Raw genomic sequence first — 112,048 nt, forward strand, 5'->3', positions numbered from 1 at the left:
GCGACGCCGAGCCGCAGGTCGTCTGCGTCTGCTGGACCGGCGCGTGATCCCCTGCGACGAGCCGGAACGGGGCGGCCACGGTCAGACTCCGCTCTGCCGGCCGCCGGTCAGGCGGGACTCGGCGGCCACTTCGACGACACCGGCTCGGGGGACGCCTCGACAGGACCGCGATCGCTGGGTGCCTCGGGGGCCTCGAGTGCCTCCGGGGTATCGGCGGCCTCTGGGGAGTTTCGCTCCGAGGCGCCGTACTTGCCGCGCAAGGCTGCTGCGATGTCGTCCGGGTGCTTCTCCTCGACGACGGCAGCGAGCCGGGTGCCGGGGAGGCCTGCGCGAGGACCGTCGTCGCCGCCGTCGACGCGAACCAGGAAGGTCGGCCGCTGCATCGACCGGAAGTGGAGTCGGCCGATGTACTCCCCGAGGATGCCGATCGACAGCATCATGGCGCCGCTCAGGATGGCGAGCATGGACGCGAGCGTGGTGAACCCGGCAACCGCGATGTCCCCGGAGATGAAGCGCACGAGGACGACGAGCAGCAGCACGAACCCCAGCGCCGAGCAGGCGAACCCCAGCCACGTCACCAGCTTCAGCGGCACCGTGCCGTAGCCGGTCACCATGTTCATCGCGTGCCGCGCCAGCGAGGCGAACGTGTAGGAGGAGGAGCCGATGGTGCGCTGGTCCATGCTGATCTGCACCCTGCGGATGGAGTTGGTGGTCCAGCTGAGGAGCACGTCGACGGAGGCGAACGGGTCGGCCACGTGGGCGAAGCCGTCGCGCAGGTCAGTGCGGAACGCCCGGAAGGCGCTCACGTCCCTGGCGCTGGGAACGTCGGCGGCGGCCAGGGCCGCCTTGACCATCCGGGAGGCCAGCGAGCGGAAGAAGCCGTGCTCCTCCTCGTCGGGCACGCCGTAGACGAGGTCGACCAGCGGGTCCGACAGCGGTGCGATCAACGCGCCCAGCTCCTCGGGACGATGCTGGAGGTCGTCGTCCATCGTGACGGTGAACTCGTACTGCGCACGGGCCAGTCCCGCCAGCAACGCGTTGTGCTGGCCGTAGTTGCGGCGAAGGAGCACGGCACGCACCGTTGCCGGGAACTCGAGCTCGAGGCTGCGTGCCACCGCGTAGGTGTCGTCCGGTGACCCGTCGACCACGAGGATGATCTCGTACAGCTCCGCGACGCGCGGCAGCTCCTTCTGCAGACGTCTGACGAGCTCGGGGAGCGTCAGGCGCGACCGGTAGCACGGGATGATCACGGAGAGGTTCACGGGTGAGTCGTCCACGATGCTCACCGCCTCGGCGCCACGTCGTCGGACCGCTGGGTGCCCGACGGTTCGACGCGCGTGCGGAAGGAGAAGAAGCGGTGTCCGAGGTACGAGGCGACCGCGATCACCACGATGGCCAGCACCTGAGCCACGAGCGGCTTCATCCCGAACACCTCGACGAGGAAGGGGGTGGCGACGACGCCGGCGATCGCACCCGACGACCACACCGAGAGGAAGCGGACGAAGTCGCGCTTCACGGTGCCCTGGGACTCGAACACGAGGGTGCGGTAGGCGGGGAACGCCGCAGCAATGGTGACGACCTGGGCCGCGAGGATGGCGATCATGTAGTGCCAGCCGGCCAGCAGGCCGAGGGACACGAGAAGGAGGTAGCCGGCAGAGGTGGTTCCAGCCACGAGGAGATAACGGACCTCGTGGTGGGACCAGAGCGTGCGGGCTCGCTCCGAGATACGGGACACCCGCACAGGTTAGCCAAGCACCGTATGGGAGGCTAACCGGATGGATCGGATCATGTTCTCCGAGCCGTTTCACGCAGGAAACGAGCTCGCGTACGTCGAAGCGGCACTCAAGTCCACCGTCTGGCACGGTGACGGGCCCTTCACCGACCGAGCCACCCGCTGGCTCGTCGAGCGCACCGGGACCAAGCACGCCCTGCTCACGACCTCCTGCACACACGCTCTCGAGCTGGCCAGCCTCCTGCTCGAGCTCGAGCCCGGCGACGAGGTCATCTGCCCCTCCTTCACGTTCTCGTCCACTGCTACCGCCATCGCGGTACGCGGGGCGGTCCCCGTCTTCGTGGACGTCGACGAGCAGACCCTGAACATCGACCCCAGCTGCGTCGAGGCCGCCGTCACCGATCGCACCAAGGCCATCTACATCGTCCACTACGGCGGCATCGCCTGCGACCTGCCGGCCCTGCAGGCGATCGCCGACAGGCACGGCCTGTCGATCGTCGAGGACAACGCCCACTCGCTCGGCGCGTACTACCGCGGCCAGCACCTCGGCACGTTCGGGACCTTCGGGACGCAGAGCTGGCACGACACCAAGAACGTCACGAGCGGCGAGGGAGGCGCCCTGCTGATCAACGACGACCGCTACGCGGAGCGCGCGGAGATCATCCGCGAGAAGGGCACCAACCGCTCGCGCTTCCTGCGTGGCCAGGTGGACAAGTACACCTGGGTCGACCAGGGCTCCTCGTACCTGCCCAGCGACTTGCTGGCGGCCCTGCTGGTGGCGCAGCTCGAGCGGTTCGACGACATCCAGGAGCGGCGCCACGCGGTCTGGAGCAACTACCACGAGAACCTTCGCGGCTGGGCCTCCGACGGCGGCGTGCAGCTCATGACGATTCCCGACGGCTGCGAGCACCCCGCGCACCTGTACTTCGTGACGATGCCCTCCCACGAGCACCAGCTCGGGCTGATCGAGCACCTCAAGGAGCGCGACATCGTCGCCACGTTCCACTACCAGCCGCTCGACTCCTCCGTCGCGGGGGTGCGCCTCGGTCGCACCCCCGCACCGTGCACGGTCACGGCGGACCGTGCGCTGCGCATCGTGCGCCTCCCGCTGCACGCGGGCATGTCGGCGGCGGACACGGAGCGAGTGGTCACGGCCGTGAACGAGTACCGCACCCGATGAGCTGGGACGCACTCCAGGGTGCGACCGTCACCCGGGCGGGCAGCGCCGTCGAGAGCGACCGGTTCGGCCTCACGATCGGTCGGGTGGTGGTCGGTGACCAGTGCCCGGAGCCGCAGGCTTCGCAGGCCCTCGGCACGGTGCTGGAGCAGTCTCCTGAAGAGCTGCTCGTCGTCCGGTGGCCCACCCGGCTGGTGGCCCTCGGAGCGGTTGCGGCCGCCAGCTCACGAGCCATCATCCCTGCCGACGTGCTCATGTACTGGGAGGTGCCGGTGAGCGACCTCCAGCCCGAGCCGGCGGCGCTGGCGCGCGACGACCTCCGCGTCGACGTCCCCTCCGAGGCCGACGACGCGAGCCGTGCCGCCCTCGAGTCCGTCGTGCGCGACTCGTTCACCGGCTACGGCAACCACTACACGGCCAACCCTCGCCTCGACCGCGGCCTCGCCCTCACCGGCTACCTCGACTGGGCGCGACGCGCGCTCGACGAGAACCCGCGCGACGTCGTGCTCCTGCAGCACCGCGACGAGCCGATCGGCGTGGCCACCCTCACCACGGGCGCAGACGGGCAGGATCTCGAGATCCTGCTGGCTGGGCTGACGGGGTCCACCCAGGGGCAGGGGTGGTACCGCCACCTGCTCGCGGGAGTCGGCGACCAGGCTCGCGCTCGCGGGTGCTCACGGGTGATCATCTCGACCCAGGCCCACAACATTCGTGTGCAGCGAGCATGGGCCAGGTCCGGCTTCCGGCCCTTCGGCGCTGTCACCACCGTCCACGCGATGCGCCGGCCGGACTGAGCAGACACGGCCGGGTGCCCCGCGGTCACGGCCTTGCCCTGTCAGCGCAGGCGGAAGATCTTGACCGTGCCCGACTCGTGCACCAGGTCCGCCTGCTCGCTCAGCCGTGGTGAGACGGTGCCGGCCTTCGTGTCGGCGAAGAGCCACCGCACTCCCTTGCCCTTGAGCGCGGCCAGGGTCTCAGCGGTGGGCGCGCGGAACGCCCCCTCGTTGAGCGCGAGCAGCTTGGGGTTCTCGAACGGCTGCTGGGAGTACGGACGGCCGCCCACGCCATGACGCTCATGCGCCGATGCGGTGTAGGCCCAGCTCTCCACCAGCGACCGCCTCTGGGTGAGGGCGCTGACCCAGAAGGCCCGCGAGTCGCAGTGTGCGACCGTCTTGCCGGCCCGGCAGTGGACGTTCGTGGCGACGACGTCGTCCGGTTCGGAGTTCGCCTCCAGCCACTGGGCGGCGCTGGCCTCGGCCATCGAGACGCGCAAGACGCTCTTGATGGGCGCGGCCTCCATGGCGGTGTGGAACAGGCCGGCCACCTGCACGACGAGTGCGACGGTGGCGAGACCCAGGAGCACGTTCGCCGTCACCGTCGCGGCGCGGCGCGAGGCCTGCCCTCGCCGCGGCACCCAGAACTGCGAGCCGACGGCCGCCGCGGCCAGCACGAGCCCGGCCACCACGAAGGTCGTCTCCGTCCCGGTCGGCAGGGGGCCACCCACGCCCGGCATGGCACGCGGGACCAAAGCGGCAGTCACCGCCAGCCAACCGACTGCGAGGAACGCCAGCGACCCGCTCGACCCGCTCGACCCTTGGCCGGACCTCCGGCCCACCACGACGGCAACCAGGGGCACGCAGGCGACGACGGCGGGCACGACCAGCCCCCGCACGAGCGAGCCGTTGAGGCCCGCCGCCGTGGGGGTCGGCCCGCTCAACGTGCGCCAGACGAGGAGGAGGGCCGGTGCAGTGCCGGCACCGACCAGCGACCACCGTAACGCCGCGCTGCGTCCGGCACTGGAGGCGGCCGAGTCCCAGGCGAGGGACAGACCCCACCCGGCGAGCGGGTAGAGAGCCACCACCGCGCCGGACATGAAGTACACCTGAGACAGTCCGTCCTGGCTCAGCAGCATCATCGCCGCGAAGCCCCCGAGCCCGACTCCCAGAAGCAGCCAGCCACTGAGGTCACGCCCCTTGAGCGCCTTGAGACCGGGGACCACCCAGGCATAGCCGAGGGCCCAGGTGACCAGCACGAGGGCGAGCAGCTTCGGAGCACCTTGGGCGCCCAGCCCCGGGAGCACGGACGCCTTCGAGAAGGGTGAATTCGTGCCCGTCAGGATCACCCACGGCTGGGTGGCCCGCACGGTGGAGAAGAGCTGGACGATGACTCCGGCGCTCGAGCCGCCGGTGAGCAGCGCCGTGAGCACCACCAGCACCAGGGAAAGGCCCAGCACGGCGAGCAACCGGGGCACCAGCGCCCGGTGCGTCACCAGCGCGACGAGCAGAGCGAGCGCCACGCCGCAGACGAGCACGGGAACCACGGAGCTCTTCGCACCGGAGGCACCGGCGAGGGCCAGCACGAGCAGCACCCATCGCCCGGGAGCCACGCGGCGGTCGCGGAGCACGCGGATGAATGAGTCCAGCGCGAGCCCGATGATCGGGATCGAGAACACCTGCGACGGGCTGTGCAGGCCGAACGGGGCGAAGCCAGGCAGCGTCAGCCACGTCGGGAACAGCGCCGCCTGGGAGCCCAGCAGCAGCGCGGCCACGGCGCCGGGCCAGGTGCGGCGCGCCAGCTGCTCGGTGACGGCGAACACGACCCCGACCGCGAGCGCGATGACGGGCGCCATCCACAGGCGCAGGAAGACGACGGGGAGGTCGAGGCCGGTGGTCCACGTCATCGCGGCGATGTGGGCGTTGCTGAACCAGTGGTAGAAGAACGGGCTGCCGGCGAGCTGCGGGATGTCCGGCGGGACGCTCCGCATGAGCTCGGCGCTGAGGGCCAGGTGCCAGAGGTCGTCCGGGTACCAGATGTTCGAGGCCGGCGGCAGGTTCGTGGTGCTGAAGAGACCGACCGCGAGCGCGAACACGGGCAGCAGGTAGGCCACCAGCGTCAGCCAGGCCGCCACGGGGTTGACGGTCCGCCGGTAGGGAGCGAAGGTCCAGTGCCGGCGCAGTCTCGGGGCCACCGCGAAGGGGATCACGACGGCGAGCGGCCAGAGGACGAGCCAGCCGGCGACGTGCGCGCCGGTGAAGGCCACCCACGCGACGAGCTGCAGCACGAGTCCCGTGGCGCCTCCGAGGGCCAGGTCGGACACGGCGGATGCCGGACGGCCGCAGAGCGCCCTGTGCACGAGCACCCCGGGCACCATCACGGACCAGGCGAACGCCACGAGGTAGAGCGCCACGGAGCCCAGCGGGACACCCGCCGAGACGGTGAACCAGACGGTGGCAGCGAGGGCCACCAAGCCCGGGCCGAGCCTCGACCACCTCACGGAGGAGGGAGGCTCGATGTCGTCCCTGGCGCGCAGACGCGCGACGTGGCTGTGCGCCAACCCGACTCCTTCAGTCTCGTGCTGCCCCGGTGACAGCCCCGAACGCGCGCGCTCCCCCGGGCCGAGTCGTGCTCAGCCAGGCTGGTCTCGAGCGCAACCGCCCACCTGAGCGCTCGATGGCTCGGGCGCCTCAGACGAGCCGAACCACCCGACGAGGGCGAGAACCGCGTGGCGCCGATGCCCTGCACACCTGGTGTGGCGCCCGGCCGAGCAGCCAGAGCGCGTGCGTTCCGGGAGAACTCTATACGGTGTGGCCCGTTCCGCCCGAACGCCGAGATCGGGGCCCGCGCGTCAGGCGGATTCCTTGCGCTGACGCTTGGCACGCGGCTCGGCCTCGCGCCGCACGATCGTGGGGTTGACGTTGTCGAGGACGACCTCGCGGGTGACCACCACACGGGCGATCTCGTCGTCGCTCGGCACGTCGAACATGACCGGAAGGAGGACCTCCTCCATGATCGCCCGCAGTCCACGGGCGCCGGTGCCGCGCAGGAGGGCCTGGTCAGCCACCGCCGCGATGGCGTCGTCGGTGAACTCGAGGTCGACGCCGTCGATCTCGAACATCTTCTGGTACTGCTTCACGAGCGCGTTGCGCGGCACGGTGAGGATGTTGACGAGGGCCTGCTGGTCGAGCGGCGCGAGCGTCGTCAGGACGGGCAGGCGGCCGATGAACTCCGGGATGAGACCGAACTTCAGCAGGTCCTCGGGCATGACGTCGGAGAAGCTGTCGCCGAGGTCCTTCGGGTTGTGCAGCGGCTGGCCGAAGCCGAGGCCCTTGCGACCGGAGCGCGACTCGATGATCTTCTCGAGGCCGGCGAAGGCGCCACCGACGATGAAGAGCACGTTGGTCGTGTCGATCTGGATGAACTCCTGGTGCGGGTGCTTGCGGCCGCCCTGCGGGGGCACCGACGCGGTCGTGCCCTCGAGGATCTTGAGGAGTGCCTGCTGCACACCCTCACCCGAGACGTCTCGGGTGATCGACGGGTTCTCGCTCTTGCGGGCGATCTTGTCGACCTCGTCGATGTAGATGATGCCGGTCTCGGCCTTCTTGACGTCGTAGTCGGCGGCCTGGATGAGCTTGAGGAGGATGTTCTCGACGTCCTCGCCGACGTAGCCGGCCTCGGTCAGGGCCGTCGCGTCGGCGATGGCGAAGGGGACGTTGAGCATCTTCGCGAGGGTCTGAGCAAGGTAGGTCTTGCCGGACCCGGTGGGCCCGATGAGCAGGATGTTGGACTTCGCGATGTCGACGTGGTCATCGTCGCGCTTGACGCCCTCACCAGCCTGGATGCGCTTGTAGTGGTTGTAGACGGCGACGGCGAGCGACTTCTTGGCGACGTCCTGGCCGATGACGTAGTTCTCGAGGAAGTCGAAGATCTCGCGTGGCTTCGGCAGGTGGTCGAGGCCCAGCTCGCTGCTTTCGGCGAGCTCCTCCTCGATGATCTCGTTGCAGAGGTCGATGCACTCGTCGCAGATGTACACACCGGGCCCGGCGATGAGCTTCTTGACCTGCTTCTGGCTCTTTCCGCAGAAAGAGCACTTGAGGAGGTCTCCGCCTTCTCCGATGCGTGCCACCGATTCGCTCCTGGTTCGTCGGCGCCGAACGCTGGGGTGCACCCGGCCGACCCCAACCTAGGGGCCGACTCCTATTAGACGACGGAGGGACCCACCCCCGCTCGCGCAACGCCGTTTGTCCGCTGATGGCGGACAAACGACGCCCGTGTCACTTGAACGGGATTCCAGTCGAATCTGGCTGGGCCGCGGCCCGATCCGCATCGCGCCGCCGCCGCGGGCCACCGACCGCCAGACCGGACAGCAACGCGAGGACCAGTCCGCCGAGCGCGACGAACCGCACGGCATACGCCCTCATGTCGCGAAGCGTACGTCGCCGGCGTCAGCCTGCGGTGAGGTCGCGCACGATCGCGACGTACTGCTCCTCGGCCGCCTCGGGGGCCGTGCCCGAGAGCTTGGCCCAGGCGTCGTACTTCGCGCGCCCGACGGGGTTGGTGAACCCTGGCCGTGAACCGCTCGCGTCGCCCTCGGTCACCTGCTTGAACAGCCCGTAGAGCCTCAGCTTCACGTCATTACCGGGGTCGACAGTCAGACCCTTGACCGCCTCGACCGCCTGCTCGAACTCCGCACCGGCCATGCCTCAAACCTCCACGCTCGACGTCAGGTGCCACCCATCCAAGCAGGTATGCCGCCGGGCCCGGTCGCGTGMCCGGGCCCGACGGCATACGCGGGGTGCCTGAGGCTCAGACCTCGAGCGAGGCCTTGCGCGAGGCGAGCACCTCGTCGATGAGGCCGTACTCCATGGCGTCAGCGGCGGACAGGATCTTGTCGCGCTCGATGTCGCTGCGCACCTGCTCCGACGTGCGCCCGGTGTGGCCGGCGAGGGTGTCCTCGAGCCAGGTGCGCATGCGCAGCACCTCGTTGGCCTGGATCTCGATGTCGGAGGCCTGGCCGTAGTCGCCGCCCGAGAGCGCCGGCTGGTGGATCAGGATGCGGGAGTTCGGCAGGGCGAAACGCTTGCCCGGCGCACCGGCGCCGAGCAGGACCGCGGCGGCCGAGGCGGCCTGACCAATGACGAACGTCTGGATGTCGGGCCGGACGAACTGCATCGTGTCGTAGATCGCCGTCATGGCGGTGAACGAGCCACCCGGGCTGTTGATGTACATGAGGATGTCGCGGTCGGGGTCGAGCGACTCCAGCACGAGCAACTGGGCGATGATGTCGTCGGCCGACGCGTCGTCGACCTGCACGCCGAGGAAGATGATGCGGTCCTCGAAGAGCTTGTTGTAGGGGTCGGACCGCTTCATGCCGTAAGAGGTGCGCTCCTCGAACTGCGGCAGGATGTAGCGGCTCGACGGGGCGGCGCTCGCGAGGCGGTTGGTGGGTTCGATGTTCATGCGTGTGGTCTCCAAGTCCTGTTCAGGCCGCGGTCAGTTCTCGCCCTTGGCGTCGGCCTGGCCGACACCCTTGCCCTCGACCGCCTGGTCGGACCGGCTGAACACGTGGTCGACGAAGCCGTACTCCTTGGCCTCCTCCGCGCTGAACCAGCGGTCGCGGTCGGAGTCCTTCTCGATCTGCTCGACGCTCTGGCCGGTGTGCTCGGCGATGAGCTGGGCCATCTGCTTCTTGACGTAGAGCATCTGCTCGGCCTGGATCTTGATGTCGGTGGCGGTGCCGCCGATGCCGCCCGAGGGCTGGTGCATCATGACGCGGGCGTGGGGCGTCGCGTAGCGCTTGCCCTGCGTGCCGGCCGAGAGGAGGAACTGGCCCATCGATGCGGCCATGCCCATCGCGACGGTCGCGACGTCGTTGGGGATCCAGTTCATCGTGTCGAAGATGGCCATGCCGGCCGAGATCGAGCCACCGGGGCTGTTGATGTAGAGCCAGATGTCCTTCTCGGGGTCTTCTGCCGAGAGCAGCAGGAGCTGCGCAGCAATGGCGTTCGCGTTGTCGTCGCGCACGTCGGACCCGAGGAAGATGATGCGTTCCTTGAGCAGGCGGTTGTAGATGTGGTCGTCCAGACCACCCGGCATGCCGTTGCCGTTGGCGGAGGTCTCCGAAGTCACCCAAGTCTCCATCGTCGAAGTGGTCCAGCCTCTCGCCGCGGGATGCGGTGCCGGCTGGCTCGTCACTGACCCTAACGCCCGACCCCCGGGCCAGATTTCCCGAACCGCACCCTGTTCGCCCTGAGCGCACAACCTTGAGCCGGTCGCGCGCAACCAGACGCACGGGACCCCGCCGACGTATGCCGTCCGGCGGGGTCCCAGGGGCTCGTGGCCTACTCGCTCAGCCCGTTGTCCTGACCGGAGTCCCCGGCGTCCGTGTAGGAGGCGAGATCGCCTCCATCGGCGCTGGCGGTCGAGGGGTCGCGCACGGCGTCGGAGGCGTCGTCGAGCGCGTCCTCCCGGGTCGTCTCGCTCGGCGTGCTGCCGTCGAGGTTGCCGCGCTCCGCGTCGGAACTGTCGACGCCKGGGCCCTGGCTCGTCTCGTCGTCGGCGCCGCCGAGCGCGTCACCGAGGTCGCCGTCGCCGCCAGGGTCGCCCGTGGGGTCGACGGTCTGGTCGTCGCCACCGATCTCGCCCGGCGTCTGAGCCGCGCCGCCCGGCTGGGCGGCGAGCGACTCGGCGGGGCTGTCAGGTGGGCCCTCGGGGCTCGAGTCGGTCAGGTCGTCGTACGCGGTCATCTCGGCTCCTTCGTCCAGGTCACGAGTGGTGGTCCCCGATGACTGAGGACCAGCAGCCACGTACCCGCGTACCAGTGATCGGAACCACAGCGCCGGAGACGCCGCTGGGCCGGCTCCCGTGCGGGAACCGGCCCAGCGGCCTTGCGAGGTGGGGACGCTCAGGCGTCGGCCTTCTCGGTCTCGGCGTCGTCGATCTCCTCGATCTCGACGAGCTCGTCACCCTCGGTGCCGGGGACGGACTCGTTGAGGTCGATCGTGTTGCCGGCGGTGTCCTTGACGGAGACCTTCTCGAGGACCGTGGCGAGCGCCTTGCGGCGGGCGACCTCGGCGACCATCGCGGGGATCTGGCCGTCCTGGTCGAGCGACTGCGCGAACTGGTTCGGGTCCATGCCGTACTGCTGCGAGCTCATGACGAGGAACTCGATGAGCTCCTGCTGCTCGACCTTGACCTCTTCCTTCTCGGCGATCGCGTCGAGGACGAGCTGGGTCTTGAGGCCCTTGCGGGTGCTCTCGTCGACCTCGGCACGATGCTCGTCGTCCTCGAGACGACCCTCGCCCTCGAGGTGGCTGTGCACCTCGGACTCGACGACGCCCTCGGGGATCGGGACCTCGATCTTCTCGAGGATGGCCTCGAGGAGCTTGTCGCGGGCAGCGACGCCCTGGGCGAACTTCGCGTCGACCTCGGCCTTGGCCGTGAGGTCGGCCTTGAGCTCGTCGAGGGTGTCGAACTCGGAGGCCAGCTGGGCGAACTCGTCGTCGAGCTCGGGAAGCTCGCGCTCCTTGACCGCGGTGACGGTCACGGTGCAGTTGGCGTCCTGGCCCTCCTGGTCGCCACCGGCGAGCGGGGCGGTGAACTGCTTGGTCTCGTCTGCTGTCATGCCGATGAGCGCCTCGTCGAGGCCCTCGAGCATGTTCTTGCTGCCGACCTCGTAGGAGACCCCGGTGACGGAGTCGATCTCGTCGCCGTCGATCTCGGCGGAGAGGTCGAGGGAGACGAAGTCGCCGTCCTGGACGGCGCGGTCGACGCCCTTGAGGGTGCCGAAGCGGGCGCGGAGGTCGGTGAGGCGCTGCTCGACGGCCTCGTCCTCGACCTTGGCCTCGTCGACGGTCAGCTCGATGTCGGAGAAGTCGGGCAGGTCGATCTCGGGACGCTTGTCGACCTCGGCCGTGAACGTGAAGTCCTCGCCGTCCGTGGCGGGCACCTTGAGGTCAGTGATCTCGGGCTGGCCGAGCGGACGCACGGCGTTCTCCTCGAGGGCCTGGCCGTAGAACGTCGGGAGGGCGCTGTTGACGGCCTCCTCGAGGACGGCGGCGCGACCGACACGCTGCTCGATGATGCGGGCCGGGACCTTGCCCTTGCGGAAGCCGGGCACCTGGATGTGCTCACCGATGTGCTTGATGGCCGCGTCGAGGCTCGGCTTGAGCTCCTCGAACGGGACCTCGATGGTCATCTTGACCCGGGTCGGGCTGAGGGTCTCGAGCGCACTCTTCACTGCGGGGTACTCCTGGGGTGGTGCCGACGTGGTCGTCGACGGTGAACTGACGGGCCAGCGCACCATGCTATAGGGCACACGGCCGATGGCTAAATGCGCGGATCGTCCCCGGTCACCCGACGCCTATGCTCGGTGGCCATGAGCACACCGCCGTCCCCCTTCGCCTCCTCCGCGAACGCCGCCCTGCGGCCCATCCAGATGGTGTCGGTGGCCGTCGGCATGGGGGCGCTCATGATCAGCGCGGTGCGCATCATCGTCGACCCGTCGGCGCCCCTGCCCTCGCCGTGGGCCGTCGCCGTCACGCTCGTCGCGCTCGTGGGCTCGGCCGCGCTCATCCGCTACGCCGGGTATGCCGTCCCGGCCCTGCCCCTCGGCCTGCCGCGCGAGAACGCGGAGACGACGAGCCTGCGCTACTTCACGTCCACGACGACGCTGCGCACCGCACTCGCGGAGGCGCCGGTGCTGGTGGCGTTCGCGTGCTCGTTCGCGTTCACGCCGCACTCGTGGCTGCCGCTGCTCATCGCCCTGCCGGGCGGGCTGGCGCTCTTCTGGGTGCACGGATGGCCCTCGCCGCGCACGGCGGCAGCAGTCGAGGCGAGCCTCGAGGCCGACGGCGCCGAGAGCCACCTCAGCGAGGCGCTCGGCTTTCGCTGAGCCTCAGTCGACGGTGCCCCCGGCGCGCCAGTAGATCCCATCGGCACGGTCGAGGAAACCCTCCTCGACGAGGTAGCGCCGCAGGGCCGCGACATCGGGATGGAAGGCCCGCAGCCGGTTGTTGACCTGCGTCTCCTCGTACTTCTCCCCCGGCTCGAACTCCTGCGAGAGCAGGTCGAGCACGACGAGCCGCTTGCGAATCTTCGTCGGGATGCTCGTGAGCGTGCCGTCGGGCGCGAGGAACGACCGGAGCACCGCGTCGCGGTCGCGGAGGGCGTCCTGGAGATCGGGGCGGAACATGGACTCCACGGTAGGAAGCCGCGGCCCTGGGGCCAAGTGGGTTTCGGAGCGGGCGACGAGAATCGAACTCGCGTAATCAGTTTGGAAGACTGAGGCTCTACCATTGAGCTACGCCCGCAGGCCGCCGGACGGTGCCGACGATCCGAGGCGAAAGCCTACTGGGTCGCCTCCGGTCCACCGAATCGACCCGCCCGCGGGCTGTCCCGGCTCGGCTCGTCACCCGCACGTCGGCTACGATTCCGACGCCACGGGGTGTGGCGCAGCTTGGTAGCGCATTGCGTTTGGGACGCAAGGGCCGCAGGTTCAAATCCTGTCACCCCGACAATTCACGAGGGCCGCACTCGGAGCGACGGAGTCGCCCGAGTGCGGCCCTCGCTCATGTCGGGGCGCACAGGATGCCGGGAGGCCGAGCAGGTGCGGCGAGGAACGAGCCGCGGCAGCGAGGTCGGCGTCCTGTCACCCCGCGAGGCAGCAGACCGGACCTTGACGACAGTCGTGGAGCTCTACCGGCACCCGGTGCCGGAGAGACTCCTCGACCCTCGAACCGGTCAGTCCACGAGGTCGAGGCGCAGCTCGTTGATCGTGCGGCCGGCCGCGATCCCCTTGGCCTCGAACCCGTCGCCCGGACGCCATGCCGGCCGCTCGACCCGCCGGGCCTCGAACCGGGGGTGCGCAGCGACCTCCGCGAGGGCGTGCTCCGCGTAGAAGTCCTGGTCGGTCGCCACCAGCACGTGCCCGCCGGGCTTGAGCACCCGCGCGAGCAGGTCGAGGTTGCCTGCGCTGACGAAACGGCGCTTCGTGTGCTTCTGCTTGCGCCACGGGTCGGGGAAGAACAGGTGCACGGCATCGAAGGTCGAGTCTGCGACGCGCTCCTCGAGGAACAGCACGGCGTCGCCGATCTGGACGCGGAGGTTGGGCACGCCGGCCTCGTCGGCGTCGGCCAGCATCCGCGCGAGACCGGGAGTGTGGACGTCCATGGCGAGGAGGTCGTGCTCGGGGAACGCGGCGACATACGCGATGGCCGCGTGGCCGTGGCCGCAGCCGATCTCGAGGACGACGGGTGCGACGCGCCCGAACGCGGCCTGCGCCTCGAAGCGTCCCTCGGGCAGGGAGCGGGCCGGGCCGAGGCGCTCGACGCGGTCGCGGGTGAGGGTCGAGAGACGCCCGCGACGCACGAAGGTGCGCACGCGCGCCGGGCTCACCCCTTCGGGCAGCTCGGGCACCTGGTGGTCCTTGCGACGGCCGGGCAGGGAGGGCCCATTCGGGTCGGACACGTCGGCCGAGGGGTCGCTCGCGTTGTCGGTCACGCGGGCATCGTAGTGAGCCCGCTGCCTCTGCCCGAACCGTGCGGTTCGCACGGGTCACCGCGACAGTCTGCGGGTCTAGCGTGGAGTCTGCACGGGGGCCGGACAGCGGTCCTCGACGACCGAGAGGCAAGTCATGAGTGTCTTCGACAACATGAAGGACCAGGTCAGCAAGCAGGTCGACGAGCACGGAGAGCAGGTCGGAGACGGCGTCGACAAGGCCGGTGACTTCGTCGACGAGAAGACGGGCGGCCAGTACGCCGACAAGGTCGACCAGGGCCAGGAAGGCCTCACGAACGCTCTCGACGGCCTCGACGGCCAGGACGACGACATCAGCTGACGCCCGTCGGCAGCACGTCGGGGCCGGTCACCGCGCGGTGTCCGGCCCTCCGTGTCTCAGGTGCGCCAGATGGTGACGACGGCACGGTCGTCGCCGAGGCCGGCAGCGGCCTGGTCGCACAGTCGCTGGGCGAGCCCCTCGAAGCCGGTGCGGATGAACGACTCGGCCCGGCCCAGCATGCGGTCGATGCCGTCGTCGAGCGCCTTGTCGCGTGCCTCGATGACGCCGTCGCTGTAGAGCACGAGCGCGTCTCCCCGGCGCATGGTGCCCGTCTCGCGGGGGAACTCGGCCCGCTCGATGACCCCGAGCAGCGGGCCTCGGCCGCCCGCGAGCATGCGCCAGCGGCCAGACCCAGCGGTGAACTGGGCGGCAGCCGGGTGGCCGGCATACCCGATGGTGAAGTTGCCGGTCTCGAGGTTCACGGCGACGTGCACGGCCGTCGCGAAACCCTCGCTCCAGCGCAGCCGCAGCAGGTGGTTGTTGGCGGACTGCAGGAAGCCGCGCTCGCTCAGCTCGCCGAGGAGCCCGCCGAGCGCACCGGAGAGCAGCAGGGAGCGGGCGCCCACCTCGCGGCCCTTGCCCGAGACGTCGACGAGCGCGACCTCCAGCGTGCAGCCGTCGGTGGAGCGGCTCGCGACGACGAAGTCACCGGAGAAGCCGTCACCGAAGGCCGACTCGAGTGCGACCTCGGCACCCCACGACGGCGGCAGCGGGGGCAGCTCGCCCTGGGCGCGCAGCCGGTCGCGCATGTCGACGAGCATCGACTCGCCACTCACCCCCACGACCCCGACCTGGGCCCGTGCGTGCGAGAGCCAGAGCATCAGCATCATCGTGGCGACGGTGACGATCTGCGCGCCGGGGGTCGTCGGCTTGTCCTGTCCGAGGTAGGCGCCGAGGATCGCCATCGACAGGAAGAGGCCGATGTAGACGACGAGCAGGAAGCGTGGCTCGAGGAAGAGGCCGGCGAGCACGACGACGAAGCCGTAGACGCCCCACGGCACCGTCTTCGGCGCGAAGGCGACGGCGGCCGTGACCAGGATGCTCAGGAGCAGGAACAGGCAGACGAGCGCCCACGGCGCCCGACTGAGCCACGGCCCCAGCAGGTGAAGGCGTCTGATCGGTCCGGCACCGTAGCGCGAGCGTCGAGAGACGACGCTCTCGTTGTGGGCCACGGGCCTCCCTTGCGGCGTTGAGGGGACGACAGGGGGAAGGGGATCGCGGCAGACAGAGTCAGTGAGCGCCTGCGTCCGGCAGTGCTGGCAGATCCCCCGAGTTCTCGTACGCGGAAACCATACCCAGACGCCGGCTGTGGCGCGCCTCATCCGAGAACGCTGTCGACACGAACGTGTCGACGATCTCCTTCGCGACGGCGTCGGCGGTGAACCGTGCCCCGATGGAGACGACCTGCGCGTTGTTGTGCTCGCGGGCCAGGCTCGCGAGCTCCGCGTTGTAGGCGAGGGCGGCCCGGATGCCCGACACCTTGTTGGCGGCGATCTGCTCGCCGTTGCCCGACCCGCCGAGCACGACGCCGAGCGAGCCCTCCTCTGCGGCGACGGCCTCGGCGGCACGCAGCACGAAGACCGGGTAGTCGTCCTGGGCATCGTAGCCGAACGGGCCGTGGTCGACGACGTCGTGCCCGGCCGCGCGCAGGTGCGTGACGAGGGACTGGTGGAGCTCGTATGCCGCGTGGTCGCCGCCGATGTGGATGCGCATGTGGGTCCTTGGGTGCGTGGGGTGGTCAGTCAGTCAGTCGGTCAGTCGGTCGATCAGTCAGGGTGCCGAGCGCGGCGGGCCGGGCCGGCTCGTCGGGTCAGTCGAAGATCGGGCCGAGCGTACGGGTGCGCTTGAGCTCGAAGAAGCCGGGTGTGCTCGCGACGAGGACGCACCCGTCCCACAGCTTCGCCGCGGCCTCGCCCTTGGGGGCGGGGGTGACGACCGGGCCGAAGAAGGCGACCCCTCCGACCGAGATGATCGGGGTGCCGACCTCGGTGCCGACGAGGCTGATGCCGCGTTTGTGGCTGCGGTGCAGGGCGGCGTCGAACTTCTTGTGGTGGGCCTCCTTCGCGAGGGCGGCCGGCAGCCCGACCTCCTCGAGCGACTCGAGGATGACCTGGTCGAAGTCGTTCATCTTGCGCAGGTGGATACGCGTGCCCATCGCGTCGTAGAGCGGCTTGATGACCGAGTCGCCGTGCGCCTCGACCGCGGCGATGATGACGCGGACCGGGCCCCACGCCTCGTCCATGCGCGCCCGGTAGGCGGCGTCGAGGTCGTGCCGGTGCTCGTTGAGCACGGCCAGGCTCATGACCGACCAGGTCACGTCGATGTCGCGCAGCGTCTCGACCTCCATCAGCCAGCGCGACGTCATCCACGCCCACGGGCAAATGGGGTCGAACCACATCTCGACCGAGTCGCGGCTCGTCTTCGGGCTGTCGTTCACATCGGCCATGCGGCCCATCATGGCACTGCCCGTCGCGGCCCGATTGCGGTGGTGGACGGGTCGGGGTTCCGTGCGAGGATGGCCCGCGACGGCGCCGTCGGACCGATGCTGCGCCGCGCTCCCCACACCTGTCCCAGGAGGTCCCCACGTGCCCGGCAAGAACCTGACCCGCGACGAGGCGGCGAGCCGCGCAGGCATCCTGCGCGTCGACGCGTACGACGTCAGCCTCGACCTGACGACGGGTCCGGAGAACTTCCGCACCGTCACCACGGTCGCGTTCTCCTGCTCGGAGCCCGGCGCCGACTCGTTCATCGACCTCATCGCGGACTCGGTCGAGCGGGTCACGCTCAACGGCGTCGACCTCGACGCTGCCGAGGTCTTCGCCGACTCCCGCATCGCCCTGCCCGGCCTCGCGGCCCAGAACGAGCTGACGGTCGACGCGACGGGCCGCTACACCAACACCGGCGAGGGCCTGCACCGCTTCGTCGACCCGGTCGACAACGAGGTGTACCTCTACACGCAGTTCGAGGTGCCCGACTCCCGGCGCATGTATGCGGTGTTCGAGCAGCCCGACCTCAAGGCGTCCTTCCGCTTCACGGTGACCGCGCCCGCGCACTGGAAGGTCATCAGCAACTCGCCCACCCCCACGCCGACGGCAGCCGGCGTGGCCGACGGCATCGAGCGCGCGACGTGGTCGTTCGAGCCGACGCAGCGCATCTCCTCGTACATCACCGCCCTCGTCGCCGGGCCCTACGACGAGGTGCGCGACGAGGTGCAGACCCGGAACGGCGTGGTGCCGCTCGGGGTGTTCTGCCGCAAGTCGCTGACGCAGCACCTCGACGCCGACAACATCTTCGACTGCACGAAGAAGGGCTTCGCGTTCTTCGAGGCCGAGTTCGACCAGCCCTACCCGTTCGCGAAGTACGACCAGATCTTCACGCCCGAGTACAACATGGGCGCGATGGAGAACGCCGGCGCCGTCACCTTCACCGAGATCTACGTCTTCCGGTCGAAGGTCTCCGAGGCCAAGATCGAGCGCCGCGCGCTGACGATCCTGCACGAGCTGGCCCACATGTGGTTCGGCAACCTCGTCACGATGAAGTGGTGGGACGACCTGTGGCTCAACGAGTCGTTCGCCGAGTGGGCGTCGACGACCTGCCAGGCCGAGGCCACCGAGTGGACGAGTGCGTGGACCACCTTCGGCACGTCGGAGAAGGCCTGGGCCTACACCCAGGACCAGCTCTCCTCGACGCACCCCATCGCGGCCGACATGCGCCACCTCGAGGACGTCGAGGTCAACTTCGACGGCATCACGTACGCCAAGGGCGCGTCGGTGCTCAAGCAGCTCGTCGCGTACGTCGGCCGTGAGCCGTTCGTCGCGGCGCTGCGTGAGTACTTCCGGAAGCACGCGTGGGGCAACACCACGCTCTCCGACCTGCTCGGCGAGCTCGAGAAGGCCTCCGGGCGCGAGCTGACCGAGTGGAGCAAGCTCTGGCTCGAGACGGCCGGCGTCAACACGCTGCGACCGGTCTTCGACGTCGGCGCCGACGGCCGTTACAGCTCGTTCGCGATCACCCAGACAGCGACGGAGGAGTACCCGACCCTGCGCCCGCACCGCATCGGCATCGGCCGGTATGCCGTGCGGCGCAGCGAAGGTTCGGGCGACCTCCTCGAGCGCATCGGCTACGACGAGGTCGACGTCGCCGGCGAGCGCACCGACATCGCCGAGCTCGTCGGCCAGGAGCAGCCTGACCTGCTGCTCCTCAACGACGACGACCTCGCCTACGGCAAGATCCGCCTCGACGAGCGGTCGCTCGCAACGGCTCTCGCCCTCCCCCGCGGCTTCCAGGACTCGCTGCCCCGCTCGCTCGTGCTCGGTGCGACCTGGGACATGACCCGCGACGGTGAGATGCCGGCCCGCGACTTCGTGCGGTTCGTCCTCGAGTCGCTGCCGGGCGAGACCGACTCGACGCTGCTCCGCGTCCTGCTCGGCCAGGCCTCCACGGCGGCCCGCCTCTACACGGCCCCCGAGCACCGCGCCGAGGTCTCGGCCCTGCTGTCGTCCTCCCTCCGCTCCCTCGCCGAGTCGGCCGAGGCGGGCAGCGACGCCCAGTTCCAGCTTGTCGAGGCCTGGGCGGGCAGCACGGCCGACCCGGCCGACGAGCCCCGCCTGCGGGCCCTGCTCTCCGGAGAGGAGTCGCTGCCCGACCTCACGGTCGACACCGAGCTGCGGTGGACCTTCACCAAGGCGCTCGCGGCGCTCGGTTCCGCGGACGAGGCCGAGATCCACGGCGAGCTCGACCGTGACCCGACCGCCACGGGCAAGGAGCGAGCCGCCGAGGCACTGGCAGCCCGTCCGACGGCCGAGGCCAAGGCAGACGCCTGGGCCAAGGCCGTCGAGCGCAACGACCTGTCCAACCAGATGGTCGAGGCGATCGGCGCCGGCTTCCGCCGCAGCACCGACCTGTCCCTGCTCGAGCCGTACGTCGAGCGCTACCACGCCATGCTCGTCGACGCGTGGGCCGAGCGCAGCGTGGCCATCGGCGAGAGGGTCGTCGGCGGCTTCTACCCGTTCTCCCTCGCCAGCGAGCAGCTCAAGGCGGCATCGGACGCCTGGCTCGCGGCCAACCCCGACGCTGCTGCGGGGCTTGTGCGCACGGTCGCCGAGAACCGCGACACCGTCGCGCGCGCCCTCGTCGCCCAGGAGCGCGACCGCCGCGGCTGATGCAACCGTCGTGGGGGGGGGGGCCCCACCGCCGACGGCACACCGCCGCCCACTCCGACGCCTTCCCCGTCTCCCTCGCAGGAGCTGCCCATGGACCTCTCGATGCCCAACCTCTCCAGCGTCACCTGGTCCGGCGTCGGTGACTGGCTCCTGGGCACCCCACTGCTCATCATCACCGTGCTCGTCGTCGGCGTGCTCGCCCGGTTCCTGCTTCGAAGGCTCATCAACCGGGTCGTCGCCACGGCGACGTCCCGCCGGGCCGAGCGCCTCGCGAGCCTGCCCGGGGCCGGCCGCGCGCTGCAGGCCGTCGGCGTCGCCAACGTGCGCCACGTCCAGCGCACCCAGACGATGGGCGCGCTCCTCAAGAGCATCACGACGTTCGTCGTCGGGGGGATCACCGCGCTGACCGTGCTCTCACTCGTCGGCATCCCGCTCGGTCCGATGCTGGCGTCCGCGAGCGTCGGCGGTGTCGCCCTCGCGTTCGGCGCGCAGAGCCTCGTCAAGGACTTCCTCTCCGGCGTCTTCATGATCGTCGAGGACCAGTACGGCGTCGGCGACGTCATCGACACCGGCGAGGTGGTCGGCACCGTCGAGAACGTCTCGCTGCGCGTCACCCAGCTGCGCGACGCCGGCGGGATGACCTGGTACGTCCGCAACGGCGAGATCATCCGCATCGGCAACAAGACTCAGGGTTGGTCGACCGCGATCGTCGACATCGCCATCGCCTACGACCAGGACGTCGAGAAGGCGATCAAGGTCATCCGTGACGTCGTCGGGGTGATGGACGACGACGGGCCCTACAAGGACATCCTGCTCGAGGAGCCGGAGGTCGTCGGAGTCGAGTCGATCGCCAACGGAGCGATCACGATCCGCATCGTCGCCAAGACGGTGGCCAACGAGCAGTTCGGCGTGCAGCGCGAGATGCGTGAGCGCATCAAGGTGGCCCTCGACCGTGAGGGCGTGCGCAGCCCGCTGCCCGTGATGCCGCCCTACGGCGGCCCCCCTCACAAGTGAGCCGCCCACCGGCTCTGGGAGACTGGCCGACGTGACCTACTACGACGACTTCGGCGGGCACGAGACCTTCGCCAAGCTCGTGCGCGAGTTCTACCGGGGTGTCGCCGACGACGAGGCTCTGCGCGCCCTCTACCCGGAGGACGACCTCGGCCCGGCCGAGGAGCGCCTCCGGATGTTCTTCGAGCAGTACTGGGGTGGCCCCACCACCTACTCCGAGCAGCGCGGTCACCCACGCCTGCGGATGCGGCACATGCCCTTCCAGGTCACGCCAGACATGCGCGACCGCTGGCTGCTGCACATGATGGACGCCGTCGACACGCTCGGCCTCTCCCCCGAGAACGACGACCGCCTGCGCGACTACCTGACCCGCGCCGCGTACTCCCTCGTCAACGCCCCGGGACCTGACGGCACGTTCTGAGCGCGCCGACCTGTCGGCTGGACTCACAGCAAGTCACAGCCGGTTCACGGGTGCGAACACCAGGCGTGGGTGTTCGCTGGATCCAGGCGAACTCACCGTCGGGCCGTCCGTCCGACGCATGACGACAAGGACGCGACATGGTGTCGATCAACAAGAAGGCTGCGAGCGTGGCCGTGGTCGGCGCCGCAGCCGCCGTCATCGGGCTCGGCGTCTCGCAGGTGGCGAGGGCCGACGACACGACCACGACCACCCCGACGCCGTCGGCCACCTCGACCCAGGGCGACCCCAACAAGGGCACGACCGACAGCACGACACCCGGCAACCGGGACCGCGACGGCCGGGGCTGGGGACCGGGCGGGCGCCATGGTGGTCCCGGTGGACCCGGTCTCGGCCGCGGCGCCGACCTCTCGACCCTGGCCGCCAAGCTGGGCGTCGACCAGACGAAGCTCGAGGACGCCCTCAAGGCCGTCCGCGACGAGCTGCGGGCCGCACGGACCCCGGGTCAGGCCCGGCCGCACGCCACGGCGCTGCAGGACGAGCTGGCCACCAAGCTCGCCGCCAAGCTGGGCATCGACGCGGCCAAGGTTAAGACGGCCATCGCCGACCTCCGTACGGCCCACGAGGCCGACGAGCAGAAGGCCTTCGACGACCGGCTCGCGCAGGCCGTCAAGGACGGCAAGCTGACGCGGGCCGAGGCCGACGCGGTGAAGAAGGCGGCCAAGGCGGGGATCATCGGGATGCACGACGGGCCTGGCTGACCCTCCGGACCCACCAACCCTCCCGCGACCCGCGGCCGACGACGGCCGCGGGTCCGGTGTCAGGGAGTCGCCAGGTGCGAGCGGAGTGCGGGCACGACGTGGTTGCGCAGCAGCGGTGCCAGGTCGTCGGGCAGCGCGTGGTCGAGGCCGAGCCACCGCTGCTCGGCGATCTCGGCCAGCGGGGTCGGCGCGTGGCCCGGCTCCAGGTCCGCGACGAAGACCGTTGCATCGACCCACGAGTCGGGCTCGTTCGCAGCGACGTCATGGAACCGCCCGAGGGGCAGTCCGATGCCGGTGACGTCGACGCCGACCTCCTCCATCACCTCGCGGACGGCGGCCTCGCGCGCTCTCACCCGGGTCGATCTTGCCGCCGGGCAGCATGAACCGCACCGAGCCGGCCTTGCGGACCGTGAGCAGCTGCCGGTCGCGGACGAGGCAGAAGGCAGCCGTGACAAAGGTCGTCATGCCCCAGACGGTAGTGCCGGGTCAGCGGACGGCCCCCACTGCACCCGGTGGCCGGTGACCCACGCCGTCGACCTCTCGGTCACGAGGTGGCGGAAGACGAGTCGCATCATGGCGTCACGGACTGCGCGGCCCGCGCGGCCGGGGATCTTCGAGCTGCTGCTCCGTGCCCCTGCCGCGACGATCCGCTCGACGCGGGCGCGCCGCGCCTTCTCGTATGCCGCCAGGGCCGCCTCGACGCTCCCGGTGTCGCGCACGCTCGTGGCGAGCACCACCGCGTCCTCCAGCGCCATGGAGGCACCCTGGCCGGAGCTCGGCGCGGGCGCGTGCGCGGCATCGCCGACGATGACGACCCGCCCGCGGCTCCACCGGGCGACGCTGGGCAGGTCATGGGTGTTGTCTGCCCAGAGCTCGAGGCGCCCGCTCCGGATGAGCTCGGCCGCGGGACCGGCGTCCTGCTCGAACAGGTCTGCGAGCTCGGCCTGCCAGTCGTCGGGGCCCCTCCGTGCCCGCTCGTCCGGCGTGATGAGCGGTCGCGGCTGGTTGACGAACCAGACCACGTCACCACTCGGTGTCGGATGGGCTCCGAAGAAGGCGCGACTGCCGAACACGAAGTGCCACTGACGTGCCGGGAGACGCGCTGCGACAGGCGTGTGCGTCGTGATGCCGCCGAAGTTGGTCAGACCCACGTAGCGCGCGGGAGCCGCGGTCGGGTCGATGGCTCGGCGCACGACGGAATGGACRCCGTCCGCGCCGACGACCAGGTCGGCCTCGAGCGTCGACCCGTCGGCGAGCGTCGCCTGCGCGCTGTCGACCCCGGGACTCACGTCGACGACGCGAGCGCCGTGCCGCACCTCGATGCCCCGTCGCCCGGCCTCGTCGGCGAGGGCCCGGGCGAGACGGGAGCGCTTCAGGGTCAGGGCCACCGTGCCGTCGTCGAGCGGGATGCCGAGGGACAGGTCGCCGAGCACGGCCCCGGAAGCCCCGACCATGACGTTGCGCTCGCTCGGCACGCCGAGCTCGGTGGCGAGGTGCCGGGCGCCGAGCAGGTCGAGGGCGTGGAGGCCGTTCGGCGCCAAAGTGAACCAGGACCCGGCCTCACCGTCACTGCGCAGCCAGGCCTCCAGCACGGTCACGTCGGCGCCGACCTTTGCGAGTGCGAGGGCCCGTGGCAGGCCCCGCGATGCCACCTCCCACGACGAGAGCCTTCATCTTGGTAGCCTTTCCTTACGAGAATCAAATGATTTGATATTCGAAAGTTAGGCTCGATGTCCGGGTCTGGTCAACCCCCTCGCGAGGACCTCGTCCACGCCCTCGGCGATGCCATGCAGCGCTACCAGCGCTCCGTCCAGGCGTTCGACGACACCGTCGGCCGGCGTCTAGGCCTGGGCCCGGCCGACCTGCGTTGCCTCGACTGGCTCGTCGACGGCCCGAAGTCGGCTGGCGTCCTCAGCGCCGCCACCGGGCTGCGGCCCGCAGCGACGACGGCGCTGATCGACCGGCTGGCGCGCCGCGGTCTCGTGCGCCGGCTGAGGTCCGAGACCGACAGACGCACGGTTCTCGTCGAGATGACCGAGCTCGGCCAGCAGCTGACCTGGGAGGCGTACGGCCCGCTCGTTCGCGCGGGTCAGCCGGCGCTCGAGGAGCTGTCCGCCGAGCAGCTCACGTTCCTCACCACACACCTCGAGCGCATCACCGCGCTCACCGACGAGCACCGCGAGCTGTTGGCGAGGCAGGGAGTCCGAGACGTCTGACCCGGCCGTCGGAGGCGCCCCCGGCCTACCGGACCCAGGTCTGGCGTTGGGCTCGTTCAGCGCAGCGCCGGCGGGCCGGCCTCGACGCGGCGACGCACCTCTGCCAACCCGTCGGCACCCTGGGGGATGTCCCACCAGCTCTCGACCCACCACGTCGCGCCGGCCTGCTCCCACGCCGCCGGCTCGGCCGGCTCGAGGCGGGTGAAATCGCCCCACGAGTCGGCCTCGATGACGACGTCGTAGCCCTCCCACGGCAGCCCCTGCTCTGCGCGGAGCCGGCGCACGGGCTCGACGACGCCGGCGAAGGCGTCGAGGGTCTTGGGCTTGTCGTCCGTTGAGTGGATCGCGGGTATGACCCCCTGCCAGCGGGCCGCCCGCTCGAGCGAGCGCTGCCGGCCCCCACCGGGGGTCGGCGCCCCCACGACCCACACCGGCGGGTGGGGGCGCTGCGGTGTGGGCGGCGGCAGCATGAAGTCGTTGGCAGCGGCGCTGTAGTGCTCACCGGCATACGTGAACGAGCCCGCGTCGCCGAGCAGGCCGGCATAGATGTCGAGGCACTCGTCGAGCTTCCTGGCGCGGACGGCCCGCCCCTCGTCGGCCTCGTAGGCGAGCCAGCCGGGATGCAGCGCCCCCAGTCCGACGGACATGAAGGCCCGGCCCCCGCTGATGCGGTCGACGGAGCCGACCTTCGAGGCGAGGTCCCAGGGCCGGTGGCGCGCGGCCGGAGTGAGCAGGGTGCCGAGGCGGATGCGCTCGGTCACCATCGCGGCCGCACCGAGCTGCACCCACGCGTCGACGCCGTAGAGCGCCTCCCAGCCGAACACGGCGTCCCAACCGCGTTGCTCCCCCAGACGAGCCAGGTCGGCGAACTCGAGCTCGGTGGCATACGGGACGACGAAACCGCTCCTCATGCCCTCGTTCCTACCAACGAGCACCGACATCAGGGGTCGAGCGACCGTTCTGCAAGAAGTTGCAGTTCTTTCTTTGAGTTTTCGGCCTGATGCGGAACGATGGTGGCTCGTGACGCGATCAGCAACCCAGACCCTGACCCACCCCCTCGACGACCTCGAGGTGCGTGAGGAGACCACCCCGGTCCACGCGGCCGACCGGCCCGATGCCGCTTGGTGGCGACAGGCCGTGATCTACCAGATCTACCCGCGCTCGTGGGCCGACGCCGACGGCGACGGCCTCGGTGACCTGCCGGGCATCACGTCGCGCCTGCCCCACCTCCGCGCCCTGGGCGTCGACGCCATCTGGCTCTCGCCGTTCTACACGTCGCCGCAGGCCGACGCCGGCTACGACGTCGCCGACTACCGCGACGTCGACCCGATCTTCGGCACCCTCGCGGACGCCGACGCCATGATCGCGCGAGCCCACGAGCTCGGCCTCAAGGTCATCGTCGACATGGTGCCCAACCACAGCTCCGACGAGCACGTGTGGTTCCGGGCCGCCCTCGCCGCCGGGCCCGGCTCGGCCGAGCGCGAGCGCTACATGTTCCGCGAGGGTCGCGGCGAGCACGGCGAGCTGCCCCCGAACAACTGGGAGTCCGTCTTCGGCGGCGCCGCGTGGACGCGCGTCACCGAGGCCGACGGCCGACCGGGCCAGTGGTACCTGCACCTGTTCGACCCCAAGCAGCCCGACTTCAACTGGGAGCACCCCGAGGTGCGCGCCGAGTTCGAGTCGATCCTGCGCTTCTGGCTCGACCGGGGCGTCGACGGCTTCCGCGTCGACGTCGCGCACGGCCTCATCAAGCAGCAGGGCCTGCCCGACACCGAGGAGGAGCGCACCGTCATGCTCGGCCACGCCGAGCACGACGACGACGCCACGCCCGCGGTGGCCCAGCCGGAGGACGCCCCGCACATCGACCACACGAAGCGCAGCCCGATGTGGGACCAGGACGGCGTGCACGAGATCTACCGCGCGTGGCGAAAGATCCTCGAGTCCTACGGCACGCCCGACCGCATCCTCTGCGCCGAGGCGTGGGTCGAGCCGCAGGAGCGTGCCGTCAAGTACGTCCGCTCCGACGAGATGCACCAGGCGTTCAACTTCGACTTCCTCACCTCCTCCTGGGTCGCCAAGGACCTCAAGGCCGTCATCACCTCGTCGCTGCGCGCGGCCGACTCGGTCGGCGCTCCCTCGACGTGGGTGCTGTCGAACCACGACGTCGTGCGCCACGCCTCGCGCCTCGGCTACGCGCCGGGCACCCCGCGTATGAACGGCATCTCGGCGACCGACCCGCAGCCCGACCGCGCTCTCGGCCTGCGCCGGGCCCGCGCGGCGACCACGCTCATGCTGTCGCTCCCGGGCGGCGCCTACATCTACCAGGGCGAGGAGCTGGGCCTTCCCGACTCGACCGACATGCCGGCCGCGTTCCGTCAGGACCCGACCTTCGCGCGCACGCACGGCGCCGAGACGGGCCGCGACGGCTGCCGCGTGCCGATGCCGTGGTCGGCCGAGGGCCCGTCGCTCGGCTTCGGCCCGAGCGCCCACACCTGGCTCCCCCAGCCCGACGTGTACGCCCAGTACGCGGTGGACCAGCAGGAGGGCGTCGCGGGGTCGACCCTCGAGCTGTACCGGTCGCTGCTCGCGAACCGTCGCACGCTCTCCCTGGGCACCGGGTCGCTCACGTGGGTCGACGGGTATGCCGCCGACGTCGTCGCGCTGACCAACGGCGCCGACCAGCGCGAGCGGCTGCTCGTCGTCGCCAACCTCGGCGCCGAGCCCGTGGCCCTGCCCGAGGGTGCCGAGGTCGTCGTGGCCTCGGGTCCGCTCGAGGACGGGCTCGTGCCCACCGACACGACGGTGTGGGCCATCTGGTCCTGACCGACTGACCGGTCACCGGGCCGGTGACCTCGTGAGGCCCCGTCCGCCCGGACGGGGCCTCACGGCATACCCAAGCCTGAGACGCCGGTCGGCAGTGGGTCCTGCGTGGTCATTGCCTCGACGACTGGGATCTTGCTCCGCCCAGCGGAGCAAGATCCGACGTCTCCGAGGAGACCGCGCCGAGTGCCCGGAACGGCCGATAACCTCGGCGACATGGCGACGCTCAGGCCCTACCTCGACCGCACACCTGTGGCGCTCGCCCACCGTGGTGGCTCGCTCTACGCCCCGAACGTCGGCTTCGAGAACACCATGACCGCCTTCGGCAACGCCGTGGCCCTGGGTTACACGCACCTCGAGACCGACGTGCACGTGACCCACGACGGGATGCTCGTCGCCTTCCACGACACACGGCTCGACCGGGTCAGCAACACGCGCGGGCTGATCCGCGACCTGCCGTGGTCGCAGGTCTCCTACGCAGTGGTCGGCGACGGCGAGCACGTCCCCTTGCTCACGGACGTGCTCGATGCGTGGCCCGACATCAACCTCAACATCGACCTCAAGGCTCCTGGCACCGCGCTCCCGTTGTGGCGGCTCATCGAGGAGCGCGGACTGCACGACCAGGTCTGTGTCGGCTCGTTCTCGCAACGCCACATCTCCCAGTTTCGGCGTCTGTCACAGGGCCGCGTCGCCACGGCCGCGGCGGAGGTGGGCACCGCACTGGCCCGCTTCGGTCCGCGATGGCTGACGGCCCTGCTGCGCACTCCTGCCGACGTCTTCCAGGTCCCTCCGACCGTGCCCCTGCGCGGCCGGTCCGTCAAGGTCGTCACGCGCGGCCTGGTCGACGCAGCCCACCGCCACGGCAAGCAGGTGCACGTGTGGACCATCGACGAGGCGGACGAGATGCACCGCCTGCTCGACCTCGGGGTCGACGGCCTCGTCAGCGACCGCATCGACGTGCTCAAGGACGTCCTCGTCAAGCGCGGGTGCTGGACCGGACGGCCCTGAGCTCAGCGCACCAGCACGTGACCTCGGTCCGTGCTGAGCCGCGTCCACCGGCCGTGGGCGGAGATCGAGGCCGGCTCGCCCGCGACCGTGAAGCCGAGCACGTGGGCCCCGAACGCCAGACCCGCCGCGATCGGCGGCGCGGTGTCACTCATCGCCGCCCACGTGCGGCGCCGCAGCGCATCGATGGCATGCGCTCCGGCACCATCAGGCGTCCCTTCGGCCACTTGCGAGATCCCTTGCCGCGCAATCGAGTCCACGGCCGCGCCATCGAGCTTGCCGACGGGCTCCCACCCGTCGCGCGGTGGCGTGAGACCGCTCCACGGGGCACGCACGGTCGTGGGAGGCACGCTGAGGACCGAGCCTGCACCGTCACGGGCCAGCCGGTCCGAGACCGACGCGAACGACACCGTCGCGTCGACGGCGTCAGAAGGCGCGATCGCCACCACTCGCATGCCGAGCACCGTGCCCTCGCCCATCAGGCCGCTGCCCTCGATCACGGCAACCGTCGTGACGAGCAGGCTCCCGACCACCTGCAGGCGCACCGAACCGTCAGGGTTCGCCTTGCGGGCGCGGCCCAGGTAGGTGGCGAGGTCTGCGAGGCCGCGCGGGTCGCCGAAGTCGATCTGCACGGTGCCGGTCACCGGCGCCTCCGGCGGAAGGGGGCAGGCTCGCCCTCGTGGGCGCGCAGCGAGGCGCGCTCCTCGGGGCGCATGCGACGGGGCGACTCGCTGGTGAAGTCGTACAGGGCCAGCTCGGTCTCGGCCACGGCGTAGACACGCCGCTCGCCCTCGGCGGTGTCGACGCCGTCGGGGTCGGTGACGATGTAGGCGACGTCGAAGCCCGCCCCACCGACCCGCGACACCCACATCTGGATCTCCACCGGCTCGTGCCGGAAGCCGAGCGGCCGGCGGTACTCGATCTCGTGGCGCGACACGAGCACGCCCTCGTCGAGGAGCGACTTGTCGCCGGCCCCTCCGCCGTCGAACCAGTCGCGGAAGGCGATGACCCGGGCGTCCTCGAGCAGGCGCAGGAACTGGACGTTGTTGATGTGGGCGTACGCGTCCATGTCGGACCAGCGCAGTGCCACCTGAGCTGCGTAGGGCCTCGCCTGCGGGTCGCCGGTCTGCGTCATGTCCCCATCCTTCCAGCCGCCGGCATCGCGGCTCGTCCACATCCCCCTGACGGACGGGCTCCAGCTCCACAGGCCGGGTATGCCGGTCGGCGAGGTCGGCACCGCCACGTAGGTTGGGGGCCATGTCGACCTCACCCGCAGCCCTCTCCGCAGCCGACGTCGACCCCGGGCTTCGCGAGCGCGCCACGACGGCTCTGCATCGCCTCGTGGGTCGCGACGACGTGGACTTCCGCGACGGGCAGCTCGAGGCGATCAGCGAGCTCGTGGCGGGTCGTCGCCGGGTGCTCGTCGTCCAGCGCACCGGGTGGGGCAAGTCGGCCGTCTACTTCGTCGCTACGGCTCTTCGACGAGCCGAGGGCGCGGGCCCGACCGTCATCGTCAGTCCCCTGCTGGCACTCATGCGCGACCAGATCGCCGCCGCCGCCCGAGCCGGCATCCGGGCCGTGACGCTCAACTCGACCAACGCCGACGAGTGGGGTGCCGTCTCCGGCGCACTCGCCCGAGGTGAAGTCGATGTCCTGCTCGTGAGCCCCGAACGCCTCAACAACCCACGCTTCCGCGACGAGCAGCTGCCCGCGCTCGCCGAGTCGTGCGGCCTGCTCGTGGTCGACGAAGCCCACTGCATCAGCGACTGGGGGCACGACTTCCGGCCCGACTACCGCCGCATCCGCGACCTGCTGACCACGCTGCCCGAGCGCACTCCTGTCCTCGCCACGACCGCGACTGCGAACGCCCGCGTCGTCACCGACGTCGTCGAGCAGCTCGGCGCCGGCGGTCGTGACGTGCTCACCCTGCGCGGTCCGCTGGCGCGGGCCTCGCTGCGGCTCGGTGTGCTGCCGCTGGCAGCGCCTGAGCAGCGGCTCGCCTGGCTCATCGCCCACCTCGGTGAGCTGCCCGGGTCGGGCATCGTCTACGCCCTGACCGTGGCCGCCGCCGAGGACGTTGCGGTGGCGCTGCGCGAGGCCGGCCACCAGGTCGCCGCCTACACCGGGCGCACCGAGCCGGCGGAGCGCATCAGGCTCGAGGAGGCCCTGCGCGACAACCAGGTCAAGGCACTCGTCGCGACGTCGGCCCTCGGCATGGGCTTCGACAAGCCCGACCTCGGCTTCGTGCTGCACCTCGGCGCGCCGTCGTCCCCGGTCGCCTACTACCAGCAGGTCGGCCGAGCGGGCCGTGCGACCGACCGGGCCGACGTGATCCTCATGCCAGGCCCGGAGGACAAGGACATCTGGCGCTACTTCGCGTCGGCGTCGATGCCCCGCCAGGACCAGGCCGACGCCGTCGTGCGCGCCCTGGCCGAGTCGCCGAAGCCGCTCTCCACGGTTGCGCTCGAGACCATCGTCGACGTGCGCCGCACGCGGCTCGAGCTGTTGCTCAAGGTGCTCGACGTCGACGGCGCCGTTCACCGCGTTCCCGGTGGCTGGACGGCCACGGGCGAGCCGTGGACCTATGACGCGGAGCGGTACGGCCGCGTCACCGAGGCGCGCGAGCGCGAGCAGCAGCTCATGCTCGACTACGAACGCACCGACCGGTGCCGAATGGCGTTCCTGCAGGAATGCCTCGACGACGACTCGGCCGAGGCGTGCGGGCGCTGCGACCGGTGCACCGGGGCCTGGTTCGACACCACCATCCCCGAGGCGGCGGTGAACACGGCACGGTCCCGGCTCGAACGACCGGGCGTCGTGCTCGAAGCCCGCGCCCAGTGGCCGAGCGGCATGGACCGGCTCGGGGTGCCCCTCAAGGGCAGGATCGCGCCTGCCATCGCCATGGGTGAGGGGCGGGCGGTGGCCCGCCTGAGCGATCTGGGCTGGGGGCAACGCCTGCGCGAGCTGCTGCGCGGCGACGACCGCGAGGTGCCCCCCGAGGCCGTCAGGGCGTGCGTCGACGTGCTCGCCGGATGGGGCTGGGCCGAGCGGCCGGCCGCGATCGTCTCGGTGCCCTCCCGGCGCCGGCCGCAGCTCGTCGGCTCGCTCGCGGCCGGCCTGGGCCAGCTCGGGCGACTGCCGTACCTCGGGTCGCTCGACCTCGTCGAGGGCGGACCCGTCGGCGAGCCGGGCGGCAACAGCGCCTTCCGTCTGGCGAACGTGTGGGGCCGGCTGTCGGTCGGCACCGAGCTCGCCGCGTCGTTGGCGGGCGTGCCGGGCCCGGTCCTGCTCGTCGATGACGTCAGCGACTCCCGCTGGACGCTCACGGTCTGTGCCGGGCTGCTGCGCGAGGCCGGTGCTCCGGCGGTGCTCCCACTCGTCCTCGCCCTCGAGGCGTGACACGCGTCGCGGCCCCTGCTGCCACCGTCCAGCGCCCAGTAGGGTCGTCGTGTGAGTGCCGAAGCCCCCGCTGAGCCGCGCCCGCTGCCACCTCTCGAGGACCTCCTCGACGTGCTGACCCTTCGCGACATCGGCACAGCCAGGATCGCCGTCACCGACGTGCTGGGACATGACGCCGCGGAGTCGATCGGAGCGACGTCGGCGCGCGTCTTCGAGGGCCGCAGCCAGAAGATGCCGCACGGGCGCGTCTTCGGCGGCCAGGTGCTGGCACAGTGCGTCATGGCGGCCGGCATCACGGTGCGCGACGTCAACGACGGCGACGGCACCCGGCCGATCCACTCACTCCATGGCTACTTCATGCGGCCCGGCGACGACACCCTGCCGATCCGCTTCGCGGTCGAGGAGATGCGCGACGGCAACTCCTTCTCGACCCGACGAGTCCACGCGGTGCAGAAGGGCGCCCCGATCATGTCGATGACGTGCTCGTTCCAGGAGCGGGCCGGCGGACTCGACCACCAGGACCCCATGCCCGCCGTCGCAGGTCCCGAGGGCCTCGTCTCCCTCGCCGACACCTTCCGTGGCGTCGACCACCCCGGGGCCAGGCACATCGCCGAGTCCCGGCCGATCGAGATGCGCCCCGTCGAGAGCAACATGTTCCTCGACGCGGGCCAGCAGCAGGTCGCCACCAACCACGTCTGGATGCGCGCCATCGGCCGCCTGCCCGACGACCCGCTGCTGCACGCCGCCGTCCTCGCCTACTCCAGCGACTACTCTCTGCTCGAGCCGGTGCTCCGTCGCCACGGTATGGTCTGGACCGACCCACGCCTGCGGGTGGCGAGCCTCGACCACTCCATGTGGTTCCACCGCGACGCCAGGGCCGACGACTGGCTGCTCTACGCCCAGCAGTCCCCCTCTGCGGTCAGCGGACGCGGGCTCTCGATCGGCGAGATGTTCGCCCAGGACGGCACGCTCGTCGCGACGACTGCCCAGGAGGGCATGGTGCGCGTCAAGGAGGCGTGACGCTCAGCAGCCCGGGGGCGAGCCGCACCCCGTCGCGCCGTCAGTCCTCCAGCCGGAACCCGAGCTTGACGGTCACCTGCCAGTGCGCGACGGCCCCGTCGGTGAGCTGGCCACGGATGTCCGTCACCTCGAACCAGTCGAGGTTGCGCAACGTCGAGCTCGCCTTGGCGACAGCGTTACCGACGGCGGCCTCGATCCCGTCCGGCGATGACCCGACGACCTCGGAGATCGAATACACGTGGTTGGCCATGGCTTCTCGATTCGCTCAAGGCACCCGGGCTCTCCGAGCCGCCTCGAACCAAACTAGACCCCTCGCCGGGGCACGTCCGTGCTTCCGAGACCGAGCGTTGCCGAAGGCGACGGCTCGGCCCTCAGGCGGTCCGCACGACGGCGACGTCGTGGMCGTCGAGCCAGACGCCGTGCTCGTCGACGATCGGCGCGCGACCCCAGGACGCGAGGACGTGCTGCACGTCGCCGGCGAGGGGCACCACCTGGCTCCGGCCCGCGAGGTTGCATACGACGTGGACCGAGCCACGCGACAGCACGAGCCAGCGCTCCCGCTCGTCGAACCGGACCGTCGTCGAGCGCAGGTCACCCGACGCGACGTCCGGCTGGGTGCGGCGGACCCTGATCAGCTCTCGGTAGAAGTGGAGCATCTCGATGTGGCCGGGGGCCATGGGCTCGCTCCAGTCGAGCACGCTCTGGTCCCGGGTGGCAGGGTCCTGCGGGTCGGGCACGTCGGCCTCGTCCCAGCCGTGCGCCGCGAACTCGCCACGCCGGCCCGAACGCACGGCGTCGGCAAGCCACTCCTCCTCGAACGAGGTGAAGAACGCGAAGGGGGTGCTCGCCCGCCACTCCTCGCCCATGAAGACCATGGCCGTGTAGGGCGAGAGCAGGTAGAGGGCGGCCCCGATCGCCTGCTTCCCCGGCGAGACCTGCTCGCTGATGCGGTCTCCAGTGGCGCGGTTGCCGACCTGGTCGTGGGTCTGCAGGTAGGCGAGGAACTGGTGCCCCGAGTGCACTGCGGGGTCCAGCGGCGCACCCCACACCGCGCCGCGGAACGTCGAGAACCGACCGTCGTGGAGGAAGGCGTCGGTCAGGGTCTTCGCCAGCACCGACATCGCCCCGCCCCCTGGCCACGCCTCGGTGCCGCCGGCGAAGTCGGCGTAGTAGCCCTGGGTCTCACCGGTGAGGGCGACGTGGAGGGCGTGGTGGATGTCGTCGTCCCACTGCGCCGTCATGCCCCGGCCGGCCTGCGCCGTCGGCGTGACCATCATGGCGTCGTTGAGGTCGCTCTCGGCGATGAGGTCGAGCGGGCGGCCGAGCTCCGCTGCCAGAGAGGCGGTTTCGTCGGAGAGCTGCGCCAGGATGTGCCGTTCGGAGCCGTCCCGCAGCTCGTGGACCGCGTCGAGCCGCAGGGCGTCGACGTGGAAGTCGCGGAACCACCGGCGTGCATTGTCGACGATCCAGCGTCGCACCTCGTGGCTGCCGTCGGCGTCGACGTTCACAGCCGGGCCCCAAGGGGTCGTGTGGGTGTCGGTGAAGTAGGGACCGAACTCGGCGAGGTAGTTGCCGGTCGGGCCGAGGTGGTTGTAGACGACGTCGAGGCAGACGCCGAGCCCGCGGGCGTGGCACGCGTCGACGAAGCGCTGGAAGGCCGCCGGACCGCCGTACGCGTGGTGCACGGCATACGGGGCCACGCCGTCGTAGCCCCACCCGTGCGTGCCGCCGAACGCCGAGACGGGCATGACCTCGACGACGTCGACACCGAGCTCGACGAGGTGGTCGAGGTGGCCGATGGCTGCGTCGAGGGTGCCTTCGGGCGTGAAGGTGCCGAGGTGCAGCTCGTAGACGACGCCGCCCAGGACGCCGCGGCCGTCCCTGCTACCGGGCCAGCCGTCGTCGGCCCAGGCATGCGCCGCCGCGTCGAAGGTGCGGCTGGGCCCGTGCACCCCGAAGGGCTGCCACGCGCTGCGCGGGTCGGGCCTCGGGTCGCCGCCGTCGAGGCTGAACGAGTACTCGACGGGCCCCCGGCTCTGCGGAGTCCATGACCACCAGCCGCCGTCCGTCGGCTCCATGGGGTGACGGTCGGCGTCCCGCCCGGCGGCGGCGACCGGGCTGACGAGCACGTCGACGCCTCGGGCGTTGGGTGCCCAGACGCGGATCTGGTCTGCGGTCATGCGTCGTCACGTACCCGCACGAGCAACGCCACGGGCAGGCCCTCCCTCGCACGGTCGCCGGAGGCGTCACCGCCCACGAGGTCGGCGAGCCGGACCGAGCCGCCCGAGAAGGTGCGCGCCGACACGGCATCGGACCAGACACCGGCCGGCAGGTCGACAGTGGCGTCGCCGAATCCCCCGGTGTCAGCGAGGCGCCCGGCCAGGCGGGTCACGACCGTGACGACCTCGACAGCAGCCGCGGTGCCCCGAGCGAATGCGACCGCATGCTCCGACGTCGTGACCAAAGGCGTGTAGGTCGCGTCCTCGCCGGTGAAGCACTCGGGCCATCCTCGGCGCGTCCGCAGGGCAGCCGCCGTCACCAGCAGCTTCTCGTCCGACAGGTCGGCCGGCGCCGCTCCCCCGTCGAGGCGCGCCAGCCGGTCGCGCCTCTCGTCGTAGTCGACGAGGCGCCGGTTGTCGGGGTCGACGAGCGACAGGTCGACGAGGTCGGTGCCCTGGTAGACGTCAGGGATGCCGGGCATCGTCAGCTGGACGAGCTTCTGCCCCAGCAGGTTGGCCCGGGTCTCGAGGCGGGTCGACTCGACCCACGACTCGACGTGCGCCACGGCTTCGGGCGTTGAGGTCACACCGGTGACGAACCGTGCGACGGCCGCCTCGTAGGCCTCGTTCGGCTCGGTCCACCGCGTGTGCACCTTCGACTCGCGGATCGCCTTGAGCGCGTACGCCTGAAGTCGCTCCTCGCTGATGGGCCAGGCACCGACGACGGTCTGCCAGAGGAAGTACTCGGTGAGCACGTCCAGCTCGTCGGCGCGCCACGCGGTGGCGAGCTCGCGCGCGGTGCGCACCCAGGCCGCCCAGGCCTCGGGTCGTTCGGCGAGCACGAACAACCGGGCCCGCACGTCCTCAGACCGCTTGGTGTCGTGCGTCGACAGCGTCGTCATCGTCTGTGGCCACGTGTCGAGGAGGTGCTCGGCGAACCGGTGGAACTCCCCCGTGTTCAGCCCCACCTGGCGAGGGTCGCCACCCACCTCGTTGAGACCGACAAGCCGCACGTACCGGTAGTACGCGGTGTCCTCGATCGCCTTGGCCATGGCCGGACCGCACGTCTGCTGGAAGCGGACCACGAACTCATCGCGGGCGGCCTCATCCTCGACCGGCCCCTCGCCCAGGGCGAGGTCGACGAGGCCTTCTGCGCACTCCCGGTCGAGACCGGCATACCCGTCGCCGGCCCCCCGCTGCAGCGCGAGCTCGAGCGGCTCGGCCGACAGGCCACCGCGTGGGTGGCCCGGGCGGATGTAGACCCGGTAGCGGTCCATCCCCACGAGCATCGCCTCGAGCACCTCACGCGCCGGTGCCTTCTCGAGGTCGGGACGCGCGCGTGCGACGAGCCGCATGAGGCGGCTCACCTCGGTCTCGAGCATCACCGTGACGACCCAGCGCTTCGACTCCGCGACGATGGCGTCGAGGTCCTGCCGCTCGCCGAGCAGCTGGTCGGACAGGGCCGACAGCGGCTCGGCGCCCGAGGGGTCGACGAAGAGCCCGCCGACGCGCAGCATCGCGTCGTAGCCCGTCGTCCCCGCGGTCTTCCAGGAGTGGGGCAGCGGCTCGTGGCCCTCGAGGATCTTCTCGACGACGACCCACGTGTCATCGGTCGCCTCAGCCAGCCGCGCGAGGTAGCCCTCGGGGTCGGCCAGCCCGTCGGGGTGGTCGATGCGCAGGCCGTCGATCGACCCCGAACGGATGCCCTCGACGAGCCGGGCGTGGGTCGCGTCGAACACCGACGGCTCCTCGACGCGCACCGCGATGAGCGAGGTCACGTCGAAGAACCGGCGGTAGTTGAGCTCGGAGTCGCCGACCGTCCACGAGGCCAGCCGGTAGTGCTGCGCGTCGAGCAGCTCGGTCAGCGGGAGCCCCAGGTCTGTTCCGGGCGCCACGGGGAACACGTGGTCGTAGTAGCGCACGACCGGTTCGCCGTCCTGCTCCCCCAGCGCGATCTCCCCGGCGGCCAGCACCTCGTCGAGCGCCGAGCCGAGCACCGGAAGGAGGAGTCGCCCGCCCTGGGCGTCCCAGTCGACGTCGAACCACACGGCATACGGCGACGTGCGCCCCTCACGGAGCACCGCCCACAGAGGGACGTTGAGCGACAAGGGAGTCGGCGTCGTCATGTGGTTCGGCACGACGTCCACCACGATGCCGAGGCCAGCGGCGTGGGCACGCTCGACGAGCCGGGCGTATGCCGCGTCGCCGCCGATCCCCTCGGCCACCCGTGAGTGGTCGGTGACGTCGTAACCGTGCTTCGAGCCCACTGTCGCCTGGAGGATCGGCGACAGGTAGAGGTGCGTCACGCCGAGGTCGGCGACGTAGTCGACCAGCGCTGCCGCGTCGTCGAGGGTGAAGTCCGGCTCGAGCTGGAGCCGGTGGGTCGAGACGGGCGCGCTGGCATACCTCACGCGATGGCCTCTTCCGCGAGACCGGGCACGATCGGCGAGGCCACCTCACGGGGGCAGCGCAGCACGACGATGCTGCGCGGCTGCACCTGGATCTCCCAGGTCGGCTCGAGCACGTTGTCCTCGACCTCGTGCAGGGCCGTGTCGATGACAGGCACCCACTGCGGGCCGTACTCGTCGTCGGGCAGCGTGAACGTCAGCGCCTCGTCGTGGGCGTTGAACATGACGAGGAACGAGTCGTCGAAGATCTGCTGGCCCCGCGGGTCGGGCTCGGGGATGGCCGACCCGTTGAGGAAGACCATGAGGGACTTCGCCAGGCCGTTGCTCCACGCCTCGTCGTCCATGTGGGCGGCGTTGGGCATCAGCCAGGCGATGTCGCCGAGGTCGCTCTCGCCACCGTGGTCGGCGTTGCCCGCGAAGAAGCGGCGACGACGGAAGACGGGGTGGTCGCGGCGCAGCTTGACGAGCGACTGCGTGAAGGCGAGCAGCTTCTGGTCGTCCTCGTCGAGGATCCACTGGATCCACGAGATGTCGTTGTCCTGGCAGTAGCCGTTGTTGTTGCCCTGTTGGGTGCGGCCGAGCTCGTCGCCGTGCAGGAGCATCGGGACGCCCTGCGAGAAGAGCAGCGTCGTCAGGAAGTTGCGCTGCTGCCGCAGTCGCAGGTCGCGCACCGCGGGGTCGTCGCTGGGTCCCTCGACGCCACAGTTCCACGAGCGGTTGTGGCTCTCGCCGTCGTTGTTGCCCTCGCCGTTGGCCTCGTTGTGCTTGTCGTTGTAGGACACGAGGTCGCGCAGGGTGAAGCCGTCGTGGGCCGTGACGAAGTTGATCGACGCGATCGGCTTGCGACCCGAGTGCTCGTAGAGGTCGCTGGATCCGGTGAAGCGCGAGGCGAACTCGCCGAGGGCGCCCCCCTCGCCGCGCCAGAAGTCGCGCACCGTGTCGCGGTACTGCCCGTTCCACTCGGTCCACAGCGGGGGGAACCCGCCGACCTGGTAGCCGCCCTCGCCGACGTCCCAGGGCTCGGCGATGAGCTTGACCTGGCTGACGACGGGGTCCTGCTGGATGAGGTCGAAGAACGCCGAGAGCTTGTCGACCTCGTGGAACTGGCGGGCCAGCGTGGCGGCGAGGTCGAAACGGAAGCCGTCGACGTGCATCTCGGTGACCCAGTAGCGCAGCGAGTCCATGATCAGCTGCAGCACGTGCGGGCTGCGCATGAGGAGGCTGTTGCCCGTGCCCGTCGTGTCGTAGTAGTGGCTGAGGTCGTCGCTCACGAGCCGGTAGTAGCTGTTGTTGTCGAGGCCACGGAAGGCGAGGGTCGGGCCCATGTGGTTGCCCTCTGCGGTGTGGTTGTAGACGACGTCGAGGATGACCTCGATGCCTGCCGCGTGCAGGGCGCGCACCATGCCCTTGAACTCGAGCACCTGCTGCCCCCGCTGCCCGCCGGCGGCGTAGCCGTTGTGCGGCGCGAGGAAGCCGATCGTGTTGTAGCCCCAGTAGTTCGACAGCCCGCGGTCGACGAGCGGCGCGTCCTGGACGAACTGGTGGACCGGCATGAGCTCGATGGCGGTGATCCCGAGGTCGTGCAGGTGGCTGATCATCGCCGGGTGCGCGATGCCGGCGTAGGTGCCCCGGATCTCCTCGGGGATCTCGGGGTGCAGCATCGTGAGGCCCTTGACGTGGGCCTCGTAGATGACGCTCTCGTGGTACTCGTGCCGCGGCGGCCGGTCGTCGCCCCAGTCGAAGAACGGGTTGATCACGACCGAGTGCATCGTGTGGCGCACGCTGTCGTCGGTGTTGACCTTCGTCGTCGTCGCGGCCTTGGGGTCGCCGAACGTGTACGAGTAGAGCGACTGGTCGTTCTCGGCCTGACCCTCGATCGCCTTGGCGTAGGGGTCTAGCAGGAACTTGCTCGGGTTGCACCGGTGGCCATTCTCGGGCTCGTACGGCCCGTGCACCCGGAAGCCGTAGCGCTGCCCGGGCTGCACGTAGGGCACGTAACCGTGCCAGACGAAGCCGTCGACCTCGGGCAGGTCGAGGCGGGTCTCGTTCAGGTCGTCGTCGACGAGGCAGAGCTCGATGCGTTCGGCTACCTCCGAGAAGACGGCGAAGTTCACGCCCGTGCCGTCGTAGGTGGCCCCCAGGGGGTAGGGCTTGCCGGGCCAGATCTCCATGCAACTTCTTCCGTCGTCGGTCGCGGCCGGATGGCCGCGGTGCCACCGTGTGGCACTGGGCGGACGACGGTGGCCGCAGGCGCCATTCTTGCCTGCTCGCCCCGGGGCCACGCAACACCGGCCGTATGCCGGTCGGCGCGTCGCGTGGTCCGGTCAACTCGCGCGTCCCTGCTTCCAGTACCCCATGAAGGCGACTTGGCGTCGCGGCAGACCTCCTTCATCAACGAGCAGCCGTCGGCAGGCCTTCCATCCACCCGCCTCTCGGCGGCGTTTCCGCCGTCACCAGGGGATCTGCCGCCCGTCACGGAGGAAGGCCCCGGACGGACCGTCGTCGGGCAGCAGGGCAGCCGCGAGGACCGACACAGCCCCCTCCTCGACCGGACGCGCGCCCATCTCCTCGGCCCCCCGCCAGGTCGCCGTCAGCCCCGGACACACGGCGTTGACCAGGACCCGGGTGCCGGCGACCTCGACGGCCAAGGTGGACGTGAGGGCGTTGAGCGCGGCCTTGCTGACCCCGTAGCTCGCCGCAGCACCGCCCCGCCGCGTCAGGCCGAACTGCTCGTCGCCGTGCGACCCGCCACCGCTCGAGACGTTGACGACCCGAGGGTGCGGGCTCTCGCGCAGCAGCGGCAGGAGCACCTGGGTCAGTCGCCAGGGACCGAAGAGGTTGGTCTCCATGACCCGGTGCGCCGCCTCGAGCTCGGCTGCGGACGCCACCTCGGTCCAGTCGACGAACGCAGCGGCATTGTTGACGAGCACATCGAGACGCCCAGCGGCGTCCCTCACCGCCGCCGGCGCCCCCGCGACGGCCTGCGCGTCCGTCAGGTCGAGGTCGATGTCGAGGGCTCGCACGTCGCCTTCGCCGGCCAGCTCCGCAGCTGTTGCGCGGGCGGCCTGCGCGTCGCGACCGGACACGAGCACCGTGACCCCCGCCGGGCGAGGTCGACGACGACCTGGCGTCCGATGCCTCGGGTGGCTTCGGTGACGAGGGCGACGGTGTCGGTCACGGCTTCCTCCTGGGCGGGTCCCGATGGGTGCCCACACCACGTTGGCACCGCCGGGGCCACCCGGGGAAGGGTCCTGTCCACCCTTGTCACCCGGCATACGCCATCTACGAATACCGCTGCCGTGCAACAGGGCTCGCTAGAGTGCGCCGCCCAAGGTGACGCCACCGTCGATGGTCAGGGTCTGGCCGGTGATCCACGACGCGTCGCGGCTCAGCAGGAAGCTGACCGCGCCCGCGACGTCCTCGGGAACGCCGAGACGCTTCATCGGGTATGCGCGCACGACTTTCTCCTCGCGACCCTCGTAGAGCGCCTCGGCGAACTTGGTCTTGACGACCGCCGGGGCGACGGCGTTGACCCGCACGCCGGGGCCGAGCTCGTAGCCGAGCTCGGTCGTCAGGTGGATGAGGGCCGCCTTCGAGACGCCGTACCAGCCGATGACGCCGCTCGCGCCCTGCCCGGCCACCGACGCGAGGTTGACGACGGCGCCCGGGTGCTCGGCATCGCCGAGACCTGCGGCAACCGACTTCTTGATCCAGGAGAAGGCCGCGACGACGTTGACGTCGAGCACCTTCCGCGCGATGTCGACGCCCGAGTCGAGCATCGGACCGTAGGCGGGGTTGATGCCGGTGTTGTTGACGAGCAGGTGCAAGCCGCCGAACGTCTCGCGGGCCGCCGCGATGACCTCGTCCTGGTGAGCCTCGTCGGCCGCGTTCCCGGCGACACCGAGGGCGTGCTCGGGGCCGCCGAGCTGCTCGACGGCCTCGGCGAGGGCCTCGGGCTTGCGCGCGGTGATGACGACCTTGGCACCCTCGGCGACGAGCCGCTCGGCGATGCCGACGCCGATGCCGCGGCTCGCGCCGGTGATGATCGCAACGGCTCCGGAGTGAGCCCCCATCAGAAGCCGAGGTCCCGGCCGATGAGCTCCTTCATGATCTCGTTGGAACCGGCCCAGATCTTCGTGACGCGGGCGTCACGCCAGGCGCGGGCGACGCGGTACTCGTTCATGAAGCCGTAGCCGCCGTGCAGCTGGACGCAGTGGTCGAGCACGTCGTTCTGCACCTGAGAGCTCCACCACTTCGCCTTGGCGGCGTCGACGGCCGAGAGCTTGCCGTCGGCGTGCGCGGCGACGCAGTCGTCGACGTACGCCTCGGCGACCTCGATCTTCGTGACGAGCTCGGCCATGAGGAACTTGTTGTGCTGGAAGGCGCCGATCGGCTGGCCGAAGGCCTTGCGGTCCTTGGCGTACTGGATCGTCTCCTCGAGGATCTTCTTCGCGTGGGCGACGTTCGAGACAGCCGCACCGACGCGCTCCTGCGGGAGGCGCTGCATCATCGCGATGAAGCCCATACCCTCCTCGCCGAGGCGGTTCTCGTCGGGCACCCGCACGTTCTCGAAGAAGAGCTCGGCGGTGTCGGACTCGTCCATGCCGACCTTGTCGAGCTTGCGGCCGTTGGCGAAGCCCTCCATGCCGCGCTCGACCATGAAGAGGGTGATGCCCTTGGCGCCCTTGGACGCGTCGGTGCGCGCCGCCACGATGACGAGGTCGGCCTGGTAGCCGTTCGTGATGAACGTCTTGGAGCCGTTGAGCAGCCAGCCGTCGCCGTCGCGCACCGCAGTGGTCTTGAGGGCGGCGAGGTCGGAGCCGCCCGAGGGCTCGGTCATGGCGATGGCACAGATCAGGTCGCCGCTCGCCATGCCGGGCAGCCAGCGCTGCTTCTGCTCCTCGGTGCCGAGGTCGACGATGTAGGGCGGGCACACGTCGGAGTGGATGCCGAAGCACGAGCTGGTCGCGGCGTTGAAGCGCGACATCTCCTCGGCCACGATCGCGTTGAAGCGGTAGTCGTCGACTCCGGCCCCGCCGAACTCCTCGGGGATGTCGAAGCCGAAGAAGCCCTGCTTACCCGCAGCGGTCCAGATGTCGCGCGGGATGGACTTGAGCTCGACCATCTCCTCGGCGCGCGGCGCGAGCGTGCGGGCGACGAACTCGCGCGCTGACGCGCGCATCGCCTCGTGGTCCTCGTCGTAGATGTTGCGGGGCATGGCGTCCTCCATCGGGCGTGCTCACGGGTGCGGCGCGCGGGTACCGATCGGTAACTAAGCGCTTGCTTAGTCTGACTCCGCTGCGGCATGCTGTCAACGTGCCGCAGCCCACCACGACGCCTCCCGCGACGAGCGCCCCGAGGTCCGACCCCGACGCGTCGACCGTCGAACGGCTGCTGCAGGCTGCGGCCCACGCCTTCGCCGACAAGGGTTTCCACGCCACGACGACCCGCGACATCGCGTCCGGCGCGGGGCTCTCCCCCGCCGGCGTCTACGTCCACTTCGGGTCCAAGGAGGAGTTGCTCTTCAACCTCAGCCGCAGCGGCCACGAGTCGGCGGTCCGGCTGCTCCGCTCGGCCATCAACGACGGCCGCACGCCGGCCGCGCAGCTGGCCAACATCATGGCGCGCTTCTCCGAGTGGCACGTCGAGCAGTACCAGGTGGCCAGGGTCGTCCAGTACGAGCACCACCACCTGACGCCCGACCACCACGCCGAGGTGCTGGCCCTGCGCAAGGAGATGGACTCCCTCGTGCGCGACGTCCTCGACCGGGGCGTCACCGACGGCGCCTTCACGGTCGACGACAGCGCCGACACCGCGCTCGCGCTGCTCTCGATCGTGGTCGACGTCGCGCGGTGGTACTCCCCCACGATCCGGCGCACCCCGGCCGAGATCGGCTCGACGAACGCCGCTCTCGCTTTGCGCCTCGTCGGCGCCACGCACTGAGCCTGGACGGCGTCGACAGCACCCGGAGCGTCGAGCGCGTGCGGACTCCCGGGCACAGCGTGCTGCAGGTGCCGGTGCCGCCGCTCGAGGCCTTCGTCCGCGCGCGCCACGCGCACTACGACCCGGCGTACGTCTCCCGCGACCCCGCCTTCGTGCACGCCCACGTCACCGCCCTCGGCCCGTTCCTCCCCGCCCCGTCGCTCACGCCTGCCGCACTGGCCGAGGTGGCGCAGATCGCCTCGGGCACAGCGCCTTTCGACTTCACGCTGGAGCACATCGACACCTTCCCCAACGGCATCGTCCACCTCCTTCCGGAGCCGGCGGGGCCGTTCGCCGAGCTGACGCGACGGCTCTGGGCGGCCTTCCCGCAGTGCCCGCCGTATGCCGGCGCCTTCGACGACGTCGTGCCGCACCTGACGCTCGACGCCGTCTCCGACCACGTCTCGGAGGCGTCGACCGCGCGTGACGTGGGGGCATCCCTCCCGGCGTCCTGCCGTGCGGAGGAGCTGCAGCTGGCCTGGTACGAGCCCGGCTCGTGCCGGGTGCTGCACTCCTGGCCACTCACGGGCTGAGGGAGCAGCGACGGTCAGCTCGGCGTGGAGCCGATGGCTGTGGGCGGGGTGACAGGGGCGACGCCGTCGGCGTCGCCCCGTCCTGCGTCGTCCGTCACCGGCAACCCGCGGGACGAGCCGAGCTCGACGGTCAGCCGCGGGAGGAAGAACTGGACGAGCGGACCGATCGACACGGCATACAGCACGGTGCCGAGTCCGACGGGACCACCCAGCAGCCAGCCGACCGACAGGACGACCACCTCGATGGTGGTGCGCACCAGTCGGATGGACAGGCCAGTGCGGCGGGCGAAGCCGGTCATCAGCCCGTCGCGCGGGCCGGGGCCGAGCTGGCTGCCGATGTAGAGGCCGCCCGCGACGCCGTTGAGAACGATGCCGGACGTCAGGAGCACGACCCGGGCCCACAACGAGTCGGGTGGTGCCAGGAGGGCCAGGCCGGCGTCGGCGGCGAGGCCGATGACGACGACGTTGGCGACGGTCCCGAGGCCGGGCCACTGCCGCAGCGGAACCCAGAGGAGCAGGACGAGCGCGCCGACGATGATCGTGACCTGGCCGAACGACAGGGGCACGTGCGTGGCGATGCCGGCGTGGAAGACGTCCCAGGGGTCGAGGCCGAGGGTCGAGCGGATCATCATCGCCATCGAGACGCCGTAGAGCGTGAGGCCGACGAGCAGCTGGACGACGCGGCGCGGCAGGCGGCCGGCGCGCAGCTGTTGGCGCGGAGAGAGGTTCGCGAGAGGGACATGACGTCTCATGTCCCCATCCTCTCCGAGACTGGCCTTACTTCTAAGGGCCAATCATGCGAGAGTGGCCTGATGCGCACCGTCTCGGCCCGCTCACTGGCCTTGCTTCTCGGGACCGATCCGCTGCCGCGGCCCACGTATCGCGGCCTGGCCGACGGAATCCGCCGCCTCGTCGCCGACGGACGGGTGCTCGTGGGCACCCGGCTGCCGAGCGAGCGCACGCTGTCGAGCGAGCTGGGCCTCAGCCGCACCACCGTCGGCGCAGCGCTCGACGCCCTGCGCGACGAAGGGTTCGTCGCCACCCGCCGCGGGTCCGGCAGCGTCGTGTGCCTGCCCGCCGGCCCATCGGGCCTCGCCCTGTCGCAGGCCGGCCTGATCCCCACGGACGTCCCGCCGGACGTCATCGACCTCACGTATGCCGCCCTCCCGGCCGCCGCCGGGGTCACCGCCGCCTACGAGCGGGCCCTCACCGAGCTGCCGCGCCACCTCGCCACCGCCGGCTACGACCCGCGCGGCCTACCCGAGACCCGGGCAGCGGTCGCGGCGTGGTTCGAACGACGCAGCCTGCCGACCTCACCCGACCAGGTCGTCATCACCTCCGGGGCACACGGAGGCCTGTCAGCCGTCCTCCGGGCCTGCCTGGAGCCCGGCGACCGCGTGCTCGTCGAGAGCCCCACCTACCCGAATGCCATTGTCGGAGTGAGGCGTTCGTCGTTCCGCGCCGTGCCCGCCCAGCTCACCCCGACGGGGTGGGACGTCGAGGCGATCGAGGTCGCGCTGCGTCAGAGCGGCGCGCGGGCGGCATACCTCATCCCCGACCACCAGAACCCCACCGGGCTCGTCATGGACGGCCCCACGCGTGAGGCCCTGGCTCCCGTCTTCGCCCGGTCGGGCACGGTTCCCGTCGTCGACGAGACCTTCGTCGAGCTGGGCCTCGACGAGTCCCCGGGCTCGCCCTTGCCTGCGCCTTTCGCCGCGACCGCCGGCGCCACGCACACGCTCGGCAGCGCGGGCAAGACGTGGTGGGGCGGCCTCCGGGTCGGGTGGGTGCGGGCACCCGAGGGGGCCGCCGAGGCCGTGATCGAGGCCCGGCACAGCCTCGACCTCGGCACGGCGATCCTGGAGCAGCTCGTCGTCGCCGACCTCCTGCGCCAGGGCGAGACGCTGCTCGTCGACCGGCGTCGCGAGGCCCGAACGCGCCGCGACGCCCTTGTGGCCGCTCTCCGGCGACACGTGCCCGACTGGCGCTTCAGCGTGCCCAGCGGAGGCCTCAACCTCTGGTGCGAGCTGCCCGCCCCGCGCGGCGACGAGCTCGCACGCGTGGCCGAGTCCGCCGGCGTGCGCCTCGCCCGCGGCGGCCAGTTCGGCGTCGAGGGCGGCCTCTCCCGGTGGGTGCGCGTGCCCTTCTGCGTCGCGGCCGACGAGGCCGACGAGGTGGGCCGACGACTCGCGGCGGCCTGGGAGCTGGCCCTCGGCGAGCGTCCCGCGTCGCGTGAGGTCACCCCTCTCATCGCGTGAGCCTCGCCGCGGCCTGATTGCGTGTAGCAGGGCACCGGAGCCGCAGATGCGTTCGGGGACTGGAAGACTGAAGGGGTGAGCAGCAGCGACGCGGGGCGAGTGACGAGCTGCCGGTGGGAGCACGGCAAGGTCGTGGAGCAGGGCTTTGCGCTCGACGACGTCTCCGACCACCTGCGCGACGAGGCCTCGCTCGTGTGGGTCGACCTGTGCGAGCCCGACCACGCCGAGCTGCGCGCCCTCGCCGAAGAGCTCGGGCTCGACCCGCACGCCGTCGAGGACGCCGTGACGGCCGGCGAGCGGCCGAAGGCCACGCGCCATGCCCGGCACACGTTCCTGACGGTCTACGCGACGCAGCTCGACGGGGCCCCGGCGCAGACGGCGCCCGATGGGCAGGTCGCGCCGACCCGGCGACGCGTCGACCCCACCGCCCGCGAGTCGCGGCTCCGGACGAGACGCATCTCCGCCTTCGTGCTGCCCCGCGGCATCATCACGGTCCGCGCCGACGACTCGTTCGACATGCAGCCGGTGCTCGAGCGCTGGAACGACGACCCGGAGCTGCTCCGGCTCGGTGTCGGCGCCCTCGTGCACGGCCTGCTCGACACGGTCGTCGACGGGCACTTCGAGACGATCCAGCAGCTCGACGACGCCATCGAGGGTCTCGAGGACCTCCTCTTCGACGAGAGCGGCCACGTGCACGCGGTCCAGGTGCGCACCTATCGCCTGCGCAAGGAGCTCGTCGAGCTGCGCCGGGTCGTGCTGCCCATGCGCGACGTCGTCAACGCGGTTCTGCGCCACCGCAGCGACCTCGAGCAGCGACATCCCGAGCTCGACGGCTTCTACGACGACCTCTACGACCACGTCCTGCGGGCCGCGGAGTGGACCGAGTCGCTACGCGACATGGTGACCACCGTCTTCGAGACCAACCTCTCGCTGCAGGACGCCCGCCTCAACACCGTCATGAAGAAGCTGACGGGCTGGGCCGCCATCATCGCCGTCCCCACCGCCGTCACCGGCTGGTACGGACAGAACGTGCCCTACCCCGGGTTCGGGCAGCCGGTGGGGGTGCTCGTCAGTGCGCTGGTGATCGTCGGCATCGCTGCGGCGCTCTACGTGGTCTTCCGCCGCAAGAACTGGATCTGACCGCACGACGACGGGCCGGGCACCGTGGTGCCCGGCCCGTGGCCCGTGACGGCATCGCCGTCCGAGAGGTCAGTCGCGCGTCAGCTTGCGGTAGGTGACGCGGTGCGGCCGGGCGGCCTCCGGGCCGAGCCGCTCGACCTTGTTGGCCTCGTAGGACTCGAAGTTGCCCTCGAACCAGTACCACTTAGCGGGGTCGTCCTCGGTGCCCTCGTAGGCGAGGATGTGGGTCGCGATGCGGTCGAGGAACCAGCGGTCGTGGGTGATCACGACGGCGCAGCCCGGGAAGTCGAGCAGCGCGTTCTCGAGGGAACCGAGCGTCTCGACGTCGAGGTCGTTGGTGGGCTCGTCGAGCAGGAGCAGGTTGCCGCCCTGCTTGAGGGTGAGCGCGAGGTTGAGACGGTTGCGCTCGCCGCCGGAGAGCACGCCCGAGAGCTTCTGCTGGTCAGGACCCTTGAAGCCGAACTGCGAGACGTAGGCCCGCGAGGGGATCTCGACGTTGCCGACCTTCATGTAGTCGAGGCCGTCGGACACGATCTCCCAGAGGTTCTTCTTCGGGTCGAGACCCTCACGGCCCTGGTCGACGTAGGAGATCTTGACGGTGTCCCCGATCTTGACCTCGCCCGAGTCGGGCTGCTCGAAGCCGACGATCGTCTTGAACAGCGTCGACTTGCCGACACCGTTGGGGCCGATGACGCCGACGATGCCGTTGCGAGGCAGCGAAAACGACAGGTTGTCGATGAGGACGCGGTCGCCGAAGCCCTTCTTGAGGTTCTTGACCTCGATGACCGTGGAGCCGAGGCGCGGGCCCGGCGGGATCTGGAGCTCCTCGAAGTCGAGCTTGCGGGTGCGCTCGGCCTCGGCCGCCATCTCCTCGTAACGAGCGAGTCGGGCCTTGCTCTTGACCTGACGGCCCTTGGCGTTGCTGCGAACCCACTCGAGCTCGGTCTTGAGTCGCTTGGCGAGCTTCGCGTCCTTCTTGCCCTGGATCTGCAGGCGCTCGGACTTCTTCTCGAGGTAGGTCGAGTAGTTGCCCTCGTAGGGGTAGAGGCGACCGCGGTCGACCTCGGCGATCCACTGGGCGACGTTGTCGAGGAAGTAGCGGTCGTGGGTGACGGCGATGACGGCGCCGGGGTAGGACTCGAGGTGCTGCTCGAGCCACAGCACCGACTCGGCGTCGAGGTGGTTGGTGGGCTCGTCGAGCAGCAGCAGGTCGGGCTTCTGCAGCAGCAGCTTGCACAGCGCCACACGGCGGCGCTCACCACCGGAGAGGTTGGTGACGGGCGAGTCGGCGGGCGGGCAGCGCAGGGCGTCCATCGCCTGCTCCAGCTGGCTGTCGAGGTCCCACGCGTCGGCGTGGTCGATGTCCTCCTGCAGCTTGCCCATCTCGCCGAGCAGCGCGTCGTAGTCGGCGTCGGGGTCGGCCATCTCGGCGGAGATCTCGTTGTAGCGGTCGAGCTTCGCCTTGATCTCTCCGGCGCCCTCCTCGACGTTGCCGAGGACGGTCTTCTCCTCGTTCAGCGGCGGCTCCTGCAGCAGGATCCCGACACTGGCGCCCGGCGCCAGGCGAGCCTCGCCGTTGCTCGGCTGGTCGAGGCCCGCCATGATCTTGAGGATCGTGGACTTGCCGGCGCCGTTGGGGCCGACCATCCCGATCTTCGCGCCCGGGTAGAAGGACATCGAGACGTCGTCGAGGATGACTTTCTCGTTGTGTGCCTTGCGCGCACGGGTCATGGTGTAGATGTACTCGGCCATGCGCACACGCTATCTGTCTGAGCACGCGTGACCGAATCGGCGTCCGCCCCACGGGGACCCCGGCGCAGATCCCGAGCCGCCGACGCGGGACGGCTGCCGGCTGCGGCGACGGAAGCGGACCGGTCGCCGCAGACCGGTGCCGTCGGAACGCCCCCGACGCCTCAGGCGGAGGCCCCGACGACCTCGTAGTCGTCCGTCTCGGGGTCTCCCGTCGCAAGGGTGCCAGCCTCGGGCTCGTAGTCGTCGTCGACGACACCGTCGGCATCGACATAGGCGGGTCGGTCAGCCGCCGACGACTCGGAGAGGGCGCGCAGCGACTCCTGAACCTCGGGGTCGGCGGTGCGGTCGTGACCCAGCGCGGCCGCGCGGCTGACCCGCTCGAAGCTGGCCCGACCCCACGAGAAGTCGTGCCCGATGTGATCGGCGTCGATCTGGGCTGCGTTGCGGGTGGTGCCGTCGTTGCCGATGTAGGTCCTGATCGCGACCTTGCCCTCGACGAGCACGGGTTGGCCTTTGCGCAGCCCCCGTGTCGTGTTGGCCGCGAGCGCGTTGAATGCGATGACGTCGTAGAAACTCGTGTCACCGTCGATGAACTTGCCGTCCGCGTTGCGGCGGTACGGGGTCGTCGCGACGCGAAACGTCGTGTAGGGCGAACCGTTGCGGGCGACGCGCTCGACAGGCTCGTCGACGACGTTGCCGTGCAGGGTGATGCGGATCTCGTTCATGCGTGGGCTCCTTGGCTGGTCCGTGACGGCCCGATGCCGCCTGGAGCCCACCCTCCGGGCATCCCCGGGTGCTCGGACAGCCCACTCTCTTCCGCTGTGGACAGCCAGCCCCGGCGCCGAGGGGATGTGGACGACTCACTGCAAGCACCGCGCGTCGAGGTGACCGCTCGCGCCCCGGCGCGACGGCATACCTCGATCGACCGCGGGCTCAGCTGGGTCGAGGTGATTCCCCGCGGGTCAACGCGACGGCATACCTCGAACGCGGTCAGGGCGCGGTCACGAACGGGTCAGCCGACAGCGGTGTCGAGGTGCTCGCGCGTCTCGCGGTGGCGCATGAGGACCTCGTCGATCGGCACCAGGATGTGCTCGTCGGCCACGGCCGCGACCGACTCGGAGAGCCGCTTGCCCACGACGGCGCGTCGGTGGCGTGCCCCGACGCGGGCCCAGAACCTCGACAGCACCCCGAGCCCGAGGCCGAGCAGGACGCCGGCGATGAGCATCACCAGCGGGAGCGGCAGGATGCCGACCGCGGGGGTCTCGGGTCGCGGGAGCTGGAGCAGCGCGAAGCCCCACAGCACGGCGTACCAGACCAGGCCGGCCAGCGCGACGAGCCCCAGGACCCACTGGATGATGTTGACGGTGAACCACCAGACCGGCCGGCGGGCGCGCAGCGACGTGCCGATCACGGCACGGTCGAGCGCGTCGGTGAGGTTGCCCTCGCCGCGGTCGACGGCGTCCTCGACGGTCTGGGCCCAGCGCACCGGGAGCGACTGCGACGCATCGCGCACGAACGCACGGGTCGCCACGTCGACGGCTGAGACCGTCGACACGCTCGGCGCCGGGATCGACGACCGCCCGAGCACCGCGCGCACGTCGGCGCCGTCGATCGCCACGGGAATCGGGGGCCGCCCGCCCGTGCGGTCGAGCCGGAGCCTGCGCAGTGGGTCGGCCGCGAAGCCCTTGGTCCAGCGGGCAAAGAGCCAGCCGGTGTGCGCGAACGCCTCGCGCCGGTAGTCGCGCGCGACGGCGTCGAGGACGATCGGCACGCCTGCGGCACGGGCCAGCGACGTGTCGAGCACGTCGCGCGGGATCGCGCCGACGTCGGCCTCGCCGTCTGCGACGCCGGCGCGCAGCCGGACAGCCGCGCCCACCACGTCGGCCTTGAGCCGCTGTCGCGAAGCGGCATGTCCTGCAACGGCATTGGCCAACCGCTGCTTCAGCTCGGGGATGCCGTTGCCGGTGACCGTCGACGTGGCCAGGACCGTCGCGCCAGTGACACCGTCGGCGACGAGGAGGCGTGCGAGGTCCTTGCCCACCGTCTTGACACCCTCCCCCGTCAGCCGGTCGGACTGGTTGAGGACGGCGAGCGTCACGGCGTCGTGCTGCGACATGAGGCTGACGAACTCGTCGTGCAGGCGGGCGTCGGCGTACTTCTGCGGGTCGGTCACCCACACGAACACGTCGACGAGCTCGAGCACGCGCTCGGCCTCACGACGGTGCGACAGCTCACGCGAGTCGAAGTCGGGCAGGTCGAGCAGGACGAGCCCGTCGAGAGACCCGACCAGGTCCACCGCCGCCGGGGCCTTCACACGGCCCTTGCCCCCGCCGCCACCCGACGGGACACCCGACGGGACACCCTTCGGGGCATTCGTCGGAACAGCGGTGTCGACGACGTGGCGCGCGTCGACACCGAGCCAGTCGAGCAGCTCGGAGGCGTCGGCATCTCCCCAGATCCCGGCCGTCGGGCGCGAGGTCGTCGGCCGACGGGCGCCGATGGTCGCGACCTCCGCGCCCACGAGCGCGTTGAAGAGCGACGACTTGCCGCTGCCCGTGGCGCCCGCGAGCGCCACGACCGTGTGCTCGCCGCCGATGCCGGAGCGTTCCACGGCCTTGTCGACGACGCGACGCGCCGCCTGGACCTGGGTGGGGTCGAGCTCGTCGGCGCCTGACACCAGAGCCATCGACAGCTCGGTGGTGCGCGTGCCGAGCTCGGCGGCCGACACGCCCTGAACGGTGGCCCGACCCATCCTGACCGGGCTCATCGAGCGTCCTTGACGGCCGCGGCGGCCGCAGCCAGGCGGTCGGTCTGGTCGGTGTCGACCTGCAACGTCGAGACAGCTCCTTCGTAACGGGCGACCTCGACGGCGTACAGCTCGTCGACGCGGGTGGTCAGCAGCTCACGGGCCTTGCGGGCCAGCTCGCGCACGGCCTGGTCGCCGAAGACGGCCTCCAGCAGCTTCTGGCCGACCACGGCAGTGCCGCCGGCGATGCCGACCTCGGCGCCCGTGATGCCCGCAGTGCTCGCGAACGTGACGAGCATCAGCACGACCCCGAGCCCGTTGACGCCGTAGGCCATGATGCGGGCGGTGGTTCGGCGGTCCTTGCCCTCGTCGCGGACCATCTGCAGGATGTCGCCCTGCCAGTCGCGCACGAGGCGCTGGATACGGGTGTCGAGATCGCTGCTCGACCGGGCCAGACCGGGGTTGGCCACGATGAGCTGGTCGCCGCCCGGCAGGGTGCGCCAGACGCGGGCGATCGAACTGGCCGCGAGCTCGCCGCGGTTGACGACGAGGGACTCGACGCCCGACTGGAGCGCCTCGCCCAGGTGGTCGGCGCGCGCCGGCTCGCCCCGGAGGAACGAGGTGAAGCGGTCGCGCACCCGCGAGACCGTCGACTCGACCTGCCGGAAGAACTCGCCCGTGCCGACGAACTCCTGCCAGCGCGCGAGCACCTCGCCGCGCAGCAGGGTCCCGTCGACCATGCCGTCGTGCACCTGCGTGCCGGCCTCGGCGTATGCCGCCTCGGCCGCTCCCATGAGCGTGCGGCCCGCCGCCGTTTGCTCCTTGGAGGCCGTGACGAGCGACTGGGCGCGGGCTTCGAGCGAGACCAGGGCGCCCTGAAGCGTCTGCCGGACGACGGCGGCCCGCGCCTGGGCGTCGCCCGCGAGCGCCGCGAGCCAGCCGCGCAGCCGCTGCGTCTGGTCGTCGGGCAGCAGGCCGTCGACGAGCTCGGACTCGACGACGGTGAAGATCGGTGCCTGGTCGAGACCCTGCTCGCGCAGCATGCCGGCGAGGTGGGTGCGGATGTCGTCGAGGGCCGCCGGAGGCACGCGGTCGAGGACCACGGCGACGGCGGTGCCGCGCTCGGACGCCTCGCGCAGCAGCTCCCACGGCACGGCGTCGGCGTAGCGCGCGGCCGTGGTCACGAAGATCCAGAGGTCCGCGGCGGCGAGCAGCTGGGCCGCCAGGTCGCGGTTGGCCTCGACGACGCTGTCGATGTCGGGCGCGTCGAGCAGGGCGAGACCTGCAGCCACCTCGTCGGTCGGCACGAGCCGCACCGCGCCGGGTCCGTCGGAGGCCGAGTGCCGCCCGGTGATGCGGGCCAGCCCGGGGAGAATGCGGGGCCCGGAGAACCACGCCGCGTCAGAGGGGTGGTGGATGAGCACCGGGGACCGGGTGGTCGGTCGCAGCACGCCGGGCAGACTCACCTCGCGGCCCACGACGGAGTTGACGAGCGTCGACTTGCCGGCGCCGGTCGACCCGCCCACGACGGCGAGCAACGGGGCGTCGAGCGAGGTCAGTCGCGGGATGACGTAGTCGTCGAGCTGGTCGAGCAGTCGGGTGCGCGCGAGCCGTGCAGCCGGGGCGCCCGGGAGGTCGAGCGGGAGGGTGGCATCGGAGACGGCGGATCGCAGGGCCTGCACCGCCGAGAGGAGGCGGGCGTTGCCCACTCCTGTATCACCTGCCACGCCTGAATCCTTCCGTGTCGCGTCGGCACAACCAAACCCATCGGCGGGCGTGCCGTGAACACGTACCCAGTCGTGGCGCCAATCCTGGCGTGGGCGCCCCCGGCAGGACTCGAACCTGCGACCAAGAGATTAGAAGGCTCTTGCTCTATCCGCTGAGCTACGGGGGCGGTCGCCCGGAGCGGGCGCGGTCCAATGATAGGCACCGGCGTCGACGCCCTGACCGACCGCCCGGCTCAGGTGACGGGCGACCCGATGAAGTCGCGGCGGTGGGCCGTGATCGCCTCGAGCAGCACCATCTCGCGCTCCGACGCGCCGTCCTCGGCCGTGCCGTGGACCAGCCGCGAACGGAGCAGCGCCAGGTCGCTCGCGCTGTCCTGGAAGGCGTCCATCGACTTCTTCGCCGCGCGTCCGCCGTTGCGCCGCGCCCAGGTCCGCGCCGACCGACGCAGGCGCAGCTGCGACAGCATCGTCACCTCGGCGTGCGTCAGCCACCCGGCGTCGGCGTACGGCGACAGGTAGCGACCGATGAGCCGGCCCTCACGACGCCGCAGCCAGAACAGGAAGGCGACGAAGGCCAGGAACAGCGGCACCTGGTAGGTCACGTACGCCTCGAAGAAGCCGTCCATGCCGGCGAGCGCCGAGAGGTTCCAGAGGCCGTGGAGGATCATCGCGCAGACCCAGCCGGCGACGACGGCCAGGACGCGGACGAGCGGACGGCGTGCCGACACCGCGATGCCGATGCCGATGCCGGTCAGCGACGTGAAGAGCGGGTGGCCGAACGGCCCCATCAGGCCACGCACCAGGAAGGTCGAGGTGAGGCCCTCGTCGCCGTACTCGTTGTAGGCCTGCCCCAGGTAGAGGATGTTCTCGCTGAAGGCGAAGCCTGCACCGATGAGACCGGCGTAGACGATGCCGTCGATGATGCCGTCGAACTCGCGTCGACGCAGCAGGTAGATCAGCAGGATGCCGAGCCCCTTCAGGGTCTCCTCGGTGACGGGCGCGAGGTAGACCGCGCCGGTCTGGAGCGGGTCGGTCCAGGTGGCCTCGACGAGCAGCTTGAGACCGAACGTGTTGAGGAAGAACGCCCCCACGACGGCGACCAGCGCACCCCAGAGGAACGAGAACACTTGGTAGCGAACGGGTTCGGCTTCGTAGCGGTCGAGCCAGAGGAACGTGGGGACGATGATGAAGAGCGGGATGATCGCCATCAGAGCCGACGTGACGATGGTCTGCGCGCTGAGCCGCTCGCCGAGGATGCCGAGGAGGATCAGCAGGCAGACGAGGAAGACCGAGGCCGAGACGCCGATGGTGAGGGCGGTTCGGAGCATCGGGCGCCGGGTCGGGTTGCGCACCGGGCTCCACTGCTGCGCCTGGCCGCCCGGGCCATCGCCGGGATGCTGGGTCGTCACGTCCCCTGAGGTCATGCAGGCAGGCTAGTGCAGGCGGTTGCGTGCCGCCGTCCGTGCGCCGGGCCCGTCGCACGCGAACAACTATGGTGGTCCGGTGAGCGACACCAACCACCGAGCCATCGCCGACCGGATCATCTGGATCGACTGCGAGATGACGGGCCTATCGCTGAAGTCGGACGCCCTCGTGGAGGTCGCCGCTCTCGTCACCGACTTCGAGCTGAACCAGCTCGGTGACGGCATCGACGTCGTCGTGAAGCCGCCCGAAGAGGCGCTGGAGCAGATGGACGACTTCGTCCGCGACATGCACACGACCTCGGGCCTCATCACCGAGCTCGACTCGGGCGTGACCCTCCAGGAGGCCGAGGACATCGTCCTCGACTACATCCGCACGTTCGTGCCCGAGCCGCGCAAGGCGCCGCTGGGTGGCAACACGGTCGCCACCGACCGCGGCTTCCTCTCGCGCGACATGCCGGTGCTCGAGTCCTACCTCCACTACCGCATCATCGACGTCAGCTCGATCAAGGAGCTGTCACGTCGCTGGTACCCCCGCGTCTACTTCAACGCACCGAAGAAGTCGGGCGGGCACCGCGCCCTCGCCGACATCCGCGAGTCGATCGCGGAGCTGCGCTACTACCGCGAGGCCGTCTTCGTGCCGCAGCCCGGCCCCGACTCGGCCACGGCGAAGGCGCTCGCCTCCCCGCACGTGATCGAGCACTGACCGAGCGGGCACTGACCACGCGACGCGGATGACGGCATACATAGGCTGCTTGCGTATGCCGCCGGGCTGAGTCAGTGGGGCGCCGGCGCCTCGACGTGGGGTGGTCACGAGCACCCGTCGGGAGCCTGTACGATTGTCGACGCAGTCCCACGACGCCGAGCCCCCGGGCCCGGCTCGTGCTGTGCATGGTGGGTGTAGCTCAGCTGGTAGAGCACCTGGTTGTGGTCCAGGTGGCCGCGGGTTCAAGTCCCGTCACTCACCCCACTCGTCGAAGGCCCCGCACCATCGGTGCGGGGCCTTCGTGCGTCGTCACGCGGGTCGCCCACCACCGCGCCGACGCCTCAGCGACCGCACAGGTGGCGCAACGCCGCCAGGTCGTCGCGGATCATCACGCGGATGTCGGCACGCCGGCTGCTCGCCTGGCCCGTGTCCCCGGACGTCGTCAGGGCGACCTGGAGCGCCGCGAGGTCGTCGGCCAGGTTCTGGGCCACCTCACGCACGTCGTCGGACACCGTCACCTTCGCGACGGCGGCGGCCTTCCCCCTGGCTGCGTGCACGCCGGCGGCGCTGCCCGAGGCCGACGTCGCGCCGGCCACGTCGGTCGCGACGGCGCTCATCGAGGCGCAGTCGCCGACGGACGGCGCCGACGGACGCGCGGCCGCCTGCGACACGATGCCCGCGGGGTCGCCGGACGCACCTCCGGCGACGACCGCGGCACCCCCCGCGGCACCCAGGGCGATGACGGCCGCGACGACAGGCGCGAGACGGCCGATGGTGGATGACCGGTTCATGGCGTGACCTGCCTCAGTGTGGAGGGCTGGTACTCGTAGGCGCCGCGGTCGTCGTAGCCGCGCGGCCCGACGCCGGTGTTCACGGTGGCCGGGTCGTCGACGCGCGCCCGACCGGCCGCGTCGGTGGCGGGCTCACCGGGGGCCCCGGAGTCGGCCGAGTCGATGGCCGCCGAACCGGCTCGGAGGGTGAAGTCGCCTCCGGCCGGGTTGGTCAGCCGTGGGTCGGCCTGGATGCCGCGCAGCTCCTTGCCGCTCGCGGTGCGGAAGGCGGCCATCGACGTGTAGGAGGTCGAGCCCCACACCATCATCGTGCCGGCGGTCGTGAGGTTCACGAGGTCGGAGTCGACGCTCGTGCCGGTCTGCGAGGTCGCGTCGACGCGGATGTTGCCCCTCGTGCGCGGGCACTTGACCGTGCCGCCGACACCGTCGGGGCACCCGATGGCGTTGTCGACCGCCACGTTGTCGGCGATGGTGAACCCGGTGTCCGTGCCGGAGGCGACACCCTCGAGGTTGATGCCCGCCGCGACGTTGTTGTAGACGGTGTTGCCCACGACCGAGCTTCCCGTGACGCCGAAGTCGTCGATGCCGTGGTCACCCGTGATGCAGCCGGCCGTGTTCCCGGTGGGCGGCGGGCTGCAGTTCGACAGCGCCGCCGTGGTGAACCCCATGTTGTGGTAGCTGACGTTGTCGACGATCGTGTTGCGGTCGCCGCCCGGGTAGGACTGGATTCCGGAGTCCTCGTTGTCGTGGACCCGGTTGCCGCTGACGACGTTTCCCGGCGCGCGCAGGTCGATGCCGACCGCGTTGCGCACGTAGCCGTAGGCGTTCCACGAGCTCTCGTTGCCCGTGACCTGGTTGCCGGTGGACCCGTTGGTGAGGAAGATCCCGGACGCCGAGTTGTTCGTGACGAGGTTGCCGCTCACGACCGAGCCGGTCATCGAGTTGAGGTACATCCCGTATGCCGTCGCGCCCGACACGCGCTGACCCGAGGTACGCACCGTGTTGCCCGACAACGTCACGCCGGTGGCGTTGAAGACGTAGATGCCGTTGCTCGTCGAGGCCTGGATCGTGAAGCCGGACACCGTGATCCAGCTCTGGTTGGAGATCGTGAATCCGTGCTTGGCCCCGGAGATCGTCACCGAGGCGCCCGTCGCGGGACGGAACACGATGGGCGACCCCGAGACGCCCGAGTGCCAGGGGAACACCTCGTCGGTGTAGGTGCCCGAGGCCACCAGCACCGTCTGGCCGGCGACGGCCACCTTGGCGGCCTTCGCGATGGTGCAGAACGGCACCGCCGCGGTGCCCGACCCCGTGTCCGAGCACCCGGACCCGCCGACGTAGAGCGTGGTCACTGCTCCGTCCGCGGCCCCGAGCGGCACCGACGCCAGCCCCAGCGCGGCGACGGCGACGCACGCAGCAAGTCCCGCGCTGCGTCTGCGTGATGGTCCCTGTCCGAATGCCCCTGACCGTGTCATCGGCGGATCCTCGTGTCTCTCGCGTCCTGCTCCCTGACCGTCCAGTGTGTGGAGGAGAGACCACCCCGTCCTCGCGCGGGCGCCCGAGAGCGGCCTACGTCGAATGGTGTAACCCCCCGACGACATCGGACAGCAGGACGATCCCCCGGCCCGCGGCCGGGGGATCGTCGCGCGGCCTCGCTACCGGGACAGCGCGGCGCCGCCGGTACGGCTGACCTCGCGCTCGAGCGGGACGCTCGCCCGGACGTCGCCGAGTCCACGGGCGACGAGCAGCGTGCCCCCACCCTCCAGGCGCACCCACGCGTGACGGCCGGCGTCCCAGCGTCGCCAGAGGCGAGGGTCGCACTCGACGGCAATGGTCCGTGTCTCACCGGGGCCGACCCGGGACGCACCCCAGCCGACGAGGCGCACCGGCTGGTCGGCCTCGGCGGGCTCGAGATAGACCTGCACGACCTCGCGGGAAGGCTTGTCGGAGGTGTTCTCGACGGGCACGGCGACGCTGACGACCTCACCCTCCACGGTCACCTCAGGGCTGCCGTATCGCCACGACCCGTAGCCGAGACCGTGCCCGAACCAGAAGGCCGGGTCGGGGGCCGCGCCCGAACGGTGCCCGCGGTAGCCGACGAAGGGACCTTCTGCATACGCGAGCACGCCCTCGTCGGGGACGACCTGCCAGGCGGGCGAGCCGCCGTCGCGTCTCGGGAAGGAGGTCACGAGTCGCCCGGAAGGCTCGACCAGCCCCAGCAGGGCGGCAGCCACGGCGTGCCCGCCCTCCTGCCCGGGGATGCCCGCCCAGAGGACGGCGTCGACCTCGTCGAGCCACGGCATCAGCACGGGGGTGGCGGCGTTGACCACGACGACCGTTCGTCGCGCAGCTGCGGCCACCGCCGAGACGAGCGCGTCCTGTGCGCCCGGCAGCGCCAGGGTCGACTTGTCGGCTGCCTCGGTCTCCTGTTCCTCGGTGAGGCCCACGACCACCACTGCGACATCGGCCTCGCCGGCCGCGGCCACCGCAGCGGAGATCACGGACTCGACTGGGTCGGGGGCCGCCCGGGCCACCAGCCCGAAGCGACCGAAGCGCACGTGGGTCAGGTCGACCTCGGCCTCGAGGTGCACCGGCCCGTCGGAGTCGATGACCGTCGTCCAGCCCGGCGGTCGGAGGATGGCCTCGCCGACGTCGTCGCTCTCGAGGCGCAGCTCGAGGTCGTGCTCGTCCCCGTCGACGACGACGGTCCACCGGCCCACGCCGACGACGCCGACCTCACGGCGCCCCGTGCCGGGGATGCGGGCGCTGAGGCGCGCGCGAGACGGCCGCTCCGCGAAGTCGTCGTCGGCGCCGAAGGAGACCATGCTGTCGGGCACCGCCTGGTCGGCCACGACACTGCCGTCGTCGCCGAGGGCGACGCACCGGATGCCGGGCTCCCCCGTCTCGGGGTGCACGACGGCCCCCGGACCGGCGGGCACCGGCCTCGTGCGCACCTCGACACCGTCGACCACCGTCGGCCGCCTGCCGAGGAGTTCTGTCAGGCCCTCGGCCACGCTGACCTGGTGCGGCGGCCGCACCTGAGCCGAACCACCGCCCATGTCGACGGTCTCGACCGCGTGACGACCGACCAGCGCGACCGTGTTGCTCGCAGCCAGCGGCAAGGTGTCGCCGTTGCGCAGGACCGTCATACCGCTCGCGGCGATGCGCAACAGCTGCTCGCGCCGTGCCTCGTCGGTCGGGGTCGGGACTTCGTGGCGCCACGCCCTGGGCGCGTCGAGCGCTCCGACCCGGTCGGCGAGCCGGAGCAGTCGCAGCACGTGATCGTCGACGGTCGACTCGGCCACATCGCCGGCCTCGACGGCGGCGACGAGCGCCTCACCCCAAGGCCCGTCGGGTCCCGGCATCACGAGGTCGAGTCCGCCGTTGGCGGCGGCCGCGGCAGACTTCGTCGCGAACCAGTCCGACATGAGCAGGCCGTCCCACCCCCACTCCCCCTTGACGATGCCGTTGTTGATGGCGTCGTGCTCGGTCGCCGGCACGCCGTTGACGTCGTTGTAGGCGGCCATGATCGACCACGGGGCGGAGTCCTCGACCGCGATCTCGAACGGGAGCAGGTAGAGCTCGCGCAGCGTCGCCTCGTCGACGACGTTGTCGACCGTGTGTCGCTCGGTCTCTGCCTCGTTGGCCACGAGGTGCTTGAGGCAGGCCCCGATCCCCTTGCCCTGCAAGCCTTTCACGTATGCCGCCGCGAGCCGTCCCGTGAGGAGCGGGTCCTACGAATACGCCTCGAACAGCCGGCCCCCGAGGGGCGAGCGGTGCAGGTTGATGGTGGGCCCGAGCACGACGTGGATGTGCTGTCGCTCGGCCTCCTCGGCGAGGATCACCCCCACCTCGTGGGCCAGCTCCTCGTCCCAGGCCGAGGCGATCAGGGTCGCGTTCGGCAGCAGCGCCACCTCGTCTGCGCCGATGAACTTCAGGCCGCGCACGCCGGTGGGGCCGTCGGAGAAGGCCATCTCGCCGAGCCCGACCGACTCGGCGCCGTGCAGGGTGAACATCGTGGCGCCGGTGAGGAGGCGCACCTTCGACGCGAGGTCGAGGCGGGCGACCCTCGCGTCGAGGTCGGCCTCGTCAGCCATGCTCGGGCCCGCTGCCCAGGGTCGAGGTGTACCGGTGGGTGCCGGCTCCGACCTCGACGGCATCGTCCGAGTCGGCCCCCGGCAGGCGCACCGTGGCCGATGCGCCGTCGGGCACGGTGACCTCGAGGGCGAACGCGTCACCGTCGAGCGTCCAGGACGTCTCGAGGTGCCCGTGTGGGGTGTCCAGCCCGGAGCGCGCCCACGTGAGTCCGCCGCCGGGACGGGGCTCGACGAGCACCCGCGAGTAGCCCGGCTCGAGCGGTGCGATGCCACCGATGGTGCGGTGCATCCAGTCGGCGACCGCACCCAGCGCGTAGTGGTTGAAGCTCGTCATCTCGCCGGGGTTGATCGTGCCGTCGGGCAGCATCGAGTCCCACCGCTCCCAGACCGTCGTGGCGCCCATCGTCACGGGGTAGAGCCACGAGGGGCACTCACGCTCGAGCAGCAGCCTGTACGCGGAGTCGAGGTGCCCCGTCGAGCTGAGGGCACCCGTGACGAACGGCGTGCCGGCAAACCCCGTCGACACGCGATAGCCGTTCTCCTGCGCCAGGTGCGCCAGGCGGTCGCCGGCATCCTGGCGATCCTGGCCCTCGAGCAGGTCGAACTCGATGGCGAGGGCGTACACCGTGGCGCAGTCGCTCGTGATGCGGCCGCCGTCGGAGACGTAGTGCTTGCGGAACGCCGAGCGCACCCGGTCGGCGAGGGCGGCGAAGTAGCCGGCGTCGTCGGGCTTGCCGAGCAGGTCGGCGGCGGCCGCCACCTGTCGCAGCGTGCGGTGGTAGCAGGCGGTCGCCACGACCCCGTTGTCGGCCTTGGCCTTGATCGGGTCGTCCGGGGGCGCCTGGGGGTCGAGCCAGTCACCGAACTGGAAACCGGTGTCCCACAGGTCCGTCTCCGACAGGAGCGACTCGACGCGTCGGGCGTGGGCCGTCATGGCGGGATAGTGGCGCGCCAAGGCGTCACGGTCGGCGTACGCCTGCCACAGCGCCCACGGCACCCACACCGCGGCGTCGCTCCAGATGGCCGTGCTCTCGGGCGCCGGGAAGTCGGACGGTGCGTCGACGTACTTCAGCACGTCAGGCACGACGAAGGGCACGAGGCCGTCGGCGTGCTGCTGCTCGGCGTCGACGTCGGCCAGCCAGTCGTCGAGGAAGCCGGACACGTCGTAGAGGTAGGCGGCGGTGGGCGCGAAGGCTGCGATGTCGCCCGTCCAGCCGAGTCGCTCGTCACGCTGCGGGCAATCGGTGGGCACGTCGAGGAAGTTGCCCTTGAGGCCCCACACCACGTTGCGGTGCAGCTGGTTCAGCAGGTCGTCGGAGCACTCGAAGGTGCCCGTGCGGCGCAGCTCGGAGTGCACGACCACGGCCTCGACCGCGCCGGTCGTCAGCTCACCGGGCCATCCCGAGACCTCTGCGTAGCGGAAGCCATGAAAGGTCTTGGTGGGCTCGAACGAGTCCACCCCTCCGCTGAGCACGAACCGGTCGGTCGCGGCTGCCGTGCGCAGCGGCCGGGTGCCGAGCTCGTCGTTCTCGAGCACCTCGGCATGGCGGATGACGATCTCGGAACCGGCGGGTCCCTGCACGGTGAAACGGAGCCAGCCGACGAGGTTCTGCCCGAAGTCGACGAGCGTCGCGCCGCCCGGCGAGGTCCACACCTTGACGGGCTCGAGCACCTCCTGGCGACGGACGGGCGGACCGGCATACGGCTGCAGGCGTCCGGCGTCGTGATCGACGGCGTGGACTCCCACCCACCCGGTGAGGTCGGCGCCCGGAGCCGTCCAGCCCGGAGTCTCCAGCCGGGCGTCGACGCTCTGGCCGTCGTAGAGGTCGTTCGCGGTCGTCGCCGACGGCCCGGCCTGCCAGGACGTGTCGGTGCCGACCACCTGGCGGTGGCCGTCGGCGAAGGTGATGTGCAGCTCGGCGAGGGCCGCGAGCTCGGACCCGTAGAAGGCGCCCCTGCCGCTCCAGCCGAGGCGACCGCGGAACCATCCGTTTCCGAGCGCGAGGCCCAGCACCGAGGATCCGGCCGCCAGCAGCGCGGTGACGTCGTGGGTGCGGTAGCGCAGTCGCCACTCGTAGCTGCTCCACCCAGGGGTGAGCACCTCGTCGGACACGGGCACGCCATTGACGGTCGGCTCGACGATGCCGTGCGCCGTCACGAACAGGGTGGCCGACGAGACGGCGCCATGACCGTCGTCGAGATCGAACTCCTTGCGCAACAAGGGCGCTCCGGCGAAGTCGTCGTCGGGGACGATCAGGTCTGCGGACCAGTCGTGGTCGTGGGAGGACATGTGGGCCTTTCGGGTGCGGGGGTCTGGGTACGGGAGGGGTCAGCCCTTGACGGCGCCGGAGGTCATGCCCGCGACGATCTTGCGGTTGAAGAAGATGAAGAGCACCAGCGGCGGCACGGTCACGAGCACGATGTTCATGAAGAGCAGGTTGTACTGCGTGTTGAACTGGCTCAGGAAGTTGTAGAGCGTCAGCTGCACGGTGGCGTTCTCGTCGCCCGGCAGGAAGTAGAGCGGGTTGACGAAGTCGTTGAAGATGAAGACCGACGAGGTCAGCACCACCGTGATGGTGACCGGTCGCAGCAGCGGGAAGATCACCCGGAAGAAGAGGGAGAGTCCCGTGCAGCCGTAGATCATGGCTGCCTCGTCGAGCTCGCGCGGGATCGCCGCCACGAACGCCCGGAAGAGCAGCACGCAGAACGACATGTTGAACGCGACCTCGACGAGGATCAGTCCGGGCAGCGTCTTGAAGACGTGCATCTGCTGCAGCACCCAGATCGTGGGGACCACGGCCGGCGGGATGATCAGGCCGGAGAGCACCAGCGCGTTGGCGATGGTGGCGGCACGCCCGGGGCGTCGCTGGATGACGTAGCCGACCATCGCGCACAGCACCACGAGGATGGTGACCGAGACGACGGTGAGGATGATGCTGTTGCGGAAGGCGGTGAGGAGCATGCCGTCGCGTGCCTCGAAGACGCCCTTGACGTTGTCGAGGATCATCCACTGGCTCGGCAGCGAGAACGTCAGGTCCGAGGACTCCGACTCGTCCTTCGACGCCGTGAGGAACATGAAGAGGAAGGGGACGACGAACACGACGAGGGCGACCAGCACGGCCACGACCTCGAGGGAGGTGCGCCGGAGCATCCGGGTTCTCATGACTGCACCTCGCGAGAGTTGAAGTACCGCGAGAGCGGATAGACGATCAGTGCCACGAGGATGAAGAGGACGACGTTCCCGGCGGTCGAGAGGCCGAAGAACCCAGCCTGGTACGTCTTGTAGATGGTCGATGCGATGACGTCGCTGCTGAAGCCCGGGCCGCCGCCGGTCATCGTCCAGATCAGGTCGAACGAACGCAGGCCGCCGATGAGCGACAGCAGGATCACCGTGAACGTCGCGGGCGCCGCGAGGGGCAGGGTGACGTTGCGGAACTTGGTCCAGGCGCCGCCACCATCGACGTCGACGGCCTCGTAGAAGTCCTTGGGGATCGCCAGGATGCCGGCGATGTAGATCAGCGTGGCGAGGCCGACGCCCTTCCAGACGTCGACGAGCGCCACCGACAGCAGGGCCGTGCTCGGGTCGCCGAGCCAGTCCGGTGAGGTGATGCCGACCTTGTCGAGGACCGTGGCCACCAGGCCGAGGTCGGGCTGGAGCAGGACGCTGAAGGTGATGCCGACCGCGACGGTGCTGACCAGGACCGGGAAGAAGATGACCGACCGCAGCAGGCCACGCGAACGGATCGGGCCCGTGAGCAGCACCGCGAAGAGCATCCCGAGGACGACCTTGAGCCCGCTCGTCACGACCGCGTACACGAGGGTGTTGCGCAGGCTGCTCACCAGTGACTGCTCGGAGAAGAACTGGCGGAAGTTGTCGAGCCCGATGAACTCCGAGTCGAAGAGGGTCCACCGGGTGAACGCGAAGTAGAACGAGATCACCGTCGGCACCAGGAAGACCAGGGCGTAGACGGCGCCCGCCGGCACGTAGAACCAGTACGGGTACGTGTGCGCCCGGACCCCGCGGAGGCCGGTGCGCCCCGGCCTGCCCTTGCGGGGTCGACCGGCCCCCGCGTCAGCACGGGGGCCGGACGCCGGGGCCTCGGCCCCCGCGTGGATCACCATCCCGGCAGTCCCAGCTGCTTGGCCTGCTTGGTCACGTCGGCGTCGTACTGCGCCGCGCCGTCCTGGGCCGGGGTCTGGCCGGTCATGACCGCGACCATGATCTGCTCCAGCGAGGGTCCCTTGACCGGGGAGACGAACTCCAGGGCCGGGGTCGAGGTCTTGGAGTCGATGTAGGCCTGCATGTCCGTCGCGACCGGGGGTGCGTTGTTCGGCAGCTTGGAGCCCTTGACGAGGTACGGACCGGTCGGCGGGACCGCGGACGAGAAGGCTTCGGTCCCAGCGACCGAGGCGACGAAGCCGACGAACTTCTTGGCCGCCTCGATGTTCTTGCTCGTCTTGGGGATGTACTGGCCGCCGGGCTCCCAGATCGTGGCGCCTGCCTTGCTGGCGTCGTCACCGGGGATGCCGAAGAAGCCGATCTTGGCGGCGTCCGCCGGCGACAGGGTCGAGATGGGGAAGGTGAGCATGGGGTACTGCGCCGCCTTGCCCTGGGCCAGCATCTTGATGCCCTGAGCGAAGGTCGTCGAGCCCGCGCTGCTGTTGAGCCAGCCCTTGGCCTTGGGCTCGGCCGCCTTCTCGAAGCCCTTGAGCGCGATCGGGTCGGTGGCGTACTTGACCTTGTTCGCCGTGTACTCGTCGGCCCACTCGGGGTTCGAGCTCGCGACGTTGTGGAAGTCGCCGAGGACGTACAGCTGCGAGGTGAAGGTGTCCTTCAGGGTGCCGAGGACCGGCGTGATCCCCGCGGCCTTGATCTTGTCGCTGTTCGCCTCGAACTCGGCCCAGGTCTTGGGCACCGACAGGCCGAGCTGGGAGTAGACGTCCTTGTTGTAGAGGATGCCGCCGCCCATCGCCGTGCCCCACGGAGCGCCGTAGACCTTGCCCTTCTGGGTGACGGCCGGCAGGAACGAGGGGTCGGTGTCCTTGAGAGCCGGGTCGTTCGTCAGGTCGACGAGGGTCTTGTCCGGGCTCAGCGCCTGAAGCAGCGACCCGGAGTTGTACCAGAAGACGTCGGCCATGTCGCCGGTCGAGAGCTTGGTCTTCACGAGGTTGTCGCCGTCCGCACCACCCGGGCGGGTCTCGGTCTTGACCGTGATCGTCGGGTTGGCCTTCTCGAAGGCCGCGATGACGGCCTTGGCGGGCTTGACCGTGGCCTCCGCGTTGTCGGTCAGCAGCGTGATCTCGGTCTTGCCCGCGCTGGAGCCGGAGTCGGAGGAGCTCGAGCAGGCTGCGAGCGGAACCAGCGCGGTCGCGGCGACAACCGCCATCGCGAGACTGGGTCGGGTGTGCTTCATGGGGTACCTCCACAGCGTTGGGGCGCGTATCCGCGTTGAGTGGTCACCGTTTTGAATCGCTTCATTCGGTCGGCTCCAAGGTAGGGTCCGGGCCACCCAGTGTCAACAGATTCCCGAGCCTTCTCGGAATTCGTGCTCAAACTGAGTTTCTCTCAGGCCTCCCTCACGCCTTGGCACCGAGCTGAGGGCTTGACCGCCCCGGCACCCTGCGCTTTACTCATCACCAGACTTCTGAAACGCTTCATTCAAACGGATGACGGCTCACACGGATCGGGACCACCATGACGGACTTCAGCGACATCTCGAGCGAGCTCGAACGGCAGGCGATCGAGCTGCCCTCCTGGGCCTTCGGCAACTCCGGCACGCGGTTCAAGGTGTTCAGCAGCGAGGGGACGCCGCGCTCGGTCGAGGAGAAGCTCGCGGATGCCGCGCAGGTGCACGCCCTCACCGGGCTGGCCCCCTCCGTCGCCCTGCACATCCCGTGGGACCGGGTGGACGACTACGACAAGCTCTCTCGCGTCGCGGAGGACCTAGGCGTCCGCCTGGGCACCATCAACTCCAACACGTTCCAGGACGACGACTACAAGCTCGGCAGCCTGACCCACGTCGACGAGCGCATCCGCGCCAAGGCCGTCGCCCACCACCTCGAGTGCATCGACATCATGGACGTCACCGGCAGCCGAGACCTCAAGATCTGGTTGGCCGACGGCACGAACTACCCCGGCCAGGGCGACCTGCGAGCACGGCAGGACCGGCTCGCCGACAGCCTCCGGCAGATCTACGAGCGCCTCGGCGACCACCAGCGACTCGTCCTCGAGTACAAGTTCTTCGAGCCGGCCTTCTACGCCACCGACGTGCCCGACTGGGGCACGTCGCTGCTGCACTGCCTCGCCCTCGGCGACCTGGCCAAGGTCTGCCTCGACACCGGGCACCACGCCCCCGGGACGAACATCGAGTTCATCGTCATGCAGCTGCTGCGCGCCGGCCGGCTCGGGTCGTTCGACTTCAACTCCCGGTTCTACGCCGACGACGACCTCATCGTCGGGGCGGCCGACCCGTTCCAGCTCTTCCGCATCCTCTTCGAGGTGATCAGGGGCGGCGGCTACGACGAGGACAGCGGCGTCGCCTTCATGCTCGACCAGTGCCACAACGTCGAGGACAAGATTCCCGGACAGATCCGCTCGGTGCTCAACGTCCAGGAGATGACGGCCCGAGCGCTGCTCGTCGACCGAGCCGCCCTGGCCGACGCCGAGCGTGACGGTGACGTGCTCGGCGGCAACGGCGTCCTCATGGACGCCTTCTACACCGACGTGCGCGCAGACCTCGCGCAGTGGCGCGGCGACCGCGGGCTCCCCAGCGACCCTATGGCTGCGTACGCCGCCAGCGGCTACCACGACCAGATCGCCGCCGACCGGGTCGGCGGCACGCAGGCCGGCTGGGGCGCCTGAGCCGAGCACCGCTCGCCGAAAACCCAGAGACATCAGACCAACCGAGCCACCTGAGGAAGACATCGAGATGACCAACACCGCCGTTGCCGAGCTGCTCGCCCGATCGAACCGGCTGGGAGCCGACCCCCGGAACACCAACTACGCCGGGGGCAACACGTCGGCCAAGGGTGCCGACACCGACCCCGTCACCGGCGAGCAGGTCGAGCTGCTCTGGGTCAAGGGCTCCGGCGGCGACCTCGGCACCCTCACCGAGCCGGGCCTCGCCGTGCTCCGGCTCGATCGCCTGCGCAGCCTCGTCGACGTCTTCCCCGGTGTGGAGCGGGAGGACGAGATGGTGGCCGCCTTCGACTACTGCCTCCACGGCAAGGGCGGCGCCGCCCCCTCGATCGACACCGCGATGCACGGCCTCGTCGATGCGCCCCACGTCGACCACCTCCACCCCGACAGCGGCATCGCCATCGCGACCGCGAAGGACGGCGAGCAGCTGACCAAGGAGATCTTCGGCGAGAAGGTCGTCTGGGTGCCGTGGCGCCGCCCCGGCTTCCAGCTGGGCCTCGACATCGCGGCCATCAAGGCGGCCAACCCCCAGGCCGTGGGCACCGTTCTCGGCGGTCACGGCATCACAGCGTGGGGCGAGACGAGCGACGAGGCAGAGGCCAGTTCGAGGTGGATCATCGAGACCGCGCAGGCCTACCTCGACGAGCACGGCTCGGCGGCGCCGTTCGGAGCCGCGGTGCCCGAGCGCGCCCCCCTCGCGGCGGAGGAGCGCCGCGCCAAGGCTGCCGCCCTCGCGCCGCACCTACGGGCCGTCGCCTCGCGCGACAGGACCATGGTGGGCCACTTCACCGACGCCGACGTCGTGCTCGAGTTCCTCGCGAGCGAAAAGCTTTCCGCCCTCGCCGAGCTCGGCACGTCGTGCCCCGACCACTTCCTGCGCACTAAGGTCAAGCCGCTCGTCGTCGACCTGCCCAGTGAGGCCTCGGTCGAGGACGTCGTCGACCGCCTGCCTGCGCTGCACGCGGCATACCGCGACGACTACCGCGGCTACTACGACCGCAACGCCACCCCCGAATCCCCCGCCATCCGCGGCGCCGACCCGGCCATCGTGCTCGTGCCGGGCGTCGGGATGTTCTCCTACGGCAAGGACAAGCAGACCGCGCGCGTCGCCGGCGAGTTCTACGTCAACGCCATCAACGTCATGCGCGGCGCCGAGTCGGTCTCCACCTACGCGCCGATCGACGAGAGCGAGAAGTTCCGCATCGAGTACTGGGCGCTCGAGGAGGCCAAGCTCCAGCGGATGCCCAAGCCGCGCAGCCACGCCGGCCGGATCGCCCTCGTCACCGGTGCGGCCGGGGGCATCGGCAAGGCGATCGCGACCCGGCTCGCGGCCGAGGGCGCCTGCGTGGTGATCGCCGACCTCGACCTCGCCAAGGCGCAGGACGCGGCGGCCGACATCAGCGGGGCCAAGGGCGCCGACGTCGTCGTGGGCGTGCAGGCGGACGTCACCGACGCTGCCCAGGTGCAGGCTGCGGTCGACGCGGCCGTGCTCGCCTTCGGGGGCCTCGACCTGCTCGTCAACAATGCCGGGCTGTCCATCAGCAAGCCGCTGCTCGACACGACCGAGGCCGACTGGGACCTGCAGCACGACGTCATGGCCAAGGGCAGCTTCCTCATGGCACAGGCCGCAGCGCGCGCGATGATCGCCCAGAAGCTGGGCGGCGACATCCTCTACATCTCGAGCAAGAACTCCGTCTTCGCCGGCCCCAACAACATCGCCTACAGCGCCGTGAAGGCCGACCAGGCCCATCAGGTGCGGCTGCTCGCGGCCGAGCTCGGCGAGCACGGCGTCCGTGTCAACGGCATCAACCCCGACGGGGTGGTGCGAGGCAGCGGCATCTTCGCCGGTGGGTGGGGCGCCAAACGCGCCGCCGTCTACGGCGTGCCCGAGGAGGAGCTCGGCGCCTACTACGCCAAGCGCACCCTGCTCGGCCGCGAGGTGCTCCCCGAGCACGTCGCGAACGCCGCCGCCGTGCTCACGTCCGACGAGCTGAGCCACACGACCGGCCTCCACGTCCCCGTCGACGCCGGCGTCGCCGCCGCGTTCCTGCGCTGACGCCATGGCTCCGCGCGTCTTCGGCGCCGTCGACATCGGCGCCTCCGGCGGTCGGGTGATGGCCGGCGTCGTCGACGGCGCGCGCACCACCCTGCACACGCTGCACCGGTTCCCCAACGGACCGGTGCAGCGCGACGGCCACCTCCGCTGGGACCTGACCGGGCTGTGGTCCGAGGTGCTCACCGGCCTGCGCCTGCTCGCCCGCGACTTCCCCGAGACCGAGTCCGTCGGCATCGACACGTGGGCCGTCGACTACGCCCTCCTCGACGCTGATGGCGCCCTGCTCGCAGAGCCGGTCTCCTACCGTGACGGACGCTCCGGGCCGGCTGTCGACCGCGTGCACCGACGCGTCCCACGGCAGGAGCTGTATGCCGTCAACGGCCTGCAGTTCCTGCCGTTCACCACCGTCTACCAGCTGGAGGCGGAGAAGTCGGCAAGCCTGTGGCACAAGGCCGCCCACGTCGCACTCCTACCCGACTGGCTCACCTTCCAGCTCACAGGCGAGCTGCGGACCGAGTCCACCAACGCCTCCACGACCGGGCTCCTCGACGCCCGCACCGGCGACTGGGCCAAGGACCTGCTCGACCGTCTCGACATCCCGGCCGACCGCCTGCCCCCGCTCGTCACCCCCGGTGAGGTCGTCGGCCCGCTGACGAGCACCGCCCTCGAGCAGACCGGGCTGCGGCCCGGGACCCTCGTCACCGCCGTCGGCTCGCACGACACCGCCTCCGCCGTCGTCGCCGTGCCGGCCACGACGAGCCGGTTCGCGTACGTCTCCAGCGGCACCTGGTCGCTCGCCGGCCTCGAGCTCGACGCCCCGGTCATCACGCAGGGCGGCCTCGAGGCCAACTTCACCAACGAGGGCGGGGTCGACGGCCGCACCAGGTTCCTGCGCAACGTCGGTGGCCTGTGGCTGCTCCAGGAGTCGATGCGCGCCTGGACCGACCGCGGGCTCGGCCACGACCTGGACACGCTGCTCGACGAGGCCGAGCGCCTGCCCGCCGGAGGTCCCGTCATCGACGTCGACGACGAGGCGTTCATCCCCCCCGGCGACATGCCCGAACGCATCGCGGCCGCGGCCGGATCACCCGGGGCACTTCCCGACCCGGCCCACACGGTGCGGTGCATCCTCGACTCGCTCGCGACGGCATACGCGAGGACGACCCAGCGGGCGACGGAGCTCTCGGGGTCTGCCGTGGACGTCATCCACGTCGTCGGCGGGGGCTCGCGCAACCGGCTGCTCTGCCAGGTGACGGCCGACCTGACCGGCGTGCCGGTGGTGGCCGGCCCCGTCGAGGCGACCGCCCTCGGCAACGTCCTCGTCCAGGCGCGGGCACTCGGGGCGGCGCCCTCCACCCTCGAGGAGATTCGGGCCGACCTCGCGGCCACGCAGGCGCTGCGCCTGCACGGTCCCTCGTGAACCGGGTGCGGCGCGGACCCGTCCCGGCGCGATACGTTTCAGCGACGAGAGGAGGCCCCATGGCCAGGGTGAGCATCAAGGACGTCGCGGCACGGGCGGGAGTCTCCCTCGGCACCGTCTCCAACGTGCTCAACCGGCCCTCCGCGGTGCGGGCCGCCACGAGGGCGAAGGTCGAGTCGGCCATCGCCGAGCTGGGCTTCGTGCCCAACGCCTCGGCGAGGCAGCTGGCGGCCGGGCGCTCGCGCACCATCGCCTACGTCGTGCTCGACGCCACCAACCCCTTCTTCACCGACGTCGCGCGTGGCATCGAGGAGGTCGCCAAGGCCGAGGGGCTCGCGCTCTTCATCTGCAACAGCGACCAGGACGCCGACCGCGAGGACCAGTACCTCGCGCAGCTGACCGAGCTCCGCGCCCGAGGGGTTCTCATCACGGCCATGGACTACGCCAACCCGCGCCTCCAGCAGCTCCGCGACACCGGCGTGCCCGTCGTCCTCGTCGACCGGGCGCCGCAGCAGGGCACCAGCGAGTGGTGCACGGTGGGGGTCGACGACGTCGCCGGTGGCGGGCTGGCCGTCACCCACCTCGTCGAGGCCGGCCACACGCGCCTCGCCTTCGTCGGCGGGCCGGCCGACATCCCGCAGGTGTACGACCGCCACGTCGGCGCCGTTGCGGCGACGGCGGCCGCGAGCCTGCCCGAGAAGGCCCTGACCCTGATCCGCACCTCGGGCCTGACGATCGCCGAGGGGCGGCGGGCCGGTGAGCGCCTGCTCGGGCTGCCGCGTCGCACCCGCCCCACCGGTGTCTTCTGCGCCAACGACCTGCTCGCCCTGGGGCTGCTACAGCACCTCACCCAGCACGGCATCGCGGTGCCCGACGACATCGCCATCGTGGGCTACGACGACATCGAGTTCGCTTCTGCGGCAGCGGTGCCGCTCACCTCGGTCGCCCAGCCGCGTCACCTCCTCGGCAGCACGGCCGCTCGACTGCTCGCCGACGAGGCGGACCGCGGGAGCCAGCACGAGCACCAGCACGTCGTCTTCCCCCCCGAGCTCGTCGCGCGCGCGTCGACCGCCGTGCCCGCGAGCGCGAGGCGCGCATGAGGGTCGCGCTGTTCGTCACGTGCCTGGGCGACGTCCTGTTCCCCGACGTCGCCCGCGCAACCGTGACCGTCCTCGAGCGGCTCGGCCACGAGGTCGTCTTCCCCGAGGCCCAGACCTGTTGCGGCCAGATGCACACCAACACCGGCTACCAGCACGACGCGGTGGGCCTGGTGCGCCACCACGTCGACGTGTTCGAGCAGGCCCTCGCCGGGGGCTGCGAGGCGATCGTCGCGCCGTCGGGCTCGTGCGTCGGGTCGGTGCGCCACCAGCACGCCGCCGTCGCCCGGCGCGGCGGTGACGAGGCGCTCGCCGTCAGGGCCGATGCCGTCGCGGCCCGCACGTTCGAGCTGTCCGAGCTGCTCGTCGACGTGCTCGGGGTCACCGACGTCGGCGCGGCCTACCCGCACCGCGTCACCTACCACCCGACGTGCCACTCGCTGCGCCTCCTCGGCGTGGGCGACCGACCGCTCCGGCTGCTCCGCGCCGTGCGCGGAATCGACCTGGTCGAGCTCCCCGCGGCCGACTCCTGCTGCGGCTTCGGCGGCACGTTCTCGGTCAAGAACGCCGACACCTCGACGGCCATGCTGGCCGACAAGATGTCGGCCGTGCTTGCGACCGACGCCGAGGTCGTCACGGCCGGCGACGCGTCGTGCCTCATGCACATCGGGGGCGGCCTCTCGCGGCTGCGCACCGGCGTACGCCCAGTCCACCTCGCCGAGATCCTCGCGAGCACGACGTGAGCACCTTCCTGGGTATGCCGCAGGGCCGGGTCCCCGGCCCACCCGCCGACACGGCGGTGGGCCAGCTCACCGGCGACCGGCCCTTCCCGACGGCAGCGCGCGACGCGCTGGGCAACACGCAGCTGCGCCGCAACCTGGCGCACGCCACGTCGACGATCCGGGCGAAGCGCGCCGCCGTCGTCGGCGAGGTGCCCGACTGGGAGGCGCTGCGCGAGGCCGGCTCGGCGATCAAGGCCGACACCATGGCGCGGCTGCCCGAGCTGCTCGAAGAGCTCGAGGCCAACGTCATCGCGCGTGGCGGCACCGTGCACTGGGCCCGTGACGCGGCGGAGGCCAACCGCATCGTCGTCGACCTCGTCCGGGCCACCGGTCAGACCGAGGTCGTCAAGGTCAAGTCGATGGCCACGCAGGAGATCGGGCTCAACGAGGCGCTGGAGGAGGCCGGAGTCACCGCACACGAGACCGATCTCGCCGAGCTCATCGTCCAGCTCGGCCACGACCGGCCCAGCCACATCCTCGTGCCCGCCATCCACCGCGGGCGCTCCGAGATCCGCGAGATCTTCGCCCGCGAGATGCCCGGCGTCGACCCCGGCCTCACCGACGAGCCGGCCGTGCTCGCCGCGGCGGCCCGCAGCCACCTGCGCGAGGTGTTCCTCCGCGCGCGCGTCGCCGTCTCCGGCGCCAACTTCGGGGTGGCCGAGACCGGCACGCTGACGGTCGTCGAGTCCGAGGGCAACGGCCGCATGTGCCTCACGCTGCCCGAGACGCTCATCACCGTGATGGGGATCGAGAAGGTCGTGCCGACCTGGCGTGACCTCGAGGTCTTCCTCCAGCTGCTCCCCCGCAGCTCCACCGGCGAGCGGATGAACCCCTACACCTCGACCTGGGCCGGCGTCACCCACGGCGACGGGCCGCAGGACTTCCACCTCGTCCTGCTCGACAACGGCCGCACCCGCGCCCTCGCCGACGACCTCGGACGCACTGCCCTGCACTGCATCAGGTGCTCGGCCTGCCTCAACGTGTGCCCCGTCTACGAGCGCACCGGCGGGCACGCGTACGGCTCGGTCTACCCCGGCCCGATCGGCGCGGTGCTCACCCCCTTCCTCACGGGGGTGACCGGAGGGACCGACCCGAACGACTCGCTCCCGTACGCCTCCAGCCTGTGCGGCGCCTGCTACGACGTCTGCCCGGTCAAGATCAACATCCCCGACCTGCTCGTCCAGCTGCGCGCCGAGCACACCGAGGCCCACGCCGCGACACACCGGCTCCCGACGGCTGAGGCTGCGGCGATGAAGGCTGCCGCCTGGGTGATGGCCGACCCGAAGCGCTTCGCTCGGGCCGGGCGGGCGGCGACCGGTGGCCGGCACGGCATACGGCAGGGCAAGCCGGTGCTGCCCCTGCCGCCTCCCCTCAACGGGTGGACCGGTTCGCGGGACCTGCCGAGCGTGCCCAGCGAGACCTTCCGCGACTGGTGGACACGTACGCGAGGTGACCGGTCGTGAGCGCACGCGACGAGATGCTCACGCGCATCCGACAGGCGCGCGGCGAGGCGGGTGGAGCGACGCCCGTCCCCCGCAGCTACCGCACCACCGGCGAGCACGCGCCGGGCTCCGACGCCGTGGTCGCCGAGCTCGTCGACCGCCTCGAGGACTACCGAGCGACCGTCGTCCGCGCCGCCGGCGACGACACCGCCATCGGCGCCGCGGTCGCCTCGGCCCTGGCCGAGCGCTGCATCCGCGAGGTGATGAGACCACCTGGTGCCCCTGAGGCATGGGCCGCCGCAGTCGAGGTGGCACGCACCGACGACGGCGCTGCCAGCGCCCGAGACCTCGACGCCGTTCCCGCCGTCGTCACGGGCAGCGTCGTGGCCGTCTCGGAGACCGGCACGATCGCCCTCGACGGCGGGCCGCTCTGCGGGCGGCGCGCCCTGACGCTCGTGCCCGACACGCACGTCTGCATCGTGCGTGTGCAGGACGTCGTGCAGACCGTGCCCGAGGGGCTGGCCCGGCTCGACCCGACCCGGCCGACCACTCTGGTCAGCGGACCGTCGGCCACGAGCGACATCGAGCTCAGCCGGGTCGAGCGTGTCCACGGGCCGCGCACCCTCATCGTCGTCGTGGCCGGCTGAGGCCCACACCGGCGCGTGCCCGACAATGGGTGCATGCTCATGGGAAACAAGAAGGCCCAGCGGATCACCGTCGGCATCGTCATCGGTGTCATCGTCGTCAGCCTTGCGCTGTCGCTGATCTCTACGGCGAGCGCGACCCCGTGAGGCACTCGGCGCCCCCTGGCCACCGCGTGGAACGGCGAATCCGCCCGTCGGCTGGGGCTGTCCGCGGGCCCGGGGCCCCGTCGACGAGCGGTCAGCGCCTCGATTTTGTACCGGCCGGGGGCGGCTGCTAACGTTTCCCCTCGTTGCGCCGTTAGCTCAATTGGCAGAGCAAGTGACTCTTAATCACTGGGTTCGGGGTTCGAGTCCCTGACGGCGCACCAGATATGCAGGTCAGGAGCCCGGCCCTTTGGGCCGGGCTCTACTGCTATCCACGAAACCCCCCACCTTTGACGGGTCGGGAAAGCCGCTCTCCTCGAGGGCTGCAGCAGCCGCACTGTTCTTGGCGCCCCGGCCCATGTAAACGTCCATCGTCATGGACGGCCTGGCATGGCCGAGCTGGTCGGCGATCTGCCGCAGACAGTCCCGCGTCGTCCAGGATCGTCGCGTTGGTCTTGCGGAAGGCGTGTGACGTGATCCAGGAGAGCGCGTCTGCCTCGGCCGGCTCGGACGCCTCCGCGGCGAGGAGCATCAACTCGGCGCGTGCGACCTTGGTGACCCGGTAGAAGTCGGCTAGGGCGGCGACGTCCTGGGGCCCGAGCCGCACCCTGCCCGACTCGATGAGCTCGACCCGCGTTCGCGGCCAAGAGTGCGCGTTGGCGACGTCCTTGCGTGACTTCGAGGCAGATCGCCGCGCACCTTTGCGGCTCGGTGACCAGCCACGGCAGACGGCATACTGGCGCAGACCGGCCGGGCCGAAACTCGGCCCCGGGGTCGGCAGCCGGCTGGCAGGAGAGAGTTCGGGAACATGACCGCCGGTCGGCCTGTGCACGCATCGGCCCTCGAACCCCTGAAGGGTTTGGTGGGCCTAGCCAGATGTTGGGGCAGCGGTCAACTCCAGCCAGAGCGCCGTCTGCGGGCACGGGGCCGCGACATATTCATCGCCATCATCACCTTGTCAGTCCCATCAGCCACGTGGACCGCCGGGCGCGTCAGCAACTGATCGTCCGGGTGTGCGGAGGACGGCCGCTCTTGCTCACCTCGGTCTGAAGTTCGTATGTATTAGGTTCGGGGCCGGAGAGAACGGTCTAACGGCCGCGTACGACGTCGAAGGCCTCGTCGAACGTAGGTTCCGGCGGTGGCCCGTCCAAGGCCACACCACGCTCGCCGAGGACTTTCTGCATGGTCGGAACCAGCCGCGCGTCGTTGAACTTTTGGAAGTGGTCCTGGCTCTCCCACAAGTCGACCACGTGCACACCACCGGCTGTCGCAGTCATCACATGGACGATCAGCCCGTCAGGAGGGTCGTCCCGAACCCCCATCGCGCTGCTCACCGCTTCGAGGTCCTCACGGCTGACGGGAAGATCCATCGTCATCAAAACCGCCATCTCGGCTCCTACGTCAGTCTCAGCCTGCCGGCCGAGATCAGACCAAGTCTGATCTCGTCCGGGAAGGTTGACAAGGTCCGCCGCAATGCAGCCTGAGGTGCTACCTGCCGAGGGTATGACCTGGTGTAGGAACAGCTGAAAAGCCCCTGACAGCAAGGGCGCAGGTCACGCGTACGCCGAGAGCCCGCTGCCGACGGTGATCACGCCCGCACCCGACGAACGGCCGACCCCACGCCCTCGACTGCGCATCGAGGCCCCGATCAAGCAGCCGACACCAGACGACCTCATCCACGGCGCGTGACAGCCGCTGTCTCCTCCGCCTTGACAAGATCCGGAGTCCCGAACCGCCCCGACATGTTCGCAGTCTCCGGACATGTCGGGGCGGTCAAAGGGTGGACCGGTGCCGATTGTGCTGAAAGAACTACTTGTGCTGGGATGCCGTCTGTCCGGACGTGAGCCCGAGCTGAGCCATCAGTGATCCGGTGTCGAAGTACGTCTTCTGACTCTGAACCTTGCCATCCTTGAACTCCATGACATCGCACAGTTGCAAGGTCAAGGACCGCCCGGTTGCTGGGATCTCACCCATGCTGGTCGCCAGAGTTCCCGTGTGGGTGCCTCGGCCGGTGAACTCCACGACTACGTAGTTGCCCGACTCGATCACCCGGTCGACGGTGACCTTGCCGTCCGGGAAACCGTCTGCCCACATCGTGTTGTACGCGCGAGAGCCTTCGGCGCCTGCAAAGGTGTCACCGGAACCGACGATCGTGATCGTTGCATCGGGCGATGTCGCCTCGGCGATCTCGTCAAAATTTCGCTCGTTCCATGCCTCGTGGATCCTGCGCGCAAGGGTTGCATTGTCTGCCATCTGAGCCTCCGCTCTGGCACCTGCCCACCCCGTCGAAGGTAGTACCGGGCCCGCTAGGCGGCAACGGGCCGAGACTGGTGCAACTCACCTTGAAGTAAGGGGTATGTGCCCATAAAGACGAGGTGGTTTGCGATGTTCGGCTCCCGGTTCATGCCCTGTCAGGAGTGCGGCGCTTCCGTGGATCGGACCGGTCCTGGGGGCCACGAGTGCGCGCCCGAGCGCCGGGCCGACTACCAGATGTTCGGGCTGCGCGAGGAGGTCGCGCAGTTGGAGGCCGGGGTCCACCGCTACCTGACGACAGCAACGGGGCGCTTCGAGTCCTGGCTCGCCGCCAGAGAGGTTCGCGCCCGAAGCTGAGGCTCCGCGGGCTCCGGTCCCCCCGGATCTCGCCCGTCGCCACGTGGCCCCTCGGTGAGCACATCCTGCTGCCCGACGACGTGTCTACCTGGGCGCCGCGTTCTCCGAGCCACGGGAGCGATAGGCGGCTCTTAGAGGATTCCGACAGGACGGGTGTCCTCTCTGCGACGTCAGGGAACATTGCGTGGGCGCGGCTCAGCCCGTCGGGATCCACGGGTGGCGGCTGGTCTTCTGCAACTGTCGCCAACCGCCTGGCTCGGTTGTTGCTGACGATCGCTCTGAGCAGTCCCAGTAGTGCGCGCGATATCTTTTCGTCGGCGTAGATCTGCATGGCGAAAGCGGTCTTGTTGCCGTGGCCTTGGTTGATGCCGTCCGGGCCGGGCACCGTCGGGTCGTACAGGGACAGGTTGATGTGGTCTTCGTGGCCACCAGCGCGCAGACGTTCCCGCGAAGGACGAAGTACGGCTATGTCCCAGCGATTAAGTCCTAGGTCGGCCCCCTCTGGCCATCGCTCTCGCAGCCGGAGAATGCGCCGTCTGGCGGCGGTGTTAGGAAGTTTGCTCGTGCAGAACCTGCGGCTGTACGAGGCGCGCGGCCTGCTGGAGCCCGATCGCACAGAGGGAGGCATGCGCCGCTACAGCGCCAACGGCCTCGACCGGCTGCGACGCATCCCACGACCTGTTGGAGGCCGGGCTGTACCTCGCCGGCATCTGCATGGTCTTTGGACCCTCAAGGCCCAATGCGCCCATGTCTGAGCACGAGGAGGCGCGCGGCCATGGCCGACACCATCTACCCGACCATCGATCCGACCATCGTGCGGTCGACGACGTCCCCGGCGCATCGCCCCGACGGGGGCGCATGATGGAGCCATGAACGTGCAGTGGCTGTTCATCGGGTCGCCGACGATCCTCATCGACGGCCGCGACCCATTCGCCACGTCGGATGAGCGGCCGGAGCTGGCCCGACGAGTCTTCTCGACCCCGGACGGCCGAAGCGGGTCGCCGACGCTGGGCCAGCTGTTGGAGGTGCTCTCATGAGGCGCGTAGTTGCCCTCGCCGTCGCCGGGTATCTGGCAGCGGCCCTCGTCGGGTTGGAGCGCGAGCGTCGTGGACTCATTTCGTGTGGCTGCCCCGACGACTGCTGGTGTCATCAGCCCGGCCTGTGGCTGTTCCGCTGGGTCTTTCCTCGAGGTCACAAGAGCGCGTAGGCAGGTCAGCCTCGTCGTCGCCCACCGATCGCAGGCGGGCCAGTGCGGTCGCCGCTGGTGATCCGGCTGTCATGATGCGCTTGCCGTTGTCGTCCGGCAGCGCTCAGGTGCACGCCCTCGGCGCCGACTCCCAGACGACCGTCCTGACCGGTCACCACGGCGGTTTCCTTGAATGCCGTTCTGTGCGGCGTGACCGCCCTCGTCGTCGGCGCGGGCCGGCGCGGCCGCATCGTGAAGGGGCGCGCCTGCCTGGTGCCCGAGCCACCGGTCCGTGAGCAGGACCGCGCCGAGGGGATCGGTGGAACCGCGAACAGCCCCTGATACCAGCGGTGCCGACCGCCGTCAGCCGCCACGCGCCGAAGCCGCCTGCCAGAGCAGTACTGCGGCAATTGCCGACCCGAAGAGGGCCAGTGCGTAGACGATGGTGTTGATGGGGCTCTGGTAAGGCTTCAGCCTGAGCCCGTCGAAAAGGGTGTAGCGGAACCGCTGCGCCCAGTGCAGGAGCGACAGCACGCAGACGCCGAGCAGCACAAGCGCGGTCAGCGGGTGGCCGACGAGGCCGAGCAGACGGTCGCGACCGGGATCATCGACCCACCCCAGCGGCAGCGCGAACGCGAAGAGGAAGACCATCGCCGGGAGGAACAGGGCCGAGACGACCCCGCCCGCGCTGAACAGCAACCACAGGACCGGCTCCACCGCCCGCCTGGCCACCTAGCGGGTCACCACCAGGGCGACGACCGCCGCGGTCACGACGACCCAGCTGGCATACGCGCCGCCAGCGATCGCAAGCGCAGGCACTCGCTGCCCGCGCAGCTTCACGACCGTGGCGGCCGGGGTCAGGTTGAACCACGTGACGGAGTGGAGCAGGAGGAAGGCGAGCGTGACGACGTTGAGGGCAACGACCCAGGGGCTGGACGCCCAGGCGAGGAAGGCGGCATACGCGGCCTGTCCCTGCGCGAGCACGCGGACCAGGAGGAGGAGGAAGACCACCGACCAAGCCACGAAGATGCTGCTCAGCTCGCGCAGGACGAAGAAGACGTAGCTGCGACGGTGCAGCCACCACAGCCGGCTCATCTCTGGCCGGTAGGGCGGCTGGGCCTCCGGCGCCGGATCGGTCATCGCGGACCTCGCGGCCCTCGCGGGAGGACGAACGATCGCACCGCCTGGAGTGCGGCGCTGAGCTTGTACCGCTGGATCGCGCCGGCAGGGTCGACACCCTTGGGGCAGGCCCGCGTGCACTCGCCGACGAACGTGCACCCCCAGATGCCCTCGGGGTGGATGAGCAGGTCCATCCGGATATCGGCGCCCTCGTCCCGGGAGTCCAGGTTGTAGCGCTGTGCGAGGGCGATGGCGGCCGGGCCGACGAACTCCGGGTCGAGCGCGTAGACGGGGCAGGCGGAGTAGCAGAGCATGCAGTTGATGCACATGCTGAACTGCGAGTAGTCCGCAAGCTGCTCGGGCGTCTGCAGGTACTCGCCTTCGTTGACTGACCGGTCCTGCTCGCGCACGATCCACGGGCTGACCCGGGGGAGCTTGCGCATGAAGTCGCCGATGTCGACGACGAGGTCGCGGATGACGGGGAAGTTGGCGAGCGGCTCGATCCGGACCGGCCCCGGGGCGTAGTCCACGAGGAACGTCGCGCAGGTCAGCCGTGGCTCGCCGTTGACGGTCATGCCGCAGCTGCCGCAGATGCCCATCCGGCACGACCATCGGTAGGACAGGCTTCCGTCGAGGGTGTCCTTGACGTGGTTGAGGCCGTCGAGCACCGCCCAGTCGCGACGCAGCGGGACGTCGTACGACTCGAGGGTCGGCTCGCTCTCGCGGTCCGGCCGGTACCGCGCCACCTCGAGCGTGATGGTGTCAGCCATTGCTCACCTCCCGTAGACCCGTTCGCCGGGTGGCCATCGGGTGAGGGTCACCGGCAGGTACTCGACCTCGTGGACGCCCGCCTCGCCGCGGAGAACGAGCGAGTGTGCGAGGTAGTGCTCGTCGTCGCGGGCGGGGAAGTCGAGGCGTTGGTGGGCACCTCGGGACTCCTCACGTCGCAGGGCCGCAGCGACGATGGCCTCGGCCACATCGAGCATGTTCGACAGCTCGAGGGCGGCGACGACCTGCGTGTTGAAGGCGCGGCTGTGGTCGTCGACCGCCATCGACCCGGACCGCTCCTGCAGCTCCCGCAGCGTCGCGGCGCCCTTGACGAGGGAGTCCTCGGTGCGGAAGATCCCGGCGCTGTCCTCCATGGCCTGCTGCATGGCAGTCCGCAGGACCGCGATCGACTCGCGTCCGTCCGTGCGGTCCCTGACGCCGATCGTGAGGCGGCGCTCCTCGTCCCGCGCCTGCGCGGCGATGGACGGTCCGGGTTCAGCGGCGCCGGCGGCATAACGGGCAGCGGCGCGGCCGGCTCGCGCACCGAAGACGAGGCACTCGGGCAGCGAGTTGGAGCCAAGGCGGTTGGAACCGTTGATGCTGACGCATGCCACTTCCCCGGCGGCATACAGGCCGGCCAGCGGCGTCGCACCGTCGATGTCGGTGTGGACCCCGCCCATCATGTAGTGCACGACCGGGCGCACCGGCACGAGTTCGCGTACGGGGTCGATGTTCTCGTACTTCAGGCAGAGCTCGCGCACAAAGGGGAGCTTGGTGTCGATCACCTTCTCGCCCAGGTGCCGCAGGTCGAGGTGCACGACGGGACCGTATGCCGTGTCGATCGTCCGCCCCTTCTCGTCCTCGTGGACGAACGCCTGGGACAGGCGGTCACGTGGACCGAGTTCCATGCTGCGCAGCACCGGCTCCGGCGTGGGGGTGCCGAGGTCGTAGTCCTGCAGGTAGCGCTCGCCGTCCTTGTTGAGCAGCCAGCCGCCCTCCGCGCGAGCGGCCTCGGTGATGAGGATGCCCGTGAACGGCAGGCCCGTCGGGTGGTACTGCACGAACTCCATGTCCTTGAGCGGCACGCCCGCCCGCCAGGCGAGCGCCATGCCGTCGCCCGTGTTGATGTTCGCGTTCGTCGTGAACGGAAACACCCGGCCGCAGCCACCGCCCGCGAGAATCACCGCCTTCGCCGTGATCGGCGCGATCCGCCCCGTCGCGAGCTCGAGGGCGACGACCCCCTGCACCCGGCCGGCGTCGACGAGCAGCCGGGTGACGAACCACTCGTCATACCGGGCCACCTCGGAGTACTTCAGGGACGTCTGGAACAGCGTGTGCAGCATGTGGAAGCCGGTCTTGTCGGCGGCGAACCATGTCCTCTTCCGCTTCATGCCGCCGAACGCCCGCACGGCGATGTGGCCATCGGCCTGCCGGCTCCACGGGCACCCCCAGTGCTCGAGCAGGAGCAGCTCCCGGGGGGCCTCCTCCACGAAGGCCTCGACCGCGTCCTGGTCGCAGAGCCAGTCACTTCCGGAGACCGTGTCGTACGCGTGCTCGTCGAGGCTGTCGTCGCTCGCGACCGCTCCGGCGGCGCCACCTTCGGCGGAGACCGTGTGGCTGCGCATCGGATAGACCTTGGACACGATCGCGACCCGAAGCGCAGGATCCAGCTCGGCGATGGCGATGGCCGCCCGCAGGCCCGCGGCACCGCCTCCGATGACGAGGATGTCGTGGTCGGCACACATGTCAGGTCGCTGCCTACTCGCCGCGCAGCTCTTCGTCGAGCAGCAGCCTGCCGCTGTGGTGCTTCACGCGGTGGTGGGTGCTCCCGTCGTGGAAGTCGTCGCGGAAGTCTTCGCAGCCGCAGCCGTAGTGCACGTGGACGACGCGCATCCCCTCGTCGTCGCTGTCGCGAAAACGCGTACCGTCGACCACCGACCCGCAGGGGGCCTTCTCGCCGGTGAAACTCACTCTCGTCGCCACAGGGCACCAACCTTCGCCCGACTGTCTCCAGAATGCTCCCGACGGCGCCCGATGGGAACAGGTAACCGGCATCAGAAGCGTCGGCCGCCGGGTCCAGTTCAGCCGCGAGAGAGCAAGCCCTCGCTCGTGCTCACGCGGCAGCAGCGTCTGAGTCGATGACTGACGTCCCTCCACGTCGACCATCGCTGACCGGAGGAGCAGAAGGATGCCCGTTGAACTGGAGTAGAGACCAGTGCGTCTCCCGACGCGCTGCGGGGTCGACACCAATCGCGCCGACATCGACCCCCTGGACCAGGGGGCCGACGCCACCGAGGCGAGGTCGATGAACCGACCCCGCGCGGGGGGACTCCGGAGGGTCGCGCTGACGCCAACCACGAGCGCCTCGCACAACGGGAAGAGCGCGCCGACATCCACGAGAAGCTGATGGGGCGCCACAGGCCGAGGCCGGCGGCGCGACCGAGCATGCCGCTCACGTGAAGGTGGCGCTGCGGAAATCTCGATGGATCGGTACCGCAATCGGCATCATCATGGCTGACCGAAGGATTCGCGAAGCAGACGCATTCTCCGTCCTCGTCGATGCCAGCCAGCACACCAACCGAAAGCTCAACACCATCGCCGTCGAGATCGTCGCGACCGGGGACACCACCACGCTGCGACCCGTATCCACCCTCTTCGCGGCGGATTGACGCAGGTCAGGGGCCGCGGATCATGTCCTTGATGACTGAAACCTGTGGAGCGGTCTCGTCGGAGTGCTCGACTCGATGCCGGAGTCTCGTCAACGTGAGCACCGCGCAGAAGACGCGGCCGCGGGCGACAGGGCCCAGCCGATCAAGGGCGGACGCGACGTCGACACCGCCCGACGCGTTGACCGGCTTTGCTCGTCTGACGCGGTCATGCGGAGTCCCGCGCTCTCGGGCAACTTGATTGTCGCGCGATGCCGAAAGGGCAAACAGCTATTGCTCGTCAGAGGCCATGCATGAGGATGTCGGCCAGTGCGCCGGGTCGGGCGAGGAACGGAGAGTGTCCCCCTGGCAAGTCGATCGGTTCGACGCCCAGACGGTCCCGGGCGACCCGTCTGGACCACGTGGGATTGACGACCCGATCCTCGGCGCAGACGATCGACATCGTCTCCACCTGCGGCCACACGTCGAAGTCGGCGACCTCACGCCACATCGAGCGCTGGAACCTCAAGCGTGCGATCGACGCCTGGGCAGTTTCCGGCGGACAGTCGTGATAAAGCACGCGCCGAGCACCCGCGTCGGTGAAACGGAACCGGCCCTCGGCATCGAACTCTAGGTCTTGCTCAAGCAGAGGCACGTCGCGGTCGACGTCCTGGGTGGCCAGCGACTCAAGACTCGAACCCGGTGCGCCCACTATGCCGGCGAGCATGATCATCCGGCGTGTCGGCACCCGGTGAGCCACCAGCGGCGCCAGGAGCGCGCCCAACGAATGACCCACCACCACCGCCTCATCAACGGCATCCGGCAAGGCAGCGATGGCGGCGTCGGTGGACTCGCTCAGGCCGGCGTTCAGGCTTTGGCACGGAAGGTCGGGCGCGGTGCTCTGGTGACCTGCGGCGGTCAAGATGGACGCCACCGCATCCCAGCACCAACCGCCGTGGCAGGCGCCGTGGAGCAGCAGAAAGTGCGCCATGACCCGACCATACATCCACGGCTCGACGTCCCCGTAGACCGTGAGGACGGGGCCGCGGCCGACCCGTTCGGGTCTCCGGAACATATGAGGTCACGTTCAAGCCTTCATGGGCAAGGCCGACGGCACCTGCACGGCGGTGGAGGCCGACCCGGGCCGGCGCATCGTCGACCAGGCGGCGGAACTGGCCGGCCTGGCCCCGTTGATCACCTACACGGTGACGCCGCAGGGAGCGGAGCTCGGTTCAATCGCTCCGTCGAGATCCATCCCTCCGGGTTCAAGGTTGTCATGACCCCGATGATGGCCATCATGGTCCCGCGACGGAACAAGACCTTCCTCTCCAACCTCAAGCGGGCCCTCCAGACCTAAGGGCGCCACCACGCTTGACGTTCCAGACGGCCCCAGGCCCCGCAAGCCGGGCCAGACCCCGCCAGACACCGCCGCAGGTCGAGGCCGGATCCGCCTCGTCCGCTATCCAGAGGGCGTAGCGTTGGGCTGGCGGCTGACGTCCGCTCGGAGTCGCTATTGCTGCCCGGAGGTGCTCAGGATGCCCAAGGTGGAATTCGACGTGGAGACCAGTGCGTCTCCAGAAGCCGTGCGGACGGCCCTCTTGGACTTCACCGACCGGCGCCCGGAGATCTGGCCGGGTATCGACCCCAGCCTCTACAGGGTCTACAACGTTGGCGACACCTTCGCCGACGTGCAGGAGGGCAGCAAGATGCCCGGGTCGAGCATCTGGGCAAGGGAGCACTACGACTGGTCGAAGGGTGAACTGATCACCTGGACCGTCCAGGAGAGCAACTTCTGCGCTCCGGGCAGCTACGTGTCCGCCGCGATCGCGCCGAGAGGCGACGGCGGTAGCCGAATCCACGTGATCTGGAACCGTACGCCGACGTCAGTGCCCGGGCGGCTGGCCACCGTCTTGATCCGGCTGACTGGGGGCAAGCCGGTCGCCGCTTCGATGCGAAAAGCGCTGGCCAAGCTCGAGCGGCCACCGGCGTCCTGACTCTGGGGTCGGTGCCTTGGTTGGGCTCATGACCGACGGTTGGACAACTACCTCCGATCAGTCGGGGTCGCCGCCTGGCGGCGCATTGACGCCGTCCCACCGTGGGCCCTGTGACAGGTCGACGGTGAGCGGACAAGGCGGCCCATCGGCGTGAAGGTTGAACGTCCCGGGCATGGTGCCCCACCCGGTCCGTGGCCAGCACATGACGGACTCCAGCGGTCTGAAGCGAGACAACCTTGGGCTCGTTGCGCTGCTCATCGGCGTGGCGTGCGGCGGCATTCTCTGGGTCGCGGCAGCTGCGTGCGCGACGCTCAACGGGGCCGCCACCCCCCAGCTTCACGATGGCGCCTTGGTCAGACTCGTCTCGGAACCGGGCAATCCGAGCCATGGGTGGGCAAGAAGGGTCGGGCCTCCGACGCTCTACTGGGCTGTGGCGGCCGTTCTCGCTGGCGGCTGCGGGGCCATGGCGCGAGCGGCATACCGCCTTCGGCCCTCAAGGCCCTGCGACGAGCCAGGGCTGGAAAGGCGAGACGGTCTCGCCCACCGCCGGGAGGTCGAACGCACCGCCGGTTCGCGTCGCGTTCTCGGCAGGTCCGCCGCGCTACGGCCGTCCCTTGCCCAGCCGACGATCTCGGATGTCGCGCAGCTGCTCGGCCGAAGCAAAGGCGCGCCCTGCTTCAGCACCGTCGAGGACTCGACCGTCATCCTCGGCCCTCCGCGATCCGGCAAAGGGCTCCACCTCGTCATCCCCTACATCCTGGATGCTCCTGGGGCGGTGATCACGACCCGCACACGACCCGACAACCTAACCGTGACCCTCGATTCGCGACGGGCCAAGGGCCCGGTCGCGGTGTTCGATCCCAAGGCCTCGCGCCCGGCGTCCCGGCGACTGCGCGCTGGTCTCCGATCCGTGGTTGCGAGGACCCGCACGTGGGTGAGCGCTTCGCGCCGGTCGGCCAGCATCCGCAGCGCCTCGAGCTCACCATCGAGGTGCAGCACTCGCAGGGTGTGGGTGCGGACCGCGACGATCGCGATGGAGTGCGCGTCGCGGGCGTCGGTCTTGCGGTTGTGGCCGGTGTCGAAGAGACGGACCCGGGCGGCGAGCTTCGCCGGGACATCGACCACTCGTTCGCCGTCTTCGAGGAGGCGTTGCGCGAGGGGACGGCCAGTGCCGTTGCTGCCCTCGACGGCCCAGATCCGCTCGGGCCAGGCCTTCGCGTAGGCCCGCATGGCTGCATAGCCGGCCCGGTTGGTGGTGAACCGGCCCGAACCAAGCAGCCGCTCCTGACGATCGACGGCCTCGATGGTGGCCGACAGCTTGTGGGGATCGACCCCGATGATGACGTGCTCCATGTACCGCTCCCGCCTGTGCTCGATCCGGTGTGGACGGCGAGGTGGGCATTGCTACTACGAGCTGGGCAGTCCCTTCTTGAGCCACGCCTCGTCACGGTGACCGGCGGGCCGCAGACCGATAGTGAGCCACACCGGCACTGCTGGTGGGCAGCCGCATGGAGAGCCGTCCGCCGACCACCTGAACCGAGTCTGGCCAGACACCGGTCGTACGGGAATCCTCTAGTAGCCGCGTGCGAGCGGCGACCCTCGGGCAGTTCATGGATGCGGCGAACGCATTCGGCGTCTTCCCCGACCCGGGGCGCCTCCACGCAGACGTTCCCATCAACGCACGGTCTTGCCGCGGGTAGTGCATTCGAACGGGCCTTCAGGCCGGTTCGATAACGAACCACACGGTCATCCCTACTGCGTCGAGCTCCGAGCCCCACCTACTCGAGAGTGCGCTGACGATCTGGAGCCCACGACCGTGCACGGCCAGCGGTTCCACGGAGACTTGGCTGAGATCAACGACGAGGCTCGAACCAGCGTCGCGGACCGTCGTGGTGAGCACGCCGCGGTCGAGGATGACCCGCAGTTCGCAGCCCGCGTCGGTGTGGATGATGGCGTTGGTGACCAGCTCGCTCAGGCACAGGATCGCGGAGTCAATCAAGTCAGGGTCTACGCCCCAGGCCGAGAGAACGTTCCTTACGTAGCTGCGCGCGGCGCCCGCCGCCCGAGGGTCGGCGGCGACCGCGTAGGTGGCGGCCAGTGCAGCATCCGGCACCGGCTCGTCCATCAGAGACCGGCTCGCGTACCTGGTGGCGCGCTGGGCGCGGCGCAGCCCGGCGCCCAGCCTCATTCCCAGCGTCTGGAGGTTCGTCAGCTGTTGGTGGTCAAACCGTTGATCGGTGTCATAGAAGAGGGCATATCCGCCCTGCACGTGGCCGCCGGTGACCATCGGCACCGAGGCCAGCGCGCGGGTGATGGCTGATTGCCGGCTCGTGAATGCGGGATAGCCGACGCTGAGGGCGTCCAGAGAGCCCACGATCTGTTCGCCGGTACGGATGGAGTGGTTGAGGGGCACGTCCTCGTAGGCGTCGACCTCGCACCAGTTGACACCGAGCTCGTTGTGGCGGTCACTAGCGCTGAAGAGCAGCCGTCGGCCGCCGCCTTCGGCGAGTGCCAGCCCTGCGCGGTGGACCCCGGGGATCTCGGAGAGCTGCGCCAGAGCGGAGCGCACCCACGTGTCCCCGTCCAGGACCGCGTTGTTCGCCGCTGTGAGCACCACTTGCTCAGGGTAGGCGAATACGTCAGGCCACATGCCGGTCGCCGTAGCCCGAATGATTCGGCGAGGTTCTGCTGCCTCACTCACCGCCGCCGCCGCCGGCCCCAGGATCACCTCCGGTTCGGCGGGTGTCCGTGGCGCTGGGCCGACGAGATGAATCCGGCGAAGTCGTCGTAGCAGGCCCCTGTTAGAGGCTCGATCAACAACGAGTCGAGCACGGGCCGGGTCTCCCCGGTCGCCACGCGCGAGCGCGCCCCGCGGAATGGTCGCGGCGGCGAGGAGCACAGCACCGGAGTGGGACATGCCGGCACGCCGCACCCGTGCCCGGGCCGTGACGTCAGGTCAGGGCGGTGCCGGCGCGACGGGCCGCCGACCGTCCCCCTGGCGCAGTCGGCAGCCCGTCTCAGGCGAACCGCTGGTGATTGAACGGTCTCGAAAAGAGCACCCCCCGGTGCTACGACCACGATGACACCCGACCTGCGCCGCCGGGCCGGATCCCGAAAACCCGGGACCGTAGGAAGAGACGGTTGGTTGAGGACGTGGTTCCGTCCTGCTGGTTGGTGCATCACGCCCTGACTTCTTCACCTGGCCGCGCGCGTGGACTCGCCCGCGGGACTTAGAAGTCGAGGCCCTCGAAGTGGTGCTGTCAGCCAGCCGTTGACGCTGGTTCGCTGGGCCTGTCGCAGCAGCGCGGCTGGGGCTTCGGCATTGAAGCGGTCGATACCCCCGGACACGCACAGCAGCAGCGTTGCCGGGCCGCCCACCAATCCCCGTCCGCAACGCCCGTGCAGTGGGCGGTCTTCACCTACCTGGGCGTCGTGAGCATGTTCCTCGGCTTCTTCGCCTGGTACCACGGCCTGAAGATCGGGCCCATGGCCAGGTCAGCCAGGTCCAGCTCGTCCAACCGGTCCTTTCCATCCTCTGGGCCGGGCTGCTCAGGGGACAGACTGCGCCACCCGGCATGCACGGTCCGGGGCGTCGGAGCTCGCCGACTGCAGACTCCGTGAGCCGCGCCCCGCGGGTGCTCTGGAGTCCGCGTAACCATCCACTTTTGGACGGGAAACATGCAGAACGAACGCGCACGGTCGAGTGCACGCCGGAGGCAAACGCGCAGGTCAGAGCCCACGTTGAGGCCCTGGCGAGCAACGACGCGCGCGGGTTGCCGAAACTCACTGGGTTCGAGGTTCGAGTCCCTGACGGCGCACTCTTCATTCGGGTAGAGCCCGGTCCCTCTCGGGGCCGGGCTCTACCCGTGCGCCCGCAAGGACGCGATGCCCGCCTGCCGGTCGACCTCGCGCAGAGCCGGTGCCCTAGGGTTGGCCGGCGACCCGGAGCCGACCACGTGGGTGGGCGCCGGGGACCCAGACGAACCGAGGACCGCGAGCGCGGTCGGAAGGGCAGCGACGAGTTCCGATGCTCAACGTCATGCTTGCCGGTGGCATCTCGATGGCAGTGGCGCTGCTCTTCACGAAGCCCTTCATCGCGGTCCTCGTGCGACGGCGCTACGGCCAGTTCATCCGCGACGACCTGACCCACCACCATGTCAAGCGGGGCAAGCCCACCATGGGCGGCGCGGTCATCATCGCGGCGGCCTTCGTCGGGTACTTCGGCTCACACGTGGTCCTGCTGGCCCTGAGCGCCATGGGAGTGCTCAAGGTCATCCACAACGGCATCTCGCTCAGCGCCTCCCTCGTGCTCTTCCTGCTCAGCGGTCTCGGCGTGGTCGGGTTCCTCGACGACTACACGAAGATCCGGAAGGAACGCAGCCTGGGCCTCACGGGCAGGCAGAAACTCGTCGGCCAGACGCTCGTCACGGTCGTGTTCGCGCTCGGTGCCCTGCTGTTGACCGACGAGCACGGGCTCTCCCCCGCTTCGACGGCGATCTCCTTCATCAGGGACACGCCCGTGAACCTCGCGTTCGCCGGTCCCGTCGTGGCGGTGGTCCTCTTCATCGCGTGGGCGAACGTGCTCATCGCCGGGGCGTCGAACGGGGTCAACATCACCGACGGCCTCGACGGCCTCGCGCCCGGCGCCTGCGTCATGGTCTTCGGGGCCTACACGCTGATCGCCATGTGGCAGTACAACCAGGGCTGCGCCGTCGCGCCCGCACCCAACTGCTACGACGTCAGCGACGCGCTCGACCTGGCCGTCGTCTCCTGCGCGATCGGGGGCGCCTGCTTCGGGTTCCTGTGGTGGAACACCTCACCGGCCGAGATCATCATGGGCGACACGGGCTCCCTCTCCCTGGGCGCCGCCTTGGCGGGCGTGGCCATCCTCACCCGCACCCAGCTGCTGCTGGTCGTGCTCGGCGGCCTCTTCGTCATCGTCACCGCATCGGTCATCATCCAGGTGGTCAGCTTCAAGCTCACCGGCAAGCGCGTCTTCCGGATCGCCCCACTGCACCACCACTTCGAGATGGCCGGTTGGTCGGAGGTCACGATCGTCGCCCGCTTCTGGATCATCGCCGGCATCTGCATCACGGCCGGCCTGGCCCTGTTCTACGGCGAGTGGGTCTCGCGGCAGTAGGAAGCCCGTACGCGCCCCCCGCTCGCACCCGGTTCGTGAATGCGGTTGACTCGCCAGAGACCCGTTGCCAACCTTCGGGCATGCGGTCGTTCGAGGAGCTGGTGACGGAGGCGGAGTCCGCGGACATCGGAGGCTGGGGCTTCGGGTGGCTCGAGGGCCGCGCGACCGAGGAGCGGCCACCGTGGGGGTATGCCCGGCTGCTCGCAGAACGCCTCGCCCAGGTGGAGTCGGCGCTCGACATCGACACAGGCGGGGGCGAGGTGGTCGCCGAGGCGGCCAGGCTGCCTCCCACCATGGTCGTCACCGAGGGGTGGGCGCCGAACGCCGAGAGGGCGCGCCGCACCTTGGGACCTCGGGGCGTACGCGTCGTCCCCACCGACGACGGCCCGCTCCCGTTCGGCGACGGCTCGTTCGAGCTCGTGACCGCGCGGCACCCCGTGCGTCCAGACTGGGCAGAGATCCGCCGGGTCCTGCAGCCCGGAGGGCACTACTTCGCGCAGCACGTGGGACCGTCGTCGGCCTTCGAGCTCATCGAGCGCTTCCTCGGGCCGCTCCGTGAGGAGCGCAAGGGCCGCGACCCCGAGCGCGAGCGCGCGGCGGCAGAGCAGCAGGGGCTCGAGGTCGTACGCCTCGACCGGGCGCGGTGCCGGATGGAGTTCCACGACGTGGGTGCGGTCGTGTGGATCCTGCGCAAGTGCGTGTGGTGGGTGCCGGACTTCACGGTGGCGAGGTACGAGCCGGCCCTGCGCCGGCTTGACGAGCAGCTGCGAGCCGGCGAGCCGTTCGTCGCGCACTCGACTCGGCACCTCCTCGACGCCCGAGCAGCAGGCGGCGTATCAGCGTCCTGAGGTGGACCTCTTTGGAGATGGAGGACCGTTCGGTCCCGTTTCCGTGAAGGAGTCCGATATGCCCGGTTGGTACGTCCACCTCGAGGCGGCCCACGACACCGCCCGCAACCTCCGTGACGGGACTGTCCCCCCGAACTTCGCCATCGACCCGGCGCAGGCCCGGGTCATCGGGGAGCACTGCCACACCTGGCGCAACTACCTGGCGCTCGGCTCCCTCGGTCCCGACCTCTTCTACCTGCTGCCCGACTTCAAGAACACGACCGGGCAGGTGATCCGCCAGGTCGTCCAGTGGGCGCTGGACGTGTGGGAGGTCGTCGACTCGGAGTTCGTCGGCAAGTGGGAGAAGTGGATCGACCCGATCTCGACCAACAACGCCCAGCTCGCCTCACAGCTCACGGGCGGGCTCTCGACCCAGCTCGCGCAGGTCCTCGACTCCCTGACGTCGGCCATCATCACGGCCTTCAAGGGGCTGCTCGCGGAGATGGGCGACTGGTTCGGGGTGCTGACGTCGGGCGTGCCGCATGGCTTCGGCGACGACGCCTTCTACTGGTCGGACATGTTCCACTACCGCCGCACCTACCAGTTCCCCTTCGTGCTGTTCCAGCAGGCGCAGGACGCGCTGGCATCGGCGACGACGGACGACGAGCGGCAGGACGCCGAGGCGCGCATCGCCTTCGCCGTCGGGTGGATGTCGCACTGCGCCACCGACGTCACCGGCCACCCGTTCACCAACGCGAAGTCCGGCGGCCCCTACCGCGACCACTGGCAGCGCCACCACCTCGTCGAGAACTACATGGACTCGGAGAACTACGGAGCCCGCCACCCCGGACCCCTCTACGGCGAGTACGGCACCTCGGCCCTGCACTTCCGGCTGGCCTTCCGGCACCGCACCGACGCGCCGTACAACGGTCGCAACGATGCGCCCGCCTATGACTACTGGGGAGGCCTGCCGGCCTACGACAACGGCGACGGGCCCACGGCGACCGCTTTCCGACACACCTTCTTCGACCTCGACACCGGGCCGCTGCCCGACCACCTCGTGGAAGGTCTGCTCGAGGCGATGCACGACGTCTACGGGGCCGACGGGCCGCACATCCTGCTGCAGGACCCGCCGTTCTCGGCCACCGACCCCGTCACCGGCCAGCCCGACGGGCGACCGAACGAGGACGCGATGGGGCAGATGTGGGAGCTGGTCTACCGCTACCTCAAGATGACGGGCAGCGACGCGATCAGCCTCCGGCTGCCGCCACCCCCGTCGGTCTTCACCGACCACTCCTTCCCCACACCTCCCGGTGGTGGCGGCTCCGGCACCGACGACGACCCGGCCCGTGGCGCGGACGTCGACGACGACGACTCCTTCACGCTCCTCGACCTGCTGCTGGCGCTCTTCGCCTGGGCCGTCTACCTCGCACAGGTCGTCCTCTGGCTCGCCACGGTGCTGCCGGGGCTCATCGTCGACATCGCGACGTTCCCCGCTCGGCAGGTCGTCTACTGGGCCGTCATCGTGCCGGCGTGGAACCTCTACCTGCTGGCGCGCCGCGCCCTCGTCATGTCGGGGTTCGCGGTGCCGAAGCCGGGCGAGATCAACCCCGGGCTGACGACTCTGGGACGCGAGGGCACCTACGACATCGGGTCCGCGCTCGACAACCCGTCCGGGGTGCCGACCGCGCCGCCACCGGTCACCGAGCCGTCCGGACGCCTCCACCCGACGGACGCACACGGCCTCGACCACGCCTACCCGCGCGGCATCGTCCGCGACCTCCCGTCGTCGATCAGCCGCATCGACCTCGTCGGCGCGCTGGGGCTGACGTCACCGCTTCGGTATGCCGGCGACGCAGCGGGAGACGCGTTCAAACCCTCGGAATGGGTTGCGCCCTGGCGGTATCCGTTCACGAACCAGGCGGGCGACGGAGTCGCCCAGGAGGGCGCCCCGACGCACGCCGGCCCGTACGTCGTCGGGTCGAGCTCGACCGTGCTGCTGTCCGGGGTCACCGGCGACAACGACACGCGGCACGAGCTGGAGAAGGCAGGCTCACCGGCCGAGACCGAACAGGTCCTCGACACGCGGCTGCCAGCCGACCAGCACCTCGGCGGGCCGGTCGACTACGGCCTCTACCTCGTCGGACGGATGGCCCACGAGGTCGGGCAGCAGGACTTCGGCGTGCCCGACTTCAACCTCGACTCCGACCGTGGGTACGCCTGGCGCACCTGGGACTGGGACCGCAGCACGGTGCCCTGCGTGCCCGACGTCGACCCGGTCGGCTCGGAGGACTACGGCTACCCGCTGCCGTGCACGTCACCCCAGTTCTTCCACGCCGACCACGACTGCCCGTCGCAGCCGGGGCGGTGGTACGAGGAGGCGCACGACGTCGCGGTCCACTACCTGCCGGGTTCCGGTCCGGCCGTCTGCGGCCGACCGCAGAAGCACGAGCCCGACACCGACCCCGAATGGCGCGAGCGCCTGCACCGCAAGGAGGGCTGACCGATGGCACGCCACCGCGACGACCAGCAGCACCCGGTCCTCACCGACAAGGAGGACACGACCCAACGCGGCGAGAGCCCGCCCGGCGCCTTCGGGCACACCGAGGCACCCAGTGGTGACCTCGACCCGGGCTGGATGCCCACCGACGACGTCAAGGACGCCGCGGAGGGACTCATCAAGGCGATCGGCGGTGAACACCGGCCACGACGCGAGGACGTCTACCCGTACCTGCTCGTTCGCGCGTACAGCCCCGGCGACCGCGCGGTCCGGCCGACCTGGCCGAGCATCCCCTGCTGGGAGTCCCCCGACATCCTGCTCGTCGACGCGGCCTACACGGGCCCGTTCTCACCCGCGCAGCTCGTCGCGTCCCCGACGGCCGGCCGCCGCTACCGCGTGTTCGTCCGCGTCTGGAACCTCGGGCTGTTCCCGGCGATCGGCGTCCACGTGCGCGGCTGGTACGTCAACCCCGGCTTCTTCGGCGGCGACCCCACCAACCCGGCCTACCAGCCCCAGCCGATCGGCATGGCGGTGGTGCCCCAGCTCGACGACCGCACCAAGCCCGGTGCGATGCAGGTCGTCGAGCTCGACCAGACCTGGGACATCCCCGCGACCCTGACCGGGCACGAGTGCCTGATGGCGAGCGTCAGCTGCCCGCTGGACGAGTGGTCCGGCGCCCTCGACGCCAACCACGACCGGCACGTGGCGCAGCGCAACCTCACCATCCTCGCGGGCACCGACAGCGCCAAGCAGCTGCTCTTCACCCTCGGCGGCCTCGTCACGAAGACGGGCACACTCGAGCTGCGACACGGCGGGGCAGCCGTGACACCGCTGCTCAAGGGGGTCCTCGGCACGACGAAGACCGAGCTCGGCCCCGCGGCGAGGCTGCGTGCGCCGTCGGCCAAGGCCCTGCGCCTGGGCGTGCCCACGGGGGCGGGCCAGCACCTGCTGACGATGCTGCTCACGGACCAGGGCTGGCTCGTCGCCGACAGCGCGAGGCTGTGGAACGTCGCCGTCGAGCTCGGCGTCGTCGAGCGCGGCCGGCCCGGCCGTGACGCGCAGAGCGGACACCCCTTCGCTCGTCCGCTCGGGAGCCGGCGAGTCATCGAGAGGGTCATCGAGCGGGTCGGCGTCGACCAGGTGGAGCAGATCGGGGTCCTCAGCCGCGCGGAACCCGGTGAGGCCCTCGTCGAGGGGCTGAGCCGGCTGTGGTACCTCGACGACCTGGACGCGCGGGGTCTGGCGCGAGCGATCGCCGACGGTGGCCCCTTCGCGCACCTGCTGCGCTTCGCGCACACCGACCCCGAGCGACAGGAGCCCGGCGGCTACTCGGTCACCGTCGTCGCGTGACCCGCGGGCGAGCGGCCCGGCGACCACTGGAGCAGCCGTTCACCTCGGGCTAGCCTGAGTTGAACGCGCAACTGCCGTCCGTCGGTCGACACCGACTCCAGGATCCGAGGCACCCGTGACCGAGATCGACCTGACCGCCATCGAGGCCGAGCGCGAGCGCATCCGCGCCTCCTACCTCGAGCCCGCCGAGCGTCGGCCGGGGTCGAGCGCCCGCGGCCTGCACCACTTCGCCGTCGTCGCCCGCGACGTCGAGGAGACCATCCGGTTCTACCAGGGAGTGCTCGAGTTCCCCCTGACCGAGATCTTCGAGAACCGCGACTACCGGGGCTCGAACCACTTCTTCTTCGACATCGGCAACGGCAACCTGCTGGCGTTCTTCGACTTCCCGGGGCTCGACGTCGTGCCCTACGCGGAGGTGCTCGGCGGACTTCACCACATCGCCATCTCGGTGGAGCCGGACACGTGGACGCGGTTGCGCGGACGCCTCGACGACGCGGGGGTCGAGTACGTCGAAGAGAGCGGGTCCTCGCTCTACTTCCGCGACCCCAACGGTGCGCGGCTCGAGCTCATCGCCGACCCGCTCGGCGAGATGTACGGCAGCAAGGTCCTGTGACCCCGGCGACCGCCTAGAGGTAGAGGCCGGTCTGTCCCGCGTCGACGCGCTGGGCGGCCACGGCGTGGATGTCACGTTCCCGCAGCAGCACGTAGTCGGTGCCCTGGAGCTCCACCTCGGCGCGCTCTTCGGGGTCGAAGAGCACGCGGTCGCCGAGCTGCACCTGGCGCACGTTGGGCCCGGTGGCCACGACCTCGGCCCAGGCGAGCCGCTTGCCGACGGACGCCGTGGCGGGAATGAGGATGCCGCCTCCCGAGCGCCGGTCACCCTCCTTCTCGAGCGAGACGAGCACGCGGTCGTGCAGCATCCGGACCGGCAGCTCCTGTGCCGTCGTGGCCGAGTCCTTCTTGCCCATGGTGATCTGCTGGTGCCTGTGTCGTTCGTCCGGTGACCGGGAGGCTCGCGCCGGCTCAGCCCCGCCGACGGCGGAGCAGCCCGACGGCGACGACGACCACCACGGCCGCGGCCACGACGGCGCCGATGCGCTCGATGCGCAGCTCGCCGTCCTCGGTGTGGGTCGCCGAGGCGAGGCGCAGCTTGAGGCCCTGGATCTGCCGCTCGGCGATGACCTGGGGCTGGGCCCGGTAGGCCAGCTCGTTGACGGTGCCCTCGAGGCGCGCGCGGGCGGCCCGGATGTCCTGCTCGATGCGTGCGGTGTCGGTCATCTGGCTTCCTTTCGGGACGGTGCGACTCTAGTGGGCGAGGCCGAGGTCGCGACGGAGCTTGGCCACGTGACCGGTCGCCTTGACGTTGTAGAAGGCGTGGCTGACCTTGCCCTGCTCGTCGACGACGAAGGTGGACCGGATGACGCCCTCGACGGTCTTGCCGTAGAGCTTCTTCTCACCCCAGGCGCCGTACGCGTTGTGGACCGAGAGGTCCTCGTCGCTCAGCAGCGGGATGGTGAGGTGGTCGCGCTCGCGGAACTTGGCGAGCTTCGCCGGCTTGTCCTTGGAGATGCCGACGACTTCGTAGCCGTCCTTCTTGAGCGAGTCGAGCGACTCGCTGAAGTCGCACGCCTGCTTGGTGCAGCCGGGAGTCATCGCGGCCGGGTAGAAGTAGACGATGACCTTACGCCCGGCGAAGTCGCCCAGGGCGACCGTGCCACCGGCGTCGTCGGGAAGGTCGAAGGCCGGTGCCTGCTCGCCGGGCTCGAGTCTGGACGTCACTGGGGCTCCTCCTGGTCGGAACGTGCCGGTGAGACCGCGGACCGCGGTCCCGACGCGCACGAATCTCGCGCTGGACGAATGGCTTTCACGAATCGTATCGGTAGGTCACGTACCCGCCCGGGGCGCTCCCCCGGCTCCCGAGGCCGACGGATCGACCTCGTCTCGGTGCGGACGGCGGGACTCGAACCCGCACACCTGAGGCACAGGAACCTAAATCCTGCGTGTCTACCAGTTCCACCACGTCCGCTCGCTGCTGCGCCGCCCACTGTAGTTGTCCCGGGAGCTGTCCCGGACGCCCTGTCCCCGACGGGCCGGTGGCTAGCCTGCAGGCATGAGACGCAACATCGGCACGGGCAGCCCGTGGGAGGGCGTCGTCGGCTACTCGCGCGCCGTGCGGGTCGGCGACAGCGTGCACGTCGCCGGCACGACAGCGGTGCGTGACGGGCGCGTGGTGGCGCCGGGCGACGCCTACCGCCAGGCGCAGGTGGCTCTCGAGATCCTCGTCGCGGCCCTGGCCGAGTGCGGGGCCTCACCCGCCGACGTCGTGCGCACCCGCCTCTACGTCACCGACATGCGCGACTGGGAGGCCGTCGGCCGGGCGCATGGCGAGGTGTTCGCCGACGTGCGGCCGGCGTCGACCCTGGTCCAGGTCGTGGCCCTCATCGAGCCCGACCTGCTGGTGGAGATCGAAGCGGAGGCGATCGTCGGCGGCGCGGCGGAGACGGCGGAGCCGATCACTCCACCCTGACGTTGACCACGTGGATGCCGGTGGCGCCGTCGGGCGCCGGCGGGGCCTCGAGCGGCGACTGCACCTCGCCCTTGTCGTCGTACGCCCGCACGCGCAGGTCGTGGCTTCCGGGTGTCGCCTGCCACTCGTAGACCCACTGCCGCCAGGTGTCGATGCTCGCGTCGACCGCGAGTCGCGCCTCGGCCCACGGCTGCTGGTCGACCTGCACCTCGACCTTCGAGATGCCCGTGTGCTGGTGCCACGCGACGCCGGCCACCGCGACGGTGCCTCCCTTGACGGTCGCACCCGCCCGCGGGACGTCGATGCGGGAGGCGGTCTTGATCGGGCCCGTCGCCGACCAGCCCCGTGTCGACCAGTAGGCCACGTCCTGCTGGTACGTGGTCACCTTGAGCTCCGTCACCCACTTCGTCGCCGACACGTAGCCGTAGAGGCCGGGGACGACGACGCGTACGGGGAAGCCGTGCTCGAAGGGCAGCGGCTCGCCGTTCATGCGGATCGCGAGCAGCGCATTGCGGTCGTCGGTGAGCGCGGCGAGCGGCGTCGACGCCGTGAACCCGTCGATGCTCGTCTGGAGCACCATGTCCGCGCCGGCCTTGGGCCCCGCGAGCGCCAGCAGCTCGCGCACCGGCCACCCGGTCCAGACCGCGTTGCCGATGAGGTCGCCCCCGACCTCGTTCGAGACGCAGGTGAGAGTCACGAGCGCCTCCTGCATCTGCTTGCCCTGCAACGTCTTCCAGTCGATCTCGACCTCACGGTCGACCATGCCCGTGACCTTGAGCTTCCAGTCGTTCGCATCGATGTGGGGCACGACGATGGCGGTGTCGATGCGGTAGAAGTCGGTGTTGGGGACGATGTAGGGCGTGAGGCCCGGGACGCCCAGATCGGCCCCGGCGGGGATGGCGAGCTTCGTGCCCTTCAGCGGCACGCTCTTGAGCGCGTCCCGCGAGACCGTGGCCGCCGACGAGCCGCCCCCGACATAGCTGCCGAGGTATGCCGTCACGGCGCCGACCGCACCACCGAGCAGCCAGCGTCTGCCGGGGTTGGCCGCGCCCGAGCGCCCGGCCGCATCTCGCGCGACCGGCGTGCGGCTGAGGAACCACAGCCCGGCGACGGTGCCGAGCACGGTCGGCAGGACGTCGAGAGGTCCGGCGCCCGGGCGCGTCATCACGGCTGCCGCTCCGACGACCCCGACGAGGGCGAAGGCGACGAGCGCGGGCACCATGCGTCGCGTCGCGACCGCGCCGATCGCGGCACAGACGAGCGCGAGCACCACCACGGTGCTGACGAGCAGGGCACGCTTGTCGTTCGTGCCGAACGTGGAGACCGCGAAGTCCTTGAGCCACGGGGGTGTCCGGTCGATGAACGCACCGCTGACCGCGGCGACCGGGGCGGGTTGCCCGGACGACTGACCGACGGCGACCAGGGCCGCGGCCGCCAGGGTGGCGAGGCCGACCGTGACCAGCCCGGCCACCACCCCGTCGACGGCTCCCCACCACAGTGGGCGAGCCACCGGCTCCTGAGCGGTCTCGGGACGGGTGGCCGGGCTGGTTGCGGTCATGACCTCAGGTGCTCCTTCAGGTGTGGCACGAGCGCTCGGAAGGCGAGCGACCGGTGCGACACGTGGTTCTTCTCGTCGGCGTCGTACTCCGCCAGTGTGCGTTCGTTGCCGTTGGGTTGGTCAGATGGCACGAAAATCGGGTCGTAACCGAAACCATTTGTGCCACGGGGCTCGCGTGCGACCGTGCCGGGGAAGCGCCCGAGCTCGGCCGCCGACCGTCCGTCGGGCAGAACGAGCGCCGCGGCGCACACGAACGCCGCCGCCCGGTGCTCGTCGCGCACGTCACCCAGCTGGGCGAGGAGCAGCTCGAGGTTGGCGCGGTCGCCGCCCCCGCCGGACCACCGTGCGCTGAAGATCCCCGGCGACCCGCCGAGCACGTCGACAGCCAGGCCGGAGTCGTCGGCCAGCGCCGGCATGCCGGTGGCGTGGGCCGCGGAGGCCGCCTTGAGGATCGCGTTCTGCTCGAAGGTGACGCCGTCCTCGACGACGTCCGGCGCGTCGGGGAACTCGTCCAGGCCGACGATCTCGAGCCCGAGCTCGGCGCTCACGTCGCCGAGGATCTCGCGCAGCTCCTCGACCTTGTGGGCGTTGCGGGTGGCGAGGACGACCTTCGTCACGCGACCGACCCCCCGTCGGCCTCGCCGGCTGCGGGCGTGGCGAGAGCCTGTTGCTGCTGTGCGGTGAGGTCGGCGCAGCCCTTCGTCGCCAGGTCGAGCAGCTCGCCGAGCAGGTCGCGGTCGAAGGGCTCACCCTCGGCCGTGCCCTGCACCTCGATGAAGCGCCCGTCGCCGGTCATGACGACGTTCATGTCGGTCTCGGCCGTGGAGTCCTCGGGGTAGTCGAGGTCGAGGACGGCGCGGCCGCCGACGACCCCCACCGAGATGGCGGCGACGGAGCCGGTGAGCGGCTCGGCCTTCTTGCCGATGAGGCCCTTGGCGCGGGCGTCCTCGATGGCGTCGGCGAGCGCGACGAACGCGCCGGTGATGGCGGCCGTGCGTGTGCCGCCGTCGGCCTGCAGCACGTCGCAGTCCAGGACGATGGTGTTCTCGCCGAGGGCCTTCGTGTCGATGACGGCGCGCAGGCTGCGCCCGATCAGCCGGCTGATCTCGTGGGTGCGCCCGCCGATGCGGCCCTTGACGCTCTCGCGGTCGGAGCGGGTGTTCGTGGCCCGCGGCAGCATCGCGTACTCGGCCGTGACCCATCCGGTGCCCTTGCCCTTGAGCCACCGGGGCACGCCCTCGGTGAAGGATGCCGCGCACAGCACCCGGGTGCGGCCGAACTCGACGAGGACGCTGCCCTCTGCATGGTCGAGCCAGTTGCGCGTGATCCGCACCTCGCGCGTCTGGTCGGGGGCACGTCCGTCATGTCGGTTGGTCATGACGACGAGGCTAGCCATGCTCGGGGCCGAGCCCCTCATCGCGGGTGCCGCGTGGACAGGCGTCGGTCAGCCGGCCGCTTCTGCCGACAGGCGCTCGACCTCGTCGGCCGACAGCTCGAGGTCGACGGCCTGCACCGAGTCCTCAATGCTCTCGGGGCGGGAGGCGCCCGGGATCGGCACCACGGTCGGCGCGAGCGCGAGCTCCCACGCGAGGGCCACCTGCTGGGGGCTCACGTCGTGGGCGCGCGCCACCTCAGCGAACGCGTCGTGCCGGCTGCCGAGGTCGCCGGCCCGGCTGATGCCGCCGAGGGGGCTCCACGGGAGGAACGCGATGCCGAGCTCAGCGCACAGGTCGAGCTCTGGAGCGCTGCTGCGGAAGGCCGGGGAGAACTGGTTCTGCACCGACACGAGACGTCCCCCGAGAACCTCCTGCGCCTCGCGGATCTGCGTCGGGTCGGCGTTCGAGATGCCGGCCATCTCGATGACACCCTCGTCGAGCAGCTCCGCGAGCGCGCCGACGGACTCGGCGTACGGCACGTCGGGGTCGGGCCGGTGGAACTGGTAGAGCCCGATGGCGTCGCCACCGAGCCGTGCGAGCGAGGCTCGCGCCGCCTCCTTGAGATGGTCGGGGCGGCCGTTCAGCGTCCACGACCCGTCACCCGGCCGCAGGTGACCGCCCTTGGTCGCGACGAGGACGTCGGAGGCGCTGCCCGACCAGGACGCAATGGCCTTGGCGATGAGCGACTCGTTGTGCCCGACCTCGTGGGCGTCGCGGTGGTACGCGTCCGCCGTGTCGATGAGGGTGACACCGGCGTCGAGCGCGGCGTGGATCGTGCGGATCGAGCGGTCCTCGTCGGGCCGCCCCTCGATGGACATCGGCATGCCGCCGAGCCCGATCGCGCTGACCTTCCTCGCTCCGATGGTTCGCTGTTGCACGGTGCCTCCCTGGTTCGGTCGTCCGGGTCGTCCGGGTCGTCGCTGCGTGAACGGGCGCCTGGCCCGGGCGACGCACGAGACGTCCCATACCCGGGCGACCGCCACCGTCACCCCTGCGTCCAGTGCGTGGCGGGAGCCGTCAGAGCGAGTAGCTGACGCCGGGCTCGGCGAGCTCGACCTTGCCCGGCCAGATCGCAGCGGCCTGCTCGCGGCACACCTCGGGGTCGTTCCACGCGGGGATGTGGGTCAGCATGAGGCGCCCCACTCCCCCGGCCCGGACCGCGGCCTCGGCGGCGCGTCTGCCGGACAGGTGGATGTCGGGCACCGTGTCGCGACCGTCGACGAAGGCCGAGTCGGCCAGGACGAGGTCGGCACCCGCCATGAGGTCGGAGAGCTCGTCGCACGTGTCGGTGTCGCCGGTGTAGGCGAGCGTGCGACCGTCGGCCTCGACCCGGAAGCCGAAGGCCTCGACGGGGTGGTTGACCCGCACCGGGGTGATGGTGAACGGTCCGACCGTCACGGTCTCGCGGTCACGCAGGTCGTGGAAGTCGAACGTTCCGAAGACGTCCTCGCTGTCGCCACCGCCGTAGGCGCGGGCGAGGTGGACCCCCGTGCCGGGCGGGCCCCACACCGGCATCGCCGAACGTCCGGGGCCTCCCGGGACGTAGCGCATCATGACGTAGAGCCCACACATGTCGATGCAGTGGTCGACGTGCAGGTGGCTGATCAGGACGGCGTCGACGGCATACGGCTCGATGTGGGTCTGGAGGGCGCCCAATGCGCCGTTGCCGAGATCGAGCACGATGCTCCAGGTGCGGCCCTCGTGCTCGGCCTGCACGAGGTAGGACGACGCGGCCGAGCGTGGCCCGGCGAAGGATCCCGAGCATCCGACGATCGTGACGTCCACGGGTCGAGCCTAGGTGCCGACGCCGACGCGGGCTCGCGACCGGCGCGTCGCGTGTGTCACACCGCGCCGCGGGGCCCGCCGTCGAGGTCATCGTCGAGGTCATCGTCGGAGTCCTCGGTGAGGTCGTCGACGTCGTCGAGGTCGTCCTCGTCGTATGCCGTCTCGCCGAGGCTGAGGTCGGTGCCCATCAGCGCGTGGGTCAGCGTCTCCTGGAGCCAGGTGAGGAAGTCGTACCAGGCCATGGCGTAGCCGAGCGGGTCGTCGTCGTCGATCACCTCCATCGCGGCGTGCAGCGCCTCCGCGTCCTCCTCGGTGCGCATGCCCATGCGCTCGCCGAGGAGCAGGCGGACGTCGGTCAGGGCCATGAGGAAGGACGGTGCCTGCTGCTCGCCCAGCACCACCCGGTCACCCGACGCCTCGGTGAGCCGGTCGAGGGCGACGTCGAGGTTGCCGCTCTTGCGCTGTCGCAGGCCCTCCTCGGTGAGTCGGCGGAACTCGGCGGCGACCTGGTCGTCGCCCCGGTGGGCGGTGGGAAGAAGTCGGTCGAGGGCCGGGTCACGGTCGGCAAGGGTCGACGAGTCCGGTTGCGCCACAGACTCGCCCGCGCCGACGCCCTCGCCGCCGTCAAGCGGGTGGGCCTGGTCGGCCGCGCTCAGCGAGAGGCCCATCGTGGCCACGAGGTCGTCGAAGGTGTCACCGGTCGGCTCGATCTCCGGGGACAGCAGGATGCGGGTCTGCTGCATCAGCCCGTAGAGGACCGTGCGCTCGGTCGTGTCGAGGAGCGCGACGTACTCGTCGGCCTCACGCAGGAAGGCGCGTGCCATCACTCGTCCTTCTCGAACGTCGCCCAGAGGCCGTAGCCCTGCAGGGCCTCCGCGTCGCGCTCCATGGACTCCCGCGGCCCGTTGGAGACGACCGCCTTACCCTTCACGTGCACGTCCATCATCAGCTTCTCGGCCTTCGGCCGTGCGTAGCCGAAGTAGGTCTCGAAGACCCAGGTCACGTAGGTCATGAGGTTGACCGGGTCGTTCCAGACGATCGTCACCCAGGGCAGGTCCGGAGACACGACGTGCTCGGTCGAGGTCACCTCCTGCTCGACAGGGGCGAGGGAGAGGGTCGCTGCGGTCACAGGGCCACCCTAGGTCCCCGGACGGGCAGCCCGACCCCCGGAGCGGCGGCCGGGACTCCTCGGGCCGCGAGGGCATGCGCGCCCCTAGGGTGAGGAAGGTGAGCCCGACGAGCCCTCGCGCCGCGAGCACGGCGCTGTTGACCGACCACTACGAACTGACCATGCTCCAGGCGGCACTCGCCTCCGGCGAGGCGCACCGGCGCTGCGTCTTCGAGGCCTTCGCGAGGCGGCTGCCCGACGGGCGCCGCTACGGCGTCATCGCCGGCACCGGCCGCGTGCTCGAGGCACTCGAGCAGTTCCGCTTCGGCGACGACGAGCTGCGCTTCCTTTCAGACCACCAGGTCGTCGACCGACCCACGATCGACTGGCTCGCGTCCTACCGGTTCTCGGGTGAGGTCAGCGGCTACGCCGAGGGCGAGTGCTACTTCCCGCAGTCGCCCGTGCTCGTCGTCGAGTCCAGCTTCGCCGAGGGCGTCATCCTCGAGACGCTCGTGCTGTCGATCCTCAACCACGACACCGCGATCGCCTCGGCGGCCTCACGGATGACGACAGCAGCCGGGGGTCGCCCCTGCATCGAGATGGGGTCGAGGCGCACGCACGAGGAGGCGGCGGTGGCCGCTGCCCGGGCGGCATACGTGGCGGGGTTCGACGCGACCAGCAACCTCGAGGCGGGGCGCCGCTACGGCGTGCCCACGACCGGCACCGCGGCCCATGCCTTCACGCTGCTCTACGACTCCGAGAAGGAGGCGTTCACCGCGCAGGTCGACTCGCTCGGCAAGGGGACGACCCTGCTCGTCGACACCTACGACGTCAAGACGGCCGTCGCCCTCGCCATGGACATCGCGGGACCCGAGCTCGGGGCGGTGCGCCTCGACTCGGGCGATCTGCTGATCCAGGCGACCGAGGTCCGCGCCCAGCTCGACGCGGCAGGCAACACCGACACCCGCATCATCGTGACGTCCGACCTCGACGAGTACGCCATCGCCGGCCTGGCCGCCGGGCCGGTGAGCGGCTACGGGGTCGGGACCGCGCTCGTCACCGGTTCCGGCGCCCCGACCGCGTCGATGGTCTACAAGCTCGTCCAGCGCGAGGACGCCTCCGGCCAGATGCAGGGCGTGGCCAAGAAGAGCAAGGACAAGACGTCGGTCGGCGGCCGCAAGTGGGCGATGCGCCGCCTCGGTGACAACGGGGTCGCACAGGCCGAGGTCATCGGCATCGGCGAGAGACCGCGCGACGACGGCAACGACCGCCCCCTGATGATCGAGCTGGTCCGCGCCGGTGAGGTCGTCGACCACCAGGACATCCACGAGGCCCGGGCACGGCACGAGGCCTCCCGCGCCGAGCTCCCCCGCGCGGCTGCCCAGCTCTCCCGCGGCGAGCCCGTGATTCCCACGATCTACGAGGAGGACTGAGCCGTGGTCGGATCGAGCAGCATCCACCCCTCTGAAGGGTCCGCTGGTGCCAGGCGGGCGCTCGTCATCGTCGACGTGCAGAACGACTTCTGCGAGGGCGGTTCACTCGCCGTCGAGGGCGGCGCCGACGTGGCGCGGCAGGTCAGTGAGCACGTGAGCCGCCATGCGGCCGACTACGACCACGTCGTGGCGACCGCCGACTGGCACATCGACCCGGGCGGGCACTTCTCGCAGAATCCCGACTACGTCGACACCTGGCCCGTCCACTGCGTCGCCGGCAGCGAGGGCGCCGAGTTCCACCCGCGCCTGGCCGGGGCCCTGGGCCACGTCGAGGCGGTGTTCCGCAAGGGCGAGCACGCCGCCGCCTACAGCGGATTCGAGGGTCGGTCCGACGACGACGAGCACGTCCCGCTGGCCGACTGGCTCAAGCAGCGAGGAGTCGGGCAGGTCGACGTCGTCGGCATCGCGACCGACCACTGTGTGCGGGCCACGGCGCTCGACGCGCAGCGCGAGGGTCTGCACACCACGGTGCTGCTGGACCTCACCGCAGGCGTTGCCCGCCCGACCACCGATGCAGCCCTGGCCCAGCTGCGCGAGGTGGGGGTGCGGCTGCTCGGGTCGCCGACCGTCGCCTGACCGCCTGCTGTCTCGGCCCGAGGTATGCCGTCGCGCTGGCGCGCGAGGCGGCACCTCGACTCCCCGCCGTCTCCCGCCGTTCGAGGTATGCCGTCGCACTCGGTCACGAGACGGCACCTCGACCGGGCGTGAGGACTCAGCGCAGGATGCCGCGCAGCTCCTTGGCCGCCCGCAGCAGGCGTGGGCCGACGGTCCGGGCGTCGACGGGCTCGAGCGAGACGACCCCGACCGAGGCCTCGACGCCCCCGGGCAGCCCTGCACCGACGCCGAGAGGGACCGCGAGCCCGTGCGCGCCGGCCTGCAGCTCTCCGTCCGTCGAGACCGGCCCCGACTGCCCGGCGCGACCGGCCAGGATGGCTCGTCCGGCCGCTCCCTGGTCGAGACGGTGCCGCGCGCCTGACCGGTAGGCCACGTGGAAGTCGGTCCACGACGGTTCGACGACGACGAGCGCGAGGGCCTCGTCGCCCTCGGCAATGGTGAGGTGTGCGGTGGCGCCGACCGCGTCGGCGAGCTCACGCAGCACCGGACGAGCCTCGGCACGCACGATCGGCGTGACGGCCGAGGCGAGCCGGCTCACGCCGAGGCCCAGCCGCACGCGGCCGTCGGCTGCCCGCGAGACGAGGCGGTGCTCCTCCAGCGTGGTGACGAGGCGGTAGACGACCGGGCGGCCGACACCCAGCGCGGCCGCGAGCTCGGTGACGGTGAGCCCGGTGGGGCCGCTCTCGCCGGCCAGCGCCTCGAGCACCCGGATGCCGCGGTCGAGCGTCTGCGACGACTCGGCTCTCGCCGACCCTCTCACCGACCCTCTCACCGGCTCTCTCACCGGCTCGGGACTGGGCTCGGGCACCTGGCTCAGCCCTCGGAGTGGGCGCCGCCGGGGCCGCGGTTGCCGCCCAGCCCCTTGGACCACGACGCGGCATACAGGCCGTCGTCGACGGCGCGCCCGGCCTCGCCCAGCTCGAGGGGCCTGAAGGTGTCGACCATGACGGCGAGCTCGTCGAAGCGCTCGACGCCGAGCGACCCCTCGGTGGCACCCGGCTGGGGACCGTGGGGGTGGCCGCCCGGGTGCACCGAGATCGACCCCTTGCCGATGCCGGATCCCTTGCGCGCCTCGTAGTCGCCGTCGACGTAGAACATGATCTCGTCGCTGTCGACGTTCGAGTGGTAGTAGGGCACCGGGATCGCGAGCGGGTGGTAGTCGACCTTGCGCGGCACGAAGTTGCAGATGACGAAGTTCCAGCCCTCGAAGACCTGGTGGACGGGCGGCGGCTGGTGGATGCGGCCGGTGATCGGCTCGAAGTCACGCACGTTGAAGACGTACGGGTAGAGGCAGCCGTCCCAGCCGACGACGTCGAGCGGGTGGAACGGGAGCGTGTGGACCGTGCCGACGACTCCGCCCGGCCCGTTGCCGCGGTGCTTGATGTACACCTCGGTCTGCTCGTCCGGCTGCCCGCCGATGTCCTCGGCGAGCAGCGGCCCCTCGGGCTGGCGCAGGTCGCGCTCGCAGTAGGGGGCGTGCTCGAGCAGCTGGCCGTACTTGCTGAGGTAGCGCTTGGGCGGCGCGATGTGGCTGTTGGCCTCGATGCAGTACACGCGGAGCGGGTCCTTGGTCGAGCGCTTCGGGATCCACCGGTGCGTCGTGGCCCGCGGGATGATGACGTAGTCGCCCTCCCCCACCTCGAACGCGCCGAAGACGGTCTCGACCCGGGCCTTGCCCCGCTCGACGTAGACGCACTCGTCACCGATGCCGTTGCGATACCACGGGCTCGCTTGTGCGGCAACGGCATACGAGATGCGTACGTCGCCGTTGCCGAGCACCAGACGCCGACCGGTGACGACATCGGTGGCGAGGGCCGCCTTCGCGTCGAACAGGTCGTGCAGCTTGAGGTGGCGGGGCACGAGGGGGTGGTTGGGCGTTGTCGACTGGTCTGGCAGCTCCCAGACCGCCGCGCCGACCGTGGTCGACGGGATGTTGCGGTGGTAGAGCAACGAGCTGTCGGAGCTGAACCCCTCCTCGCCCATCAGCTCCTCGTAGTAGAGCTCGCCGGGCGTGCGCCCCTTGCCGGGACGGCGGTGCTGGGTGTGTCGCTTGGGTGGGATGTTGCCGACAGCCTGATAGTGCGCCACGGGTGCGAGCCTCTCGATCGACAGCGTCCGATAAGCGGACGCAAGTGTATCGCTATTGCAACAGTGGAGTACGCTCCCGGTCATGTCAAGGACGCCGTTCGCGCCCCTCTTCGACCGCCTCGTCGACGACGCCGCCGTGTTCCCACCGGGCCTGGCCCCCCTCGACGCAGCCGTGCGCGAGCACCTCGACCTTCGCGAGGGGCCGTATGCCGTCCACATCGGCCCGCTGCTCGTGCCGGCCACCGCGGCTGCCGAGCTCGCCGGCCTCGCCGCGAGGGACGACCGCGCCGGCGCGCAGCCGCTCGAGGTGGCGCTCGTCGTTCGTCCGGGCTCACCCCTCGAACCACTCCTCGACGCGGTCGACCTGCTGCGCGACGACCCCCGGGTCCTCGTGACCGCCGCCGAGCTCGGCTGGACCGACGGGCCCACCGGTTGGCGCCGCGCCCTCGACCTCGCCATCCCCCTGGTGGTCGAGGTCGGCCTGGGTTCAGACCAGGAGTCGGGCCTCGACGACATCGCTCACGCCGTCGACCACGAGCACGACGTCACCGCCAAGTTCCGCACCGGCGCCACCCCCGCATGGCCGTGGCCAGACGAGACGACGCTCGCCGGCTTCCTCGACGCCGTGGTGCTACGGGGCCTGCCCTTCAAGCTCACGGGCGGACTCCACCACGCCGTCCGCGGCACGTACGAGGGCAAACCCATGCACGGCCTGCTCAACGTCGTGCTAGCCACCCACGAGGCGCTGGCCGGGGGCGAGGCCCGCGAGCTGTCCGGCGAGCTCGCCCGCCACGACACCGAGGTGCTCGTGACGGCGGTCGCCAGTCTGGGCACCGACGACGCGGAACGGATCCGCGAGAGCTTCACGGCATACGGCTGCTGCGGCGTGCTCGACCCCCTGACCGAGCTCGAAGCTCTCGGACTCATCCCCACCAAGGAGACCCAGGCGTGACACTGCCCGCCCAGCCGACCACCTGGCTAGACGTCCCTGCCGACCACCCGTTCGGCATCCACACGCTTCCCTACGGTGTCTTCAGCACCTCTGCCGACCCGACGCGGCGGGTCGGGGTCCGTATCGGCGACCTGGTCCTCGACGCCGGCGCGGTGGCCGCGATCGGCCGAGACGCCGGGCTCGTCGGCGACGGCCCCGACCTGGCGACGGCGTGGCTGACGCCGAGCCTCAACGCGCTCCTCGCCCTCGGGCGCCCCGCCTGGTCGGTGGCCCGAAGCTGGCTCACCGAGATCCTCACCGACGACGAGCACCGCGCCGGCGTCTCACCGCACCTCCACGCCATCGACGACGTGACCCTGCATCTGCCCGTCGAGGTCGCCGACTACGTCGACTTCTACGCGAGCGAGGACCACGCGAGCAACGTCGGGCAGATCTTCCGGCCCGACAACGCCGCCCTCCCGCCCAACTGGAAGCACCTCCCCATCGGCTACCACGGTCGCGCGGGCACGGTCGTCGTCTCGGGCACCGAGGTCGTGCGACCGACCGGCCAGCGCAAGGGCCCGGCCGACCCGGCACCCGTCTTCGGCCCGAGCATCCGGCTCGACATCGAGGCCGAGCTGGGCTACCTGGTGGGCGGGTCCACCGAGCTCGGTTCGCGGGTGTCGGTCGACGAGGCCCCAGACCACCTCTTCGGCGTGGTGGTCCTCAACGACTGGAGCGCCCGCGACATCCAGGCGTGGGAGTACGTCCCCCTCGGACCGTTCCTCGGCAAGTCGTTCGCGACGTCGATCTCGGCCTGGGTCACGCCGCTCGAGGCGCTCGCCTCCGCGCGGATTCCCCTTCCGGGACAGGCAGATCCGCAGGTGCTGCCCTACCTCCGGGGCGACGCCTTCGGCCTCGACGTCCACGTCGAGGTCAGCCTCAACGGCACGGTCGTCTCGCGCCCCGAGCACTCGGCGATGTACTGGTCGCCGGCACAGATGCTCGCGCACATGACCGTCAACGGTGCCTCGCTCCGCGACGGTGACCTCTTCGGCTCCGGCACGATCAGCGGGCCGACCCGCGAGACGCGTGGCAGCCTGCTCGAGCTGACGTGGAACGCCACCGACCCGCTCGTCCTCGACGACGGCTCGACCCGAGGCTTCCTCGAGGACGGCGACACGGTCACGATGACGGCCTGGGCACCGGGCCCCGACGGGGCTCGCATCGGGATCGGCGAGGTGACGGGGACGATCCTCCCCGCCTGCTGACTCACGCGTCCCGTCGGGAGCTGAGCACTCGACACACGCCGGGAACTGAGCACTCAACCATGTCGGGAACTGCGCACTCGACCCACGCCGGGAACTGAGCACTCGACGGTCGAGTGCCCACGTCCCGATGTCGGGAAGTGGGCACTCGAGGTGGTGGTCGGCTGCTGTCAGTGCAGGACGACCGGCGCGGCCTGGGTCTCGTGGTCGAGCAGGTGCGACTCCTCGTGCCGGCGCGGCAGGAACCACGCGGCGATCAGGGTGGTTGCCACGAGGATGGCCGCGACGAGGAACGTCTGCCCGAACGCGTCGGCCGCCTGGGCGAGGCCCTCCTGAACCCCGGCAGGGCCGAGCTTCTCGGCGATGGCCGGGTCCTTCTGCGCGGCGATGGCCGGGCCGGCGAGCGGCTGGGCCTTGAGGTTGCTGGTGAAGACGACCGAGATGACCGCGACGCCGACGGAGCTCGCGATCTGCTGCGTGATGTTGAGCAGGGTCGAGCCGCGAGCCACCTGGTGCGCGGTCAGCGTCTTGAGCGCGGACGTCATGATCGGCATCATCGTGCCGCCCATGCCCAGGCCCATGACGAAGAGCCCCGGGATCATGTAGCCCCAGTACGACGTGTCGGGACCGACCTGGGTCAGGGCGAACATGCCGCCGGTGATGAGCAGCAGACCGAACGGCACGATGCGCCCGACCGGGATGCGGTCGGCCAGGGCGCCCGCGATCGGCATGGTGATCATGGCGCCGATGCCCTGCGGGACCATCAGGTAGGCCGCGTGGAGCGTGTTCTCGCCGCGCACCTCCTGGAAGTAGGTCGGGACGAGGAGCAGGCCACCGAAGAACGCCGCCGCGAAGAGGAACATCGTGATCGTCGCCACCGTGAGCCTGCGGTTGTGGAAGAGGCGCAGGTCGAGGAGCGGGTGCTTCGGCCGGAAGCTGTAGAAGACGAAGGTCACGAGCATCGCGAGCCCGATGCAGAACGGGATGAGCACCTTGGAGGAGGCGACCGTGCCCTCTCCCGGGATCGAGCTGACGCCGTAGAGGAAGAGAGCGAGACCCGGCGACATGAGGAGCATGCCGATGACGTCGAACGACTCGGACGGCTCGGGCGCGTCGGACGGCAGCGCCCAGAGCGCGTAGGCGACCGCGATGAGGCCGATCGGGACGTTGATGAGGAAGATCCAGTGCCAGCTCGCGACCTCGATGAGCCAGCCACCGAGGATCGGGCCGAAGATCGGGCCGAGCAGCATCGGCACGCCGAGGATGGCCATGAGCCTGCCCATGCGCGCGGGACCCGCCGCCCTCGTCATGATGGTCATGCCGAGCGGCATCAGCATGCCGCCGCCGAGGCCCTGGATGACCCGGAAGCCGATCAGCATCTCGATGGAGCCGGCCGTGGCGCAGAGCGCGGACCCGGCGGTGAAGAGGATGACGGCGAGGATGTAGAGGCGCTTGGTGCCGAACCGATCGGCGGCCCAGCCGGTGAGCGGGATGACCGTTGCGAGCGCAAGGGTGTAGGCCGTCACCGTCCACGCGACCGTGGAGTACGGCAGCGGGTTGGCCGGGTCGAAGGCCGTCTGGAAGGTCGGCAGGGCGATGTTGACGACGGTGATGTCGAGGATCGACATGATCGCGCCGAGGACGACGACCCCGGCGACCTTGAGGACGGCCGCGTCGATCGTGTCGGGATAGGCCGGTGCGGCCGGTGGTGAGCTTGGTGCAGGCACTGGTGGGCTCCGATGGTCTTCAGAGTTCTGGAACGGCGACGACGCCGTGGCAGCGGTAGAGACCGCGCACCCACGATTGTGCCGCGCACCACCGACAACGGCGCAACCCACTTATGCCCCACCCGGCACACGGGCGGGGCGTGTGGGCCATGCAGGCCGTGCGGGTGTCAGCCCTGCTTGCGCGGCTGCTTGCCCTCGACCACCTGGGTGCCGGCCACCTTGTCGTGCAGGGCCTGTCGCTTGTCGTCCCACAGCGGCCAGAGCCCGTCGAGCAGCGACAGGAACGGGACGAACTGCCCGGCCAGCGGAACGAGCCGGCGCAGCACCGCGGTGCCGAGGGGCAGCGGCCCGGGCTCTGCGGCGCGGCGCACGCTGATGCCGACGGCCATCTTGCCGGGGGTCTGCGCCGTGGTGGTCCAGAAGATGAGGCAGTAGGCCGTGGTGAGCAGCCAGAGGATGAAGGAGAACTGCAGGGCGGGGCCGGTGAGCTCGCCCTGGATCGCGTTGAGGCGCACCCGGTCGTTGGCTTCGGCCGCCGTCACCATCTCGGAGAACAGCTGGCCCATGCGGGGGGTCGCCGCCCACGAGATGGCGCCGCCGACGAGCGAGATGATGATGCCGTCGATGAACCAGCCCCCGACTCGCTTGCCCCAGGACGCGAGCGGTATGCCGTCGGCCGTGGTGCGGATGTTGTACATCCACTGCGCGTTGGCCGGTGCCTGCTGGTAGTACTGCTGGGGCGTCTGCGACTGGC

108 protein-coding genes, 6 tRNA genes and 3 pseudogenes (2 of these 117 cut by a window edge) are annotated in these 112,048 nt (G+C 70.5%); 45 read left to right on the plus strand and 72 right to left on the minus strand.

The window, feature by feature from the left end; all coding sequences use genetic code 11:
* The 3 genes in view from AC1DE0_RS15100 to AC1DE0_RS15110 are tightly spaced (at most 28 nt apart) and all read right to left on the minus strand, a layout consistent with a single transcriptional unit that may run on beyond the window.
* Positions 1-79 carry the beginning of a hypothetical protein gene (locus AC1DE0_RS15100; RefSeq protein WP_478101958.1) on the minus strand. 560 nt of this gene lie to the left of the window's left edge, so the window shows 79 of its 639 coding nt (coding positions 1-79); the start codon lies at positions 77-79; the stop codon falls past the left edge of the window.
* A 28-nt stretch (positions 80-107) separates the two neighbouring features.
* Positions 108-1,277: a glycosyltransferase family 2 protein gene (locus tag AC1DE0_RS15105; protein WP_478101961.1), complete on the minus strand. Its 1,170-nt coding sequence runs from the start codon at positions 1,275-1,277 to the stop codon at positions 108-110.
* A 5-nt stretch (positions 1,278-1,282) separates the two neighbouring features.
* Positions 1,283-1,735 carry a GtrA family protein gene (locus AC1DE0_RS15110; RefSeq protein WP_478101963.1) on the minus strand — a complete coding sequence of 151 codons (453 nt, stop codon included), beginning with the start codon at positions 1,733-1,735 and terminating at the stop codon, positions 1,283-1,285.
* Between the two features lie 40 nt (positions 1,736-1,775).
* Between AC1DE0_RS15110 and rffA the strand changes: the two genes are divergently transcribed.
* A complete protein-coding gene (rffA, locus tag AC1DE0_RS15115; protein WP_478101965.1) occupies positions 1,776-2,912 on the plus strand; it encodes a dTDP-4-amino-4,6-dideoxygalactose transaminase in 1,137 nt (378 codons plus the stop codon).
* Positions 2,909-3,703 carry a GNAT family N-acetyltransferase gene (locus AC1DE0_RS15120; RefSeq protein ID WP_478101967.1) on the plus strand — a complete coding sequence of 265 codons (795 nt, stop codon included), beginning with the start codon at positions 2,909-2,911 and terminating at the stop codon, positions 3,701-3,703. The genes rffA and AC1DE0_RS15120 overlap by 4 nt, the downstream gene beginning before the upstream one ends.
* A 41-nt stretch (positions 3,704-3,744) precedes the next feature.
* Here the strand turns inward: AC1DE0_RS15120 and AC1DE0_RS15125 are convergent, their stop codons facing one another.
* The 8 genes from AC1DE0_RS15125 to tig form a co-directional block, all read right to left on the minus strand.
* Positions 3,745-6,153, minus strand: a complete 2,409-nt coding sequence (locus AC1DE0_RS15125) for a hypothetical protein (protein ID WP_478101969.1) — start codon at positions 6,151-6,153, stop codon at positions 3,745-3,747.
* A gap of 381 nt (positions 6,154-6,534) precedes the next feature.
* The gene (gene clpX / locus AC1DE0_RS15130) at positions 6,535-7,812 is read right to left on the minus strand and encodes an ATP-dependent Clp protease ATP-binding subunit ClpX (protein ID WP_478101971.1); all 1,278 of its coding nucleotides are present in this window, start codon (positions 7,810-7,812) and stop codon (positions 6,535-6,537) included.
* A 148-nt stretch (positions 7,813-7,960) separates the two neighbouring features.
* Positions 7,961-8,107 (minus strand): hypothetical protein, encoded by a 147-nt coding sequence (locus tag AC1DE0_RS15135; RefSeq protein WP_478101974.1) that lies wholly within the window; start codon positions 8,105-8,107, stop codon positions 7,961-7,963.
* A 24-nt stretch (positions 8,108-8,131) separates the two neighbouring features.
* On the minus strand, positions 8,132-8,386 hold the full coding sequence (locus tag AC1DE0_RS15140; RefSeq protein ID WP_478101976.1) for an acyl-CoA-binding protein: 255 nt from the start codon (positions 8,384-8,386) through the stop codon (positions 8,132-8,134).
* A 106-nt stretch (positions 8,387-8,492) separates the two neighbouring features.
* A complete protein-coding gene (locus AC1DE0_RS15145; RefSeq protein WP_478101978.1) occupies positions 8,493-9,146 on the minus strand; it encodes an ATP-dependent Clp protease proteolytic subunit in 654 nt (217 codons plus the stop codon).
* 33 nt (positions 9,147-9,179) lie between these two features.
* Positions 9,180-9,827 carry an ATP-dependent Clp protease proteolytic subunit gene (locus AC1DE0_RS15150; protein WP_478101980.1) on the minus strand — a complete coding sequence of 216 codons (648 nt, stop codon included), beginning with the start codon at positions 9,825-9,827 and terminating at the stop codon, positions 9,180-9,182.
* Between the two features lie 200 nt (positions 9,828-10,027).
* Positions 10,028-10,432 (minus strand): hypothetical protein, encoded by a 405-nt coding sequence (locus AC1DE0_RS15155; RefSeq protein WP_478101982.1) that lies wholly within the window; start codon positions 10,430-10,432, stop codon positions 10,028-10,030.
* A 158-nt stretch (positions 10,433-10,590) separates the two neighbouring features.
* The gene (gene tig / locus AC1DE0_RS15160) at positions 10,591-11,925 is read right to left on the minus strand and encodes a trigger factor (RefSeq protein ID WP_478101984.1); all 1,335 of its coding nucleotides are present in this window, start codon (positions 11,923-11,925) and stop codon (positions 10,591-10,593) included.
* 138 nt (positions 11,926-12,063) lie between these two features.
* On the opposite strand from tig, the gene AC1DE0_RS15165 reads away from it, so the two are divergent.
* Positions 12,064-12,579, plus strand: coding sequence for a hypothetical protein (locus tag AC1DE0_RS15165; protein ID WP_478101986.1), 516 nt, complete (start codon positions 12,064-12,066; stop codon positions 12,577-12,579).
* 3 nt (positions 12,580-12,582) lie between these two features.
* Here AC1DE0_RS15165 and AC1DE0_RS15170 read toward each other — a convergent pair whose 3' ends face one another.
* Together AC1DE0_RS15170 and AC1DE0_RS15175 are read right to left on the minus strand one after the other, a co-directional pair.
* Complete coding sequence (locus tag AC1DE0_RS15170; RefSeq protein WP_478101988.1) at positions 12,583-12,879, minus strand: DUF2087 domain-containing protein; 297 nt, start codon at positions 12,877-12,879, stop codon at positions 12,583-12,585.
* A gap of 47 nt (positions 12,880-12,926) precedes the next feature.
* Positions 12,927-12,997: transfer RNA gene (locus AC1DE0_RS15175), tRNA-Gly, on the minus strand.
* A gap of 130 nt (positions 12,998-13,127) precedes the next feature.
* On the opposite strand from AC1DE0_RS15175, the gene AC1DE0_RS15180 reads away from it, so the two are divergent.
* Positions 13,128-13,201: transfer RNA gene (locus tag AC1DE0_RS15180), tRNA-Pro, on the plus strand.
* A 226-nt stretch (positions 13,202-13,427) separates the two neighbouring features.
* On the opposite strand, the gene trmB is transcribed toward AC1DE0_RS15180, so the two are convergent.
* Positions 13,428-14,186: a tRNA (guanosine(46)-N7)-methyltransferase TrmB gene (trmB, locus tag AC1DE0_RS15185; protein WP_478101990.1), complete on the minus strand. Its 759-nt coding sequence runs from the start codon at positions 14,184-14,186 to the stop codon at positions 13,428-13,430.
* A gap of 133 nt (positions 14,187-14,319) precedes the next feature.
* Between trmB and AC1DE0_RS15190 the strand changes: the two genes are divergently transcribed.
* The gene (locus tag AC1DE0_RS15190; protein ID WP_478101992.1) at positions 14,320-14,523 is read left to right on the plus strand and encodes an antitoxin; all 204 of its coding nucleotides are present in this window, start codon (positions 14,320-14,322) and stop codon (positions 14,521-14,523) included.
* 56 nt (positions 14,524-14,579) lie between these two features.
* On the opposite strand, the gene AC1DE0_RS15195 is transcribed toward AC1DE0_RS15190, so the two are convergent.
* The 3 genes from AC1DE0_RS15195 to AC1DE0_RS15205 form a co-directional block, all read right to left on the minus strand.
* On the minus strand, positions 14,580-15,695 hold the full coding sequence (locus AC1DE0_RS15195; protein WP_478101994.1) for a PP2C family protein-serine/threonine phosphatase: 1,116 nt from the start codon (positions 15,693-15,695) through the stop codon (positions 14,580-14,582).
* A gap of 58 nt (positions 15,696-15,753) precedes the next feature.
* Positions 15,754-16,236 (minus strand): ribose-5-phosphate isomerase, encoded by a 483-nt coding sequence (locus AC1DE0_RS15200; protein WP_478101996.1) that lies wholly within the window; start codon positions 16,234-16,236, stop codon positions 15,754-15,756.
* A gap of 97 nt (positions 16,237-16,333) precedes the next feature.
* Positions 16,334-16,969 (minus strand): mycothiol-dependent nitroreductase Rv2466c family protein, encoded by a 636-nt coding sequence (locus AC1DE0_RS15205; protein WP_478101999.1) that lies wholly within the window; start codon positions 16,967-16,969, stop codon positions 16,334-16,336.
* A 139-nt stretch (positions 16,970-17,108) separates the two neighbouring features.
* On the opposite strand from AC1DE0_RS15205, the gene pepN reads away from it, so the two are divergent.
* The 4 genes from pepN (at position 17,109) to AC1DE0_RS15225 (ending at position 21,875) form a co-directional block, all read left to right on the plus strand.
* The gene (pepN, locus tag AC1DE0_RS15210) at positions 17,109-19,685 is read left to right on the plus strand and encodes an aminopeptidase N (protein ID WP_478102001.1); all 2,577 of its coding nucleotides are present in this window, start codon (positions 17,109-17,111) and stop codon (positions 19,683-19,685) included.
* A gap of 90 nt (positions 19,686-19,775) precedes the next feature.
* Complete coding sequence (locus AC1DE0_RS15215) at positions 19,776-20,699, plus strand: mechanosensitive ion channel family protein (RefSeq protein WP_478102003.1); 924 nt, start codon at positions 19,776-19,778, stop codon at positions 20,697-20,699.
* Between the two features lie 31 nt (positions 20,700-20,730).
* On the plus strand, positions 20,731-21,117 hold the full coding sequence (locus AC1DE0_RS15220) for a globin (protein WP_478102005.1): 387 nt from the start codon (positions 20,731-20,733) through the stop codon (positions 21,115-21,117).
* Between the two features lie 137 nt (positions 21,118-21,254).
* Entirely contained in the window at positions 21,255-21,875 is a 621-nt protein-coding gene (locus AC1DE0_RS15225; protein WP_478102007.1) for a hypothetical protein, read from the plus strand.
* A gap of 59 nt (positions 21,876-21,934) precedes the next feature.
* Here the strand turns inward: AC1DE0_RS15225 and AC1DE0_RS15230 are convergent, their stop codons facing one another.
* On the minus strand, positions 21,935-22,228 hold the full coding sequence (locus tag AC1DE0_RS15230) for an NUDIX domain-containing protein (protein ID WP_478102010.1): 294 nt from the start codon (positions 22,226-22,228) through the stop codon (positions 21,935-21,937).
* Positions 22,229-22,336: 108 nt separating this feature from the next.
* Entirely contained in the window at positions 22,337-23,473 is a 1,137-nt protein-coding gene (locus AC1DE0_RS15235; protein ID WP_478102013.1) for an FAD-dependent oxidoreductase, read from the minus strand.
* Between the two features lie 132 nt (positions 23,474-23,605).
* On the opposite strand from AC1DE0_RS15235, the gene AC1DE0_RS15240 reads away from it, so the two are divergent.
* Positions 23,606-24,091: a MarR family winged helix-turn-helix transcriptional regulator gene (locus AC1DE0_RS15240; protein WP_478102015.1), complete on the plus strand. Its 486-nt coding sequence runs from the start codon at positions 23,606-23,608 to the stop codon at positions 24,089-24,091.
* A 56-nt stretch (positions 24,092-24,147) separates the two neighbouring features.
* On the opposite strand, the gene AC1DE0_RS15245 is transcribed toward AC1DE0_RS15240, so the two are convergent.
* Positions 24,148-25,002, minus strand: a complete 855-nt coding sequence (locus AC1DE0_RS15245) for an LLM class flavin-dependent oxidoreductase (protein WP_478102017.1) — start codon at positions 25,000-25,002, stop codon at positions 24,148-24,150.
* A 109-nt stretch (positions 25,003-25,111) separates the two neighbouring features.
* Between AC1DE0_RS15245 and AC1DE0_RS15250 the strand changes: the two genes are divergently transcribed.
* Both AC1DE0_RS15250 and AC1DE0_RS15255 read left to right on the plus strand, forming a co-directional pair.
* Positions 25,112-26,914 (plus strand): glycoside hydrolase family 13 protein, encoded by a 1,803-nt coding sequence (locus tag AC1DE0_RS15250; RefSeq protein WP_478102019.1) that lies wholly within the window; start codon positions 25,112-25,114, stop codon positions 26,912-26,914.
* A gap of 213 nt (positions 26,915-27,127) precedes the next feature.
* Positions 27,128-27,919, plus strand: coding sequence for a glycerophosphodiester phosphodiesterase family protein (locus AC1DE0_RS15255; protein WP_478102021.1), 792 nt, complete (start codon positions 27,128-27,130; stop codon positions 27,917-27,919).
* 2 nt (positions 27,920-27,921) lie between these two features.
* On the opposite strand, the gene AC1DE0_RS15260 is transcribed toward AC1DE0_RS15255, so the two are convergent.
* Both AC1DE0_RS15260 and AC1DE0_RS15265 read right to left on the minus strand, forming a co-directional pair.
* Positions 27,922-28,560, minus strand: a complete 639-nt coding sequence (locus tag AC1DE0_RS15260) for a DUF8185 domain-containing protein (RefSeq protein ID WP_478102024.1) — start codon at positions 28,558-28,560, stop codon at positions 27,922-27,924.
* Positions 28,557-29,051, minus strand: a complete 495-nt coding sequence (locus AC1DE0_RS15265) for an acyl-CoA thioesterase (protein WP_478102026.1) — start codon at positions 29,049-29,051, stop codon at positions 28,557-28,559. The genes AC1DE0_RS15260 and AC1DE0_RS15265 overlap by 4 nt, the downstream gene beginning before the upstream one ends.
* Before the next feature lie 122 nt (positions 29,052-29,173).
* On the opposite strand from AC1DE0_RS15265, the gene AC1DE0_RS15270 reads away from it, so the two are divergent.
* Together AC1DE0_RS15270 and AC1DE0_RS15275 are read left to right on the plus strand one after the other, a co-directional pair.
* Positions 29,174-31,315, plus strand: coding sequence for a RecQ family ATP-dependent DNA helicase (locus AC1DE0_RS15270; protein ID WP_478102028.1), 2,142 nt, complete (start codon positions 29,174-29,176; stop codon positions 31,313-31,315).
* Positions 31,316-31,366: 51 nt separating this feature from the next.
* The gene (locus tag AC1DE0_RS15275; RefSeq protein ID WP_478102030.1) at positions 31,367-32,335 is read left to right on the plus strand and encodes an acyl-CoA thioesterase; all 969 of its coding nucleotides are present in this window, start codon (positions 31,367-31,369) and stop codon (positions 32,333-32,335) included.
* Between the two features lie 40 nt (positions 32,336-32,375).
* Here the strand turns inward: AC1DE0_RS15275 and AC1DE0_RS15280 are convergent, their stop codons facing one another.
* The 8 genes and pseudogenes from AC1DE0_RS15280 to AC1DE0_RS15315 form a co-directional block, all read right to left on the minus strand.
* Complete coding sequence (locus tag AC1DE0_RS15280) at positions 32,376-32,585, minus strand: dodecin (protein WP_478102032.1); 210 nt, start codon at positions 32,583-32,585, stop codon at positions 32,376-32,378.
* Positions 32,586-32,706: 121 nt separating this feature from the next.
* Positions 32,707-34,515, minus strand: a complete 1,809-nt coding sequence (treZ, locus tag AC1DE0_RS15285; RefSeq protein WP_478102034.1) for a malto-oligosyltrehalose trehalohydrolase — start codon at positions 34,513-34,515, stop codon at positions 32,707-32,709.
* Positions 34,512-36,965 (minus strand): malto-oligosyltrehalose synthase, encoded by a 2,454-nt coding sequence (treY, locus tag AC1DE0_RS15290; protein WP_478102036.1) that lies wholly within the window; start codon positions 36,963-36,965, stop codon positions 34,512-34,514. Before treY ends, treZ begins: the two co-directional genes overlap by 4 nt.
* Entirely contained in the window at positions 36,962-39,133 is a 2,172-nt protein-coding gene (glgX, locus tag AC1DE0_RS15295) for a glycogen debranching protein GlgX (RefSeq protein ID WP_478102038.1), read from the minus strand. The genes treY and glgX overlap by 4 nt, the downstream gene beginning before the upstream one ends.
* Positions 39,134-39,286: 153 nt before the next feature.
* Positions 39,287-39,382: pseudogene (locus AC1DE0_RS15300) on the minus strand (SIP domain-containing protein); the annotation flags it as partial.
* Between the two features lie 30 nt (positions 39,383-39,412).
* Positions 39,413-40,237: an SDR family NAD(P)-dependent oxidoreductase gene (locus tag AC1DE0_RS15305; RefSeq protein WP_478102041.1), complete on the minus strand. Its 825-nt coding sequence runs from the start codon at positions 40,235-40,237 to the stop codon at positions 39,413-39,415.
* A gap of 39 nt (positions 40,238-40,276) precedes the next feature.
* Complete coding sequence (locus AC1DE0_RS15310; RefSeq protein ID WP_478102043.1) at positions 40,277-41,035, minus strand: SDR family oxidoreductase; 759 nt, start codon at positions 41,033-41,035, stop codon at positions 40,277-40,279.
* Positions 41,035-42,180: an acyl-CoA dehydrogenase family protein gene (locus tag AC1DE0_RS15315; RefSeq protein WP_478102045.1), complete on the minus strand. Its 1,146-nt coding sequence runs from the start codon at positions 42,178-42,180 to the stop codon at positions 41,035-41,037. Before AC1DE0_RS15315 ends, AC1DE0_RS15310 begins: the two co-directional genes overlap by 1 nt.
* A 98-nt stretch (positions 42,181-42,278) precedes the next feature.
* Here AC1DE0_RS15315 and AC1DE0_RS15320 point away from each other — a divergent pair, with 98 nt between their 5' ends.
* Both AC1DE0_RS15320 and AC1DE0_RS15325 read left to right on the plus strand, forming a co-directional pair.
* Positions 42,279-42,905, plus strand: coding sequence for a TetR/AcrR family transcriptional regulator (locus tag AC1DE0_RS15320; RefSeq protein WP_478102047.1), 627 nt, complete (start codon positions 42,279-42,281; stop codon positions 42,903-42,905).
* 38 nt (positions 42,906-42,943) lie between these two features.
* Positions 42,944-43,477 (plus strand): 2'-5' RNA ligase family protein, encoded by a 534-nt coding sequence (locus AC1DE0_RS15325; RefSeq protein WP_478102049.1) that lies wholly within the window; start codon positions 42,944-42,946, stop codon positions 43,475-43,477.
* Positions 43,478-43,491: 14 nt separating this feature from the next.
* Here the strand turns inward: AC1DE0_RS15325 and yczE are convergent, their stop codons facing one another.
* Positions 43,492-44,229 carry a membrane protein YczE gene (yczE, locus tag AC1DE0_RS15330; protein ID WP_478102051.1) on the minus strand — a complete coding sequence of 246 codons (738 nt, stop codon included), beginning with the start codon at positions 44,227-44,229 and terminating at the stop codon, positions 43,492-43,494.
* A 60-nt stretch (positions 44,230-44,289) separates the two neighbouring features.
* On the opposite strand from yczE, the gene yczR reads away from it, so the two are divergent.
* Entirely contained in the window at positions 44,290-45,735 is a 1,446-nt protein-coding gene (yczR, locus tag AC1DE0_RS15335) for a MocR-like transcription factor YczR (protein ID WP_478102053.1), read from the plus strand.
* A gap of 75 nt (positions 45,736-45,810) precedes the next feature.
* Positions 45,811-46,875, plus strand: coding sequence for a magnesium transporter CorA family protein (locus tag AC1DE0_RS15340; RefSeq protein WP_478102055.1), 1,065 nt, complete (start codon positions 45,811-45,813; stop codon positions 46,873-46,875).
* A 69-nt stretch (positions 46,876-46,944) separates the two neighbouring features.
* On the opposite strand, the gene ettA is transcribed toward AC1DE0_RS15340, so the two are convergent.
* From ettA to AC1DE0_RS15370, 6 genes are all read right to left on the minus strand, one after another.
* Positions 46,945-48,627, minus strand: a complete 1,683-nt coding sequence (ettA, locus tag AC1DE0_RS15345; RefSeq protein ID WP_478102057.1) for an energy-dependent translational throttle protein EttA — start codon at positions 48,625-48,627, stop codon at positions 46,945-46,947.
* 161 nt (positions 48,628-48,788) lie between these two features.
* Positions 48,789-49,352: a single-stranded DNA-binding protein gene (ssb, locus tag AC1DE0_RS15350; RefSeq protein ID WP_478102059.1), complete on the minus strand. Its 564-nt coding sequence runs from the start codon at positions 49,350-49,352 to the stop codon at positions 48,789-48,791.
* A gap of 287 nt (positions 49,353-49,639) precedes the next feature.
* Positions 49,640-51,394 (minus strand): GTPase, encoded by a 1,755-nt coding sequence (locus tag AC1DE0_RS15355; protein ID WP_478102060.1) that lies wholly within the window; start codon positions 51,392-51,394, stop codon positions 49,640-49,642.
* Positions 51,391-53,100: a dynamin family protein gene (locus AC1DE0_RS15360; RefSeq protein WP_478102061.1), complete on the minus strand. Its 1,710-nt coding sequence runs from the start codon at positions 53,098-53,100 to the stop codon at positions 51,391-51,393. Before AC1DE0_RS15360 ends, AC1DE0_RS15355 begins: the two co-directional genes overlap by 4 nt.
* Positions 53,101-53,194: 94 nt before the next feature.
* A tRNA-Arg gene (locus AC1DE0_RS15365) sits at positions 53,195-53,267 on the minus strand.
* A 66-nt stretch (positions 53,268-53,333) separates the two neighbouring features.
* Positions 53,334-54,524 (minus strand): PrsW family intramembrane metalloprotease, encoded by a 1,191-nt coding sequence (locus tag AC1DE0_RS15370; protein ID WP_478102063.1) that lies wholly within the window; start codon positions 54,522-54,524, stop codon positions 53,334-53,336.
* Positions 54,525-54,603: 79 nt separating this feature from the next.
* Between AC1DE0_RS15370 and orn the strand changes: the two genes are divergently transcribed.
* On the plus strand, positions 54,604-55,227 hold the full coding sequence (gene orn / locus AC1DE0_RS15375) for an oligoribonuclease (RefSeq protein WP_478102065.1): 624 nt from the start codon (positions 54,604-54,606) through the stop codon (positions 55,225-55,227).
* A gap of 188 nt (positions 55,228-55,415) precedes the next feature.
* Positions 55,416-55,491: transfer RNA gene (locus tag AC1DE0_RS15380), tRNA-His, on the plus strand.
* 77 nt (positions 55,492-55,568) lie between these two features.
* Here the strand turns inward: AC1DE0_RS15380 and AC1DE0_RS15385 are convergent.
* The 9 genes and pseudogenes from AC1DE0_RS15385 to AC1DE0_RS15425 all read right to left on the minus strand — a co-directional run bounded on the left by AC1DE0_RS15385 (position 55,569) and on the right by AC1DE0_RS15425 (position 65,529).
* A complete protein-coding gene (locus AC1DE0_RS15385; protein ID WP_478102067.1) occupies positions 55,569-56,018 on the minus strand; it encodes a hypothetical protein in 450 nt (149 codons plus the stop codon).
* Entirely contained in the window at positions 56,015-57,493 is a 1,479-nt protein-coding gene (locus AC1DE0_RS15390; RefSeq protein WP_478102069.1) for a right-handed parallel beta-helix repeat-containing protein, read from the minus strand. The genes AC1DE0_RS15385 and AC1DE0_RS15390 overlap by 4 nt, the downstream gene beginning before the upstream one ends.
* Before the next feature lie 180 nt (positions 57,494-57,673).
* Entirely contained in the window at positions 57,674-59,167 is a 1,494-nt protein-coding gene (locus AC1DE0_RS15395) for a glycoside hydrolase family 3 protein (RefSeq protein WP_478102558.1), read from the minus strand.
* 120 nt (positions 59,168-59,287) lie between these two features.
* Positions 59,288-59,740 (minus strand): annotated as a pseudogene (locus AC1DE0_RS15400) (glycoside hydrolase family 3 N-terminal domain-containing protein); the annotation flags it as partial.
* A gap of 12 nt (positions 59,741-59,752) precedes the next feature.
* On the minus strand, positions 59,753-60,115 hold the full coding sequence (locus AC1DE0_RS15405) for a hypothetical protein (protein ID WP_478102071.1): 363 nt from the start codon (positions 60,113-60,115) through the stop codon (positions 59,753-59,755).
* On the minus strand, positions 60,108-62,405 hold the full coding sequence (locus AC1DE0_RS15410) for an alpha-L-rhamnosidase (protein WP_478102073.1): 2,298 nt from the start codon (positions 62,403-62,405) through the stop codon (positions 60,108-60,110). The genes AC1DE0_RS15405 and AC1DE0_RS15410 overlap by 8 nt, the downstream gene beginning before the upstream one ends.
* 39 nt (positions 62,406-62,444) lie before the next feature.
* Entirely contained in the window at positions 62,445-63,278 is an 834-nt protein-coding gene (locus AC1DE0_RS15415) for a carbohydrate ABC transporter permease (RefSeq protein WP_478102075.1), read from the minus strand.
* Complete coding sequence (locus tag AC1DE0_RS15420; protein WP_478102077.1) at positions 63,275-64,237, minus strand: carbohydrate ABC transporter permease; 963 nt, start codon at positions 64,235-64,237, stop codon at positions 63,275-63,277. The genes AC1DE0_RS15415 and AC1DE0_RS15420 overlap by 4 nt, the downstream gene beginning before the upstream one ends.
* The gene (locus AC1DE0_RS15425; RefSeq protein ID WP_478102079.1) at positions 64,231-65,529 is read right to left on the minus strand and encodes an ABC transporter substrate-binding protein; all 1,299 of its coding nucleotides are present in this window, start codon (positions 65,527-65,529) and stop codon (positions 64,231-64,233) included. Before AC1DE0_RS15425 ends, AC1DE0_RS15420 begins: the two co-directional genes overlap by 7 nt.
* Positions 65,530-65,810: 281 nt before the next feature.
* Here AC1DE0_RS15425 and rhaI point away from each other — a divergent pair, with 281 nt between their 5' ends.
* The 8 genes from rhaI (at position 65,811) to AC1DE0_RS15465 (ending at position 74,843) form a co-directional block, all read left to right on the plus strand.
* Positions 65,811-66,977: an L-rhamnose isomerase gene (rhaI, locus tag AC1DE0_RS15430; RefSeq protein ID WP_478102083.1), complete on the plus strand. Its 1,167-nt coding sequence runs from the start codon at positions 65,811-65,813 to the stop codon at positions 66,975-66,977.
* A gap of 67 nt (positions 66,978-67,044) precedes the next feature.
* Complete coding sequence (locus AC1DE0_RS15435) at positions 67,045-69,090, plus strand: bifunctional aldolase/short-chain dehydrogenase (RefSeq protein WP_478102087.1); 2,046 nt, start codon at positions 67,045-67,047, stop codon at positions 69,088-69,090.
* A 4-nt stretch (positions 69,091-69,094) separates the two neighbouring features.
* Complete coding sequence (locus tag AC1DE0_RS15440; RefSeq protein WP_478102090.1) at positions 69,095-70,510, plus strand: rhamnulokinase; 1,416 nt, start codon at positions 69,095-69,097, stop codon at positions 70,508-70,510.
* Between the two features lie 59 nt (positions 70,511-70,569).
* The gene (locus AC1DE0_RS15445; protein ID WP_478102092.1) at positions 70,570-71,610 is read left to right on the plus strand and encodes a LacI family DNA-binding transcriptional regulator; all 1,041 of its coding nucleotides are present in this window, start codon (positions 70,570-70,572) and stop codon (positions 71,608-71,610) included.
* Positions 71,607-72,350, plus strand: a complete 744-nt coding sequence (locus AC1DE0_RS15450; RefSeq protein WP_478102094.1) for a (Fe-S)-binding protein — start codon at positions 71,607-71,609, stop codon at positions 72,348-72,350. Before AC1DE0_RS15445 ends, AC1DE0_RS15450 begins: the two co-directional genes overlap by 4 nt.
* Before the next feature lie 14 nt (positions 72,351-72,364).
* A complete protein-coding gene (locus AC1DE0_RS15455) occupies positions 72,365-73,852 on the plus strand; it encodes a lactate utilization protein B (RefSeq protein ID WP_478102560.1) in 1,488 nt (495 codons plus the stop codon).
* Positions 73,849-74,478, plus strand: coding sequence for a LutC/YkgG family protein (locus AC1DE0_RS15460; protein WP_478102096.1), 630 nt, complete (start codon positions 73,849-73,851; stop codon positions 74,476-74,478). The genes AC1DE0_RS15455 and AC1DE0_RS15460 overlap by 4 nt, the downstream gene beginning before the upstream one ends.
* 289 nt (positions 74,479-74,767) lie before the next feature.
* Positions 74,768-74,843 (plus strand) — tRNA-Lys (locus tag AC1DE0_RS15465).
* A 44-nt stretch (positions 74,844-74,887) separates the two neighbouring features.
* Here AC1DE0_RS15465 and AC1DE0_RS15470 read toward each other — a convergent pair.
* The 3 genes from AC1DE0_RS15470 to AC1DE0_RS15480 all read right to left on the minus strand — a co-directional run bounded on the left by AC1DE0_RS15470 (position 74,888) and on the right by AC1DE0_RS15480 (position 76,872).
* Entirely contained in the window at positions 74,888-75,451 is a 564-nt protein-coding gene (locus AC1DE0_RS15470) for a helix-turn-helix domain-containing protein (RefSeq protein WP_478102098.1), read from the minus strand.
* Positions 75,452-75,707: 256 nt separating this feature from the next.
* A complete protein-coding gene (locus tag AC1DE0_RS15475) occupies positions 75,708-76,007 on the minus strand; it encodes a hypothetical protein (protein WP_478102100.1) in 300 nt (99 codons plus the stop codon).
* 421 nt (positions 76,008-76,428) lie between these two features.
* Entirely contained in the window at positions 76,429-76,872 is a 444-nt protein-coding gene (locus AC1DE0_RS15480; protein WP_478102102.1) for an ester cyclase, read from the minus strand.
* A 177-nt stretch (positions 76,873-77,049) separates the two neighbouring features.
* Here AC1DE0_RS15480 and AC1DE0_RS15485 point away from each other — a divergent pair, with 177 nt between their 5' ends.
* The 4 genes from AC1DE0_RS15485 to AC1DE0_RS15500 all read left to right on the plus strand — a co-directional run bounded on the left by AC1DE0_RS15485 (position 77,050) and on the right by AC1DE0_RS15500 (position 78,757).
* The gene (locus AC1DE0_RS15485) at positions 77,050-77,229 is read left to right on the plus strand and encodes a hypothetical protein (RefSeq protein ID WP_478102104.1); all 180 of its coding nucleotides are present in this window, start codon (positions 77,050-77,052) and stop codon (positions 77,227-77,229) included.
* 527 nt (positions 77,230-77,756) lie between these two features.
* Positions 77,757-77,984 carry a MerR family transcriptional regulator gene (locus AC1DE0_RS15490; protein ID WP_478102106.1) on the plus strand — a complete coding sequence of 76 codons (228 nt, stop codon included), beginning with the start codon at positions 77,757-77,759 and terminating at the stop codon, positions 77,982-77,984.
* A 114-nt stretch (positions 77,985-78,098) separates the two neighbouring features.
* Positions 78,099-78,266: a hypothetical protein gene (locus AC1DE0_RS15495; RefSeq protein ID WP_478102108.1), complete on the plus strand. Its 168-nt coding sequence runs from the start codon at positions 78,099-78,101 to the stop codon at positions 78,264-78,266.
* A 338-nt stretch (positions 78,267-78,604) separates the two neighbouring features.
* The gene (locus tag AC1DE0_RS15500; protein ID WP_478102110.1) at positions 78,605-78,757 is read left to right on the plus strand and encodes a hypothetical protein; all 153 of its coding nucleotides are present in this window, start codon (positions 78,605-78,607) and stop codon (positions 78,755-78,757) included.
* A 21-nt stretch (positions 78,758-78,778) separates the two neighbouring features.
* Here AC1DE0_RS15500 and frdD read toward each other — a convergent pair whose 3' ends face one another.
* From frdD to AC1DE0_RS15525, 5 genes are read right to left on the minus strand one after another with little or no spacing between them, the layout of a single operon-like run.
* A complete protein-coding gene (gene frdD, locus AC1DE0_RS15505) occupies positions 78,779-79,132 on the minus strand; it encodes a fumarate reductase subunit FrdD (protein WP_478102112.1) in 354 nt (117 codons plus the stop codon).
* 15 nt (positions 79,133-79,147) lie between these two features.
* On the minus strand, positions 79,148-79,555 hold the full coding sequence (locus AC1DE0_RS15510) for a hypothetical protein (protein WP_478102114.1): 408 nt from the start codon (positions 79,553-79,555) through the stop codon (positions 79,148-79,150).
* On the minus strand, positions 79,552-80,304 hold the full coding sequence (locus tag AC1DE0_RS15515) for a succinate dehydrogenase/fumarate reductase iron-sulfur subunit (RefSeq protein WP_478102116.1): 753 nt from the start codon (positions 80,302-80,304) through the stop codon (positions 79,552-79,554). Before AC1DE0_RS15515 ends, AC1DE0_RS15510 begins: the two co-directional genes overlap by 4 nt.
* Positions 80,305-80,307: 3 nt before the next feature.
* Positions 80,308-82,047, minus strand: coding sequence for a fumarate reductase (quinol) flavoprotein subunit (frdA, locus tag AC1DE0_RS15520; protein ID WP_478102118.1), 1,740 nt, complete (start codon positions 82,045-82,047; stop codon positions 80,308-80,310).
* A 13-nt stretch (positions 82,048-82,060) separates the two neighbouring features.
* A complete protein-coding gene (locus tag AC1DE0_RS15525; RefSeq protein WP_478102120.1) occupies positions 82,061-82,273 on the minus strand; it encodes a hypothetical protein in 213 nt (70 codons plus the stop codon).
* A gap of 485 nt (positions 82,274-82,758) precedes the next feature.
* On the opposite strand from AC1DE0_RS15525, the gene AC1DE0_RS15530 reads away from it, so the two are divergent.
* Complete coding sequence (locus AC1DE0_RS15530) at positions 82,759-82,971, plus strand: ANTAR domain-containing protein (protein WP_478102122.1); 213 nt, start codon at positions 82,759-82,761, stop codon at positions 82,969-82,971.
* A 277-nt stretch (positions 82,972-83,248) separates the two neighbouring features.
* On the opposite strand, the gene AC1DE0_RS15535 is transcribed toward AC1DE0_RS15530, so the two are convergent.
* Positions 83,249-83,938, minus strand: coding sequence for an alpha/beta fold hydrolase (locus tag AC1DE0_RS15535; RefSeq protein ID WP_478102124.1), 690 nt, complete (start codon positions 83,936-83,938; stop codon positions 83,249-83,251).
* Positions 83,939-84,482: 544 nt separating this feature from the next.
* Between AC1DE0_RS15535 and AC1DE0_RS15540 the strand changes: the two genes are divergently transcribed.
* Positions 84,483-84,941 (plus strand): SRPBCC family protein, encoded by a 459-nt coding sequence (locus tag AC1DE0_RS15540; RefSeq protein WP_478102126.1) that lies wholly within the window; start codon positions 84,483-84,485, stop codon positions 84,939-84,941.
* 750 nt (positions 84,942-85,691) lie between these two features.
* Here the strand turns inward: AC1DE0_RS15540 and AC1DE0_RS15545 are convergent.
* Both AC1DE0_RS15545 and AC1DE0_RS15550 read right to left on the minus strand, forming a co-directional pair.
* Complete coding sequence (locus AC1DE0_RS15545; RefSeq protein WP_478102128.1) at positions 85,692-86,294, minus strand: IS110 family transposase; 603 nt, start codon at positions 86,292-86,294, stop codon at positions 85,692-85,694.
* Between the two features lie 364 nt (positions 86,295-86,658).
* Positions 86,659-87,558, minus strand: a complete 900-nt coding sequence (locus AC1DE0_RS15550) for an ATP-binding protein (protein WP_478102130.1) — start codon at positions 87,556-87,558, stop codon at positions 86,659-86,661.
* A 761-nt stretch (positions 87,559-88,319) separates the two neighbouring features.
* Here AC1DE0_RS15550 and AC1DE0_RS15555 point away from each other — a divergent pair.
* From AC1DE0_RS15555 to AC1DE0_RS15580, 6 genes and pseudogenes are all read left to right on the plus strand, one after another.
* A pseudogene (locus tag AC1DE0_RS15555) lies at positions 88,320-88,501 on the plus strand (EamA family transporter); the annotation flags it as partial.
* Between the two features lie 467 nt (positions 88,502-88,968).
* The gene (mraY, locus tag AC1DE0_RS15560) at positions 88,969-90,081 is read left to right on the plus strand and encodes a phospho-N-acetylmuramoyl-pentapeptide-transferase (RefSeq protein ID WP_478102131.1); all 1,113 of its coding nucleotides are present in this window, start codon (positions 88,969-88,971) and stop codon (positions 90,079-90,081) included.
* Positions 90,082-90,161: 80 nt separating this feature from the next.
* The gene (locus tag AC1DE0_RS15565; RefSeq protein ID WP_478102133.1) at positions 90,162-90,929 is read left to right on the plus strand and encodes a class I SAM-dependent methyltransferase; all 768 of its coding nucleotides are present in this window, start codon (positions 90,162-90,164) and stop codon (positions 90,927-90,929) included.
* Between the two features lie 58 nt (positions 90,930-90,987).
* Positions 90,988-93,411, plus strand: coding sequence for a zinc dependent phospholipase C family protein (locus AC1DE0_RS15570; RefSeq protein ID WP_478102135.1), 2,424 nt, complete (start codon positions 90,988-90,990; stop codon positions 93,409-93,411).
* 3 nt (positions 93,412-93,414) lie between these two features.
* Positions 93,415-94,758: a hypothetical protein gene (locus AC1DE0_RS15575; protein WP_478102137.1), complete on the plus strand. Its 1,344-nt coding sequence runs from the start codon at positions 93,415-93,417 to the stop codon at positions 94,756-94,758.
* 115 nt (positions 94,759-94,873) lie between these two features.
* The gene (locus AC1DE0_RS15580; RefSeq protein ID WP_478102139.1) at positions 94,874-95,371 is read left to right on the plus strand and encodes a VOC family protein; all 498 of its coding nucleotides are present in this window, start codon (positions 94,874-94,876) and stop codon (positions 95,369-95,371) included.
* 13 nt (positions 95,372-95,384) lie between these two features.
* On the opposite strand, the gene AC1DE0_RS15585 is transcribed toward AC1DE0_RS15580, so the two are convergent.
* The 4 genes from AC1DE0_RS15585 to AC1DE0_RS15600 all read right to left on the minus strand — a co-directional run bounded on the left by AC1DE0_RS15585 (position 95,385) and on the right by AC1DE0_RS15600 (position 96,784).
* A complete protein-coding gene (locus AC1DE0_RS15585; protein ID WP_449343050.1) occupies positions 95,385-95,726 on the minus strand; it encodes a GroES family chaperonin in 342 nt (113 codons plus the stop codon).
* A 55-nt stretch (positions 95,727-95,781) separates the two neighbouring features.
* Positions 95,782-96,036, minus strand: a complete 255-nt coding sequence (locus AC1DE0_RS15590) for a DUF3618 domain-containing protein (RefSeq protein ID WP_478102145.1) — start codon at positions 96,034-96,036, stop codon at positions 95,782-95,784.
* A 27-nt stretch (positions 96,037-96,063) separates the two neighbouring features.
* On the minus strand, positions 96,064-96,537 hold the full coding sequence (bcp, locus tag AC1DE0_RS15595) for a thioredoxin-dependent thiol peroxidase (protein ID WP_478102147.1): 474 nt from the start codon (positions 96,535-96,537) through the stop codon (positions 96,064-96,066).
* 166 nt (positions 96,538-96,703) lie between these two features.
* A tRNA-Leu gene (locus AC1DE0_RS15600) sits at positions 96,704-96,784 on the minus strand.
* Positions 96,785-96,868: 84 nt separating this feature from the next.
* Here AC1DE0_RS15600 and AC1DE0_RS15605 point away from each other — a divergent pair.
* Positions 96,869-97,285, plus strand: coding sequence for a RidA family protein (locus AC1DE0_RS15605; RefSeq protein ID WP_478102149.1), 417 nt, complete (start codon positions 96,869-96,871; stop codon positions 97,283-97,285).
* Here AC1DE0_RS15605 and AC1DE0_RS15610 read toward each other — a convergent pair.
* From AC1DE0_RS15610 to clpS, 7 genes are all read right to left on the minus strand, one after another.
* The gene (locus AC1DE0_RS15610; RefSeq protein ID WP_478102151.1) at positions 97,272-98,843 is read right to left on the minus strand and encodes a molybdopterin-dependent oxidoreductase; all 1,572 of its coding nucleotides are present in this window, start codon (positions 98,841-98,843) and stop codon (positions 97,272-97,274) included. The two genes, AC1DE0_RS15605 and AC1DE0_RS15610, sit on opposite strands and share 14 nt — an antisense overlap.
* A complete protein-coding gene (rdgB, locus tag AC1DE0_RS15615) occupies positions 98,840-99,460 on the minus strand; it encodes an RdgB/HAM1 family non-canonical purine NTP pyrophosphatase (protein WP_478102153.1) in 621 nt (206 codons plus the stop codon). The genes AC1DE0_RS15610 and rdgB overlap by 4 nt, the downstream gene beginning before the upstream one ends.
* Positions 99,457-100,221: a ribonuclease PH gene (rph, locus tag AC1DE0_RS15620; RefSeq protein ID WP_478102155.1), complete on the minus strand. Its 765-nt coding sequence runs from the start codon at positions 100,219-100,221 to the stop codon at positions 99,457-99,459. The genes rdgB and rph overlap by 4 nt, the downstream gene beginning before the upstream one ends.
* Before the next feature lie 66 nt (positions 100,222-100,287).
* A complete protein-coding gene (locus AC1DE0_RS15625; RefSeq protein WP_478102158.1) occupies positions 100,288-101,157 on the minus strand; it encodes an aldo/keto reductase in 870 nt (289 codons plus the stop codon).
* 139 nt (positions 101,158-101,296) lie between these two features.
* On the minus strand, positions 101,297-102,064 hold the full coding sequence (locus tag AC1DE0_RS15630; protein ID WP_478102160.1) for an MBL fold metallo-hydrolase: 768 nt from the start codon (positions 102,062-102,064) through the stop codon (positions 101,297-101,299).
* Between the two features lie 56 nt (positions 102,065-102,120).
* Entirely contained in the window at positions 102,121-102,888 is a 768-nt protein-coding gene (locus tag AC1DE0_RS15635; RefSeq protein WP_478102162.1) for a DUF2017 domain-containing protein, read from the minus strand.
* Positions 102,888-103,193, minus strand: a complete 306-nt coding sequence (gene clpS, locus AC1DE0_RS15640) for an ATP-dependent Clp protease adapter ClpS (RefSeq protein WP_442293568.1) — start codon at positions 103,191-103,193, stop codon at positions 102,888-102,890. Before clpS ends, AC1DE0_RS15635 begins: the two co-directional genes overlap by 1 nt.
* A gap of 74 nt (positions 103,194-103,267) precedes the next feature.
* On the opposite strand from clpS, the gene AC1DE0_RS15645 reads away from it, so the two are divergent.
* On the plus strand, positions 103,268-104,605 hold the full coding sequence (locus AC1DE0_RS15645; protein ID WP_478102164.1) for a nicotinate phosphoribosyltransferase: 1,338 nt from the start codon (positions 103,268-103,270) through the stop codon (positions 104,603-104,605).
* 3 nt (positions 104,606-104,608) lie between these two features.
* Complete coding sequence (locus tag AC1DE0_RS15650; RefSeq protein ID WP_478102166.1) at positions 104,609-105,241, plus strand: isochorismatase family protein; 633 nt, start codon at positions 104,609-104,611, stop codon at positions 105,239-105,241.
* A 136-nt stretch (positions 105,242-105,377) separates the two neighbouring features.
* Here AC1DE0_RS15650 and AC1DE0_RS15655 read toward each other — a convergent pair whose 3' ends face one another.
* Together AC1DE0_RS15655 and AC1DE0_RS15660 are read right to left on the minus strand one after the other, a co-directional pair.
* Entirely contained in the window at positions 105,378-106,040 is a 663-nt protein-coding gene (locus AC1DE0_RS15655) for an IclR family transcriptional regulator (protein ID WP_478102168.1), read from the minus strand.
* A 53-nt stretch (positions 106,041-106,093) separates the two neighbouring features.
* Positions 106,094-107,368 (minus strand): homogentisate 1,2-dioxygenase domain-containing protein, encoded by a 1,275-nt coding sequence (locus tag AC1DE0_RS15660; RefSeq protein WP_478102170.1) that lies wholly within the window; start codon positions 107,366-107,368, stop codon positions 106,094-106,096.
* 82 nt (positions 107,369-107,450) lie between these two features.
* Here AC1DE0_RS15660 and AC1DE0_RS15665 point away from each other — a divergent pair, with 82 nt between their 5' ends.
* Positions 107,451-108,320 (plus strand): hypothetical protein, encoded by an 870-nt coding sequence (locus tag AC1DE0_RS15665; protein WP_478102172.1) that lies wholly within the window; start codon positions 107,451-107,453, stop codon positions 108,318-108,320.
* Positions 108,317-109,570, plus strand: a complete 1,254-nt coding sequence (fahA, locus tag AC1DE0_RS15670) for a fumarylacetoacetase (protein WP_478102174.1) — start codon at positions 108,317-108,319, stop codon at positions 109,568-109,570. The genes AC1DE0_RS15665 and fahA overlap by 4 nt, the downstream gene beginning before the upstream one ends.
* Positions 109,571-109,737: 167 nt before the next feature.
* Here fahA and AC1DE0_RS15675 read toward each other — a convergent pair whose 3' ends face one another.
* Positions 109,738-111,294, minus strand: a complete 1,557-nt coding sequence (locus tag AC1DE0_RS15675; RefSeq protein ID WP_478102176.1) for a DHA2 family efflux MFS transporter permease subunit — start codon at positions 111,292-111,294, stop codon at positions 109,738-109,740.
* A gap of 167 nt (positions 111,295-111,461) precedes the next feature.
* On the minus strand, positions 111,462-112,048 hold the 3' portion of the coding sequence (locus AC1DE0_RS15680) for an RDD family protein (RefSeq protein WP_478102178.1). 232 nt of this gene lie beyond the right edge of the window; 587 of the gene's 819 nt are visible here — the last part of the coding sequence; its start codon lies off the right edge, out of view — the gene reads right to left on this strand; its stop codon occupies positions 111,462-111,464.

It is taken from the genome of Terrabacter sp. 05T424 (genome assembly GCF_056396225.1).

Coding starts and splice junctions, on each gene's coding strand:
- rffA (WP_478101965.1), top strand. CDS start 1,776: ATGGATCGGATCATGTTCTCCGAGCCGTTTCACGCAGGAAACGAGCTC.
- AC1DE0_RS15120 (WP_478101967.1), top strand. CDS start 2,909: ATGAGCTGGGACGCACTCCAGGGTGCGACCGTCACCCGGGCGGGCAGC.
- AC1DE0_RS15135 (WP_478101974.1), bottom strand. CDS start 8,107: ATGAGGGCGTATGCCGTGCGGTTCGTCGCGCTCGGCGGACTGGTCCTC.
- AC1DE0_RS15140 (WP_478101976.1), bottom strand. CDS start 8,386: ATGGCCGGTGCGGAGTTCGAGCAGGCGGTCGAGGCGGTCAAGGGTCTG.
- AC1DE0_RS15145 (WP_478101978.1), bottom strand. CDS start 9,146: ATGAACATCGAACCCACCAACCGCCTCGCGAGCGCCGCCCCGTCGAGC.
- AC1DE0_RS15150 (WP_478101980.1), bottom strand. CDS start 9,827: ATGGAGACTTGGGTGACTTCGGAGACCTCCGCCAACGGCAACGGCATG.
- AC1DE0_RS15165 (WP_478101986.1), top strand. CDS start 12,064: ATGAGCACACCGCCGTCCCCCTTCGCCTCCTCCGCGAACGCCGCCCTG.
- AC1DE0_RS15170 (WP_478101988.1), bottom strand. CDS start 12,879: ATGTTCCGCCCCGATCTCCAGGACGCCCTCCGCGACCGCGACGCGGTG.
- AC1DE0_RS15190 (WP_478101992.1), top strand. CDS start 14,320: ATGAGTGTCTTCGACAACATGAAGGACCAGGTCAGCAAGCAGGTCGAC.
- AC1DE0_RS15200 (WP_478101996.1), bottom strand. CDS start 16,236: ATGCGCATCCACATCGGCGGCGACCACGCGGCATACGAGCTCCACCAG.
- AC1DE0_RS15205 (WP_478101999.1), bottom strand. CDS start 16,969: ATGGCCGATGTGAACGACAGCCCGAAGACGAGCCGCGACTCGGTCGAG.
- AC1DE0_RS15215 (WP_478102003.1), top strand. CDS start 19,776: ATGGACCTCTCGATGCCCAACCTCTCCAGCGTCACCTGGTCCGGCGTC.
- AC1DE0_RS15225 (WP_478102007.1), top strand. CDS start 21,255: ATGGTGTCGATCAACAAGAAGGCTGCGAGCGTGGCCGTGGTCGGCGCC.
- AC1DE0_RS15240 (WP_478102015.1), top strand. CDS start 23,606: ATGTCCGGGTCTGGTCAACCCCCTCGCGAGGACCTCGTCCACGCCCTC.
- AC1DE0_RS15245 (WP_478102017.1), bottom strand. CDS start 25,002: ATGAGGAGCGGTTTCGTCGTCCCGTATGCCACCGAGCTCGAGTTCGCC.
- AC1DE0_RS15255 (WP_478102021.1), top strand. CDS start 27,128: ATGGCGACGCTCAGGCCCTACCTCGACCGCACACCTGTGGCGCTCGCC.
- AC1DE0_RS15265 (WP_478102026.1), bottom strand. CDS start 29,051: ATGACGCAGACCGGCGACCCGCAGGCGAGGCCCTACGCAGCTCAGGTG.
- AC1DE0_RS15270 (WP_478102028.1), top strand. CDS start 29,174: ATGTCGACCTCACCCGCAGCCCTCTCCGCAGCCGACGTCGACCCCGGG.
- AC1DE0_RS15280 (WP_478102032.1), bottom strand. CDS start 32,585: ATGGCCAACCACGTGTATTCGATCTCCGAGGTCGTCGGGTCATCGCCG.
- glgX (WP_478102038.1), bottom strand. CDS start 39,133: ATGGAGATCTGGCCCGGCAAGCCCTACCCCCTGGGGGCCACCTACGAC.
- AC1DE0_RS15305 (WP_478102041.1), bottom strand. CDS start 40,237: ATGCCGGGTGACAAGGGTGGACAGGACCCTTCCCCGGGTGGCCCCGGC.
- AC1DE0_RS15310 (WP_478102043.1), bottom strand. CDS start 41,035: ATGGGGGCTCACTCCGGAGCCGTTGCGATCATCACCGGCGCGAGCCGC.
- AC1DE0_RS15315 (WP_478102045.1), bottom strand. CDS start 42,180: ATGCCCCGCAACATCTACGACGAGGACCACGAGGCGATGCGCGCGTCA.
- yczE (WP_478102051.1), bottom strand. CDS start 44,229: ATGAGACGTCATGTCCCTCTCGCGAACCTCTCTCCGCGCCAACAGCTG.
- yczR (WP_478102053.1), top strand. CDS start 44,290: ATGCGCACCGTCTCGGCCCGCTCACTGGCCTTGCTTCTCGGGACCGAT.
- ettA (WP_478102057.1), bottom strand. CDS start 48,627: ATGGCCGAGTACATCTACACCATGACCCGTGCGCGCAAGGCACACAAC.
- ssb (WP_478102059.1), bottom strand. CDS start 49,352: ATGAACGAGATCCGCATCACCCTGCACGGCAACGTCGTCGACGAGCCT.
- AC1DE0_RS15355 (WP_478102060.1), bottom strand. CDS start 51,394: ATGAGCCCGGTCAGGATGGGTCGGGCCACCGTTCAGGGCGTGTCGGCC.
- AC1DE0_RS15370 (WP_478102063.1), bottom strand. CDS start 54,524: ATGACCTCAGGGGACGTGACGACCCAGCATCCCGGCGATGGCCCGGGC.
- AC1DE0_RS15385 (WP_478102067.1), bottom strand. CDS start 56,018: ATGAACCGGTCATCCACCATCGGCCGTCTCGCGCCTGTCGTCGCGGCC.
- AC1DE0_RS15390 (WP_478102069.1), bottom strand. CDS start 57,493: ATGACACGGTCAGGGGCATTCGGACAGGGACCATCACGCAGACGCAGC.
- AC1DE0_RS15395 (WP_478102558.1), bottom strand. CDS start 59,167: ATGACGGTCCTGCGCAACGGCGACACCTTGCCGCTGGCTGCGAGCAAC.
- AC1DE0_RS15405 (WP_478102071.1), bottom strand. CDS start 60,115: ATGGCTGACGAGGCCGACCTCGACGCGAGGGTCGCCCGCCTCGACCTC.
- AC1DE0_RS15410 (WP_478102073.1), bottom strand. CDS start 62,405: ATGTCCTCCCACGACCACGACTGGTCCGCAGACCTGATCGTCCCCGAC.
- AC1DE0_RS15415 (WP_478102075.1), bottom strand. CDS start 63,278: ATGAGAACCCGGATGCTCCGGCGCACCTCCCTCGAGGTCGTGGCCGTG.
- AC1DE0_RS15420 (WP_478102077.1), bottom strand. CDS start 64,237: ATGGTGATCCACGCGGGGGCCGAGGCCCCGGCGTCCGGCCCCCGTGCT.
- AC1DE0_RS15425 (WP_478102079.1), bottom strand. CDS start 65,529: ATGAAGCACACCCGACCCAGTCTCGCGATGGCGGTTGTCGCCGCGACC.
- rhaI (WP_478102083.1), top strand. CDS start 65,811: ATGACGGACTTCAGCGACATCTCGAGCGAGCTCGAACGGCAGGCGATC.
- AC1DE0_RS15435 (WP_478102087.1), top strand. CDS start 67,045: ATGACCAACACCGCCGTTGCCGAGCTGCTCGCCCGATCGAACCGGCTG.
- AC1DE0_RS15440 (WP_478102090.1), top strand. CDS start 69,095: ATGGCTCCGCGCGTCTTCGGCGCCGTCGACATCGGCGCCTCCGGCGGT.
- AC1DE0_RS15445 (WP_478102092.1), top strand. CDS start 70,570: ATGGCCAGGGTGAGCATCAAGGACGTCGCGGCACGGGCGGGAGTCTCC.
- AC1DE0_RS15450 (WP_478102094.1), top strand. CDS start 71,607: ATGAGGGTCGCGCTGTTCGTCACGTGCCTGGGCGACGTCCTGTTCCCC.
- AC1DE0_RS15455 (WP_478102560.1), top strand. CDS start 72,365: ATGCCGCAGGGCCGGGTCCCCGGCCCACCCGCCGACACGGCGGTGGGC.
- AC1DE0_RS15475 (WP_478102100.1), bottom strand. CDS start 76,007: ATGGCGGTTTTGATGACGATGGATCTTCCCGTCAGCCGTGAGGACCTC.
- AC1DE0_RS15480 (WP_478102102.1), bottom strand. CDS start 76,872: ATGGCAGACAATGCAACCCTTGCGCGCAGGATCCACGAGGCATGGAAC.
- AC1DE0_RS15490 (WP_478102106.1), top strand. CDS start 77,757: ATGCGCCGTCTGGCGGCGGTGTTAGGAAGTTTGCTCGTGCAGAACCTG.
- AC1DE0_RS15495 (WP_478102108.1), top strand. CDS start 78,099: ATGAACGTGCAGTGGCTGTTCATCGGGTCGCCGACGATCCTCATCGAC.
- AC1DE0_RS15510 (WP_478102114.1), bottom strand. CDS start 79,555: ATGACCGATCCGGCGCCGGAGGCCCAGCCGCCCTACCGGCCAGAGATG.
- AC1DE0_RS15515 (WP_478102116.1), bottom strand. CDS start 80,304: ATGGCTGACACCATCACGCTCGAGGTGGCGCGGTACCGGCCGGACCGC.
- frdA (WP_478102118.1), bottom strand. CDS start 82,047: ATGTGTGCCGACCACGACATCCTCGTCATCGGAGGCGGTGCCGCGGGC.
- AC1DE0_RS15535 (WP_478102124.1), bottom strand. CDS start 83,938: ATGGCGCACTTTCTGCTGCTCCACGGCGCCTGCCACGGCGGTTGGTGC.
- AC1DE0_RS15540 (WP_478102126.1), top strand. CDS start 84,483: ATGCCCAAGGTGGAATTCGACGTGGAGACCAGTGCGTCTCCAGAAGCC.
- AC1DE0_RS15545 (WP_478102128.1), bottom strand. CDS start 86,294: ATGGAGCACGTCATCATCGGGGTCGATCCCCACAAGCTGTCGGCCACC.
- mraY (WP_478102131.1), top strand. CDS start 88,969: ATGCTCAACGTCATGCTTGCCGGTGGCATCTCGATGGCAGTGGCGCTG.
- AC1DE0_RS15565 (WP_478102133.1), top strand. CDS start 90,162: ATGCGGTCGTTCGAGGAGCTGGTGACGGAGGCGGAGTCCGCGGACATC.
- AC1DE0_RS15570 (WP_478102135.1), top strand. CDS start 90,988: ATGCCCGGTTGGTACGTCCACCTCGAGGCGGCCCACGACACCGCCCGC.
- AC1DE0_RS15575 (WP_478102137.1), top strand. CDS start 93,415: ATGGCACGCCACCGCGACGACCAGCAGCACCCGGTCCTCACCGACAAG.
- AC1DE0_RS15585 (WP_449343050.1), bottom strand. CDS start 95,726: ATGGGCAAGAAGGACTCGGCCACGACGGCACAGGAGCTGCCGGTCCGG.
- AC1DE0_RS15590 (WP_478102145.1), bottom strand. CDS start 96,036: ATGACCGACACCGCACGCATCGAGCAGGACATCCGGGCCGCCCGCGCG.
- AC1DE0_RS15605 (WP_478102149.1), top strand. CDS start 96,869: ATGAGACGCAACATCGGCACGGGCAGCCCGTGGGAGGGCGTCGTCGGC.
- AC1DE0_RS15610 (WP_478102151.1), bottom strand. CDS start 98,843: ATGACCGCAACCAGCCCGGCCACCCGTCCCGAGACCGCTCAGGAGCCG.
- rph (WP_478102155.1), bottom strand. CDS start 100,221: ATGACCAACCGACATGACGGACGTGCCCCCGACCAGACGCGCGAGGTG.
- AC1DE0_RS15635 (WP_478102162.1), bottom strand. CDS start 102,888: ATGGCACGCGCCTTCCTGCGTGAGGCCGACGAGTACGTCGCGCTCCTC.
- AC1DE0_RS15645 (WP_478102164.1), top strand. CDS start 103,268: ATGCGCGCCCCTAGGGTGAGGAAGGTGAGCCCGACGAGCCCTCGCGCC.
- AC1DE0_RS15665 (WP_478102172.1), top strand. CDS start 107,451: ATGTCAAGGACGCCGTTCGCGCCCCTCTTCGACCGCCTCGTCGACGAC.